Raw genomic sequence first — 112,882 nt, forward strand, 5'->3', positions numbered from 1 at the left:
TGGAGATGTCGCTAAGGCGCGCGGCCAGCACCTTCAGACTGCCCTGCTGGCGACGTGCGCTGATCACCGCTGACACCTGCGGCGCGATGCGATAGCGATGCACATCCCACCACGAGCGCAAGTGACGAACAAAGCGCTGCTGCTCGCGCAGCGGCAGCGATTGCCAGATATCCTGACCTTGCACGCGCACCTGATCGAGCACGCGCTGCCACGGCAAATCCTGTTCCGCGGCACGCGCGACTTCGGCACGGATATGTCGCAGCCACAGACGCGCACTGGACGCTTGTTGCGGGGCTAACGTCCATTCAGGCCATTCACCGCTCAGGTTGTCGCGCGAGAGCTGTCCACGGCGTGAGAAGGCGATTAACGGGCCACGATGCTGTCTGGTGCCCAATGAAGCCACCACGTCCGCCATGCTCAAGCCGGTACCGATAATCGCCACCGAGGATTGAGGATCGATGGCGTCTAATACGCTGTGCTGCCACGGATTGGCAATCAGCGCCGGATGCGCCGAGAACGGTTGCAGCGCACGCGGCAACGATGGTGGCGGATGACTGATCGCTAACGCCAGTACATCACCCCGCAACATTTCGCCGTTGCTGAGCAACAGCTGCTCGCCTTCCCAGGCCACGGCGCTGGCCTGAACATGGCGCAGCGTGACGTGCGGATACGCCTGCGCAGCTTGCGCAAACTGTTCTGCCAGATAGCGACCGAACAGGCTGCGCTGCGGATAAACTGCGCCGTCTTCACAGTGCACTACTGAGTCCAGTGAACATTCCGGCTGTTGGCGATACCAGCGGTCAAACGCGCCCTGCTCTTCACCGCTTAACTGCATGCGCGAAGCGGGTACGTTGATGCGGTGCGAAGGCTCCTGCGTGGAATAGGCAACGCCGCCACCGAGGTTGGCGCGCGGTTCGACCACTGTAATCAGTAATCTGCTCGATGAGGTTCGTGCGAGATGAATCGCCAGCGCTGTGCCGCTAAAGCCACCGCCAACAATGATTACCCGTGCCATTGCCTTCTCCTGCATTAGCTGGCGCTCGTCTGTTTTGACGGACGCTTATCGCCACCAATGGTTTCACCAAACGGGCCAGTGTTAATGGTGCGCTCACGCTGCTGCTGCGCATTAGCCAGCGGTAGCAGCGGTAATAGCAACTCGGCCACGCGATGCGCTTCTTCCAGATGCGGATAACCGGACAGAATGAAGTTGGTGACACCCAGCGCCTGATATTCGCGGATACGCTCAGCCACCTGCTCCGGGCTGCCGACCAGCGCAGTGCCCGCGCCTCCGCGCACCAGACCCACACCCGCCCACAGATTTGGCGAGATATAGAGGTTGTCGCGCGAGCCGTTGTGCAACGCGCTCATTCGTGCCTGACCGGCGGAATCCATACGCGCAAAGATTTTCTGCGCCTGCGCGATGGTTTCTTCATCAAGATGACCAATCAACTTATCTGCCGCCGCTTTGGCTTCTTCTTCGGTCTCGCGCACAATCACATGCAAACGAATGCCATATTCCAGTTTACGTCCGCGATGCTCTGCACGTGCGCGCACCACTTCCAGCTTCTCAGCAACCTGCGCTGGCGGCTCGCCCCAGGTGAGATAGGTATCGATCTGTTCCGCTGCTACATCAATCGCCGCCTCAGATGAACCACCAAAATAGAGCGGCGGACCCTTTTCCTGCACCGGCGGGAACAGCACTTCCGCGCCTTCGACGTGAATGTGTTTGCCTTCGTAATCCACTTTCTCGCCGCGCATCAGGCGGCTGTAGACGTCGAGGAACTCTTTGGTGACTTCATAACGTTCACTGTGGTTGAGAAAAATGCCGTCGCCTTTGTTCTCAATCGGATCGCCGCCGGTCACCACGTTAATCAATAAACGCCCTTCAGAAAGACGATCAAGCGTGGTCGCCATGCGGGCTGCCAGCGTTGGCGGCTGCAGGCCAGGACGCACAGCCACTAAATAGCGCAGACGTTTGGTGATCGGCGCTAACGCCGAGGCCACCAGCCAGGAATCTTCACAGCTTTTGCCGGTAGGAATTAATACGCCATAGAAGCCAAGATTGTCGGCGGCGAGCGCCACTTGCTGTAAGTAGGGTAAATCGACCGGGCGTCCGCCTTGCGTGGTGCCAAGATAGCGTCCATCACCGTGCGTCGGTAAAAACCAGAAGACATTAATTTTATCGTTCGCGGAATCGGCCATTATGCTTTTCCTATATAACTTTATTAAAAAATGATCATTTTGAACTGCTTATTTGGTTATATAGCTGTTAGCAGAAAGCGTGCCAGGTTGTTAACTGGCGCGAATCGCCGTATTTCAGGCGGTTAGCCTTGTCGCCGTCAACCAAAACAGTTGCATTTGCAACTCTGGCGCAACAGCTATTGCTGCATATGCAACTGCTTATGCTTTTTATATGGTGTTAATAGTCAGCGTGAGCATTTAGGTTAACGATATGCTCGTTACAGGACTCAATACCATGTTAACCACCTATAACCACACCGACTCACCGCGCTTAGTCGATCCCGCTTCTCTGGCGTTTCAATCGCTGCTGGATAAATTCGCGCCCACGGATGCCACCGTTCTGATTGTCGGCGAAACCGGCACAGGTAAAGAGGTGGTGGCGCGCTATCTGCATCATCACAGCCAACGCCGTCATGGCCCTTTTCTCGCGGTTAACTGCGGTGCTTTGACAGAAAGCCTGGCTGAAGCCGAGTTGTTTGGCCATGAGAAAGGCGCTTTTACCGGTGCGACGCAGTCACATCCCGGCTGGTTTGAATCAGCGCAAGGCGGCACCTTGCTGCTGGATGAGATTGGCGAGCTCAGTCCTTCACTGCAGGTTAAATTGCTGCGTGTGCTGCAGGAGCGTGAGATTACGCGCGTGGGCTCGCGTAAAGCGATCAAAGTGGATGTGCGAGTTATCGCGGCTACGCATGTGGATTTGGCGCAGGCGATTCGTGAACGACGCTTCCGCGAAGATCTGTTCTATCGCCTGAATATTGCGGTGGTGCCATTACCGCCGCTGCGTCAGCGCCGTGAAGACATTCCGCTGCTGGCGCAACACTTCCTCGCCCTCTACGCACGACGTTTAGGGCGCCCGGCACGGCGTCTTTCTCCTGATGCGCTTGAAGCGCTGCGCGAATACAGCTGGCCGGGCAATATCCGTGAACTGGAGAACACGCTGCATAACGCCGTATTGCTAAGCCGTGAAGAGACGCTGACGCCCGCACAGCTGCGACTTGCTGGTTACAGTGAACATGGTTTTAACGAGTCAAACGATTCAACGCTCGACAGTTTTCTTCAGCAGCAGCTAACCAGTCAGCCGCAACAACTGTTTGATCGCGTTATCAGCAGCCTTATTAGCAATGCGCTATCGATGACAGATCACAATCAAACCCAGGCTGCGGCGCTATTAGGTATCAGCCGCCACACATTGCGCACGCATCTGGCGAATCAGGGAATGATTAAAGGACGGCGAAAAGCGCCGGTAACTACGTCGACATCTCATACACACGGGACGCAGGAGCGTGAGCTGCGCATTGGCTACCAGAAGTTTGGCAATCTTGGCGTATTGAAAGCCCGTCAAAGCCTGGAACACTGTTTCGCTCAGCAAGGCATAAGCGTGTTGTGGAGTGAGTTTCCCGCCGGGCCACAGCTGCTGTATGCGCTGCAAAACAACGAAATCGATTTTGGTACCACCGGTGAAGTACCGCCAATCTTCGCTCAGGCGAGTGGCAATGCAGTGACTTATATCGCGTGGGAGCCGCCAGCGCCGAGCAGCGTTGGCATCGTGGTACCGCATGACAGCGATATTCGTACCATCAGCGATCTGCGCGGTAAGCGCATATCGGTTAACAAAGGCTCGAACGTTCACTGGCTACTGCTGCAGCTACTGGAGGAAGCGGGCATTGGTTTGGATGAACTGAAAGTGGTGTATACGCCGCCAAAATATCCGCTGACGGCAAGTGATTATCTTTCGGTTGATGCCTGGATGATGTGGGATCCGTTGCTCAGCGCCGCGGAGAGCAATCCCGAGCTGCGGGTTTTGGTTAATGGTGAAGGGCGCGTACGTAATCATCAGTTCTATCTGGCGCGGCGTGATTACGTTGAACAGCACGATGACATCCTCAGACAGCTGGTGGAGAGTTTGCAACAAACGGGTTTGTTCATCGATAGCCATCGCCATCAAGCATCGATGTTGTTGGCTCAGGAGCTGGGATTGGAAATCGCATCAGTTGAACATGCCTTGACTCGCCGCAGCCACAAAACGCGTGCGATGGCCTTCGAAGTAATCAAAGAGCAGCAGACCATCGCCGATCGCTTTTATGCGTTGGGGCTGATTAATAAACCGGTGCGCGTGCGCGATGCGGTCTGGCAATTTTCATCAGCTTTAACGTTAATTGAGTAAGGTGAGTCTTGAAAGTTATCCACGTTTTCTGTGGATAAATCATTGAATATCATCTGGCTAATCTCGCCTAGGGATTTTTGAGGGTGGCTGAAACTAAAAGTTAATTGGCGATTTCAGCCTGAAATTTTATCAAAAACCCCTTATATTTCATATCAATAGAGATGAAATCGATTAGGCGAGCAGATGAAATTTCACTCGCTGCCTGGACGGCAATTCTGCTGTGGCTGCCTTTTGTTGCTTTCGCACACAGCTGGTTAAATTGGCTGCAGTCAGTTAATCAGTATTGGTGATTTATTAACGGATATCTTTGAGCTGCTGGCTAAAACAGTGGCGATTTCAGGCTGAAATTTCCGCGGCGATAATCTATATTTCATACAGTTAGCGATGAAATTACGCTGGCGAGGCATTGAAAAGGGCATAAAAAAACCGCCCGGAGGCGGCATTTCAATTACTGATTAAGATACTTATTGAGCGTCTCGTTAATCACCTTATCCAGCTCTTCCTGCAACTCTTTTGACTGGCGATTAAACTCGTAGCTGAACATGCGTCCGCGCGTTTTCTTACGCGCAAAGCGGTCTTTATCGGCGAAACTCCATAATGGCGTCGCCACGGTTTTATCTTTTGCCGGTGACTGAATCAGCGTCTGGCTACCGTTACGCACTAAACGCAGAATGCCATTCTTCACTTCGTCTTCGGCCAATCCATCGCGCGCGCATACGGTATCAACATCCATACCGATAGTATCGATCAGGGCATCAACCGTTTGTCCGGTTTCCTGCAGCTTCTCATACGCCTGAAGCAGCGATTTATAGTCAGGATAGGTCAGCTCTGAATGATTCGGGAACAGCGTTACCAGCTCAAGCGGCACGCTTGCCGCTTGCAATGCACGCGTTACCTTGGCCTGCGATAAGCCTTCGCTTTGCGCAATCTCTTTCTGCGACAATCCACTCTCTTTAAGCGATAGCAGACGCATGCCCACTTCACGCAGATTGTGCTCGCGCGCGGTCTGAATATCCTGGGCTAAACGGCGCGCTTCTTCCGCCGAGATAGCCACGTCTGTAACCAACACATCAAGCCCAGTTTTGCAGTGCAGAGCCGCTGCACGACGGCGTGAACCATCGAGAATCTCAATGCGATCGTCACGCTTTACGCCAATCGCCGGGAAAAACTGCTGCAATTTGATGGTGCGAATGATGTCGCGCAGCGATTCTGGCGTCAGGCCAGACTGATCGCGGCCATTGGTTTCCATCTTAACGAAGGTTTTCTCTTCAATTTCCTTCGCCGGGATGTGCTCCAGCGTGAACAGGGCGCGTTTACCCGTCGCCAGAATAAATGTCTGAGAATGGCCATCGGCGCTTTCTTCAGTCTGCAATGGTGTCTGGCTGAAAGTTCGGCCAATAGTGATTCTTTTTGCGCTCATAGTAACCTCAGTTCAGGCGAATGAATTCAATACGGTCAAATACGGCTTTCGCGAAATCTTCCGCCGCTGAACGCGCATTCTTTAAGGCTTCGGTGCTGCCCACGTAGGTTGATGGATTGGCTGAGATAACCGTATCAAACGACTCTCCGCAGCGCTCAAAGCCATCCAGACGCGGCAATGCAGCATCAAGCATATCGCCGCCAAAAATCTCTTTCGCCAGGCTGTGACACAGCTTGTGGTCCGCTTTATTCGACAGTTTAGACATAAAGCCAATGTTGCCCTGCAAACGGCAGGCTGCGCCCGATTCTTCAATGATGCCAATCAACTCCGGCAAACGCGTTAAGTACTTCAGCGTGGAGTGGAAATCCACCTGCGCGGGCGGCACTGGCGTCATCAGCAGGTCTGAAGCAGCAATGGCGTTCTTCAGGAAGGCATCAAGATGCGGGCCGCTGTCGATAAAGATAAAGTCGTAATCTTTCTTCAGCTTGGCCACTACATTGTCATACAGCACCGCGTGGATGTTTTGCTCGGGCAGGTGAGCGGCACACAACTCTTCCCAACGCGAGGCAATGAAGGCGTCATCAATTGACGCCGGCAGCACATCGACGCCCGGAATAATCGAGGAAACGATAAACTCGTTGAGCAACTCTTCGCGGCTGACGTTCTGTAGCATCGCTTGTGCGGCGGTCGCTTCTACTAATCCCACTGAACGTTGATGGTTCAGGAACATGGTGGCGGAAGATTGCGGGTCCAGATCGATGACCAGAATACGCAGATCTTCAAATAGCAGATGCGGATGCGCACGTAATGCGTGTGCCAGCGAAACGGTAGAGACCGTTTTCGAAACGCCGCCTTTGAGGTTGCCAACAAAGATGCTAAAGGCTTCATGGTGGCGATCGCGGTACTTGGGCACACCGCGATGGTGATAGATATCGATGATGTTCTGAATCGACATCGCATACTTGGTTGAGCTGCCCGCTGCACGCTTATCGAACGGATAACCATTTTCTTCCATTTCGTTGACAGCGTAATCCACGCTCGCACGCGTCAATTTGGGCAGTTTGGCTAACGCCGCTTTAGCGTAAACCTGATAGAACGTGTTTTCCCGCAATTCTTCTTTCTGCGCCTGAATCTGTTCAGTCAGGCTCATCAGCATTCTTTCTGAACGTTGTGCGACCTTCAGAACCTGCTTCTCATCGTTAGCCATACTTGCTCCACACATGTAGGATTTATGACTTTATACATAAATCCAGCACATGAGGCAAATATATCTCTTCTGCTCAGGAAGAATAAGTTATGTGAAAAGACCTTGATTAAGAGCGGTTTAACGCAAAGATTCACTGTAATCAGCGTTCGTAATTTAGTCATCCCGGTTTTTTGTTCAATATTGAACCGCTGAAATCTTGTTCAAAGGCCCAAAGATTCACTGTATTCAGTAGCCGGTTTCTACTCTGTATACTTTTAAACAGAGAAAAGAGAAGGGGGCTTGCGACCAAAATTGCTGGAATATTCACTGTAGTTAGTAAGCTGATAAGCGTCGTAGATAAACGTTCACTGCAATCAGTAAAAGGTTCACTGTAATCAGCGAGCGGTGGCTGAAGATTCACTGTAATCAGTAGATGATGCCTGGAAGTAAAAACAGGCGAGAGAGCAACGATAGTGCCATGCTGGTGAGATGTTCACTGTAATCAGCAAACCCTCGCGACGTTTTCACATAACGCCAAACGTTCACTGTAATCAGTAAAAGCCTTGTACTCTTCATCGGCAAAGATTCACTGTAATCAGTAGACGTTGTCGCACTGCGATAAAACGTTCACTGTAATCAGTAAGTCAATTTGGCCAGACCGAGAACATTCACTGTAATCAGTAAAAGTTATGACGCTATACAGAACGTTCACTGTAATCAGTACAGCCCGACAAGCATGATAAGACAAACGTTCACTGTAATCAGTAGAGTGTTATTTGCCGACAAGCTGATATGCCTGGAAGCGCCATATGCGTTACAGCGAAATACCCAGAATGTCGTCAACAACATTCACTGTAATCAGTAAAACACGCTGCTGATTAAAACGCCCAACGTTCACTGTATTCAGTAAAAAACGATGCGCTAAGCGAGTTTGTTTCATGCTGCAAACCTGGCAGGGCAGGGGACGAGTTGGTAACGTTCACTGTAATCAGTGACAGCGTGACATGTTGTTCAAGCGGTATATGAGCGTCAGCACGAACGTCTCACGTTTCAGTTCACTGTAGTGAGAAGGCAAACCAAACGTTCACTGTAATCAGCTTAGTGACCAACCCTGTCACTTTTACTGGCTGTATTCACAGTCAAACTGCTGATTACAGTGAATCAATTTGAAACAGACTTTTTTAATGGTTATAAATCATTAAGTTGCATTTGAACGTTCACTGTATTCAGTATGCAGCCTGTAATTGGCATTCACTGTAATCAGTGAAAGCGAGCGCTCAAACAAACGTTCACTGTGATCAGTAGAGAGGCAGTGAAAAAAGGAAGTTAAGTACTGCGTCACCGCCCTTGTAAGTACTCACTATCCTTGTAAGTAGCTTAGAAAGGCTACAACGCGGTGCAAAACATCGCATAAGACACAATAAAAGCAGAAGGTTTCTGATTACAGTGAACGTTACTGATTACAGTGAATCACGTGAGGACAGCTGATTGCAGTGAATGTTAGCGGATAGAGCATGTGTCACTTTTGCTCAAAAAGTGACACAGCTTAAGGAGAATTACTGATTACAGTAAGCGGGCAACATCATTCTTCGAACTCAATATCTTCCAGCGAATCGATGCTTTCGAGATTGCTGATGCCGTCGAGTTTCGGCGTCCTGCTGTGGATGATGAAGAACACCGAACGGCCACGTTTCACTTCCGAATAGTCGAGATAGCCGATCTCTTTGAGCTGCTCCATCGCACGTCGCACCACGTGATTTTGCGTGGTGGTTTTCGAGCCCAGATTTAAACGCATACGCAAACGCGCCAGAGAGATGGGCGCCGGATTCGTTGGCAAACTTTCGAGATAGGTATACAACGCCTGAGCCGATTCTTTACGTTTTAAACGCGAAATGGCTCGCAGCTGCAGTAACACTTTATGGTCGAAATTATAGAGCTCGAATAACTTTGGATCGGCCTGGATGCGCACCAGATCCTTTTCACGATCGTAATACGCCGATTGCACAAGGTGAGTGTGATAGGCTTTGCCATTCCCTTCAAAGGACAACGTATTGGTCGCAATGCGTCGCAGAGAGGCATCTAAGCGCTTACGTAGCGCAGCCGAAGAGTTTGCCGACGGGATCCCGCACATCTTGACGAAATCGATAAACGGCAGCGTCACGGTGTCGCCCTTAGAAGGATAACGCGAGAAAGACTGAATAATACCGGCCCAGGTTTTGAAATCATTATCCATGTCCAGCCTTGCGCCGGTAATGGTAATTTTTTCATAGCCTTCCGATTTCACTAAAGAAAGGTTCTTCAGCTCTTTCGTTGCATCGGTCGATGCCATCGCGCCTGATTTACCGCGCGCTGTGGACTTCAATGTAGGAACAAACAGACCCAGGCGCATTAAAGCGACCGGTTGTACGGTGTTATTTTTATTGGGGTGGAGTTGAATAACTTCACCGCTGTTTTTTGTCACCGACAGAAAAGGCTCGAGTAACGCCTTGTTTTCACTCTCTTTATCTGCCATAGCCTGAGATCTTCATTCTGTGGATGAAAAGGGTCGTTTTCTGATTACAGTGAACATTAACACTGTTTATAGTGAACATTCTACTCTCTATAGTGAATAAACTACTGACTCCAGTGAACACTTTACTCATTATAGTGAACGCGATCACCTTCTGAGCCCTTGTGGGGTGCGGCCTGCGACGATCGGGGATCTCTTAGGATCTCTTTAAGATCTCTATATGATCTTTCTTTAAGATCTATTCACTGTATAACTTAATAACGCCAGGACTGAAGCGGCTTTAGACAGGCAAAATGTTTAAAACAGCCCCATCGCGATAACATCCTGTTTGATCCCACCAAATCATCAGTTATATGCGATCTGGATCCTTCTATTTCTCCATAAATGAACAACTTCCTCATCATTATTCATTTTTAAGAAACTATATCCCGGCGTAAAGTGAACTTCATCGAACATCACATCACTTATGACGAGGACATCTTTCATGACTGACAACGTTATCTCCCGTAACCCTACTAGCGGCGAAATCCTCGCAACCTATCCGCTGCAGAGCGCAGCCGAGTTGGAAGCCGCATTGCAGCAAAGTGCTGATGCCTATGCAGAATGGCGCTATACCGCGATGCCGCAGCGAGTGAAAGTGCTGCGTCAACTGGCTGAACAGATTCGCCAGCGTCAGGATGAGCTCGCAACCATGGCCACACTGGAAATGGGCAAACCGATCGCTCAGGCACGTGCTGAAGTACTGAAATGCGCCAATCTGTGTGACTGGTATGCAGAGAACGGTCCGACGATCCTTGCCGACAAACCAACATTGGTGGAAAACCAGCAAGCGTGGCAGTCATTTCGCCCGATTGGTGTGATTCTTGCTGTAATGCCATGGAACTTCCCTTACTGGCAGGTTCTGCGCGGCGCAGTCAGCATGTTGCTGGCAGGCAATACCTACGTGCTCAAGCACGCGCCGAGCGTAATGGGATCCGCCAACCTGATGAAGTCACTTTTTGACGCCACCGAACTGCCTAAAGGCGGCTTTACCGTGATCAACGTCGATAACGATGGCGTTTCGGCCGCGATCAAAGATCCACGAATTGCCGCTGTAGCGGTAACCGGCAGCGTGCGTGCAGGCGGTGCAATTGCAGCGCAAGCCGGTGCAGTACTCAAGAAAACTGTACTGGAGCTGGGCGGCGCGGATCCTTTCATCGTGCTGGCGGATGCAGACCTGGATGCTGCAGTGGCCTCAGCGGTCACAGGACGCTATCAGAACACAGGACAGGTCTGCATGGCAGCCAAGCGGTTCATCATTGAAGAAAGTGTCGCAGAAGCGTTTGAGGCGCGTTTCAGCGCAGCGGTGCAGGCATTGAAGATCGGCGATCCTTTGGCAGAAGATACCTACATCGGACCAATGGCGCGTTACGATCTGCGTGACGAGCTGGATAATCAAGTGCAGCAGACCATCAAGGAAGGCGCACGTTTGGTATTAGGCGGCCATAAGATCGACGGCCCAGGCAACTATTACGCCCCGACGATCCTCGCCGATGTCACACCAGCCATGACCGCATTCCAGCAAGAGATCTTTGGCCCGGTCGCAGCAATTAGTGTCGCTCGTGATGCACAACATGCCCTTGAGCTGGCAAACGACAGCGAATTCGGGCTGAGTGCAACAGTGTGGAGCGGCAACGAAGCGCTGGCCAACGAACTGGCGGAAAAACTCGAGACCGGCGCGGTATTTATCAATGGCAATGGTGCGTCAGATCCGCGAGTTGCGATTGGAGGCGTGAAGAAGAGCGGCTATGGTCGTGAACTGTCAAGCTTTGGCGTCCACGAATTCTGCAATATTCAGACGGTATGGAAAAACCGCCGCTAAGCATCACAGGGCGCGTCAGGCGCGCCCTTATTCCCATCCTCCGCCCCCAGATATCTCGCATCTCATACCGTTGCACATCATTTAAAATGTTGTGGACCAGTTCAAAAAATCCACCAGTGGTATTACAAAGGTATTATATCCGGTGTTAGATTTGCCTCCACCTACACCGGGGAGTCCTTTTAAATGAAAACAACAATCCCAAAACTGTCGTTCATGATGTTTCTTGAATGGTTTATCTGGGGCGCATGGTTTGTACCGCTCTGGGCATTTCTCAGCAAAAACGGCTTCTCGCCGGTTGAGATCGCCTGGTGCTACGCCTGTACTTCGATAGCCGCCATCCTGTCGCCGATCCTTGTCGGATCGCTGGCCGATCGCTTCTTCCAGGCGCAGAAAGTGTTGTCGCTGCTAACAATCGTCGGATCGATTCTGATGTTCTTCGCAGCTCAGCAAACGCATTTCGGCGGTTTCTTCCCGTTGCTATTGCTGTATGCGCTCACTTACATGCCCACCATCGCCTTAACCAATAGCATCGCGTTTTCGCACGTCGCGGATGTGGAGCGTGATTACCCGCGCATTCGCGTCATGGGCACACTTGGCTGGATCGCGTCTGGCATCGTTTGTGGTTTCCTGCCGCCGCTGCTGGGCTATGGCGATATCTCAGCCAGCAACGTGCCGTTATTGATCACCGCCGCAAGCTCGCTATTACTGGGCATTTTTGCCCTGACGTTGCCCGCCACCGAGCCGAAAAGCACCGGCAAATTCAGCCTGCGCGTCGCGCTTGGTCTGGATGCGCTGCATCTGCTGAAGGATCGCAGCTTTCTTGTGTTCTTCGTCTGCTCCTTCCTGTTCAGCATGCCGCTGGCGTTTTACTACATCTTTGCCGAAGGCTATCTGACGGAAGTCGGCTTGCCGCACGCCACCGGTTGGATGACGCTCGGCCAGGTTTCGGAAATCTTCTTCCTGCTGGCGCTACCGTTCTTCATCAAACGCTTTGGCATCGGCAAAGTGCTGCTGCTGGGATTAACCACCGCCGCACTGCGCTACGTGTTCTTCGTGTTCGGTGGCGATCAAAACATGCTGACTTACGGCTTGCTGTTCATGGGCATTCTGCTGCACGGCGTCAGCTACGATTTCTACTTCATCACCGCTTACATCTATGTTGATAAGAAAGCGCCAGTGGCGATGCGTAATGCTGCGCAAGGGCTGATCACGCTGGCCTGTCAGGGTATCGGCAGCCTGCTGGGTTACCGCCTTGGCGGCTATCTGATGCAGGAAATGTTCGCCTACGACCAACCCCGCGACGGGCAGACTTTCAACTGGGCAGGCATGTGGATGTTTGGCAGCGTGATGATCGTAATGATCACCATCGCCTTTATCGTCCTGTTCCGCGACGGCAAAAAACGCAGCGATGAACTTACCGCTTTCGAAAATTCAGCAACCGCTGACAGCCATAAATAAGAGATTTCACCATGACGATGACAACGCAAGAAAAACGGATTTTAGGCGCGTTTTACGGCCAGGCGCTGGGCGATGCGATGGGCATGCCATCCGAATTATGGCCGCGCTCACGCGTGAAGCAGCACTTTGGCTGGATCGATCGCTTCCTGCCCGGTCCGGCTGAGAACAACGCCGCCTGCTACTTTGGCCGGGCGGCCTTTACCGATGACACTTCTATGGCGCTGGCGTTGGCTGATGCGATCGTCACTCACGACGGCGAGATCAACGCCCAAACCATTGGTGCGAATATTTTGCAGTGGGCCGAGTCGTTTGATGCCTTCAACAAAAACGTGCTTGGACCGACCTCAAAAATCGCGCTCAACGCCATGAAAGCCGGCACGCCAGTGTCGCAGCTGGAAAATAACGGCACGACTAACGGCGCAGCGATGCGTGTGTCACCGCTCGGCTGTCTGCTGCCAGCACGCGATTTACCGGCTTTTATTGATGCCGTCGCACTGGCGTCGAGCCCTACGCATAAATCGGATGTCGCGATTTCCGGCGCGACGGTGATTGCGTGGGCTGTTTCACGCGCCATTGACGGTGCCAACTGGGCAACGATCCGCGATGAACTGCCCGCGATCGCACGCGCGGCACAGGAAAAGCGTGTCACCACCTTTAGCGCGTCGATGGCGGCACGCATCGAACTGGCGTTAAGCGTGGTCGTGCAGGGCAGGGGCGTGGAATCCACCATGCAGCATATTTACGATCTGGTAGGCACCGGCACCAGCACCATTGAATCGGTACCGGCGGCGATTGCGATGGTGGAATTGGCCGAGACCGATCCTAATCGCTGCGCGATCCTTTGCGCTAACCTCGGCGGCGATACCGATACCATCGGCGCGATGGCGGTGGCCATTTGCGGCGCGCTGCACGGCATCGACAGCATCGACGTTGCCTTGAAAGCCGAGCTGGATGCCGCTAACGCGCTGGATTTCACTCGTTACAGCGCTGCATTCACGCGTTTCCGCCAGCAGCGCGAGGCCGCTTATGTTGACGCCTGATGATCTGCAGAGACTTGAAAGCCGTCTGCCAGTGCTTGTGATTGGTGCGGCGGTAGTGGATGTGATTGCTGATGCTTACTCGTTGCCCCATCGTGGCAGCGATATTGAGCTCCACCAGCAGGGCGTCAACGTGGGCGGCTGTGCGCTGAATGTGGCGATTGCGCTGCACCGGCTTGGCATCCCGTCCATCAATGCGCTGCCGCTCGGCAACGGCACTTGGGCCAGCATTGTGCGGCAGAAGCTGACGGAATATGGCATCCACAGCGTGCTGGAAACGGCGAAAGGCGATAACGGCTGGTGTTTAGCGTTAGTGGAACCTGATGGCGAGCGTACTTTTCTGTCAGTGAGCGGCGTGGAAAATCAGTGGGATGCAGCGCTGCTGAACACGTTGCCGCAGCTGGCCAATCGCTGGATCTACCTTTCCGGCTATCAGCTCACCAGCAAAAGCGGTGATGTGCTGATCGACTGGCTGGAGCAGCAAAGCCAGCCGTATCAGCTGCTGTTGGATTTCGGTCCGCGTCTGGCGGATATCGGTGATGCGCATTTCGAACGCGTTATGGCGTGCCACCCACTGATTACAGTGAACAGACAGGAAGCCGAACTGCTGTGGCATGAACGTTTGAATCAAACAGAACCCATTGATGCGCATCAGTTAATGACGTGCTGGCAGCAGCGATTCGGCGGCGCGATGGTGGTGCGACTTGATAGCGAAGGCGCCGGTTTCGTTAACGCGGAAACACAGGGCTGGATGCCGGCGCTGCCGACAAAAGTGGTCGATACCATAGGTGCAGGCGACAGCCACGCGGGTGGATTACTGGCGGGATTAGCGTCGGGTTGGCCACTGGCAGAAAGCGTTGCGCTCGGCAACGCGGTGGCGTCTTATGTGGTGTCACAACGCGGCGGCGATTGCGCGCCCGATCGCGCCACGTTAACAGCTTACTGGCAACAGCGCCTTACTCCGCAATAAACACATACATATCGCTACGACAGTAGCTAATGCTGTACTCCAGCGGATTGCCCTGCGCATCTAACGCCAGCTGCTTGATCACCAACACAGGTACGTTGTCAGGTAGGGCGATCTGCTGCTGCAGCGCCTCATCAGGCATGCGAGCACTCACTCTGCTTTGCGATTTAACCGGCAGAATTTGTTGCTGGTGGAAATAGTCGTACAGCGAAATGCCAATCTCATCCGCATTAGTGATATAGCGCGCCGGTACCCAGGATTCTTCCACCGACACCGCTTGCTGATCGACATAACGAATGCGTTTCAGCAGATACACTTCGCTGCCTTTGTTCAGCCCCAATTTCTCAGCGATTTCTGCATCGCATTGGATTTTGCTTTTATTAATCCACACGGTATCGGGCTTTTTACCACGCAGCACTGCTTGCTGGGACAAGCCTTTCGGCTCTTTCAGTGAGTACTCGAACTGGGTGCAGATCTGCGTACCGTAGCCTCGAGAGCGCAATACCACGCCCTCTTTTTCCAGCGCATCCATGGCTTTACGCACGGTAATGCGCGAAATGTTCAGCGACTGGCTGAAGTCACGCTCACTCGGCAGGATCTCTTCATGCACTAACACGCCATCACGCACCGCATCTTTAATTGCAGTGGCAAAGCGTTTGTACAGCGGCGTGCGGCTGTTATCAGCAAGGGTAAAAGTCAGCCGCGAAAATAGTGCTGTATGGTCGGTCATAGCGGGCGGGTTCACTTATCCTGGTAAGCGGCAGAACGTCTATGATACTGACTTTCAGGCGATTGGGATACGCCAGTAAGCGCATGAAAATTGATCTTACCCGTAAGCACGACTATAGTAATGCTTACGGATGAAAGAGTGGCAAGGAAGCGACCATGGGAATTTTTCTCACGCCAGAATTTCAGGAAGAACGTTTAAAAGCACGCATCAACGACAAAATTTTGTGTAAGGCAGCGATGTCCATTTTTGCCGGGCTTCACGGCGATTGCCTGGGTCGATTTACTTATAAGAAGCGAGTCGGTTTACCTGGCATCGGTGCTTCTGATGGGGCGCGCTGCATAGTATTTTTCAATGATGGGAAGAATCTTTACTTTTTTGATATGTATTTAAAAAGCCAGCTTTCGAAGAAGAAAGGCAAAGAGTTAGAAGACGATGAAATTGATGCCTATTGCAGCATCGCGCGAGATTTCATTGCTATGCCCGACGAGCTAATCGAGGCGTTAGTTAAAGCTAGAGAGTTGATTGAGGTAAACTGTAATGACTGATCGTTTAAAAAAAATCCAGAGCATGGCGCAACGTTATAATCAGCTTGGCGCAGTGAAAGATGAAACAGTTGCCGAAATTAACGCTGCTATAGAAGCGCGTAACATTCCTCCAGTACGTACGATGAGTGGTATAGAAATTAAAGCAGTGCGACTGCGCTGGAATATGTCGCAAGCAGCGCTGGCGTTAACCACCGGAATGTCTGTGGAAAGCGTATCCAAGTGGGAGCGCAACGAAAGCAAGCCAAACAAAGCGGCATTACGCATTCTCAACACGATTGAAGATAAAGGGCCAGCCGTCTTTATCCTCTGAATAATAAAAGCCCCATTGGGGCTTTTAGGCATACACCCGACTCAACGCTCATCAAACGGCACGCCGCCTTTCGACTTATGATGTTTTGGCGTTTCGATGATGGAAACCGTTACTGAATTAGCATCGATCTCAAACGAATCAGCCACCGCCGCGGTGACGGCTTTTAACAACTTCTTTTTCTGCTCAATCGTGCGACCTTCTGCCGCATACACAACGATTTCTGGCATCTCTGCTGCTCCATAAAGTAAACGTTCGTTTTCAGCATAGCGCAGCAAAAGCACTGCGCGCAGCGTCAATTACCCGTCTTTGCCAGCAATCTGTGTTGAAATGTGTATTGTTATGTTATAACGTAATTAACTCACCTAATTTGTAGCGGCTTCAGTCGGAAATCTTAATGAAATCAATGAAAAATTTGCTTATCGCTTCGGCGTTAGGCCTGGCTTCTTACGCCTCAATGGCGGCTGAACATCAGGATAAAACGGTGCGCATTGCGGCACCGTTTGAAATCAAAGGCGCCGATCCCGCACTCTCCGGCGACATTTTGTTGCGAATGGATGTGGTGGAAACGCTGGTGGAAGTGAACGAACGCGCCGAGCCCATTCCGGCGCTGGCGCAAAGCTGGCAGGTGTCGGCAGATGGTTTGCAATGGCAATTGAATTTGCGTCCCAACGTGCGCTTCCATGATGGATCGCCATTGGATGCGGCCGCGGTGGTGAAATCACTCAACACCGCGCGCAGCAAGGCGGGGCTGCTGGATAAAACGCCGATCACCGCTATCAGCGGGGAAGGGCAACGCGTCACCATCACCTTGAGCGAACCATTTACGCCGCTGCTTTCGGTTTTAGCAGAGAGCCGTTCCCAGATTCTGGCGTTGGCTAGCTGGGATGTGCAGGGCAACATCACCCGCATCATCGGCAGCGGCCCGTTTATGCTGACGTCATTCCAGCCACCGCAATCGCTGGCAGTAAAACGTTTTGAAGATTACTGGGGCAAAAAGCCAGCGATTGCGGCTGCCAGCTATCTCTCTTCCGGGCGCGCCGAAACACGCGCCTTGCTGGCGGAAAGCGGCGACGCGGATTACGTATTCAACCTGGATGCTGCCAGCCGTCAGCGTTTAGCGCGCAAGCCAGCGCTACAACTGCCGGCCATTCCGGTGCCGCGCACGCTGATGCTGAAACTCAATGCGGGCGATCCGCTGTTAGCCGAACAGCCGGTGCGTGCAGCGATCAGCATGGCGATTGACCGTAACGCGCTGGCGATGGCGGTATTGCGTTATCCGGGCGCGGCCACTCAGTTATTCCCGCCGAATATGGGTGAATGGCACAACAACGCACTGCAACCGTTGCAATTCAATCCGCAGCAGGCGGCACAGCAACTGCAGGCGGCGGGTTGGAAAATGGGTGCAGATGGCGTGTTAGCACGTAACGGCCAGCGCTTTAGTGTGACGCTGCTGACCTTCCCCGATCGTCCCGAACTGCCGCTGATGGCGATGGTTATCCAGCAGCAGCTGCGCAAAGTCGGCATTGAAGTGAAGATCAACTCCACCAACGCCAGCGAAATTCCGGCGCAGCATCACAGCAATCGTCTACAACTGGCGCTGTTTTCCCGCAACTTTGCACTCACGCCTGATCCCACCGGCACGTTACTGCAGGATTATGCGGAAAAGGGCGGCGACTGGGGCGCGATGAACTGGCATCCGGCCGGTTTTAGCGCGGCGTTGCACACCTTAACGCAATCCACTGACACGGCAGAACGTGCGCAGGCGCGTAACCTGATCACTGCCTCGTTACAGCAGGATCTGCCAGTGATTCCGATTGCCTGGTATCAGCAATCGGCCGCGATTAACAGCAAGCTGAAAAACGTCACGCTCGATCCGTTTGAACGCCACTTTGGTCTGCGTCAGATGGAGTGGGAGCAATGATGTTCAAACTACTTGGCTGGCGCGTAGCGCAGGCAGCTTTTGTGGTGTTGGCGGTGGGATTACTCACCTGGTTTTTGGTGCAGTCCTTGCCCGGCGATATGGCATGGCGTATTGCCAGCGGTCGTTATGGCTACGATCGTGTGGATGCCAGCGCGGTGGCGCGGGTGCAGCAGGAGCTAAGTGACTCGCTGCAGCAGGGCAGCGCGTTGCTGCACTGGCTATTCGATCTGCTGCAGTTCAACTTTGGTCGTTCGCTGGTCTCCGGCGAACCGGTGATGGATGAACTGCGCTGGCAGCTGAGTCAAACGCTGGCGCTGGCAGGTTCATCGCTTTTCCTGACGATACTGTTCACCTTGCCGCTGGGCATTTGGGCGGGATGTCACGCCAATGGCAAGCTCGACCGCGCGTTATTCTGGCTGAGCGCACTGCTGAAATCGGTGCCGCATTTTGCGCTGGGCATGCTGCTGATTGTCCTGCTGGCGCTGCAGCTCGATTGGCTGCCCAGCGCCGGGCACGGCGAGCTGCGTCATTTTCTGTTGCCATCGTTGACGCTGGCATTGTCGTTAACCGCGGTGGGCGTGCGCGTGGTGCGTGAAGCCACGTATCAGGTTGTCAACTCGGGCTATTACCGCTGGGGCGCGCAGAAAGGATTAGCGCCCGCAACGTTATTGCGTCGTCATGGATTGCGCAACCTCGCATCGCCGGTATTGACCTGGTTCGGCATGCAGTTTGTCTGGCTGGTGGAAGGCGTGGTGGTGGTAGAAACGCTGTTTGCCTGGCCTGGCATTGGTCACGCGCTGGTGCATGCCATCTTCGCCCGCGATGTGCCGGTGATTCAGGCCAGCGCCATGACGCTCGGACTGCTGTTCGTGCTGCTGAATATGCTGGTGGATGCGGGTTGTCATCTGCTTGATCCCAGAGGAGCGCGCGCATGACAATTTCATTTTCGCGTCTTATCGGCCTGCTGCTGTTGTGCTTGCTGCTTGGTTTCGCCTTCCTGCTGCCCCTGATTCATCATGGCGACCCGCTGGAACAGGATCTGCTGCAAATGCTGCACGCGCCGAGCGGCGCCAATCTTCTCGGGTTTGATCATCTTGGTCGCGACATGCTGCCGCGCCTCAGTGCCGCGTTGCGCCTTTCGCTGGGTCTCGCGGCGCTCTGTGTGATGAGCGCGCTGCTGGCGGGCGTGCTGGCTGGCGTATTCAGCGCACTGTATGGTGGCTGGCTGGATCGTCTGCTCAGCATGCTCGGCGATATGTGTCTGGCGCTGCCGGGATTGCTGCTGGTGCTGCTGTTAGCGGCGATTGCGCCGGATTCTCCCGGCATGTTGTGGCTGGGGATTTCGCTGGTGCTGTGGGTGGAGTTCTTCCGCGTCACGCGCGCAACCCTGCGCCCGATTGTGCAGGCACCCGGCATGCAGGCCTCAAAGTTGCTCGGTTTTTCGGCGTTCTACCGTTTCCGCCGACACCTGTGGCCAGCGTTAGCGCCGGTATTAACCACGTTGACTCTGTTCTCGTTCAGCAGCGCCATCATGGCGGTCTCTGCGCTTGGTTTTATCAGCGTCGGCGTACGTCCGCCGACGCCAGAACTGGGATTGATGATGACCGAACTGCTGCCGTTTGCCTGGGAAGCACCGTGGCTGCTAATGCAGCCGGTAATCGCGCTGTTTCTGCTGTTGATCAGCCTGAATCTGTTAATGAAAGAGGAGCGTAAATGAAAGGATTACAGGTTATCGGCATCAGCGTCACAACCGCCAGTGCCACGCTGGTGGAGCCGGTTGATTTAACCCTGCAGCCCGGACAACCGCTGACCTTGCTGGGTGAAACCGGTTCAGGTAAAAGCCTGCTGGCACAAGCGGTCATGGGCATTTTGCCTGACGATTTACAGTCCAGCGGTACGCTAATCATCAACGAACAGCGTTTTACCCTGCCGCAGGATGCCGGATTGTTGCGTGAATTATGGGGCCGCACATTAGCGTCGCTGCCGCAGGAGCCGTGGCTGTCGCTGGATCCCACCATGTCAGTGCTGCAGCAGGTTGCGGAAGGCTATCGTTATGTACGCGGAAACGCGAAATCCACCAGCGCACTGTCGGCCCAGCGCGATTTACAGCAGCTTGGTTTACAGGACGCGGCGCCGCGTTTTCCGTGGCAACTCTCCGGCGGGATGGCGCAGCGCGCCGCCTTTGCCGCCGCACGGGCAGGTGGCGCGGAGATACTGATTGCCGATGAACCAACCAAAGGGCTGGATGTGGCGCGTCGTGATGAAGTAGCCGCTTTGCTGCGCCGGGAAGTGGCCGACGGCGGCACACTGCTCACCATCACCCACGACATCGCGCTGGCGCGCCAGTTGGGCGGTGAGGTGATCATGATGCATAAAGGCAAGGTGATTGAGCAGGGCAGGGCGGAACAGGTGTTACATGAACCGCAGCAGCGCTATACGCGTGAATTACTCGCCGCCGATCCCACCGCCTGGCCTGCACGGCAACAAACCGTTATGGGCAGTAAACCGGTGGTGAGCGCTGAGGGCATCCGCTTGCAGCGCGGCGGTAAATCGCTCGGCGTGCCGCAAGACTTCAGGCTGCACGCCGGGGAAATCGTTGGATTACACGGTGCCAGCGGCAGCGGTAAAAGTAGCTTTGGCGATGTGCTGCTCGGCCTGCTAACCCCGCAGCAAGGCAAGGTGACGCGGCATGCGGCGGTCGATGGGCTGAAATACCAGAAGATTTATCAGGATCCGTCTGCGCTGTTCCCACCGACCCGCACGCTGGCGCAAAGCCTGGACGATGTGTTGCGCCGTCATCGCATCGCCTCCACGCGGCGGGATGCGCTGATGGAGCAATTGGCGCTGACGCCGGAACTGCTGACGCGTCGTCCCGATTCACTGTCGGGCGGCGAGCTGCAGCGCTTCTCGCTGTTACGCGTGATGCTGCTGGATCCGGTATTTCTGTTTGCCGATGAACCTACATCGCGTCTGGATCCGCTGGTGCAGCAGCAAACCATCCAGCTCATCACCTCGCTGGCGCGCGAGCAGCAGTGCGCGGTGTTACTGGTGAGCCACGATCGCGATCTGCTGGAAAAGGGCACGCATCGTATGATCGCGATGGAGGCAGTCGCTTAACGTTCTGGCGGCTGGCTGTCGCCGTGACCGAGTGAACGCTGCATCACTACGGTATCCAGCCAGCGGCCATGTTTGAATCCCACTGATTTCATTACACCGGTGTGCTCAAAACCGAGCGCCCGGTGTAATCCCAGCGATCCGGCATTCGCGCTATCGCCAACAATCGCGATAATCTGGCGAAATCCCGCCGCTTCTGCCAGCGCAATGGCTTTTTGCAACAGTGCGCGACCAATGCCTCTGCCGGTTTGCTGCTGATCGAGGTAAATCGAATCCTCCAGCGTGAAGCGATAGGCATAACGCGGGCGATACGGCGCCAGATAGCAGTAACCCAGCACCTGATCATCCTCCTGCGCCACCAGCCAAAAACCGCCGCGCTGCTGCACATCCTGCACGCGTTTCAGCATTTCGCTCGCCGAAGGTGGTTCAGTTTCAAAGGTCGCGGTGCCGTGTAGCACATGCCAGGCGTAGATTTTCTGAATGGCAGCGGCGTGATGAGGTCGGGCGGGAATAATGTCCATATGTTCCTGATTCTTAGCGGCGAAAACCACAGCATGCCACCGCGCCGCACGCGAATCATCGGATTTAATAATAGGAAATTCTGATGGTCACTCTGCAATTCCATAGTGGCGCCATTTATGGCGACCTGACCCACCGACACTCAATTCTGCTCCGACAACTGCACCGCCATGGTATCCGCCTCTAAGGCTTCGAACACATGCGGTTCGTCAGCGGGATAGCAAATGTAGTCGCCGGGATGCAGTTCGACCGGCGCATCGCGCGGCCCAACCAGCGCCCGGCCACGCGCGATAATCACATGCTCCACCGAGCCCGGCGGATGCGGTTTTGAATCGCGCGGCGCGCCCGGTTGGCTGGTGACCAGATAGAGATCGCGGCGTCCGCCGGGCGGGCAACTTGCCAGCAAAGCTGCCTGATAATCCGCCATCTCCGCCGAGACGATCATGCCTTCGCCACGGCGAATTACCTGCAATCGCTTCACTTCCGGCTCCATCAAACGCGCGAAAGGAATGTTCAGCGCCACACACAGCGCCCACAACGTTTCAAGGCTGGGATTGCCATTGCCCGCTTCGAGCTGCGACAGCGTAGATTTGGCGATACCGGCGCGACGCGCCACCTCTGTCAGTGAAAGCCCCGCGCGCTGACGTTCGCGCAGTAATCCGACAGCAATAATATCAATTGGCGTGGTCAAACCCTCTCCTGTTCTTTATATCGAACGCTTTGTTCGTCTTGTAAAACGATTCTGGCGCGTTCATTATAACGGCTTTCCTGTTCGATATGAGATCAAATTGTGATGCGTCTGGGTGCAGTACCGCTTGATCGCGGAGTAATAAAAGCCATTTTCCTGGTTTGTCTTGCCGACGGCATTGTCGGGCTCTCTTACGGTTCGCTGGCGGCAGCGGAAGGGTTTCCGCTGTGGGTGCCGATTGCGCTATCAACGCTGGTGCTGGCGGGCGCGTCGGAATTCCTGTTTATCGGCATCGTGGCTGGCGGCGGCAGTCCGTTAACGGCGGCGGCGGCGGGTTTGCTGGTCAACGCGCGTCATCTGCCGTTTGGCATTGCGGTGAAAGACCTGGTTGGTAAAGGCAGCCGCAGTTTGTTGGGATGCCACATCATGAATGATGAAAGCGTGGTGTTTGGTATTTCCCAGCCAAAACTGGCGCAACGTCGCGCCGCGTACTGGATTTGCGGATTAGGTATTTTCACCATCTGGCCGCTGTCGGTCATTGGCGGTGCGGTGATCGGGCGCTTTATTCCCGACGTATCGGCCATTGGTCTGGATGCGGTGTTCCCAGCGATCCTGATTGCCCTGATATTCCCGGCGCTGCGTCAGCGTCGTACGCTGATCCCCGCTACGCTCGGCACCACGCTGTCTGTGCTGGCGACACCGTTTGTGCCAGCGGGCATGCCGGTGCTGTTTTCACTGCTGGGATTACTGAGCTGGCGGGAGTGTAAAAATGCAAAATAATCTGATCATTGGCGGCATCGCGCTGCTGGCGGTAGGCACTTATGCGATTCGTTTCGCCGGTTATCGCCTGGGCAGCCGCATGCAGATGTCGGATCGCGCACGCAATATGCTATCCGATGCAGCCACCGTTTTGCTGCTGGCGGTGGCCGTTACCACCGCGCTGTTTGAAGGCACGCATTTTGCCGGCGTGGCGCGCATCGCCGGCGTGCTGTTTGCGGTGTTTCTGGCCTGGCGCCGCACACCGTTAATCCTGGTGATTATCGGTGCCGCGCTAATGACCGCGTTGCTACGTTACTTTGGCGTGCCCTGATCGCGCCAGGTTTGCGCACGTAATTCATATACCAAACTGGCGGGCGCGCCCGGAACATCGTGAACCTGGCCGTAACAGCGCAGTCCCGCCTTTTCCAGTACCTGCTGTGATGCAATATGATCCTGACGCACCGCCGCATCAATAACCGGAAGCTGGCATTCATCGAAGCCATAAGCGATAACCCTTCGTGCAAACTCGGTGGCATAACCTTTTCCCCATGCCTCTTTCGCCAGACGATAGCCAAGATTATTTACCGGCTTGCCAGCAAACTCGCGCACCGATAAACCACCAAATCCGATAACCTCATCCGGCTGTTCCCGCAGGCAAATTGCCCAGTTACCAAAGGGAAAGGATTGCCAGTGCGCCAGCCAGCGATTTAACACTTCTTCTGCAAAGGCTAAATCGGGAAACGGACCCGCCGGATTGAACATGTTGGTTTTAGGATCGCCATAGATGGCAAACAGGCGCTGAACATCGGTGGGTTCAACCGGACGAAGAAACAAACGTGATGAAGTGAGTTGCATTGTCGTAACCTTTTGTAGCCGAGATCGGCGTTATCTTCCTGATGAGTTTTGTTACTGTGATACTCCACGGATTACTAGCATAGAGGAAAACGTATGAAACCGCGTTTAGCCCGCTGTGATGAAACGGCCACGTTGTGGCGCATCCGCAACCTTGCCATTCGCCACGGTTGCCGGGCCGTTTATCCCGCTGATATTATCAGCGCATGGACACCCGATGCGTTACCGTCCGGCTATTTCGAGGCGGTCAGAAGCCATCCGTTTTATGTGGTTGAGGATGCTGAATATGGCGTGGCCGCGACCGGATTTCTCGACTTGCACAACGGCAGCGTTGAAGCGATCTTCACGCTGCCCGCCTGCAACGGCAAAGGTTATGCCAGCGCCATCATGCAGGCAATCATCGATGAAGCGCATCAGCGGGGTTTTGATAAACTGACGCTCGCCGCCACGCCCAACGCGAGCGGCTTTTATCTGCGCCACGGTTTTCGTGTAGTGCGTGAGACGCTTTATCCCTCGGCGCTGGCACAAGCCGATCTTCCCTGCGTAGAAATGGTACGCGAGCTTTAAGGCTAAAATGAAAAAGAGTGAAAACAACAAGGACGACGCGCATATGGTCATTAACTGCGTGGCGTATCGCCACGGTAAGCGTGAAGAGCATGTCGACATCGCTGATATTAGTGAAGTATTAAAAGAAGAGAAATCCTTCGTCTGGATGGGTTTGTACCAACCCGAACCGGCCTTTATGCAGACGCTGCAGCAGGAGTTCAGCCTGCACGAACTGGCAATAGAAGATGCGCTGGTAGCGCATCAGCGACCAAAGATTGAGCAGTACGGTGATTCGGTATTTATTGTGGTAAAAACCGCGCACATGGACGATTTGCAGCGCATCACCTTCGGCGAAACCCACTTCTTTCTTGGCAAAAACTTCCTGATCACCGTGCGTCACGGATCATCGGAAGGTTATGCCGACATCCGCACCAAAGCCGAAAAGAACCACGCATTACTGTGTGAAGGTCCGGGTTATGCGCTCTATTGCATCCTCGATTTCATCGTCGATAACTACAGCAAAATCACCGAATCACTTAACGATCGCATTGGCGGGCTGGAACAGGGCATGTTCACCACGCGTTTTGACAGCGACGCGCTGCAAAACGTTTATCATCTGCGCCGTGAACTGCTGGCGCTACGCAATGCGGCGCTGCCGGTGACGGAAATCTGCCAGCAGCTGGTGCGCTTCCACGAAGATATCATCCCGAAAAATCTGCGCGCCTATCTGCGTGACGTACAGGACCACGCGCATCACGTGATGATTGATGCGGAAGACATGCGCGAAATGCTCACCAGCGCGATGCAGGTGAATCTGGCGCTGGTGTCGGTGCAGCAAAGCGAAGTAAACAAAAAGCTCGCCGGTTGGGGGGCGATCCTGATTGTGCCCACCATCATTTTCAGTATGTACGGCATGAACTTCCCCGATATGCCGGAGTTGCACACGCACTTTGGCTATCCCGCCGTGGTGGGCATTACTGTTGTTATCTGCTGCGTGATGTGGTGGCGGCTGAAAAAGGCCGGTTGGCTTTAACCGCTGAATGCCTGCATTTTTTACCACTTCCTGCGATCTGGAGCGAAAGATGTCCTTTAATATTGGTCTGCTGCTGTTCCCCAACCTCACGCAACTCGATCTCACCGGTCCGTGGGAAGTGTTTGCCCGCATGCCCAACGCTAACAATTATCTGATTTGGAAAGATCGCCAGCCGGTGATGTCGGATCGCGGTCTGGCGATCGTACCCACCGTGACCTTTACCGATTGCCCGCAACTCGACTTGATCTGCATTCCCGGCGGTCCCGGACAAATTGCGCTGATGGACGATGACGAAACGCTGGATTTTGTCCGTCGTATGGCGGAGAACGCAAAGTGGATAACTTCAGTGTGTACCGGTTCGCTGGTGTTAGGTGCTGCGGGATTGTTGCAGGGATATCGCGCGACGTCGCATTGGGGTTCGCTTGATCAGCTGAGCTTGCTCGGTGCCACGCCGGTAGCCGAACGCGTGGTGCGCGATCGCAACCGCATCACTGGCGCGGGCGTCACCTCGGGCATTGATTTTGCGTTAACCGTAGCGGAAGAGCTGCTTGGACGTGAAATCGCAGAAAATATCCAGCTGCAGATGGAGTACGATCCGGCGCCGCCATTCCATTCAGGTTCACCGCGCAGCGCCTCGCCGCAACGTTTGGCCGAGGCAAAAAGCCAGATGCAGGATTTTATTGCTCGCCGACGTGCGGCGACAGAAAGTGCCGCTGCACGGCTCAAGCGCGAGGAGTGAAAGCTGGCGATTTCAGCCTGAAATCGCCACGGTTGTTACTGCTTAATGTGCGCTGGCAGTAGGGCGCACGGTGATTTCACTGGTATCCACTTCGCCAGGTTGATCGATGGCCCAACTCACCGCGTTGGCAATCGCTGCTGGCTGGAGCGCGATCTGGCGATAGCTTTTCATCGCTTCACGCGCGGTGCTATCGGTGATGCTATCCGCCAGTTCAGATTCGACTACGCCGGGATTGATCACCGTAACCCGCAGATGTTGCGACTCCTGACGCAGGCCATCGGAAATCGCGCGTACGGCGAATTTAGTGGCGCAGTAAACGGCGGCGGTCGGCGAAACGGTTAGCGCGCCAACCGAGGCGATATTAATAATGTGACCAAACTGCTGCGCCTGCATGGTCGGCAGCACCGCCGCAATGCCATACAGCACGCCGCGAACATTGACGTCGAGCATCAAGTCCCATTCATCGACTTTCATTGAACTCATGGGTGACAGCGGCATGACGCCGGCATTGTTGATCATCACATCAATACGGCCATATTTTTCCCGCGCAAAATCGGCCAGCTGCTGGATATCAGCGCTTTGGGTGACGTCGGTAGCGAGATAATCCACGTTCGCGCCGCCAAAGCGCAGCGCTTCACTTAACGCTTGCAGACGATCGGTGCGGCGCGCGCCAAGCACCAGTTGATGACCTTGCTGCGCCAGATGACGTGCAATACCTTCGCCTATGCCGCTGCTGGCACCTGTCAAAATAATCACTTTCTTCGCTGTGTTCATGATGCATTCCTCGTTGAATTGACGAGGCTATTGTTGATAAATCACGCAGTGCGCAACAGACCGGATTGTGGCGCATCTTTGCCTGATCCTCTCGCGTGCATTGTGCAAACAGCAGCTTGATGGCTATGCTTTGCCTGAATATCTCAGTGGAAATTATTTATGTCGCAATCCGTGCAACAGCGCACCTGCGCTTTACTCAGCCAGCTGGCGCGTCAGGAAGGCTATACCGAATCACTGCTTGATAGCGTGCGCTTTATGCGTGCCGATCGGCAGTGGGCGCGTACGCCGGTACTGTATGAGCCGAGCATCATTATTATTTGCCAGGGATCGAAGCGAGCTTTCCTCGCCGACAAGATGTATCGCTATGATGCGCAGCACTATCTGGTGTTGTCAGTGCCGCTGCCGTTTTCTGCCGAGACGGAAGCCACATCAGAAGAGCCGCTGCTGGGCATCGCGATTCGTCTGGATGTTGCCATGGTGGCGCGGCTGGTGGCGCAGCTGGCCAGCAGTGAATCGGCGGTAACCGCTGCGCCGGCGGGCATCATCTCCACACCAATCAATAAAATCCTGGCGGAGAGCACACTGCGTTTACTGGAAGCGTTGAGCGATCCGCTTGAAGCCAAAGTGTTGGGGCCCGCGCGGGTCGAAGAGATCTGTTTTCGCGTATTAATGGGCGAGCAGGGTGGCGCGGTGCGTGCAGCGTTAACTTATCAAGGCCATTTTGGTCGTATCGCGCGGGCTTTGCAGCGCATCCATGCCGACTGGCGTCAGCCGCTGGATGTACCGCATCTGGCGAATGAAGCCGGGATGAGCGTGCCGCGCTTCCATCTGCATTTCAAAACGGTGACGCAAACCTCGCCGATTCAATATCTAAAATCGCTGCGATTGCATCAGGCGCGTCTGATGATGATCCGCGACAATCTTACCGCCGCAGGTGCCGCAGCGCGCGTCGGCTATGAAAGTGATTCGCAGTTTAATCGTGAGTTCAAAAGGCTGTTTGGTCGCAGTCCGGCAGAAGAGGCGCGGGAGATGAGGCGGGCGTTTGAGTTGTTACCGCCGGAGCAGCTGTCCGGCCGATTACAGGCGCATTAGCTTAGCGAATGCTCATGATGGCGACGACCATCAAAATCCAGAATACCGCGCAGCCGGTAAACATCATTTGCCAAACTACACGGCGTTCAACTGTCAGAAAAGAAGAGAAACGTGAACGTAAAATCGATTGCATAGCGACCTCAAATCAGAATTTAAGAAGAAAGTTTGTTGGCTGAAGTAAGAAATCCCTGTCAGCGAATCAGACTATTCTGTCTTTTATCTGGTAATGAAATCGACGAGACCAGTCTTGTTTTTGGTCTGGAATGTAAACCATAAATAAAAGAAAAGCCGCACAGGGCGCTGATCCCTGAGCGGCTGAACACTACGCATTTACTCGCTAAACGTTGCGCGTCACGCCACCATCAACACGAATATTCTGAGCGGTAATATAGGCTGCGCCAGGCGAAGCCAGGAAGGCGATGGTCGCCGCCACTTCTTCAGACGTGCCGTAACGCTGTAATGGCACGCTATCCTGACGTTCACCGGTTTTCGGCAAGCTGTCGATCCAGCCAGGCAGCACATTGTTGATGCGGATGTTATCGGCCGCGTAGGCATCAGCAAAGATTTTGGTGAAGGATGCCAGGCCGGCGCGGAACACCGCCGAGGTCGGGAACATATCGGTTGGCTCAAACGTCCACGCGGAGGAGATGTTGATAATGCTGCCGCCGCCTTGTTTCTGCATAATTGGCGTGACCAGACGCGTGGCGCGTACCACATTTAAAAAATAGGTTTCCATGCCAAGCTGCCACTGCTCGTCGGTTAACGCCAAAATCGGCGCGCGCGGACCATGACCGGCGCTGTTCACCAGCACATCTATTCGGCCCCAGCGCGCCAGCGTTTGATCCACCAGCTTCTGCAGATCCGCTACCGACTGATTAGAACCGGTCACGCCCAAACCGCCCAGACGCTCCGCCAGCGCTTCACCTTTGCCGGAGGAGGAGAGGATTGCCACTTTATAGCCATCGCTTGCCAGTTTCTCAGCTGCTGCTGCTCCCATTCCGCTGCCACCGGCGACGATTATTGCAACTTTTTCTACTGTCATCATTGATCTTCCTGTTAATTAAAAATCGATTAAAACCAGTATAAAAGGTAATTTTGGCAGCAGAGAGTCAGTCTGTTTGCCAATTGACGATAGGAAAACTACAGGATGAGTCAGGGATTCAGCGAACTACCGCCGCTCAATGCGTTGAAAGTGTTTGAAGCGGTGACGCGCCATCTTAACTTTCGCCTGGCGGCGGAAGAGTTAGGCGTCACACAGGGCGCGGTGGCGCAGCAAATTCGTGCTCTGGAAGCCAGCCTTGGACTGAAATTGTTTGATCGATTGCCGCGCACGCTGGCGCTGACCGGCGCGGGTGCGGGCTATGCGGTCAGCATTCGTCAGGCATTTGAATTGATCGATGAAGCCACGCGCACGCTGCGACCAGAACCGAATCGCTTAACGCTGAGCGTTACACCTACCTTTGCCAGCCGCTGGATGCTGCCGCGTTTACCGGGCTTTACCACCGCATGGTCGGATATCGATCTGCGCGTGTTGGCTTCTGAGCGGCTGGTGCAGTTTCATCATGAAGGCGTCGATTTAGCGGTGCGTTATGGCAGGCCACCGTTTGGCGCGGGTCTTGATGCCACATTGCTGTTTAGCCAAACGGTATTAGCGGTGGTGAGTCCTGCGCTGTTAGCCAAGCTTGGCGATCCGGCTGCAAGCGACAACTTTCAGCGCTACGCCTTGTTGCACGATGGTCACCATCTGTGGCCAGCATTTCTCGCGTTTACCTTCCCGAATTTATCGCTGCATCATCAGCATCACCTGCGTTTCAATCAAACCGCGCTGGCGCTGGAAGCGGCGATTAGCGGGCAGGGTATTGCGCTCACCAGCCCGCATTTCGTGCAGAACGATCTCGCCAGCGGACGGTTGGTGCCCGCGTTTACGCAGCAAATGACCCTGGATGCCGGTTGGTATCTGGTGTGGCCGCGCCGTCCGCGCCAGCAGGCGCCGGTGATGGCGGTGCGCGATTGGCTTTTATCGCAGGTTAGCGGCTGATATTTGTTCAATAACGAAATCAGTAAAACTGATGATCCACGCAGGATCATGAATGTTATAACTGCTTAATGATGCAGACATGGGGTTTTATCCTGTCAAGGCAGTGAATTAGCAAAATATTGCGAAAATTCAGCAAGTAAAGCAACGGATTGCGCGTTGCATTCTGCCGGGGGGTGTGAATAAATACGGAGTCAATTTTAATAAAAATGCCATAAAGGCCAGGTTTACGCCTGAAAAAGATCTTTGCATATGACCGATTATAAAGATGTTTTAGCCAGGGACATCAGCGCCAAAAGTGAAAGCATGCAGGCGCATCTCATCGCCATCCGCCGTGATATACACGCGCATCCGGAGCTGGGTTTCGACACCGTCCGCACCGCCCACATCGTTGAGCAGGAACTGCTGCGCCTGGATCTGACGCCGCAAACCGGCGTTGGCAGAAGTGGCGTGATGGTTGATATTGTCGGCGCGCATCCCGGTAAAACCGTGCTGTTACGCGCGGATATGGATGCGTTGCCAATCCACGAACAAACCGGCTTACCTTTCAGCAGCCAATATCCCGGCAAAATGCACGCCTGCGGCCACGATATTCACACCGCGACGATGCTCGGCGTGGCGGCGATAGTGCCGCACTATCGCGCGCAGCTGCATGGCACGTTACGTTTGATTTTCCAGCCAGCAGAAGAGACGCCCGATAGCGGGGCCGAAGCGATGATCGCTGATGGCGCGGCAGATGGCGTCGATCTGGCCATCACGCTGCACAACAAACCGGAACTGGCCGCCGGTGAAATCGGCTTAACGCGCGGCGCCAGCACCGCTTCCAGCGATGAGTTTGATGTGGTAGTGCACGGTAAATCAACGCACGCGGCCCGTCCGCACATGGGAACCGATCCGATCATTGCTGCCGTCAATCTGGTAAGCCAGCTGCAAACCATTATTTCGCGCGAACTCGATCCCGCCAATTCAGCGGTGCTGACCATCGGCCATATTCATGGCGGCACCACTCACAATATTATTTCCGATAGCTGCCTGATTCAGGGCACAGTGCGCGCCAAATCACCGGCGGCGCGTGCGCACATTGAAGAGGCGTTCAAACGTATCTGCGCGGGCGTCGCGCTGTCGCTGAATGTGCGCGTTGAGGTCAATTATCAGCGCGGTGTACCGCCGTTGATGAACGACGATGCGTTGATTGATGTGCTGGAACCGATTTTGTCGCACCAGTTTGGTAAAGCGATCATCGCCAAACCGAGCGCCAGCTTTGGTGCCGAAGATTTCTCGCTGTTTACCGAGCGCGCGCCAGGTTGCCAGATCCACATTGGATCCGGCGCACCGGGACGCGACGACCATCTGCACAATTCGGATTACCAACCCGACGAGCGCAGTATCCATGCCGGCACGCAGGCATTAGCCCGTTTAGCCATTGATTTACTCTCAAAATAACGAACTTCGAGGTTTTATGATGATGCGTAAAGGACTGTTTACCGCTTCTGTGGGCATGCTGCTGCTTGCCTCTTCTGCTCTGGTGCAGGCAAAAGATTTTGGCACGCTGAAATTCGCCACTGAGGCCGCTTATCCGCCGTTTAACCAATCTACGCCGAACGGCAAAATCGTCGGTTATGAGCCGGATATGGTGGCTGAAATCGCTAAACGAGCCGGTTTCAAATACGAAATCGTGGCACAGAAATGGTCCGGTATGATTCCGGGTTTAGTCGACGGCAAATATGACGCGGTAATCGATGCCGTGACCGTCACGCCGAAGCGTGAAGAAGTGGTAGATTTCTCCCGCCAGTACACCGTCAGTGTTTCAGGTTTCGTCACCCTGAAGGGCAGCGCGGTTGATACTTTGCCAGGCAATGGCGAAGTGGTGCTGGCGGATGACGAAGCCGCGATGACCAAATCTATTGATGCGCTGAAAGCCAAATTCAAAGGCAAAACCATCGCGGTACAGGTTGCCACCATTCAGGCGGACTTCCTCAACAAATATCTGGCGGATGTGGCGACGATTCGCACGTATCAGGCCGGCCCGGAAACCTTCGCCGATCTGCTGAATGGCCGCGTTGATGCGGTAATGGCATCACGCACTAACCTGAATGCCTATGTGAAAAAGCATGCGGATACGGTGAACAGCACTGGTTACGGTTTCTCGGGCGGCGTGTTGGGCCAGGGTTCCGCTATCGCGATTCAGAAAAACAATCCGGAGCTGAAAGCGGCGCTGGATTCGGCGTTAAATTCCATGATCAAAGATGGCACGCTGAAGCAGCTGTCTGAAAAATGGTTCGGCGAAAACGTCGCACCTAAAGAGTAATTCCAGGCGCTTATGGCTATTGATTGGCAAATCTTAGGTTTTGGTGACGAAGGTTGGGGCGGCGTGTTGCTTAACGCCGCCACGGTGACCGTCACCGTTTCTTTATGTGCATGGCTGTTGGGCGCAATCCTTGGCAGCCTGCTGTGCTGGATGCAGATTGGTGGCGGGCGCTGGCAGCAGCGGCTCGCCAACGGCTACATCACGCTGTTTCGTGGTGTGCCGGAGCTGCTGGTGATCTACCTGTTCTATTTTGGTGGACGTCAGGTGGTGTCGTTTGTCGGGGAAAGTCTCGGCTTGCAAGGTCCGTTCGACGTGAACGGCTTTGTCGCCGGCGCGATTGCCATTGGCCTGATCTCCGGCGCATATCAAAGTAGCGTGTTCCGCGGTGCATTTTACGCGATCCCGAAAGGTACGCTGGAAGCCGCAACGGTTACGGGCATGGGCCGTTTGATGCTGTTCCGCCGCATGATCGTGCCACAGGCGCTGAAAACCGCGCTGCCGGGCATGGGCAATCAGTGGCAATCGGTGATCAAGGAGTCGGCGCTGGTTTCGGTCACTGGTTTGGTGGAAACCATGAACCAGATCTCCACTGCCTCCAACTCGACGCAAATGCCGTTCTTCTTCTACAGCGTTGGTGCGGTGATCTATTTGATGATCACCACCTGTTCCGATTTTGTTTTCCGCTATGTGGAAAAAGTGGCCATGCGCGGGCAACAACGCGCGCGGTTGTAAGGAGCCACGATGGATGTCACTTTCCTGCAGCACACCTTAGCTGCACTGCTGCGCGGCCTGCCGCTGACGCTGAATCTGGCGCTGCTGTCACTGTTGGGCGGCGGCGTATTGGCGCTGCTGCTCAATCTGCTGCGGCAGAACCGCTTTGGTAGCTACGTTACGCGCTTTTATGTCTGGGTGTTTCGCGGCACGCCGCTGCTGATTCAGATCTTCATGATCTATTACGGCCTCGGCAGCTTGCCAGCGGTGCGCGAAAGCGTGCTGTGGCCGCTGCTGCGCGATCCTTATTGGTGCGGTTTGATTGCATTAATTCTTAACGATGCGGCTTACACCTCGGAGATTCTACGCGGCGGGCTAAACGCAGTGAGCGTGCAGTCGCTGGAAGCCGCCAAAGTGAGCGGTATGTCGCGCTTCACCACGCTGCGCCGCATTACGCTGCCGCTGGCGGTACGTCAGGCATTACCGGCTTACAGCAATGAAATTATCTCGATGATCAAATCGACCTCGCTGGTCAGCACCATCAGTTTGATGGAGATGACCGGCATCGCTGATTCAATCGTCTCTGAGACCTTCCGCGCGCTGGAGGTGTTTATTAGCGCGGCGATTATCTATCTGCTACTGACCGTGCTGGTGAGTAAAGCGGTGGCGCTGCTGGAGCGCCGTTTGTCCCCTTATCACGTTGGAGCACGTCCATGAGTAAACCCACTATCGCCCTGAGTCATCTCAGAAAAAGTTATAGCGGGCACGAAGTGCTGCACGATATTAGCCTGACGGCCCAGGATGGCGACGTGATTTCGCTGATTGGTGCCAGCGGCTCTGGCAAGAGTACCTTATTGCGCTGCATTCCATTTTTAGAAGTGCCGCAGGGCGGGGAAATCGCGGTGGGTGACGAAGTGGTCACTATCGATAATCCCGATGAGAAGTTGAGCCGCGAGCAGCAGCGCCGTATCAAGCTGATGCGTATGCAGCTCGGTTTTGTCTTCCAGGGTTTCAACCTATGGCCGCACAAAACCGTGCTGCAGAACATCATCGAAGCGCCAATTCATGTGCAGAAGCGCAGCAGTAAAGAGGCGATTGAAGAGGCCGAAGCGCTGCTGCAAAAAGTGGGATTGTACGAGAAGCGTAACGCGTGGCCATCGCAGCTCTCGGGTGGTCAGCAACAGCGCGTGGCGATTGCCCGTGCGCTGGCGCAGCAGCCGAAAGCCATTCTGTTTGATGAGCCAACCTCCGCGCTTGATCCTGAGCTGGTAGGCGAAGTGTTGCGCGTGATTCGTAGCCTGGCGGAAGAGGGGCGCACCATGATCATCGTCACACACGAAATGGGCTTTGCACGCGATGTCTCGAACAAAGCGGTGTTCCTGCATCAGGGCAAGATTGAGGAAGCCGGTTCGCCGCAGCAGGTGTTCAGCGATCCCCTTTCCGCGCGCTGTCGCGCATTTGTGAGTAGTCACTTACAGCGCAATAGTTAACAACAGTTTCATTTCCCTTCGCACCAGCAACGAGAGTGAGCTGGTGCATTTCTTCTGCGTCTCATGTTTTACCTAAATTTCTTCCCAATTGCAGCCATTGCTCTAGCAACGGGTGGTCCGGATAGCAGCAACCACGCGCCAGGCACACTTCTGAAAACACGCGACGACCGGGAAAAGTCGTTGAATCCCTCTACGGCGCGGGTTAAAACGTTTGACTTTAGTCAGGCCTCCTTTTCTGGAGTACTTCTTTACTGCATAACCACGGAACTCTATGCCGCACACTTACCGACCATGGATGAAAAGGTATTGGCTGGTCTGGCTGCTGTTAACGCTGATTACCTTGATAGCGTTATTTACCGATCAAATTTTGCAGCAGCAGCGTGTCGGCGAGGCGCAATTTAATCAGCAGTTTAATCGTCTCGCCGCCTATCAAACGCAGAATGAAACGCTGTTGCCGCTGCTGAATGGCGATGAGAAACTCGCCTCTTTGCAGAGCAAATTCCCCCAGCTTGTCCTGTTGGAACACACCGTAAATCGTCCGTTAACCGCGCCGCGTTTTGAAGAAGTGAGCGGTGGTCGCTATTGGCTCTACAATCCTTACCGCCAGATTCGCATGCTGATCGATTTGCATTTTGCCCTGCAAACCTCGGATGTGGCGCTGGCGCTGGCTTTTCATATCCACGCACCGCCCGCCATGCAAACGGTGAACTATTCGGACACCGCGCGCTGGCAATGGCAGCGGCCGTTCATCAATCACTATCAGCCATTCTTGCTGAAAGGCAGCGCGAATCCCGACTGGCGTGCGCTGCATGCGTTGCCATTTATGCTGGCGCTGCTGGCATGGCTGGTAATTGGCGGTTTAGGCTGGTGGCTGCTGCGTCACTGGCGTCAGCACGTGGAGATGCGCCTGCGCGCGGACTATTTCCAGCGGACGCGACGTGAAGCATTGGGCGAGTTTACCGCTGGCATCATTCATGAAATTAATCAGCCGCTGACAGCCATCAACACCTGGCTGCACAGCAGTGAGCTGCTGCTGAAACAGGGCAAGTACGAGAATCTGCCGCAGGCGCTCAACGCGATGAACCTGCAAACCGAGCGCCTCGCGGCGTTGCTGCAACGCTTTCGCGACATCGTGAGCGAACGTCCGGTGGCGATGACCGCCGTGAATCCGGAAGCCATCTGGCGGCGCGTGACGGTGCTGCTGCAACAGGAACTGGATGACGGCGATGTCACGCTGCGTCAGCAGTGGCAGCACGGTCAGGCAAAAGTATTGAGCGATCCCCAATGGCTGGAACAGGTGTTCCATAACCTGTTGCAGAACGCCATTCACATGCAGCAAGGACGTCCCGATGCATGGGTGAACATGGCATCTGAACCTATTCCTCACGGCATCAAAATCATCATTAGCGATAATGGTCCCGGCTTCTCGGCGGAAGGATTAGCGCAGGCTTGCATGCCGTTTTACAGCTCGCGCGCTAACAGCATGGGATTAGGCATGACGCTGGTCGAGAGTTTGATGTTACGCATGAACGGCCAGCTGCGGCTGGCAAATCGCGCTGCAGGCGGCGCGGAGATTACCTTAATTTTCCAACTGGCGGAGTAACGGAATGGTCGCAAAGGTTTGGTTAGTGGATGATGATTTATCCGTGCGAGAATCGCTCGGTTTTCTGCTTAAGACGCTGGATTACGACGTGGCCGATTTTGCCGATTTGGCCACATTTGAAGCGGCTACGCAGGCGCAACAACCGCTGCGCGGCTGTTTGCTGTTGGATGTGCGCATGCCGGGCATTAGCGGTCTGAGTTGGCTGGCGGAGCAGGGCGATCGCCATCCGCTGCTTCCGGTGATCATCATGACCGGTCACGGCACCATTGATGCCTGTCGCCGCGCATTTCGTCAGGGCGCTTTTGAGTTTTACACCAAGCCGCTGGAGATAGAACCGCTATTGGAGACCATTCATTTGGCATTCAGCGAAAGTGAGCAGCGTGCCGATCGCTGGCAGTCGCAGCAGGGTTTGCAGGCGCGGTTTGCGCTGTTATCGGCGCGTGAAAGTGAAGTGATGCAGTTGATGATTGCCGGGCAAACCAGCAAAGCGATCGCGCGTGATTTATCGCTTTCGCCGCGCACCGTGGAAGCGCATCGCGCGGCGGTGTTTGCCAAGCTGGAACTCAATAATCTTGCACAGTTGATTCACGCCTGGCAGCAGTTGAACCAGGTATAACTACCTGGCCGAACGGGTAATCGCCCGAATATTTCTTTTGCCCGCCGCGCTTTACAGTGTCACTCACTATTAAACAGGAGTGACACATGAACATCCGCCTTTCTCTGATTGCCGCTGCGGCGGCCCTGGTATCCTTCGGCAGCCACGCTGCATTAACCGAATCCAACCTGTCCCTTGCTGACGCACAGAAGCTGGCGAGCGCCGCGATTCAATCGTGTGCGGCGAAAAACTACAACGTCACGGTGACCGTGGTGGATCGTGCTGGTTTGGTGAAAGCGGTGCAGCGCATGGATAACGCCGGTCCACACACCGTTAAAGCCAGCCAGATGAAAGCCTATACCGCGCTGAGCACCAAAAACCCAAGCGGTAAAGTGATGGAAGCCGCACAGAATAATGCTGGTGCGCAGAACATGCGTGATATTCCAGGCTTCCTGCTGCTGGCGGGCGGTGTGCCGGTGAAAAGCGGCGACCAGGTGATTGGCGCAATCGGCATCGGCGGCGCACCGGGCGGCCATTTGGATGAAGCCTGCGCGGTGGATGCGTTGAAAGTCATTAAGTAATACGCACCAGGTCGTCATTGATGGCGACCTGGTTAGTTACGGCGCGACAGTGCAAAACAGACTAGCGGCATCGGCGAGGTAAACAGCAGCAGTTCGACAAGCAACCGTGCCCGACCGCGTGCCTGTGACAGCATAATTAGACAGATAGCGATTGTCGGCGTTGAGGCAAGCAGTGCTAGCGAAAATCTATTGCGAAATCATACTAAAGGCCCGCCGCAACGGGCCAAAGGCGTTAAGCGAGGATGCGTTCAGCCCAGGATTCAATCTCGTCGCCGCTGCCGATATCCAGCTGCACCAAACCGTTGGTGATGAAGGTTGGTGAAACGTGGATACCGTTTTGCCGCGAGTATTTGCTGTGCCATTTGATCTCATTCTGCAGCTCGGCACGCAGAAAAGGTTCGCGCGCGTTAACGCCGCTGTATTGCTCCAGACGATCGAGAATCTGATTCGGCGTGGCATCCATATTCGGGCCGTGGCTATGATCGGTAAACTCGAACTCTTCACGATGATCCGCCACCGCCTGCAGCACCTTTTTGGCGGCTGCTTTGCCCTCCGGCAAGGTTGAGGCGGCAAGGATGTAGCGCACAATCACGCCGGAATACATATGCCACGGCTGTGATTGCAAACGAATTTTTAATGTCATCTTCTCTTCGCCTACCCGTTGCAGCAACGCGTCCAGCTTGTTGAATGCGCGCACGGAAAACGGGCAGGTGGGTTCCAGAAATACTTCGAACACTTTCGGGCCGTGGCCCCAAACCAGCGGATCGGCGTGTAATGCGATGGATTGGCTCATGGTCATTCCCTGTTGCAGCGATAAAAGTTGTCTTACTTTGGCAAAGCGCGGCGCGGACAGCCAGCGTGGGCTTGTGCTTTTTTGTTACAAAGCCATTCGATTGCTGCAAATGTGGCGCAAGAAAAATCGTTTTATAGATCCGCGAGCTACAAGAAACTCAGCCTGCAACCGCCTTGCACAGAAAATAAGCGGCTATAGTTAATCCTGTTTCAATCTTCTTACTTGTAGCATTTTTGATTCATTTGCCTGGAGCCAAACGTTAAGAGCATCGAGGTTCAATGTGTTTGCCAATCTCTCCTGGAAAATCATTCATCAGGTTCTTAATGAAACCATTGCCGAGTTAATGGATGAACACCAAACGCTGGACGTTCCCACTTTGCGCGAGCGGCTGCTAGAGATGGCGGAAAGCGAATCCGATGAACTTATGGTGTTGTGTTACTGGCAAGCGAGCAAAGTGCTGACGCGCTTGCCGCCCACGGTGACCGCCAGCCAACTGATTGAAGAGGCGCGCCTCGCGTACCGCACGCCGCTTAATCACGATCCGCTTTAACCCTTGATGCTTTTCGGCGGTTTAATCGCGTTAAAGCGGCTAAGTGACGGATTAATGGTCAAGAGCGGGAAACACGCTCTGCTAGACTTGCCCTGTCAAAAACGTGGATACAGAGGACAGTAATGAAAATCAAAAGTTATGCCGCCTTGAACGCGGGTGAAGCGCTGGTGCCTCATGAGTATGAAGCCGGTGAACTGGCTGCTGAAGAGGTGCAGGTTGAGGTCGATTACTGCGGTGTTTGTCACTCAGATTTGTCGATGATTGATAACGAGTGGGGCATCTCCTCGTTCCCGGTGATTGCCGGCCACGAAGTGATTGGTCGCATCAGCGCGTTAGGCGATGCGGCGCAGAATAAAGGCTTGAAAGTGGGCCAGCGCGTGGGCATCGGCTGGACGGCGAAAAGCTGCCAGCACTGTAATGCCTGTATCAATGGCGAGCACGTTAACTGTGAGAACGGTTCGGTGCCAACCATCATGAACAAAGGCGGTTTTGCCAGCCATCTGCGCGCCGACTGGCAATGGGTGATCCCGCTGCCAGAAGCGATGGATTACACCTCGGCGGGTCCGCTGCTGTGTGGCGGCATCACCGTGTTCAAACCGCTGTTGATGCATCATGTCACCGCCACCAGCCGCGTCGGCGTGATCGGCATCGGCGGCCTGGGCCACATGGCGATTAAATTGCTGCGTGCAATGGGTGCGGAAGTGACGGCATTCAGCTCCAACGCCAGCAAAACCGAATCAATCAAAGCGATGGGTGCGGACCGCGTGGTAAATAGCCGCGACCCGCAGGCGCTGAATGCGCTGGCCGGTCAGTTTGATTTGATCATCAGCACGGTGGCGGTGGATCTTGACTGGGCACCGTACTTCCAGGCGCTGGCTCCGCACGGTAAATTCCACACCGTCGGCGCAGTGATGAAGCCTTTTGAAGTGCCGGCGTTCAGCCTGATTATGGGCGATCGCGCGGTGACCGGTTCCTCTACCGGTTCGCCAGGCCAGCTACGTTCACTGATGAAACTGGCGTCGCGTGCGGATATCGCACCGCAGGTGGAAGAGTTCCCGATGTCTAAAATCAATGAAGCGCTGGATCACGTACGCGCGGGTAAAGCCAATTACCGCGTAGTGTTGAAAGCCGATTTTTAAATCTCAATGACCAGATCGCCATAAATGGCGATCTCAGGCCGTACGGTGCGCATTCCTGCGCACCGTTAAACTCCACGCACTTATCCCCGATCATCCTTTTCGCCGAGGAAGAAATACCACAGCGGAATCGACGTCAGCGCGGTAAATACCGTGGTGTACAACGCAATCATAAAGCCCTGCGTGATGTACATGGTCAGCGACCAATGGCTGAACGGAATGCCATATTGATCGATAACGCCACCGATAATCGCATTGCTCATTACCGTGCCGACAATCAGCGCCAGGATAAACAAACCGCGCAGGAAGTAGCGCATCTCTTTACGCTTCACGGCATATCGCGCGCGAATAATGCCCAGCGGAGATTGCTGTGAAGCCAACAGCGCGGCTTCATCGAGCGGTGCGCGTTGCTGTTTGCGCCAGCGCAGAATGTCCAGCAGCAGGAACGCCAGCAAACTCGCGCCCATCACCGGCAGCGCATAACCCAGCGCCAGCGCCACCATTAACCAGGCGACTTTGGCGTAATGCGGTAACGCCATCCAGGTTTCGGTTAGGGTCTGTGCCGGATTCGCTTCGACATCTTTTGGCCGACGAATCCACCACATGCGATAACCGAACACGATCATGCTGCATAAACCCAGGCCAAAGAACGCCAGCAGCAGCTGATTGGGTAAACCAAACAGCACGCCCATATGCGCATCAACGCCCCAGCGCGTCAGCTTCGCCACCAGCGGGAAACGGGCAAAGTAGACGTGATCTACCACGCTGAAATCCTGCGGATTCACCGACACCGCATCGACTCGCGTTGGCCAGCTGCGATCGATCTCCGTCACCGCCCACGCTTTATCTGCGCTTTTTGGCTGACGCAGTTCGAGCTTTGCCGCGCTCAGTCCATCCTGACGCGCCGCATTCAGCACGCGATCCCAGTCGGCATCAGCGGCGTTATTGCGCGCCGGTTTGGCGGGCGCTGCCGTTGGTTTGGTCATCGACGACATCGGCATACTCATGCCCGGCATATCCCTATCCGGCATGTGATCGGCGTGCGGATTGGCCGGTGCAGCAGGCGCATCGCTGTTGAGCGAAGTATTCACCTGTGGCGTCAGCCAGTTCAGTTCGGTACGCATGCGATCGATATTGCCGCCCGCCCACTGCGACCACGTCAGGCCGGTCACCGAGAAGAACACCAAACCGATCGCCAGCGTCAGACCGAGCGTAATGTGCCAGTGGCGGCTGAAGGCGAAACCGCTGCGCGGTTGCTTCAGCTTACGTTTCGGACGCGTTCCCAGCCACAGCACCACGCCGCCGAGAGCGGCCACCCACAGCCAGGACGCCGCCAGTTCGCTGTAGTTACGACCGAAATCGCCTAGCAGCAGGCTGCTGTGCAGTAAGTCGATGGTGGTGCGCAGCGGCAACACACCGCTGGTGCCGTAAACCGGCATATCGCCTTTCACTTTCAGGCTGTAGGGATCGATAAACACCGCGCGCGACAGTGATGCACCGAGCGTGGCGTCGCTGAACTGCACGCGCGTGGTATCCGTTGCACCCGGCGCAGGACGCACCGCGTAGATGTGCTGGTTTCCGCCCGCATAGGCACGGGCCGCGCTGATTTGAGCCGACAACGGCTGCGCGTTGCCTTGAGGTTCAGCGGTTAGCGCATCGGCATAAATCAGGTTTTCCAGCTGGGGCGTCAACACATAAAGCGTGCCGCTGAGCGCCGCAATAAAGATGAACGGGGCGACAAACAGACCAATATAAAAATGTAAGCGACGTAGCAAATTAAGCACCGCGCCGCGCGGTGCTGCAGAGTGAGCAGCAGACAAAGCCGTCTTCCTTCCAAAAAGAAATTGTCTTAGCACATCGCTCAGGCTGAGCGTGCGCTGCAATAAATGAGGTCAGCAGGAAAGCGGTGCAGGCGGGGCGCGCGGACGATGAATGCTGCTAACGCGACGCACAATCGGCGCAACCACGTGGGGCAGCGGCGGGGCGCGCGAGATCACCATAATCAGCCAGATAAACGGAATAAACACCCACATCAGGAGCGGGACATGCACCAGCAGATCACAATAGCCGCAGGCAAACTCGCCGTCGTCCATCATGTGATGGCTCATGCCGGGCATCGGCATATCCGCCATCATCATTTCATGATGGCTCATTGAGCTATTCATCATGCTGTGCTGCGGCATCGCCAGCAGCTGGCTTTGACGCTCCATCAACGTTTTCGACACAATCGGCGCGACGAACAGCAGCAGCACCGCCACAATGGCGACGCAGGCAGTCAAACGCTGGCGGAAGTGATGTGTAAACGTCATGGTTGCTAGTGGATGATTCCGTAAATGAGGCGGAAGTGTAACGCGATTGACGCTGATGGGTTAAAAAAATAGAGGCTATTTAAGAAAAAATTCGCACCTTTTGAAAATAGTCACTTAAAGAGATGCGACTGTTAACGTTAATGCAACCTGATAAAAACAGAGCGGAAACATAACATCGCGTCAGGAAATACCATTGATGACAAAGGTCAAGAGATGTACCATTCACCTGTACATGTTGGAGGTATTATGAACAAGTTTACTTATACCAGCGCCAGAGAGAATTTATCTCAGGTTTTGGACCAGGCGATTGCAGGCGAGGCCGTTGAAATTACTCGACGCAGCGGTGACTCAGCGGTTGTCATCAGCAAAGCCAGTTTCGAGGCGTATCGAAAAGCCGTACTGGATGCTGAATTCGCAGAGTTAATGGGTGAGTTTGATGCATCTAATAAAGCGTTAACAGATAGATGATTCACGTTTCTGCCGAGGAGGTTATTGCCCTTCACGATTACCTTTTAAAGCGTTATGCCGGTGTTGCAGGAATGTCCGATCCCGGAAGAGCAGAAGCTATTGTTGCCCGCGTTATTAATCGTGAATATTACGAAGGGATTCAGGATATTTTTGAGCTTGCAGCAACCTATTGGGTGGCAATCTCACGCGGGCATATTTTTGCCGATGCGAATAAGAGAACCTCGCTTAACGTAACCATGTTGTTTTTAAAGCGTAATGGAATACGCGTACATGACCGGCCTGAATTAGTCGAATTGACGGTCATGGCAGCAACTGGCGAAGCCGGAGTGCCTTATCTGGCAAACCAATTGCGCGCATTCTTCGGATCGCACTAACCACATTGTCTAAAAAATCGATCTTCCCAATCGCTCGGTAAGTTTCTCCAGCAGTGCGGTGCCCGCTAAAGAGTTGCCCGAATGATCCAGCGCCGGCGACCAGACGGCGATACTCATGTCACCGGGGATCACCGCGACAATGCCGCCGCCGACGCCCGACTTCGCCGGCATGCCCACGCGCCAGGCGAATTCCCCGGCACCATCGTACATGCCGCTGGTCATCATCAGCGCGTTGACCTGACGTGCCTGGCGCGGTGAGATCACCGCCGATTCATTATCCTGCGTGCGGCCATGATTGGCGAGATAGAGAAAGGTGCGCGCCAGTTCCTGGCAACTCATTGCCAGCGAGCAGTAGTGAAAATAGGTTTCCATCACTTTGCTGACATCGTTATGGAAGTTGCCGAAGGATTTCATCAGCCAGGCGATAGCAGCGTTGCGCGCTGAATGTTCGTATTCGGAGCGCGCGACGACGCGGTCGTAATGAATGTCATTTTGCTGCGCCAGACGACGCACAATTTCCAGCATGCGCTGGCGTGGTGCTGTCAGGCGGCTTTCCAGCAGATCGCACATCACCAGCGCACCGGCATTGATAAACGGATTACGCGGTTTGCCCTGTTCCAGCTCCAGCTGCACCAGCGAGTTAAATGCCTGGCCGGACGGCTCTTTACCGACGCGCTGCCAGATTTCGCCCTCTTCATACAAGGTAAGCGCCACGCTGAGCGACAGCACTTTGGAGATCGACTGGATGGAGAAGCGCGTCGCGGCATCGCCCGCCTGAAAACAGCGTCCGTCGGGCGTGCAAATGGCGATGCCGAGCTGATCGGCATCCACGCCGGCCAGCGCCGGAATATAATCCGCCACTTTTCCCTGCTGGGTGAGCGGACGAACTTCGCTGACAATCTCTTCTAGCAATGCATTACTGAGTTCCGACACCTTCACACTCCGTGTAACCAATATTGGCCAGGATGATGGTGATTTGCGCGCAGCGCGTCAATCGGCGGCGCAAAATTCTGTGAGCCTCTTGGGTGAAGCCTGCGTTACAGTGCGGGCTGATTTCATTAAATGTCGAGCCCGCGCGATGATAACTAACCTGTTTCGCGATTTCCCCGCCGCCGCACAGAACGGCAACGCAGAGACGTTTGAAGCGCTGCTGACGCAGCCCAATCTGCATATTGAACGCATCGTTTCTACCGGACAAGCCAGTCCGCCCGATTTCTGGTACTGCCAGACGCAAGGGGAATGGGTGCTGGTGTTACAAGGATCGGCAGGATTGCAGCTGGAAGGGGAAACGCAGGAGCGTCACTTGCAGGTCGGTGATTTTGTCGAGATCCCAGCTGGCTGCCGCCATCGCGTCAACTGGACCGACAGCAAGGGCCCAACGGTGTGGCTCGCGGTGCATTACGGTGCGATTCCGGTTAGCACAATCTGAAGTGAGAACCTCATCACATGCGAAAAATTCATTCCATGATATAAAATATGGAAAATTTATTTCAAATTGAGAGGATTCTATCATGTCATCGCTGCCGTCCTTAGAAACCTTGCAGCAGCAGGAAGCCGAGCATCGTTTACCGCAGTTTGATTTCGATTTAGCGTGGCAAATCGGCCAAAGCATCCAGCAGCGCGCGCGTGAAGACAATGCGCCTGTGGCTATCGAAGTCTATGCGTTTGGTCAGGTGCTGTTTCTGGCGGCGTTGCCAGGATCCGCCCCAGAAAATCTGGAATGGATGCGTCGTAAGCGTAATACCGTGCTGTTGACCGGCCACTCTTCGATGTATGTGGGGCTTATGAATGAACAGAAGGGCGAGCGTATGGCGCAGCAGCGCAATATCCGCCAGGAAGATTACACCGATCACGGTGGTTCTTTCCCGCTGCTCACTGCTCAGGGCGCGATTATTGGTGCAGTCACCATCAGCGGTTTACCGTCTGCAGACGATCATGCGTTAGCGCTGTGGGGGATTACTCAGCTGCTGCGCTGATGCATCGATAAAAAGGTCGCCATAAATGGCAACCCTTGTATCCTGAAAGTGTTGCTGGTTAGCGACCAGCAACGACTCTGAAAGGTAACCAGAAGCTCGGTGAAGAAACGCTATTTCATCACCGGTACTTTCAGCTTAGCGCCTGCGCCGGTGGCTTTGCGCAGATCGGCGACCTGGCTGGCTTTCACCTCGGCAGCCTGATTACCCCACGAATTCCTCACGTAGTTCAGCACATCGGCCATTTCCTGATCGTTAAGCTTCCAGGAGAATGCCGGCATGCCCGCGGACGTTGGTCGGTCTGCGGTGTGCGGCGCGCGGGCACCGTCCAGCAATGCGTGGATCATGTTGGTGGGATCGTTCTGCATCGCGCCATTGCCCGCAAAGGCGGGCACCATGCCGGTGATACCTTCACCCGACAACCCGTGACAAGCCGAGCAATCCACTTCATAGCGCAGTGCGGCCCGATCGTGACGCGTTTTATCCATCACGAATCCGGCGGCTTGCGGCGTGGAAGAAGCCGGTAAGCTGCGCAGATAAGTGGCGATAGCGTGCAAATCACGATCGTTAAAATATTGCGTCGAGTGCTCGACCGCTTCGGCCATTGGACCCGCCGCCACGCTTGCACCGTTCGAACCGGTTTTCAGGTAGTCAGCGATCTGCGCGTCGCTCCATTTGCCAATGCCAGCATGAGGATTCGGCGTAATATCCGGCGCGTACCAGCTTCCCAGATTGCCACCTTGCAGATATTGGCTACTGATTTCGCCGCCCAGCGCGTTGCGCGCGGTGTGGCAGACGCTGCAGTGCGCCGGACCATCAACAATATACTTGCCGCGATTCCACTCATCATTCTGCGCGGTTTGCTGCTTGAACGCGCTGTTATCGAAGAACAACAGGTTCCAGCCAGCCATTGCCAGGCGAATGTTGTAGGGGAAATTCATGCCCGCATTTTCATCGATGGCGTTGTGCACCGGTTTTTGTGCCGAAAAATAGGCCCAAAGATCGTGCATATCATCATCGCTCATCTGTGTATAAGCGGTGTACGGCATCGCCGGATAGAGGAAGCCGTGTTCGCCGCGTCCCTGACGCACCGCGTTAAAGAAATCGCGCTCGGTCATGTTGCCGATGCCGGTTTCACGGTCTGGTGAAATGTTCGAGGTTTGCAGCGCGCCAAAAGGCGTATCGATTGTGTAGCCGCCGGAGAAGTCCGCATTGTGACAGGCGGCGCAGTCGGCGAGGCGCATCACGTATTCACCGCGTTTAATAGCGGCATCGTCATTGCTGTGGAAATCGGCCAACTGCACGTTGTCGTCGGCAACGTTTGAGCGCGCGCTGTCTAACACCACCCACAAACGGCCCGACGCCGCGATGCCCGCAATCACCGCCAATGCGGCGAGCGTGTAGGTAATTTTCTTTGCTTTCGCCATGATTACGCCCCCACCAGCGGTGCCGGATTATGGATGTACTTCTGGTGGATCGCCTGCGCAGCACGCACCGCCAGCGCACCAATGGTGATGGTCGGGTTATAACCACCGTTGTTCGGGAAGGCGGATGCGCCGACCACAAACAGGTTGTGCGCATCCCAGCTTTGCAGATAGGGATTGAGTGCGGAGGTGCTGGGATCGCTGCCCATCACCGCGCCACCAATGGTGTGCGAGCTGTGCTGCTGGTACGGATTCCAGCTCTTCTCCGCCTGGTTATCCACCACGATATGCTGGCCGCCGGTCTCTTTCATGATGTCGATGGCGCGATCGGTAACGAATTTCGCCATGCGCACATCGTTCTGGTTCCAGTCGAACGTGGTGCGGATCAGCGGCTGGCCGTGACGATCTTTGTAGTTGGGATCGAGATCGAGATAGGCTTCGCGCATCGGCATCGAGGTGCCCTGACAGAAGATGGTACCGGCGGTTTGGTAATCGCGCTTGTAGCCCGCTTTCCACTCGCTGCCCCAGCGTTTGGTGCCGGGACGCAGGCCGTTCATGTTCTGAATTGGACGACCGTTGGTGGAGAAGCCCATGATGCCCGCGCCGCCGATGAAATCGAGATCGCTGTGGTCGAAGTTATCGCCGTTGAAGTCATCAATCTGCACCGCCAATGCGCCGCCGCCGATGAACGGGTTCATAAATTCGTTATCGAAGAAGCCGGTGACGCTGGAGCAGGTTTGATAGTTGTAGTTACGGCCAATGGTGCCGCGACCGGTCAGCGGATCGTATTGTTCGCCCACGCCGGAGAGCAGCATCAGACGCACGTTATCCATCTGATAAGCGGTGATGCAGACGATATCCGCCGGCTGGAAGCCCTCCACGCCATCCTGGGTGATAAATTTCACACCTTTCACCGTTTTACCGTCGTCATGCTTTACGGCGTGCAACACTTCCGTTTCGGTCAGCAGCGTGAAATTTGGACGTCGCATCAGCACCGGCAGAATGCACGCTTGCGGCGATGACTTGGAAAAGTTGCCGCAGCCGTGGAAGTCGCAGAAGCCGCAATAGGTGCACGGACCCATGCTGACGCCGAGCGGATTGACATAAGCTTGCGACAGGTTACCGGCAGGCACCGTGAACGGGTGATACCCCATGCTTTCGGTGGTTTTGCGATACTTGCTCATCCAGTGCGTATCTTTCAGCGGCGGGGTTGGATAGTCGCGTGAACGCGGGCCTTCGAAGATATTGCCGCCTTTTTGTGGCTGGCCGTTGAGATTGCCCGCGATACCGGAAGTGCCCGCAATACGCTCGAAGCGATCGTAGAACGGCGCCATTTCGTCGTAGGTCACGCCCCAATCCTGCAGCTGCAAACCCTGCATCTTCTTCGCGCCGTAGCGTTCGCGGGTTTGTTTCGCCACTTCAAAATCCCACGGCGTAAAGCGCCATGACATGCCGGCCCAGTGTGTGCCTGCACCGCCAACGTTCCAGCCAAACTGAAACGCTGACCAGTTACGCACCGGTGCCGCCAGCTGATCGCTGCGGTTGCGGAAGGTGGTGGTTTCCACGCTCATCGGCTGCAGGATTTTGCGACGCGTGTGGAAACGCAGTTCATCGGCATCAATGGCGACCGGGAAATCGGTCGAGGTATCGCGCCAGGCACCGCGTTCAATGGCGACCACGTTAAGTCCCGCGCGGGTGAGCTCTTCCGCCATCACCGAACCGGCCCAGCCTAAGCCGACGATGACCACGTCAGCTTTATTTCTTACTAATGACATTGACTCAGCTCCGGCTATTTAATCGTTAGGAATGAGGCTGACGGGAATAAGCGCCAGATTTTCGTTGCGGCGTTCGATATAAGGGCGATAGTCATAGCGTGCGCCGGGAAAACCGATCATCTTCCAACCCACCATATTTTTATTTCCGCCATAAATCGGATCCGCTAAATAGCTTTCGCGCGCGTTTTGCAGCATTAATTCAAACAGCGCCTGGCTATTCACGTCTTTTCCTAAATCGATCTTGCCGTCTTCCATTGCTGTCAGGAATGTATCGATCTGTTCAGCTGATAAGGTATGTAATGAAGCCTGATGCTGTTGCTGCGCCCACTTTTCCAGCGCGGCTAAACCGGTTAAGTAGCGCGCTTTTGGCGGGGTAAGAAATTGCGGGCTGCCCATCAATGCCGCTTCATTTTCCGGATGCAGCGGCGCCTGCAAATAGAGCGCCGCGCCAGAGCCATAATCACCGGCTAACTGGTTATCGAGGAATTCAATCGCGCCCGCTTCACTGGCGGAAGGGCCAAGGTCATCGGCGGGGATTAGGCGGTCAAAAATGGCTGCCAGATTCAGGCGATCCAGCGGATTGGTGAGCACCTGATAACCGTCTTGCCATGCCGGTTGCGGCAGGTGATCGGTGCTGAGTTGGGTTTCCAGCGGGACATTGTGCAGCTCTTTCGCCCGCAGCTGCGGCGCGACGGCGAGGGATGCCACAATTCCACTGAGCGAAAAGAGCGCTTCTCTTCGGTTCATACTTTTTATCCCTTAAACTTCAATAGATGAATATTGACAGAGCACGACGTTCAGATATTTCAGACGCAATGACCGTGCGCAAATAGCGCGCAGGCGCTAGCGACGAATCTGCGTTCGTTATTGTTTTTTCAGAGGTAGGGTAAATATACGGTCGCCATTTATGGTGACAGTATTTACGGGAAACCCGTTTATCGGGCTCCCTTTATGTTAATGAATATATTTATTCATATCTTCATAGCAGTGACGGGAAATATCCCATAAATCGTCTTCCCAGTTTTGCGGGCTTAATAATTCCGGTGACCAAACGCCGTCGTAGCCGGTAGCTTTTACCGCCGCCACCCAGGCGGCAATATCCACATCGCCCTGGCCTGGTGCGTAGTCGCGCTGTACCCACTCTTCCCAGGCTTCACCCGGCTTGGCCGCGCGGCCATCGCAGAAATGCACGCCGTAAATCAGATCTTTATCCATGCGCGCCACTTCAGCAGGCGTGGTGCCGCCGCCGGCATGCAGGTGCCAGAAATCCACCACCACGCCAAGATTGTCTTTGCCGCTCTGTTTAATCAGATCCAGCGCGTGTTGCAGCGAATTGAACGCGGTAAAGGCGACGACTTCAATCTGGAATTTGATGCCGTGCGGTGCGCCGATATCGGCGATGGCGGAGATATTCTTCAGCAGGATGGCATCACGCTCGGCGGCGGAAAGGTGATCGAGTTCGGTCAGCGCCATGATTTGCACCACCGGACAACGCAGTTCCACCGCGGCCTGGCAGATTTTTTCCGCTTCGCGCAGCAGCTCAGCTCGCGCTTCCGGCTCATGGCGGCCAATACGTTTCAGCGCATTGATGCAGGTAATATCGACGCTGTATTTCGCCATCAGATCGCGGTAGGCAGCATAGCTGCCACCGTTATCCAGATAGCGATACAGATGTTCTGGCAGGATCTCCAGCCCGCTAAAGCCAGTCTCATGGGCGATGCGTAACTGAGTGACGGCATTGCTGTACCAAACAGACACGCCATGCAACGACAACTTCATCTCTCCTCCTTGTTACCTCACGGCTTCAGGTGAGAGCGTCGAATACGCAATTCTCCCTGAGACCAAACGCCACCCGGAGTGGCACGTTCATCAATCAGCCGGTTCAAGGCTTCAGTGATGATCAAATCAATACGCTGGCTGAAGGTGGTGAGCTGCCAGCTGGGCAAGCTGGCTTCATCGATGTCATCGAAACCCACCACCGCCATGAATTTGTTGCCTGCACCTTCGCGCAAGGCCGCCAGCGCGCCGAGCGCCAGCACATCGTTTTCGCAAAACAGCGCTTCAACCCGCTGATCGGGCGCGTGCGCGTTGAGATACTCAGTCAACGCCGCGTAACTGCGTTCGCGGGCGTATTCACCGGCGGTGAGCAGCACTTCCAGCGCCAGGCCAGCTTGGTTCAGCGCAAGTTGCAGACCATCCAAACGCAGCGTGTGATGGCTGCTGGTGGCCGGGCCCATCATGTACCCGATGCGCGTATAACCTTGCGCCAGCAGCAGTTCGCCCAGCTGTTTGCCCGCCTGCAAGCCATCGATATTGACCACTTCAATATCCGGCTCGTCATTGTTACGGCACACCTGCACCAGCGGAATGTGGTGCATTTCACGCGCCACGGCGACCAGCTCATCACTCAACACCGTGCCGAGAAACAGCATGCCATCGACCTGCAGCTGATCGGCCAGCGACAGCACCGCGCGGTAGTTTTCACCGCTACCAATATTCAGCAGCAGCGCCATGTAGCCGCGCTGCTGTAGCTGGCGGGTGACGGTGTCGAGCATCAGCATCGAGTGCGGATTTTTCAGCTCGTCGATCACCACGCCAATAATCTGTGTCTTCTTCTGCGACAGGCTGCGGGCCAGCAGGTTAGGGCGATAACCCAGCTCGGTGGCAATCGCGATTACGCGTTCGCGCGCTTTCTCGGAAATTGACGCGCCGGGCGTAAAGGCACGCGATACCGTCCATTTCGAGACGCCAGCCAGTCTTGCCACATCGCTGGCGGTGGCTTTGTGAGATTTTGCGGTTGGTTTACTCATAGCACCTGCATAGGGGAAAAAGCGGAGACCCCAGCATTGAACGTGAAACCCAACGGAAAATAAACACCTAAGCGCACGCAATTAGCGTAAAGCGCGACAAATAACTCTGTTTTTAAGATGTTGCGATTATGTTTGATCTTTGCACCCGATTGCAACGTTTTTTGCAATCGGGTGCATTTCATTAACTTTTTGTGATCGATTTCGCTGATTTGCACTTTGCCAGATTGACTAAAAAGTCGTCTTAGCTGACATTTTGCTCACCACTACCAAGCAAATCTCGTTTTTACCTGTCGTGTGCAGCTTATTTTGCACCCGGTAGCAAAATAGTAAAACAGCTAAAAATTAATCTCTGACCTCTTACCTCAACCATTTTGCACCCGAGTGCAAAATAAACAGGAGTTGTTATGCTCATCGGTGAAAAGAGTATTCCACGCCCACTGCGCTGGGCCATGATCGGTGGCGGCCGTCTCAGCCAGGTGGGTTATAAACACCGTTGCGGTGCGCTGCGTGATAACACAGCGTATCAGATGGTGGCCAGCGCCTTTGATATCGATGCCGAGCGTGGCCGCGATTTCGGTGTCAACTTAGGGCTCGATGCGGATCGCTGCTACGCCACTTATCAGCAGCTGCTGGCTGAAGAGGCGAAGCGTGAAGATGGCGTTGAAGTGGTGTCCATCGCCACGCCAAACGGCACTCATTTTGAGATCACCAAAGCGGCATTGAATGCCGGTATTCACGTCATTTGTGAAAAGCCGCTGTTCTTCACTACCGCCGAAGCGCTGGAAATTAAAGCATTAGCGGCGGAAAAAGGGCTGATCGTTGGCGTGACCTACGGTTTCTCCGGCCATCCGCTGCTGATGCAGATGCGGGCGATGATCGCCAACGGCGAAATTGGTGATGTGCGCATGGTGGAGCTGCAATACACCCACGGCTTTAGCGCTAATGACAGCGCCGACAAATTTAGCGAAGCGCAAAAATGGCGCGTCGATCCGAAGATTGCCGGTCCGTCTTTTGTGCTCGGCGATATCTCGACGCACACCTTCTACATCTCCCAGCTGGTGTTGCCAGAACTGAAAGTGAAATCGCTGCTATGCGATCGCCAAAGCTTCATTCCGTCGCGCGCGCCGTTGGAAGATAACGCCATGGTGCTGATGCATTACGACAACGGCGCGGTAGGGCGCATGTGGGCCTCATCGATTAATGCCGGTTCGATGGACAGCCAAAGTATTCGCGTGATTGGTTCGCGCGCCAGCCTGGAGTGGAGCGACTACAACCCAGGCGAGCTGAAATATGAAGTGCAGGGCCAGCCGAATCAGATTATGCATCACGGCATGCCGTACCTGCATGAAAGCGCCCTGGCCGATGAACGTTTGGGCGCGCTGCACACTGAAGGTCTGGCGGAATCCTGGGCCAATATCTATCTGAAATTTGCTATCGCCATCCACGCCACTCAACAGGGCGACCAAACCACGCTCGATAACCTGATCTATCCCGATATCAACGCCGGAATTGAAGGTGTGCGCTGGATCGAAAACTGCGTGCGTTCTGCGGACAACGGCGCGAGCTGGGTTAACTACGAATAAGGATTGCCATGAAACTTTCGTTTTGTACCGATAGCCTGGGTCATCTGCCGTTTGAACAGATGCTGGATAAGTTGCTGGAGCTGGGTGTTTACGGCGTTGAGATGACGACCGGCGGCTGGTCACCAGCGCCGCATCTGCGTACCGAAGCGTTGCTTGGCAGCGCCACGCAGCGTCAACAGTTGTTGCAGGCGCTGGAGAGCCGCGGCATGTCGATTGCAGCGCTGAATGTGTCGGGTAATCCGCTCGATCCAGGCGAATTAGGTAACAAACATAAGCGCGATACGGAAAACGCGCTGGCGCTGGCCGGAGAACTGGGGGTGAAGAAAATCGTCATGATGAGCGGCTTGCCGCCCGCCAGCCCGCACGACACCATTCCAAACTGGATCACTTACACCGTAAGCTGGCCGCCGACGCTGAAAAACTGCCTCGATTATCAGTGGAATGAAGTGGCGATCCCTTACTGGCAAGGGCTGGTGCAGCGCGCTAAAGAGAGCGGCGTGGAGAAATTCGCGCTGGAGAACTTCAGTTCGATGTTGGTGTGGAATCCGGAAACCTTGTTCCGCCTGCGCGACGCGGTGGGTGAGATGGTGGGACTTAACCTCGATCCCAGCCATCTGCTGTGGATGGGCGCGGACCCGATTGCGGCAGCGCGCGCACTCGGCCCGGCGATTCATCACTGTCACGGCAAAGATGTGCGTCTGGAGCGCGGGCTGGTGGATATCAACGGTCTGTTGGAAACCAAACCGGTGGAAGATGTCGCCAATCGCGCCTGGAACTATGTTGCCGTTGGTTGCGGCCAGGATCTGCAGTGGTGGAAAGAGTTCTTCTCGGTGGTACGCATGATGGGCTACAACGACTGGGTATCGCTGGAAATGGAAGATCTCACCATGTCGGTGGAAGCGGGCGTAACCTCCTCGATTGCGGCACTTAAGCAAACCCTTAGCCAGTAATGTCAAATTCACGGCGGGCAACCGCTCGCCGTGTTCTGTACATCGAGCCTTGCCTGCCTGATAATTCGTGGTTCACCCACTATTAAGAGGCACGCCATGCTGGAAAACCATCCACAGCGCGACGAAATCAGGCTGGAAAATGTGCTGGCGGCGTTGGGCAATCCGATGCGCATGACGGTAATCAGCATTCTGGCGGACGGCGGCGAACATACTTGCGGATCGCTGCTGAAAGGCGTCTCCAAATCCACGTTGACCCATCACTGGCGTGTGCTGCGCGAAGGCGGCATTATCTGGCAGAAACCCTCTGGACGTGAAAATCTGCTGTCGTTGCGGCGCGACGATCTCGATGCCCGTTTCCCGGGTCTGCTTGATTCACTGCTAAGCGCCACTCAGCAAGATCCCCTGACCCGCATCACGCTGGATGATTTCCAGGTTAAATAACCCGCGCACGCCCAGCCAGCGTAGCCACAATCATCTGCAACCCCGCAATCACCAACAGCAGCATCAGCGGCCACTGCCAGTTGCCGCTGACATCATGCAGCAGGCCAAAACAGAGCGGGCCCAGCGCCGCTAATCCGTAACCGACGCACTGTGCCATGCCCGACAATTTCGACGCCTGCAAATGATCATGGGTGCGCAGATTAAACAGCGACAGGCAAATCACCATTGATGCACCGGCGCCCAGTCCCGCCAGAATCAGCCACAGCAGCGCGTATTGCGGTGCCACTAACAGTCCCGCGACGGCGATAAAAATCGATAGCGATGCGAGAAAACCGATCGTCCGCTGGTCGTGCATTTTTTTCAGTGCGCTCATGCAAGCCAGGTTCGAAACGATGGCCACAATCTGATAGACAAACAGCATGCCACCCGCTTCCAGCTGGCTAATACCGCTGTCTTGCGCAAAAGGCGTAAACCAGCCGATCAAGGTGTAAAACACCAGCGACTGGCAGGCCATAAACAGCGAAACCTGCCAGCCTAAGGCCGCGCGCCACGGTGAGCGCGTTGATGTGCCGTTGGCGCTGTTTTTGGTCTGAGACGCTGGTTTTTTCAGGTACGGTAGCCAGGCCAACAGCGCGATAATCGCCGGAATCAGCCACACCGCTAATGAGAGTCGCCAACCCGCGCGACTCAGCTCAGCCAGCGGCACCACCACGCCCGATGCAATGCTGGCGGTGATCGCCATGGTCATCGCGTACAAGCCAACATATCGCGCGGTGTGTTCAGTGAAATCACGCTTAATCAGCGGCGGCAGCAGCACGTTGGCCGCCGCAATCCCCGAGCTCAGGATGATCGTTCCCACCCACAACGCATTTTCACTGCCGCTGATACGCAGAATCGATCCCAGTGTGATGAGCAGCAATGCGCCCCATAAACTGCGCTCAAGACCAAAACGGTTGCCGAACCATGCTGCGGGTGGCGCTAAGGTAGCGAACATCAACAGCGGCAAGAAGTTGATCACGCCCGCCGCACTGGCGCTCAAGCCAAACGTCAGACGGATGTTTTCCAGCACCGGGCCAACCGCGGTAATAGGCGTGCGCAAGTTGGCCGCTGTCAGCAGCAGTAAGAACAGGAAAAAACCAGAACGACGCAGAGCAGGATTCGCAGATAAAACGGTATGGGTCATATTTTCGCACCATAGCAATGAGGCAGAGCGAGTCTGCTTATGGTGCGTTGGTTGACGTTAACGCTTACGCAGCGGCGATTAACTGCTGAAAGGAGGGCAATACTAACGAGGGGCTTTTAGGATGTAAAGTATCAAAACCCATCAAAGACAAAATCAACCGAGTCTTTAATCCGCTGGCGATACACACGTGCATCCATCACCTGATCGCCTAGAAGCGACACGCGCACACTGGCCATTTCGTGAGTCATGACCAGAAATTCCTCGCCTTCAACCTTGATTACCGGATTAAGTCGTTCAACTTGCTTTTTTTTAAACTGGTTTAGAGGGTAGAGCGGGATAACGATTCGTGACGCCAGTTCGCCGATAATCTCACTTTGAACGTCTACCAGATAAGGGTACTCGCTGTTCCTATTGGTATTGCGATAAATAAAATATTGCATGTCTAAAACGTCCTGTATTCATCCGACAATAAACCGTGTTCTTCGGTTATGCGATTGAGTTCCTGCAAACCTTCACTGTTTTCACGCTTCCATCTTTCCGCTTCGGTTGTGCGAATTTCATAATGTAAAGCTTTAGATAGGATGGCGGATAAATTGAGCCCTGCTTCTCTAGCCTGCTCGAGTAATGCAGGTTCAAGTGTCACGCTGACAGTTTTTTTTTGTCTTACGGCTGTAGAAGGCATAAATCCCCCGTGTAGTTAACACGTGTATAAATCAGTGTGGTGAGTATGGGTGAAATCTGAGCTTTCTGCAATGCAGCTTTCTAACGTGTTGTGGACTTTTAAAATTTCTAAACATGGTAAACCTTGCGCCATCGCTCATCCGCGTCCACCTTTAGTATTTCCCTTTTCCACAAATGGACGAACAATGATCTGGTTATGGAACGTGCTTATCTTGCTGGCAACCGTGGTGGTGATGGAAATCGTCGCGGCGCTGTCGCATAAATACATCATGCACGGTTGGGGTTGGGGCTGGCATTTGTCGCACCACGAACCGCACAGCGGCAAGTTTGAACTTAACGATCTGTATGCGGTGGTGTTTGCGGTGCTGGCGATCGTGCTGATCTATGTCGGCGTGCAAGGCATGTGGCCGCTGCAGTGGATTGGTGCCGGGATGACGACCTACGGCGCGCTCTACTTCATGGTGCACGATGGCCTGGTGCATCAACGCTGGCCGTTTCGCTATATCCCGCGCAAAGGCTATCTCAAGCGCTTATACATGGCGCACCGCATGCATCATGCAGTGCGCGGGCGTGAAGGCTGCGTGTCGTTTGGTTTCCTCTACGCGCCACCGCTCAATAAGCTGCAAGCCACGCTGCGTCAGCGCCACGGGAGAAAAATCAACGAGGACGCTGCCACAGACCAGCCGGACGTGGCGCCGGACGAGCCACACGCGAAGTGATCGCCAGGCCGGCCCCTTTCACCAGCAGCGCCAGTTTTTCGCCGCGGCTGGTGCGCTGTCGTGAATCCCAGGCGTGAACACCGGCGTGCTGAACTTTCACCCCGATTTCGCGATAAACACCGCGTGCCGTCGCGATGGCCCACGCCGAGCGCAGCGGCAAACCCGGCAAGCCGAACCGCGCCGAGTGATAATAGGGTTCCGCTTCCGTCACTAAACGCGCAGCCAGCGTGGCCAGCGCCGCACGATGTTGCGGTGCTGTCAGCGTATCGGCGCTTAATCCCGCCTGATCGAGCCAGGCTTGCGGCAGATAGCAGCGACCATTTTCGGCATCTTCGACGATATCGCGCGCAATGTTAGTAAGCTGGAACGCCAGCCCTAAATCGCAGGCGTGATCGAGCACCGCTTCGTCGCGCACGCCCATTACGCGCGCCATCATCAAACCGACTACGCCCGCGACGTGATAGCAGTAACGCAGCGTGTCGTCGAAACTCGTATAGTGTTCGTCGCGCGCATCCATGGCGAAGCCTTCCAGATGATCAAACGCCAGCTGTTGCGGCAGTTGATGAATAAGCGCCACTTCCTGAAACGCCCTAAACGCCGGTTCATCCATGTGCGCGCCGCTGTAGGCGCGGCGGGTTTCAATCTGCAGATGCTGCATGCGTGCCTGTGCATCTTCGACCGCATGCTGCGTGCCGCCTTCGCCCAGCGTTTGCCCATCAATCACATCGTCACAATGACGACACCATGCATACAGCATCAGAGTGCTGCGGCGTGTCGGTGCATCAAACAGCCTGGCGGCGGTGGCGAAACTCTTCGAGCCTACCGCCATGGTTTGTGTCACTTGCTCGAGTAAAGGCTGTCGATTCATTCAGTGCGATCCTCCAGCATCAGCTGAGCGGTGGCCTTGGCGGAACCAATTACGCCGGGCACGCCCGCGCCTGGATGCGTACCCGCACCCACCAGATAGAGATTGCTGATATCGGCATCGCGGTTATGCGGTCGGAACCAGGCGCTTTGCGTCAAAATTGGCTCCAGCGAAAACGCCGAGCCGTGATGGGCATGCAGCGTGTCGCGAAAATCAAACGGCGTAAACATTCTGTGTGTTACTAATTGCTGACGTAATCCCGGCATGTAGTGCTGCTCCAGATAAGCAAAAATTCGATCGCGCAAGCGCGGTCCTTCCTGTTGCCAGTCGATGTCAGCGGTGCCGAGATGCGGCACCGGCGCTAACACATAAAAGCTGCCGCAGCCGGGTGGTGCCAGCGACGGATCGCTGCTGCAGGGCGCGTGCAGGTAGAGTGAAAAATCCTCTGCCAGTTGGCTGCTATTAAAAATCTCATCAATCAATTCGCGATAGCGCGGACCAAAACAGACGGTGTGATGCGCGAGCTGTTCATGCGGCTGATTGAGGCCAAAATAGAGCACAAACAGCGAGTTGCTCATGCGCTTACGCTTCAGCGATGTCGCACGTTTCATTGCTAGAGGATGATGGCGCAGCAGTTTGTCGTAGGTATGCACCACGTCGGCATTGGAGGCTACGGCTGCGGCATCGAAGCGTCGTCCATCCTTTAACTGGACGCCGCTAATACGATTTTCATTGGTTTCCAGCTTGCTCACTTCGGCATTCAGTAACAGCTCGCCACCCAGATCCTCAAACAGTCGCGCCATGCCCTTCACCAGCGCGCCGGTGCCGCCGCGCGGAAACCATACGCCCCATTCACGTTCCAGCGCATGAATTAAGGTATAGATTGATGACGTTGCAAAAGGATTACCGCCCACCAGCAATGAGTGGAAGGAAAACGCCTGCCGCAGGTGGTCGTCCTGAATAAATTTCGCCACCATGCTGTAGACGCTGCGCCACGCCTGCAAACGTCCAAGCTGCGGTGCAACACGCAGCATGTCACGCACCTGCAGAAACGGCACCGTGCCGAGTTTCAGATAACCCTCTTTGAATACCTCGCGCGAATAGGCGAGGAACTGACGATAACCGGCGACATCCTGTGGATTGAAGGTAGCGATCTGCTGCTCCAGCAGCGGCTGATTGTTGTCGTAGTCGAGCTGTTTGCCATCTTCCCAACACAGGCGATAGAAGGGCGTGACCGGCATCAGCTCGACGTAATCGCTTAGCGATTTTCCCGCCAGCGTGAACAACTCTTCGATGGCGCTGGGATCGGTGATCACCGTAGGTCCGGCATCAAAGGTAAAGCCGCTATCTTCAAACACATAGGCGCGTCCGCCCGGCTTGTCGCGCTGCTCGAGTAAGGTGGTTGGTATGCCCGCCGCTTGCAGGCGAATCGCCAGCGCCAGGCCGCCAAAGCCTGCGCCAATCACATAAGTGCGTTTCATTTTTTCTTCCCTGGTTCGACAGAATTCAACAGCGCGTGCAGCGCTTCACCGATGGGCACCGGCGGCTTGCCGCACAGAATCCGCGCTTTATCATGCAGACGAAGTTGTCCGGCGTAAAAGCGGCTAATTAACCCGGCATTGAGCCGGTAAAAACGTTGCATTACACGCCAGCGCTGCTGCGGCTTACCGGCCAAAAACAGCATGCGGTTCAGCAGGCGGAAAAATCGCTGCTCGCGCCACTGCTGACGGGCAAAGCGTTCGATGTGTTGACTGAGCGTGCGGGCATCGGTGGGCAACAGCGTGGCTATCAACTCCGCCAGCGCCACGGCGGACGGTAAAGAATAACCGGTTGTCGCGTGAAACAGTCCGGCGCGCAGGCCGCTGCATGGCTGGCCGCGCTGCTGTTGCCAGAATCGATCAATATCGCCGCTCAGGGTAATCGGTAATATGCCATGCTCTTCACGCAGCAGCGTGCCAGGCCGCCAACCTTGCTGTTTGGCATAGTCAGCGATGTGCTGACGAGCGGAGTTCTCCGCCAGCGTAGGTTGATTAACGTAATGCGTATCTTCAATCAGTAACCGATCGGCGCTGAGCGGCAGCGTGTAAACAAAACGATAGCCCGCTTGCTGATCGACGGTGGCATCCATCAGGATCGGCTGCTGCAGGCCGTGCGGCTGCGCCAGCTGCCACTCTTGTCCAAGAAACACCTGATAACCCAGCTGCAGATGCGGCGTTGGCTGCAGGCCGCGGCCATCAATCACCACCTGCGCATCAAGTTCACGCCCATCCGCCAGCGTCACCTGTGTGGGTTTTACCTGTTTAACGGCAGCATTTGTCCACAGATCCTCACCCATCGCCGCGAGTAGATGCCGGGCAAAATCGCCTGACGCGATGGAACAATAATCCCCGTCCAGGTTGCGGCGCAACGCGGGAAAACGCACCTGATAGCCAGGCCAACGCGCCGTGATCAGCGGCTGCAGCCAGCGCAGCTGATCGGCGCTAAGATCGCTCTGATGAAATGACCAGGTATGATTGCCTGCCGGATGTGCGTCGCTCTCCAGCAACAGGCATTTGAGCTGCGGCTGCAGTTGGCGCAGACGCAGCGCAATCAAACCGTTTGCCAGTCCGGCACCGACCAGAATCACATCGTAGTGCGCACGCATCAGGTGGCCTCCGCCAGCACAACTTGCTGCTGGCACAGCGCTTGTTCGACGATGTCGGCCGCACGCTGGCAACCGCCTGCGCGCTGCAACTGTGCCTGTATCGCTGACATCCGTAACGCGTAGCGATTGTCGGTAAGTAATTGTTGCAGATGCTGCTCCAGTTGATGAACGCGGTTAAAGCGCGATGCGCGCCGTCCAACGCCATGCCACTCAATGCGCGCTGCCACGCCGGGTTGATCAAAGGCAATTGGCAGCGCCAGCATTGGCGTACCGCATTCCAGTGCTTCCAGCGCGCTGTTTAATCCGGCATGAGTAATAAAAAGCTGCGCGTGTTGCAGGGCGGCACGTTGATCGACAAAATCCGTCACCCACGCTGCACCAGCCAGTTGCAACTTGTGCACCTGATCGGCGTTCAATCCCCCACAATGAGCGATCACCAGCGAAAGTTGCTGGCGGCGGCACGCCTGTGCCAGATGCAAAAACAGGCGGAAGCGATGGCCTTGCAGCGTACCCAGCGAGGCGTAAACCACCGGCTGGCGCAGCGCCGGCCAGGGCGCATTGAGCGGCGCTGCCGCAAGCGGCGCGCGCAGTTGTCCGACGGCGTGATAGCAGGCCGGCAGTTGCTGACGCGGAAAATCAAAGGCGGGCACCATCTGGCTGATTTGTGCCAGCGGCGAAAGGCACTGATGCAATCCGCGCCGCTCCGTCAAATTGAACGCCCGCGCGTGTTTGAGGATGACGTCGCCGTGGCGACGCATGATGCGATCATAGATATCGCTGCTAGCCTGAAAACGTTTCAGCGCTTTTTCATCCTGAGCATAACGGAAGGGCATCACCGCCAGCGGAATGCCGGCTTCACGGTTGACCGGTAGGGCGCAGGCCACCGAAACAAACGGCAGATGCAGCGCTTCTGCGACCAATCCGCCTGCTGCTTCCATTTCATCAGCGATCACACCATCAATGTTCAACGATTTCAGTACCGCTGGTAGTTCTCGGCACAGCATATCGGTGCAGGAGGCGAGATCGTTGATTACGCGAAACAGCGACAGGCCGCCCGGCGAAGCCAGCCGATGCAGCACGGGCGCCAGCGAACCGGCCGGATGCGTTTGCTGGCCTACTGCAACGAAATTAATGCGTTCGTCGCTGAGCAAAGTGCGGGCGTCGGCTTGCTGGATGAAGGTGATGCGATGGCCACGCGCCAGCAGCGTTTGTGCTAACGCCTGCAACGCGTGAAAGTGGCTATAAAGCGGCGGCGCGATCACCGCAAAGTGGCCCAACGGCTTAGCCGCGCTCAGTTGAACATCGCTAGCTGTTGATTAAACAGCGCGTGCATGTATTGGCGAGTGGCAATGCCGCGATGGCAGGCGCAGGCAAGGTGTGCATCGGCACTGCGCAGATGATCGCGCAGACGACGTTCTGCGCCGTCAGCCCCGAGCATCTGTACCAGCGTGGATTTACCCTGATCCTGATGCACATCTTTGCCGGTGTGTTTGCAGCCGTCGGCGAGGTCGTCGAGTAGCTGAAACGCCTGCCCCAGATCCTGAGCAAAGAAGCTAAGACGTTGCCGCACCTGCGGTGAAGCGTCAGCGGCAATCGCCGCCATTTGCAGCGTGGCGCGAAACAGCACGCTGGTTTTCAGTTCATTGGTCAAGGCGATCGCTTCCGGACTGCGGCTCTGCGTGCCGTCGTGCAGATCCTGAAACTGCCCTTGCACTAATCCCTGCAGGCCGACGGCGGCGGAGAGTTCAGCAATCGCTTCAGATTTGTGCACCGCAGGCAAATCGGGTGCGATGGCAATCACTTCAAATGCGCGGCTCAGCAGCGCGACGGCGGCGAGAATCGCCACGTTTTCACCAAACTCGCGATGCACGGTTGGGCGACCACGGCGCATCTGCGCGTTATCCATTGACGGGATGTCATCCAAAATCAGCGATGCCGCGTGCACCATTTCCACGGCACAGGCGAGATCGAGAATGCCATTTTGCGTCAGCTCGCAACCCATATCGCGCGCTGCCAGCATCAGTAATAAAGGACGGATGCGCTTGCCCTGCGCCAGCGTACCGGCACGCATCGCGGCACGCACGCGATCGCTTTGCTGTCCTGCAGGCAGTAAATGTTCGAGATGCGCCTGTAAAATTTGCTGCAGCTGAAGCAGTTCGCTTGTCTGATGCGCTGTGCTATCGACATGGGTGGTCATAATGGCTATCCATGGTTGATGAAATTATTATGCTTTTTGATTAACCGTAGACTGCGTAAGGTAAGTTTGCCAGCGAGGGCCTTGACTTTGTAGCGTGCGCCTTCATACGCACCAGGTAAACATCGTAATAATACTATGCGTGATCTTATCAGCGAAAAAAGTAACAGCAACGCCGTAACATAAATAACTCCGTTAGGCTGGTGGTCAATAAATACCGCTAATGGAACATAAAATGACGAATACCAAACCTGCCGTGCTGATTATTCAGCCGCTAATGCCGCAGTTAGATGAAAAGCTCACGCAACATTTCAATTGCCATCGTTTATATGAGCAGCATGACGCAATGCTATTTATCCAGCAGCATGGCAAAGCGATCAACGCCATTGTTACGCGCGGCGATGTCGGGGTGGAAACGGCACTGCTGGAGCAACTGCCGGAGTGTAAAGTCATTGCTGTATTCGGTGTCGGCACCGATCGTATTGACCTGAAATACACTGCCGAAAACGATATTCAGGTCAGCATCACCCGCGACATTTTGACTGACGATGTTGCCGATTTGGCAATGACAATGACGCTGGCGTTCTCGCGTAATTTGGTCGCTTACCATCAGTTTGCGAAATCCGGGGCATGGGAAAATAACGGCGTCGAACTCTCCAGCCGCGCCAGCGGAAAAAGAATTGGCATCGCCGGGTTGGGCGCGATTGGCTTAGCCATCGCGCGCCGTGCCGAAGCCTTTGGTATGGAAGTGGCGTATACCGCACGTTCGGCGAAAGACGTCAGCTATAAGCGCTGCGATACGATCGAACAACTCGCCGCCTTTAGCGATTTCCTGGTGCTGGCACTGCCGGGCAGCAAAGAGAATGTGCAACTGGTCAACGCGAGGGTGCTGGCGGCGCTCGGCCAGGAGGGCGTGGTGATCAACATTGCGCGTGGCACAGTTATCAATGAACCCGATCTGATCGCTGCACTGCAGCAGGGAATCATTAAAGGGGCGGCGCTGGATGTGTATCCGGATGAGCCAAAAATTAATCCCGCGCTGCGTGAACTAAATAATGTGCTGTTAACGCCGCATATTGCCAGCGCAACTCACGAAACGCGTGCGCAAATGACCAATAATGTGCTGGAGAATTTACGGGCCTATTTTGCCGATGGGAAGATTCTGACATCGGTATAATTTAAGCATCCGAATTAAGATGAAATTCTTATATCCTGCGTAATAATCCCTATTTAGCGATAGCAATTTTCGTTCAGCCAGGCTGTTATGATATCGGCACTTAATTCAGGAGCCCATTATGACAGCACAGAAAATTGCAATTATTGGCGGCGGCGTTATCGGATTAGCGGTGGCGCGCGCCTTAGCGTTGCAGGGCGTTGAAGTCACCGTTTTCGAACAGCAGCACATTGGCGCGGGCACCAGCAGCACGACGTTTGCCTGGGTAAACTCCAATGGCAAACAGCCGCGCAGTTATCACCTGCTTAATGCGCTCTCGATGGAAGAGCACCTCAAACTGCAGCAAGCGCAGCCGAACGGATTGCGCTGGCTGGAAACTGGCGGTACATGGGAGTGGGCCGCCGAGGGCGATGCGCAGCAACGTTTGCTGCAGCGTGCCACGTCGCTGCAATCAGCAGGTTATGCGGCGCGTGAAGTGTCGCCAGCAGATGTGCTGCGCGATATTCCGGAGCTGCGGGCGCAGGCCATCAGCGGCAGCGTGTGGCATTTCCCGACAGAATCGGTGCTGCATCCGGCGCTCTATCTGGCGCGCTTATGGTCAGAAGCCAAAGCGCGCGGTGCGGTGCTGTACCAGCATCAGCGCATCAATAGCATCAGTGAAAGTGCCGATCGGGTTACGCTGCAGCTGGAAAATGGCGAGCAGTGGCAGGGCGATCGTATTGTGTTAGCCACCGGACGCTGGGCCAATCAGCTGCTAAATTCACTGGGACTCAATCTGGCGTTGCTGGATACCAGCAAACCGAACGCGGTGGCTTGTAGTTTCCTGGTGCGCACCGCGCCGCAGCCGTTATCGCTCAATGCCAATCTCATCTCTCCGCAACTTAACGTACGCCCGGACGGCGGCGGACGTTTGCTGCTGCAAGCCTTAGAGTTGGATCATCTGGCCGATTCTGCTGCGCCACCCTTAATCACCAGCGATATCGCCGCGCAATTCCGCGCGCGTTATCACGCGCTGTTTGCGGATGCGGGCGAGTTGCAGATTGAACAAATTGTTGTGGGGCAACGTGCAAGACCTGCCGATGGTTTACCGGCGCTGGGTTATGTCACCGCGCATCAGCGCGTGTATGTGGCGGTGACACACAGCGGTATCACCCTTTCGCCATTGATTGGCAAGCTGGTGGCTGAAGAGCTGATCGGCGATGCGGCAAGTGAGCTGCTGAGCGATTTCCGTCCGCAGCGTCTGCTGGGGAAAAGCGTGGAAGCGTTTGCGCCCATCAAGCGTAATTTCCCGGCGGCGCAATAACGGGGGATGATTGCCGCCCGCAGGCGGCCTCATTCCTTTTTGATTAATAACGCAGTCGGCCACTGAAACCATTCGAAATTATCGCCCCCGATTTCAGGGTTAAATCGCATTCCTGTTCTCGCGGCTGCAGCGCGTTGATGAAGCTATCGGCCCATTTGTGGCAATCATGCAGATGCAGGTTTTTTAGCAGGCTGGCGTGACGTTCGCGACGCACCGAAAGCGGCATGATAAGCGCGGTATGAATGGCATCGGCGATGGCATCGGGATCGTAGGGATTGACCAACAGCGCGCCCTGCATCTGTTCGGCGGCGCCGGCAAATTGCGACAGAATCAGCACGCCGGGATTAGCGTGATCCTGCACCGCCACATAGGTTTTCGCCATCAAACTCATCCCGGCTATCAGCGGTGTGACCAACGCCACACGCGCTGCACGGTAAAATCCGCACAGTTCTTCATGTGAATAATGGTTGCTCAAATAACGCACCGGATACCAGTTCAGCTCGCCATGCACGCCGTTCATTTCGCCACAGCGGGTTTCCAAATCGCGCGATAACTCTTTAATGCGATGGCTGTAACCTGACGCCGCTGAAGCCAGCTGCACCATGGAAAACTTGTGGTGATACTCCTCGTGTTGACGCAGTAAAACTTCTATGGCGCTGATGCGGTAGGGCGTGCCGGTGCTGTCGTCAAAATGGCCACCGCTGAGGATCAGATTCTCCGGTAAGGTTGCGCGACATTGCTGCTCCATATACTGGCAGCTGTTGCTTTCAGCTAGCGCGCTGGTTTCCACGGTATCAATGCCTACCGGGAATACGCCTACGCGAATCTGACGGCCGTGGATACGCAGCGTGTAAGGCGTTAGACGCTCGCAACGGAAGCGGGATTCAATCCAGGCGGTGAAATTGTTCATGTCTTGGGTGGTCTGAAAGCCAATTAAGTCGGCGCACAATAATGCATCGGCCAGATAGCGCCAGTTCGGCACCGATTCAAAAGATTGTCCTGCTGGGAAAGGCTGATGGAAAAAAAAGCCGATACGATTTATCAGGCCGGCATCGCGCAGCATTTTAATACTGGGAATCAGGTGATAATCCTGCAACCAAATATCATCATCGGGCATGGCATATTCACTGATGGCGCGCGTATAGGTTTCATTCAGTTTCATATAACCGATTTGGCTGCTGGTGGAAAAACGCGCCATGTCGGGGCGCTGATGAAATACCGGCCACAATCCCTGATGAATATATTGATGATAACCTTCTTCATATTCTGCTTTGGTTAAGCGAAATGTCAGCGTGTCGAATGCTTTGCCGCTAGTAAAATTCAGCTCACGATGATGTTCAGTGGTAAATGATTCAAACTCGCCACTCCATTTCACCCACATGCCACCGCGACGCGTCAATATGCTTTCATAAATGTTAGAAAGCGTTGAGTGATTATTTTGATTGTGTGATACCAAAATCAAGCCTGACATAGTTTTGACCCGTTGCTTAATCTGCCCATGAATCGTTGGCAGAGAATTTAAAGAAGGTTGGCGCAGTAAAAATTGCAGCATGCCGCTCATGATTTACGCTCACAGGCGTTAATGGACCGGTGCGTGTTGACCGCTGACGTTACGCGGATAAACCGCTATTAGTGAGTTCGATACTTTTCATCTCGCACTACCTCTCCGAATCCTTCAGGGCTGTCGATGAAATTAATCTAACCGACCAACCCGTAAAAATGTCGTAAAAAAGACGCTGAGAGTTATAAAAATTCAATAGATTTTGTTTAGAACCCAGATAAATGTTTTCGTTAATTTTTTTTGATCACTTTACATGGCGACTTTAATCGTTTGAGGGGGGCACTTATGCGCAAAGACACATTCAACCTGTTAGAATGACCGCCGTTCATAGAGGAATCTAAGAGGTTTAATCGTGTCAACGTTAGTATTTAGAGAAGCCAGGCTGGCAGATGTGGATCGCTGTTACGCGATTGAAATTGAGGCTTACGAAGGGGATGAAGCCGCCACGCGTGAAAAAATTGCTACCCGCATTGCGCAGTATCCACAGGGATTTTTATGTCTGGAAACCAACGACAAGGTGATTGGTTTTATCAACGCCGGTTGTGCGTGGGATGTGGTGATGTCGGATGAAGCGTTCAAAGAGTTAATCGGCCACGATCCGGCAGCACCCAACGCCGTGATTATGTCGGTGGTGCTTGATCCCGCTTATCAGGGCAAAGGTTATGCGTCGCTGCTGATGCGCCAGTTTATCGAGCTGATGAAGAGAATGAATAAGCGAACCATTCATCTGATGTGCAAAACCCAGCACCTTGAGCTGTATAAAAAATGGGGCTATCAGTACGTCAAACCGTCTGAGTCAGACCACGGTGGCATGGCGTGGCATGAGATGCTGATGAAACTGTAATTCAACAGGTAAATATAACGCTAAGTATTAATTGATCGCACATTCCCTGGCGGCGCGATTTATCGCGCAATAAATTACGCCGCTACGACACCTGCGCGCACTTCATGCAGCCACACCTTTCGGCTGCGCTGACAGATGTCCCGCCCATAAACTGGCCACCCATTTCACGCCTTTAGCGGTGAAACGCGCTTGGGAGAAAGCATGCTGATTCTCGCCATGTCCGGAGCGCAGGGTGAAATATCCCGCCCGTATATGGTGCTGCTGCGGTGCCAGCGTGCCTTTTTCGCGATACATAATGTTGCGTTCTAACAAAAACTCACGAAATTCAGTTTCCTTTACCTTCAACATCTTGCACAGCTGACGAAAGCCGAGCGAATCTTCGATCTCGACAAAGCGATCAAAAAATTCAGCCTTAGGGGCCGACAACGCAAGTTGCTGCTCAGCCGCACGGCGCTGCTCAAATTGCTCCGCCCAGGCGCGGGCCGCTTCCGCCGGATTGGTGAAATCAGGCAGATGGGTAAACTGTTCACGCTGCTGCCAGAGATCGAGTAATTCCGCAGTGAAGCCAGGCGAAAGCCGGGCAACGGCAAGTAATGAATCGCGCTTGTTAAGATGAAACTCCTGACGCACTTCACCCTGATGCTCATAGAGATTCACCGTCAAAGGCTGGGAAAGACGCTGTGCGGTTTCCAGGCTTTTCACCAGGCGCTTCACTTCGCCGTGCGTAATGCCCGTGACATGGGCAATTTCGCGGCTGCTCATCATCATTGATGCATTCAAAGCAGACAGACTTTCCGTTGAGATCATCATCATTATCACCTCTTGCAGACTTACTCAGCCTTGTGGCTGTAGAATAAGTATACGCAATACTGTTTATATATCCAGTATTATTTTTAACCGTTCACCTAAGATGTTTGGCTTTGCGTAACGTTTCACAAAGCCAGATCCCGCAAACCCAGCGCTCTACGTATTCTCTTAAAGTGAGGTTTTAGCGGTTTATTAAATTGTCGCGCTGAGTGCTGTTTGATAATTTTGAGCCAATTTTCCGGGCTTTTGTCGGCTTTCTGCAGCATTAGGTGCAGGGCTGATGTGTGCCTTTTTTAACAGCAATATGTAGTTAACTGGCGGCTGTGCTGCTGGAGAAACGATGAAAAAGAATAAATTTAAAACCCATCTGGTTTCGTTAGGTTTACTGGTGGAAAAAAAGCTGACCAAACGCAGAACGCTGCCCGATTACAATCCTGCCGCAGAGCAGGATATCAATTTAGTTGCACGCCAGACCGCGCCCGCTGCCATTCCGCGTCAGATTTGGATGTACTGGGAAAGTGAAACGCTACCGGAAGAGGTGCAGATTTTTGTCGATAAAATCGTGCGCGAAAACCCCGGCTATCAGGTAACCGTCATCAATAACCTGAATATTCAGCACTATCTGCCCGATCTGCACTTCGTGCATCAGGATATGCGCCCTTCACATAAAAGTGACGTAATCCGGCTGGAACTGCTGCATCGCTATGGCGGAATCTGGATGGATGCCACCATCATTCTCAACCGCACGATGGACGAATTGTTGGCGGTGAATGTTGACGATGGTTATGACTTGATCGCCTTTTATCGCGACAGTTCGACGCTGGATAAAGCCTATCCGGTGATTGAATCCTGGTTCCTGGCCGCGCCGAAAAATAATGCCTTTATTGCGCGCTGGCTGCACTTTTTCCGCCCGATTGTTGAAGTGGGCGCCGACGAGTTTTTCCGTCGTTTGCTCGCGCTGCCCAATTACGAAACTATTGTGCAGGGCATCACGCCACCGGATTATTTGGTGGTGTATATCGCGCAGCAGCAGGCGCTGCGTGAGAACAATCTGTACAACTTCTATCTGCGTAAATGCGAAGTCAGCGCGTTGCTGTATCAAAGCCTGGTGGAGTGGCGTCCGGTGAAGCTGAGCCGCATGCTGATGGTCGATCGTCTGCCGGCCGTCTTGCCGCCGCTGACCAAACTGACGGGATTTGATCGTAAATATCTCGACACCAACCTGAAATATGGCGTGGTGAATAAAGACAGCTTATTGGGTCAGATTCTGTTAAACAGCCAGAAGGGCGCCCGCCCGCAAACACCGATTCCGGCACTGACGAGCAAGGCATAACGCATCACGGATTGATCAACTGCTGGAGTGCCGCGGCGCTGATTTCATCGTCCGGCACATACACCAGCAGGCGATCGCCGTTGCGTGACGCCGACCACCAGTTATTTTGCCGCAGCGTCATTTCACCCACTTCGTCGCGGTAAAAACGTTTTACGCGATTCTCCACCTGGCCCAATTCATAGCGCTGCCAGGTGTGAGCAAACTCATCTGAACTGTTCAGCAAGCGAGCAAGAAAGCTTTCCCAGTGCGGATCGCCAAGGTGCTCGCCCATCTGCCCGCGAAACATCGCCACCATCTGCGGCATCACTTCATCCCAGTCATTCAGCGCTTTGCGCCAGGTTGGGTGATTGAAGGCCAGCCAGATGCAGTTGCGATCTTCTGGCGCGATTTCGGCTAAATCCACGCCCATCAAGGCACACCACGCGGCGTTGTAACCGATAATATCAAAGCGCGGCGTCTCAATAATCGCCGGTAACTGGATCGCATCGAGCATCTGCTGATTGTGCGCGGCAATTTTGCAGCAGGCGGCCACCACGCGCACCGAGGGCAATGCGTGCCCGGCGAGCGAAAACAGGTGCTGCGTTTCCACATCGTTGCACTGCAACGCGCTAGCGATCGCCGTCAGGGTTTTCGGCGAGGCTTTGATATCGCGTCCCTGTTCCAGCCACGTATACCAGGTCACGCCAACATCCGCTAACTGCGCGACTTCTTCACGGCGTAAACCCGGCGTGCGGCGATGGCGCATGCGAGGTAAACCGAGTCGATTAGGATCGAGGTTTTCCCGGCGCGTGCGCAGAAAGGTGCCGAGTAATTTGCGGTTGTTTTGTTCGGTGGTAACAGGCGCGGATGCCAGGCTCATAAGCAGATCCTTCGACAAGACGGGTAGTATTTATACCATGATAATCAAGAACTGGTACCCGTTTAATGGTTAGGTGATGCTATGCCGTACTGACAGCAAAAACAAGGTAAAACCGATGCAGACATCGCAACTTCAACGCACAGGATTGATGGTCCTGCTTGCCGGGCAGCTGCTGCCCATGATTGATTTTTCTATCGTTAACGTAGCGTTAGACGCGATGGCCCACACGCTGCAGGCCACGGCGATTGAGCTGGCGCTGATCGTCGCAGTCTACGGCATTGCCTTTGCCATCTGCCTGGCGATGGGCGGTCGCCTCGGCGATAACTACGGTCGCCGTCGCGTGTTCATTGCCGGAGTAGGGATCTTCGGTATTGCATCTTTATTATGCGGCATCGCCAACAGCGTTGGCCTGTTGATGTTTGCCCGCGCGCTGCAAGGCGTGGGCGCGGCCTTTATCGTGCCGCAAATCCTCGCCACGCTGCACATCACGCTGAAGGGCAGAGCGCATGCGCGCGCCATCGGTTTGTACGGCGGCATTGGCGGGCTGGCCTTTATCATCGGTCAGGTGTTGGGCGGATTTCTCATCAAAGCGGATATCGGCGGCTACGGCTGGCGCAGCGTGTTCCTGATTAACCTGCCAATTTGCCTGTTTGTGCTGATCACCGCGCGCCGCTTTGTGCCGGAGACGCAGAACACGCAGCGCGTACCGGTGGATGTTAGCGGAACCTTGCTGCTGGCGGGCGCGATTGGTTGCCTGATGCTGGCACTGGCGCTCGGTCCACTGCTGCATTGGTCGTGGCCGTGCATCTTGCTGCTGGTGCTATTCCCGCTGTTTCTGCATCGTCTGCGCCAGAGTTCGCTGCGTCTGGAAGCGGCCAACGGCGCGCCGCTGCTGCCGCCTTCACTGCTGCGTCTGCCGAGCGTGCGTTTTGGCCTGACGCTGGCGGTGCTGTTCTTCTCCTGCTGGAGCGGCTTTATGTTTTCCGTCGCGCTGACGCTGCAGGCCGGTTTAGGGCTGACGGCGTTTCAATCCGGGAATGCGTTTATCGCGCTTGGCGTAGCCTATTTTATCGGGGCGATGCAATCCACGCGCATCGTCGAGCGTTTAGGTAAGCGCGGCGCCTTATTGATGGGCTGCGGTATTCAGATGGTTGGATTGGTGGCCCTGATCGCCACGCTGCAACTCGCCTGGCCGCAGGTCGGTATTTTCACCCTGATTCCCGCAACGGTGCTGATTGGCTTTGGTCAGTCGTTTATCGTCAGCACCTTCTACCGCATTGGCATGAGCGGCGTGCCGCATCATCAGGCGGGCGCGGGCAGCGCGGTGCTGTCGACGGTGCAGCAATCGGCGTTAGGTTTAGGCCCGATGCTGCTGGGCGGTGTATTCACGCAGATCTATACGCACGGCAATCATCTGGCGGCAATCACCGGTACGCTCGGCGTTGAGTTGGTGATGATGGCATTGCTGGTGATCTTCACTAGCCTCAATCGCCGTACGTTTCAGCCGGTAACGGCAGAAGGGTAATTCTTATGCGGGGATTTTGGCAGGAGCGATGCAGCTTATTGTAAAACAACCGAAAATCCGCGGGGCGCGCTGAATTTACCTTTGGCTCAGCGGTCTTTTTTCCGGAACATATCGCCGCAGTTAACGGGCTGAACCGCGTGTTCAGCCCGTTTTTATGTGGTGCGGAAGCAAGGCGCTTGAATCAGGCACAGGAAAAACGGCAGGCTCACAACAGATGAAGAAGATGTTAACCGGGTTACTTTTAATGGTAACCACCACTGCCTTTGGTGCAGATGATTTCACCCTAAAGGATATTCACTTTGCTGGGCTTCAGCGCGTCGCACCCGGCGCGGCGTTGCTGCATATGCCGCTGCGTGTTGGCGATCGCGTCAATGATGATGATATTCGCAACAGCATCCGCGCGCTGTTCGCCACCGGCAATTTTGACGATGTGCAGGTGCTGCGTGACGGGGATGCGCTGCTGATCAAAGTCAAAGAGCGCCCGGCGATTGCCAGCATCTCATTCTCTGGTAACAAAGCGATTAAAGAGGATCAGCTCAAGCAGAACCTTGATGCCTCGGGCGTGCGCGTGGGTGAAGCGCTGGACCGCACCACGCTATCGGATATGGTAAAAGGGCTGGAAGATTTCTATTACAGCGCCGGGAAATATACTGCCAGCGTCAAAGCGGTCGTCACGCCGTTGCCGCGCAACCGTGTCGATCTGAAGTTTATTTTCACCGAAGGCGTGTCGGCGAAAATTCAACAGATCAATATTGTTGGCAACCACGCTTTTTCCGCTGATGAACTGATTTCGCATTTCCAGCTGCGCGACGATGTGCCGTGGTGGAATTTGATCGCCGATCAGAAATACCAGAAACAGAAACTCTCGGGCGATTTAGAGACGCTGCGCAGTTATTATCTCGATCGCGGTTACGCACGCTTTAACCTCGATTCCACACAAGTCAGTTTAACGCCGGATAAAAAGCATATTTACGTCACGATAAATATTCATGAAGGCGATGTTTATCATGTTAGCGGCCTAACGCTGAGCGGAAATATGGCCGGCTATTCCGCCGAAATTGAAAAACTGGCGCACATGCCGGCGGGCAGCTTATACAGCGGGGCAAAAATCAGCCAAAACGAAGAGGCGATTAAAAGCCTGCTCGGTCGTTACGGCTATGCGTTCCCGCAGGTGAATACGCAATCGGAAATAGACGACAGCGCTAAAACCGTGCAGCTACACGTGAATGTCGATGCCGGGCGGCGCTTCTCGGTGCGACAGGTGCGTTTCTCGGGCAATGACACCTCTAAAGATGCGGTGCTGCGTCGTGAAATGCGCCAGATGGAAGGCGCATGGCTGGCGAGCAATCAGGTAGAGCAGGGCAAGGCGCGCCTTAATCGTACCGGTTATTTTGAAAGCGTAGATGTTGATACGCAGCGCGTACCGGGCAGCCCGGATCAGGTGGACGTGGTGTACAAAGTGAAGGAGCGCAATACCGGCACCTTCAACGTTGGACTGGGTTACGGCACCGACAGCGGCATCAGTTATCAGCTTGGTGTTAGCCAAGATAACTGGATGGGCACCGGCAATACTGTGAGTTTCAGCGGCACGAAAAACAGCTATCAAACCTATGTCGAAATCGCCGCTACCGATCCCTATTTCACCGTGGATGGCGTGAGTCTTGGCGGCAAACTGTTCTACAACGATTACAGCGCGGAAGATAACGATCTTTCCGAATACACGCTGAAAAGCTTCGGCGCGAGTAGCACGTTAAGCTTCCCAATCGGCGAAAACAGCAGCGTGAACAGTGGTCTGGATTACGTCTATAACCGCGTAAGCAATATGGCACCGCAGGTAGCAATGTGGCGCTATCTGGGTTCGCAGGGCATTCATCCAAAAGTCATCACCAGCAATGACGACGATGACGATGCCACCGTGGCGGACAAATTTACTGCCAACGATTTCTTCTGGAACATTGGCTGGAGCTACAACTCGCTGGATCGCGGCTTCTTCCCTACCTCGGGCGTGAGCGCCGGTTTCAACACCAAAGTGACCATTCCAGGTTCCACCAACAGTTATTACAAAAGCACGCTGACCGCGAACGGCTACTTGCCGCTGAGCAGCGACCATCGCTGGGTGCTAATGGGCCGCAGTAAAGCCGGTTACGCCGACGGTTTAGGCGGCAAAGAAGTACCGTTCTACGATAACTTCTATGCCGGCGGCTCCAGTTCGGTACGCGGATTCTCCTCCAACACCATCGGGCCAAAAGCCGCCTATTACCGCTGCAGCGGCAGCGAAAGCAGTTACGGTGCTTGCCCGGTGGAGAAATCGGATGATGCGGTGGGCGGTAATGCGATGGCGGTAGTGAGCGCGGAGCTGATTGTCCCTACGCCGTTTATCAGCGAGCGCTATGCCGATGCGCTGCGCACTTCATTGTTTGTTGATGCCGGCACCGTATGGGATACCGGCTGGCAGAATACCGCAGCCACCAAAGCGGCGGGAATTCCTGATTACGGCGATCCCAGCCAGATTCGCGTGTCGAGCGGCGTGGCCTTGCAATGGCAGTCGCCGCTGGGTCCGCTGGTGTTTTCGTATGCATTGCCGATTAAAAAATATGAGGGCGATAAGTCGGAGCAGTTCCAGTTTAATATCGGAAAAACCTGGTAGATGTATTTAATCCGTTAAAGGTTGAGAGGAGTTTTACATTATCTTTAAACGGTGAAGACAGAATAAAATAGCCAGTAGGGTAAAATAGTAGTCGTGAAATGCTTAAGGAATGAGTGTTCGCCAATATCGTTGTTATGCATGTGATTAACTATATTTCGCCACCCAATGTTGGGTGGCTTTTTTTCATTAGAGATGATGAAAGTGTTTACGGGAGCTTAAGCATACTTGCTGCCCGGATTGCAGTCTCAACTGCCGGAAAAATTGTGTTGATTGAACAATGACTAATGTAATCATTTTCAATCACTATCTGATTACCCTGAGGATAATTTGGTGCCCAGGTTTTATAGCCGATCAAGCCGGTATCCTTGAGCTTCCTCTTATTATAAAGTGCCACTAGTGGACGATTTAGCGCGTTAGCAATGTGGACGATGGAAGTATCCGTACTCACTACCGCGTCAGAGATGCGGACAATTTCAACTGCGGTATTTATGGTACTTTCTGACACAATTAAAGCACCATGCGCACTGAATGAACGTACTTTGTTGCTCTGCCCGATTACCACAACTTTTATCTCCGGATTAATCGAGTGAATAAAGTAGATGAGAGAGATGACCTGTTCTTCGGAGAAATCTTTATCCGTGGCGCCAGAGAAAGGATTCACAGAAACGACAATATCGCTATCTGTAATTCGAAGGGCATTCTTGACTCTGTTTTGTTCTTTAACACAGCGCCCGAGTTGATAATGAAATGGGGTTTCGTGGATATCGAACAGTGCCAGCACCCGCTTATGGCGTTCAGTGATATGCTTCTCGGCATCAAGATAAGGGATGGATGCATTATAAATACCTGGAAGATTTTTATTAAAGCCTACATGGTTGCTGCGTCTCATCAGCCATGCCAACTTCAGACGTTCATAATCCTGAACATCGTCAAAATCGATGACAACATCAAATTTCTGAGCGTGTAACAGGTCAAGTGACATCCGATTTTTATATTGAATAACCTGATCAAAATAGTCGCAGTTATGAAGCAGTTGCCCGCATACCGGACCAGTGAGCACTGAGACTCTGTAACCTTTTTCTGCGAGTTTAAATGCAGTCCCAGTCGTCACGACCATGTCCCCAATTTTATCATCGAGGCGAAGGATCAATATCTTACGTGCATTAACTGGTGCAAAAGCATCTCGGGTGCGTATAGTCCGGATAAGACACAATAACGCTGCTTTTTTTATTTTCCTAAACAGGTTGTTTTTATTTCTATTAATCGTTTTCAGAAACCGCATAACAATACCCGTACATATGAAAAGGCCACATTGAAAAATTTAAAAGAGGAAACGATGCGGCAAGAATGGTCATAGGGAGCCTATGTTACCGGTTTCAGTGATTAAAAAAAATCTTTCTGACAGCTCACGAGAACATCCTATTCAGCGCAATGTACGCACTCCAATACGGAAACTAACGATTGGGCGAATAGGATGCTCATGCGCCCCCTAAACAGCAATGACAATCTTAAGGGCCTTTTCTGGCCTGAGCACCGACTTAAAGCGACTCAACCAACCTTAATCCCGTCTCGGCATCAAACAGATGAATTTTCTCGGGGTTAAAGCCCAGCATAATGCTCTCGCCGCTGACAGCCGCATGACGGCCTGCGATCTGCATATGCAACGGCTGACCGTGCCATTCGAGATGCAACAATGTGGATTCGCCGGTGATCTCCACCACTTTCACCAATGCTGCGGCGTTGCTGCTGGCTTCCAGCAGATCGTGCGGGCGCACGCCTAGCGTCACGGCTGCGCCAGCACGTTCGCGCGCCGCCGCTTGCCAACGCGCGGGCAACGGCTGCCACAGATCCTGGCACTGCACGCCGGGCACGCCATCGCGGGCGATCAGCTGTGCCGGTAACAGGTTCATCGGCGGTGAGCCGATAAAGCGTGCGACAAAGGTATCCGCCGGACGGTCGTAAATCGCCAGCGGCGCGCCTTGCTGCACGATGCGGCCATCCTTCATCACCACAATTTGATCGGCCAGCGTCATCGCCTCAACCTGATCGTGCGTCACATAAACCATGGTGGTTTTGAAACGCTGATGCAGCGATTTGATCTCGGCGCGTAGCTCCATACGCAGCTGCGCATCGAGGTTCGACAGCGGCTCATCGAACAGGAACACTTTGGGATTTCGCACCATCGCGCGGCCCATCGCCACGCGTTGACGCTGTCCGCCTGACAGTGCACGCGGATAGCGTTGCAGCAGCTTATCGATGCCAAGAATTCCGGCGATGCGCGCAATTTTAGTGTGCTGCTCCTCGCGCTTCACCCTCTTCACCTGCATGTGGAACGCCAGATTCTCCGCCACGGTTAAGTGCGGATAGAGCGCATAGCTCTGAAACACCATGGCGATATCGCGATCGGCTGGATCGCGGTCGTTGATTTGCACTTTGTCCATCAGGATCGCGCCATCCGACAAGCTCTCCAACCCGGCCAGCAAGCGCAACAGCGTCGATTTTCCGCAGCCGGATGGGCCAACCAGCACGGTAAAACTGCCGTCAGGAATGGTGAGATCGAGCGGATGCAGCACCGACTGTTTTGCGTAGCGTTTGGCCACTTTTACGAGTTCAACACTGGCCATAATTTAAAACTCCTGGGAAAGTTGCAGTTGATGCCAGTCGGGATAACGACGCGGCAAGGTGCTAATAGCCAGTGACGCCACCGAAATCCCCCATTGCAAAGCCGTGGTGAGATCTTGCTGATGCAGCAGGGCGGTGAGAAATCCGGCGTTGAAACTGTCGCCCGCGCCGATGGTATCCACCACCGTGACCGGACGCGCAGGCTGACTTACTGAGTTATCTGCCTGCCAGCAGCGCGCGCCCTGCGGGCCGCATTTCACCACGCAGCCGCCGCGTCCGCTCAGCTGTTGCGCCAGCATTTGCGCGCTGGCGGGCAAGTCGTCTGACGCCGCCAATCCCAGCGTTTCCACTTCATTGAGCAGCAGCCAGTCGCACAGCGGCAGCCAATGCGTGATCTGCTGACGCACTTCGTTTGTCCAGCCCTGCGGCGGCCAGCCGGTATCGACGGCGGTGACAAAGCCGCGCTGCTGTAACTCGGCGAGCAGCGCCGGATAATCGTCATACAGATGCAGACACAAAAAGGTGCCGCACAGCAGCACGATATCGCCGTCAGACGCGGTAGCCGGCAGTTGATCCAGCACATCCTGCGCGGTGAGTTGCACGATATGGCCGAGATTACTCAGGAAAGAGCGTTCGTGATCCGAATGCGTCACGCCAACGGTAAGCGAGGTTTCGCAGCTGTAGCGCGTCCAGTGCGCAGCGCTGTGCGGAAAATGACTCGCCAGCCAGGCGCTCAGGCCATCATTGCCCTGATTGGCGACCGCGCGATGGCGCACCTGCATCGCTTCCAGCGCCAGCGCGCAGTTGCCCGCCGAGCCGCCAGGACGCAGTTCGCTGTGATTCAGCATCACTTCAGTACCGCGCTGCGGCCAGTTATCCAGCGTTCCCATGATCAAATCGACATTAATGTTGCCTACCACATACAGCGTGGCGGTGAGTTTCTGCTCCATCATCCTTTGCTCCCGCCACTGGCAAGGCCGCTAACCAGCGTCTTCTGCAGCCAGATGGCAATAAACAGCGGTGGCACCGACGCCAGAATGCCAACGGCAGCGATTAAGCCATCATCGGTGGCGCGTCCGGCGGTAAATCCGGCAATGGTGACCGGTAAGGTTTGTGCGGCGATATTGCTGGTAAACAGCAGCGCATAGAAAAATTCGTCCCACGCCAGCAGCCAGCCAAACAGTGCGGCGGCCCCCAACACCGGCTTCGCCAGCGGCAGCGTAATGCGTAACAGCACTTGCCAGACGCGCAGGCCGTCGAGCCGCGCCGCCTGCTCAATATCCTGCGGCAGCGTATCGAACTGGTTTTTCAGCATCCAGGTAAGGAACGGCAGAATCAGCGAGCAGTAAACGATGATCAATCCGGGCCGCGTGTTGAGCAGATCGAACTGCTGCAACAGGAAGTAGAGCGGCAACACGAATGCCACCGGCGGCACCATATAGATGGCAAGTGAGGCGAATAGCCAGCCGTCGCGCCCGCGGTAGCGCGAGAAGCTGAACGCCGCTGGAATGGCCAGCAGTAAGCAGATGATTGTCGCGCTGGTGGCGACTAAAAGGCTGTTGCCGAGTGCATGCAGAAACAGCACGCCCGGCTGGCCAGGCTCCAGCGACAGCAGCTTGCCATAGCGGGTGAAATCCCACTGGCGCGGCAGCCACTCCAGCGGTACGCGGGTGAGATCGCTGGCGGCGCTGACGCTCATCAAAAACAGCCAGCCCATCGGCGCTAACACCGAGAACGCCACCAGCAGCGCGGCGGCGTATTTACCGACATGGCGCAATTTAACCTTCATAAGCGCTTCCTTTGCAGCGCTGGCGCCACAGTAACAACATGTAAAGCGTGATCAGCACCGCGCACAGTAAGGTCATCAACATCGCGTAGGCCGCGCCGCTGCCGGCCCGCAGGTAGCTAAACGACTCCTGATACACGTAAAAACTCAGGGTTTTGGTGCTATCGACCGGACCGCCGCGCGTCATTACGTAGATGATGTCGAAGATTTTGAAAGCGTCGATGGTGCGCAGCACCAGCGCCACGCTGAGCGGGCCAACAATCGCCGGGAAGGTGATAGCACGAAAACGCCGCCACGCCGATGCGCCATCCAATCGTGCGGCTTCAAACAGATCGTCGGGGATCGATTGCAGCGCCGCCAGCACCAGTAAGGTCACCAGCGGATAGTTTTTCCAGATATCGGCGAACATCACCGCGTTGAGCGCCGAATCCGGCGAACCCAGCCAGCTGCGATAGCCATCAATGATCCCTAACTGCGTCAGCAGGGCGTTGATGCTGCCGTAATCCGGGTTGAAATTCAGACGCCACATCATGGCGTTAACGATGGTCGGCAGCGCCCACGGCAAAATCACCAGCACGCGCAGCACGTTGCGACCGGCGAATTTCTGGTTCAGCAACAGCGCTACCAGCACGCCGATCACGCCTTCAATTGCCACCGACACCACGGTGAAATAGAGCGTGCGCCATAGCGAACTGCGGAAATCCGCATCGGTGATGGCGAACAGATAATTTTCAAAGCCAATCCAGCCCGGCGCTTCACCGCTGCCGATCAGGGCGGCATCGGTGAAACTCAGCCAGATGGTGCGTAACAGCGGCCATGCGGTGAGCAACATCATCACCAACAACATGGGTGCCAGCAGCACCCATGCCTGCCATTGTTCGCGTTGACGCAAACTCAGCATTGTTGCCCCTTAGCGCAGACGCGCCGCACTCTTATCTACCGCTTGCAGCGCGGCATCTGGCGTTGCGCTGCCCACCAGCACCTGCTGCAACTGCTGCTGCAGCGTGTTGGAGAGACGCGAATAGTCAGCCGTTTCCGGACGCGACAGCATCACGTTAAGCGACTTATCCGCCGCCGCGATCAGGCTTTCCTGGTTTTTCAGCACCGCCGGATCCTGATACGAGCTTTTCCAGATCGGCAGACTCAGCGTGGCGTATTGGTTCTGTACCGGCTGTGAAGTCATGTAGCGAATGTATTGCCATGCCTGATCCGCATGCGTGCTGCCTTTAGTGATGCCAAGGCCCATCGAACCGTTTACCGCACCGAATTTGCCCGGCGCATCGCCTGGCGCGGGAACGATGCCCACCTGGCCGGCGACCTTACTTTGTTTAGGATCGTTGGCCATGTTGTACATGTAGGTCCAGTTGAGCGCGAAAGCTGCATCGCCATTGGAGAAGGCTTTACGCACATCCTCTTCCAGATATTCGCGTGAAGCCGGATTGCTCAAGCCTTCATCCAGCGAGCTTTTCATCAGCTTCACCGCTTGCAGCGAGGCCGGGGAGGAGAAATCGAGTTTGTCGTTGTTATAGAACTTGCCACCGAAACCTGATACCAGCGTGGTGTAATCGCACACCAGCGCTTCCGCCTGCGACCAGCTCCACACCAGCGGATATTTCACGATGTTTTTCTGCTTGATGATGCGCGCATCATCCATCACCTGCTGCCAGGTTTGCGGCGGGGTGGTGATACCGGCTTTTTCCAGCATCGCTTTGTTGTAATAGAGATATTTGGTATCGAGGATCCACGGCATGCCGAGGGTTTTGCCTTTGAACTCAACGGTGTTCATTGCGCCGGGGAAAATCTGCCCTTTTTCATCAGCGCTGATGCGGCTGCTGACGTCCTGCAACAGATCGAACTTAGTGAATTCTGCCGGCCAGATGGCATCGAACAGCACCACATCGTAGCCGTTACCGCCCGCGCCACGCGCCGCAACAATTTTGTCATGCAGCGCTTCATACGGCACAAACTCAAGATTAACCTGCACCTCTGGGTGCGTTTTCTGAAACGCCTGCGTCATGGCGCGGATATCATTTTCGCTATACGCCGCCTGCGTCATAAACAATGCATTCAACGTGGTTGCCGCTGCCGCGCTGCCTACGCTGGCTAACAGCACCGCTGCAAAACATCCTTTTATGACTGGGTTGAATCGGATTTTCATGGTGTTTTCCGCCTTGATGCAAAAAGAGGGTGTTTTATTAAATCAATTTGATGGATTTAATAACGCGCACAGGTTGTCAGGTTGCTGCGGCTGACATCGGTTAGCTAAAGCAATTGACGTGCCAGGGCATAAATCTCGTTTGCCGCTGGACACTACTTTGCACAGATTTTTGCCGCTGTCAGGTAAACAGATTGTAAAATGTGTGGCCGATCATAGATATTCATGTGGTTTTAAAAAGGAGGACAGTTGTGAAAAGTGCCGATCAGCTTTTTGCCGAATGCATTGTTTAGGTGCAGTTGCGTTGAGGCTTGCTGCATGAAAGCGCATCTCTTAACGGCGAAATGCCGTTATCAGTAGCTGGTTAGGATGAGATTTTCGGCTGATAATACAGCCAAAAGCGGACGTCAAAATGATGACGGCTTAGATAGTTCTGTCACATCAAACATAACACCGCATCTTGAACCTAAGCACCATCTACTGCTGGCGTTCCCTGGTGAAAAACCAGAGTTCACTGTCCTTCCTCCGAACTTAAAGCAACCTGAGCTTTTCCAGAAGCATTCTGCTTATCCTCAAGTGATCCTACCGTATGCTCTCTTCTAACATAATAGTGCTTCACTGAATTGCCGCAGCCCTTCTTTGCGATTGGAAATTAGAGACAGCTTCGAGCGAAAAGAGGATATTCGCAATTTATCGATAAAAGATGCAGGCTTGTAAAACGTTCGCGCATTTATGGTGTAGAAATAAAGCATTCTTTTTATATAGTTGGCTAATGGACTTTCAAAACTCAGTAGGTAATCACATGATCTTAAGTGTCAATCACGTTGGTTTTTCAGTTAAAAATATTGAAGACTCATTATTATTCTGGACTCAGATTCTTGGCGGTAAATTATTACGTGAAGGAAAAATGTCTGGGCCTATAATCGATGAGGTTACAGGTGCAAGGGGAGCTGATGTACGAATGGCTTTGCTTGAACTGGCTGATATTCGAATTGAATTACTTCAATACAATAACATTGAGCAGCCAGAAGAACCTTCAGCGCCCTATATCCCAGGCTACGCTCACCTTGCTTTTATGGTTGAGGATCTTGATACGCTCTTAGGCAAAGTATCGGACTACGGTTGGAAGACGCCGGGTAAACCTCAAACAGTGTCGTCAGGACCCATGCAGGGTACCAGAGTAATATATTTACAAAGTCCTGATGGTCAGACGCTTGAATTGATGGAACGCAGCCAATGAGACCCACATATTATTAGCTGTTATCCTTTAATTAAAACCGTGATGTTTGCAAAGCCCTCTTAGTGAAAAGAGCGGACGACGCCAGACCAATGTCCTCTTTGAGCGAGCAGCGGATGTTACTTCACGTTTAGGGCGGGGCTAGGGGTTTAAGATCTGATTGTTCACTTTGCAATGTTGATAAAAATTTCTTTGCTTTTGTGAATAAGTTTCCGCACATATTGATGTGTAGAACTCCTGTCTGTGCTATCGAGTCAGCCTCGCAACTAAAGTGAACAAATCAGCGATGCTGGTAAACCTCGACTAACCGTTAATGGATGTGACTTTAGCCTGACGGCATGATCACAGCTGTCTGGTTAGATGGATTTAGATGATTAATTGATTTGGTTCTATTTTATCCAGATGGTCTGTACAGACTTAAATTCAATCCATCATAAGTATTTTGATGGGTGGTTTAAAAAATAAAGATAAACATTGTTAATAATTTTATTCTTTTCATAACTAACTCTTCTTTCATACTGATTGGTTTCACTGCATTTCTATTTGCGTATTAATAATGACATAGTGGAATATTGTCGTAAATTAGTCACAGAGCTATGATCGGAAAAAGATATATATATTTTATGATTGGATTTAATTTAGATTGATTTATAACCAATTTGGTTAATTTAACTGAATTGATTGCCTCGGGTAGAGATTTATATGTTAGCGGAATTCAAAAGCCCCGAAAACAGTGTGTTTTTTAAGCGTTGTAAGTCAAATTCGATGTTATTTATACAAATATCATGCACTTATAAGTTTAGTGACATGTAAATTCAATGCAGTTAAAGTAAATGCAATGTAAATATCTGGTTGCAAATTGAGCATTTATGGAATGAATCTACGACAAAAATGGATATCAATTATCTCTTTCTTGGCACTAAACCCTTCACTTTTATTACATGTTTGTGAGGGTGGGGCTAGATCCAAATCCACCTCTGGTGAAAGCTGGTTAAAATTAAAGCGCATTAAGAATGTGAATGGCGATAATAATTTAAATAACTTCCCTCATACTCTTATTAGCTTATGCCTAAGGCATAAAGCCTCTAATCATATGTTGTTTTTGAAAGTCAAAAAATCCATAAATTTACAGATTTTTGATAGACTACTTGAAGCATCGATTTGTATTGATGAATTCAATTTACATTCTGGATTGCACATATATGGAAATCATGAAAAATACTACGCGTTGAAAAAACTCTGGCTCAATTCTGGAGAGATGTACCACAACGCATTGATTACCTTGCTAGAAATGCGAGATGTTAAATCCTACCTAAACAGCAGTGACGATATTGGCATTGGTTGTGATTGTCCTCAAGACGTGCTTTTCATTGAGGCCGATTATGAAGAGTATTTTTATCAATTAGTCGGCATCATCGCTGCGCAAAAATTAACAATGCCGCTTTTGATTGAAAAGGTAATGCAAGGAGCACTACGGCTTGGAATAAAAAATAAAAAAAATTCTGATGATTTATGAAAAAATAAAAAATAATATTGATTATTCAGATGGGTGGATTCAAGAAGAACTCATTCCATTATTAGGTAACAAAATAAAAAATAAAAAATAAGAAAGCTGTTATGCTCGGAGCTTCAATTTATTTAGATGCGCGAGCTGATTATTATGATGCGCTGCTGAATATTACAAATTAATCATCAAAGGGAAAAGTTTTATCTCAACCTAATGGTTGTTCTTGCCCTAATGGGCTTTAAAAATGGAGTAGTGAAGTGATTAATAAAAAGTTCAGCTTAACGAAAGATCAAATTTCTGATTTTCAAGAGAAAGGTTTCCTTTTGTTAAAAGGTTTTTATTCTCCAGAGTTTGTTAGTTATATCAAGTCAACTATTGGTCAGTACATTGATAAACCTACTGATAAGTATCAGACCGGGTTCAGTCGATTAGCTTTTGACATGTACGATGGCGATGAGGTAGTGATTGGTCTGTTGAAAGATCCAGCATTTAAGAAGGCAATGAAAGACCTGACTGGAAGGAATATGTTTTATGCACAAGCATTATCTTTTGAGCTTGAAAAGCTCAAAAATAAAGGCTTTCCATGGCATATCGGTACACAGAGTTTTGGCTACCATCATGCTGAAGATTTTGGATGCACGATCTGGGCTCCTTTAGTTAATATTAATCCAAAAGGGCAACGTGGGGGTATGGCTTACGTACCAAAAAATCGCGTAAACGGTGACTATCTTTACAGTCATATAGATCCCTCCGTGTTCAGTATGCTGCAGCAAAAAATTGACGCGAATGAGAATCCTACTACAGACGATTTCGTTCAGTGGCGTGATGGTCCTCTTAACGATAACGCACAGATGGCTATTCTTAATCACTTTGGAGTAGAGGATGAATTTGAAGTAGGAGATGCGCTTATTTTTGACAAATACGTTATCCATCGAAGCATAATGCTTGGCGAAGGAGAGGTAGATATCCGTGCAGCGTTTGTTATGCGTTTCTTCTGCTCTGAAAGCACATATGATGCCAAACGAGCCAGCGATTTGGAAATCCCAAGAAATTACTTTAAGTATGCAGGTCCAACAAAATTCCACTTGGAAGTAGCTAAGAATGAGGGCGATCGCCTTGTTGACAGCGCTCTATTTGCCGGGCAGGAATACAGAGATCTTTCAATCTAATCGATTAACCGCGGGGGGGATGCCCCCCATTTATGCAGGGCAAGTTTATGTCTCAGATTTACCTTTACATCTTAATTGCCAGCTTAACCATAGCGAGCCCGGGACCGGGTGTATTGCTCACGTTAACGAATACACTTAATTACAGTTTACGTAGTGCCTTAGCTGGAATTATTGGTGTGGCAGCAGGTATGGGTGTGATTTCTATTATTGCAGCTAGCAGCTTGGGAATAATTATAACAACTTCTCAGTTTGCGTTGATTGTGGTCAAAATTGTAGGTGCTGCTTATCTTGCCTATCTGGGCGTTAAGCTGTTTCGTTCTACTCCAAAAAAAATGAGTGAATCTGGAAGTGAGAGTATTTTAATTCTTCCATCAAAATCATCAAGGTTTCGTCAGGGTTTTTTTGTTTCTTTGCTTAATCCAAAACCCATCGTGTTTTTCATGGCGCTATTCCCTCAGTTTATAAACGCTGAAAAGCCTTTTATCAGCCAGTTCTGTATTCTTTCTATGATTTTTTGTGTGTTGGTGGTTATTATCCACTTCATATATGGTGCTTCGGCTAGTTCAGTGAAGAAAAAACTGGCCACTGGTAAAGCCTTTTCATATCTAAATAAGACTGGTGGTAGTGTGTTTATGGTTTTTGCTATTGGCCTAATAGTCTCTGTTATTACACCATATTTTCATTGAGTGCTGGTGTTGAATAAAGGTGGCCAAAGTTGTTGTGGCCGCCTTTACTTTCTGAAGACGTATGTTCTTAAGCAGAGAAGGTGACATTTTTATCCTGGCACGAGAAAACATTATCAAAATACACGTTTGTACAGTGGGTAAGGTTCACCGATGCCCAAGACGAAGCAGCGCTCCAGAATATTTACGTTTTAGGCGTTACTGTCAGCGCGGCATAATTATTTTCATAGTTAATGTGTAAGTATCCTGCATGATTTAGGCATTCAATATCAAATACTCATTAGTGCTTTAACTTCCGCTTTTGGCACAGAAGTGCCTTTGGCGAATATATGTCCACTGTGGGCGAAACCCGATATATGCGGGCAAAAGTGCATGATTAATAGCTTACCCACACGGCAGTATGGGTAAGCACGATCCGCGAATCAGTTGAATACCATTCCGCCGTCGATCAGTAGCGATTGGCCGGTCATGTAGTCGGAATCCGGTCCCGCCAGAAATGCGACGCATGCGGCCACATCTTCCGGTTCAGATAGCCGGCCCAAAGTAATACGTTTTGCAAATTCCTGCGTCCCAAAGCCAACCGGTTTACCCGCCGCTTGTGAAATTTGCCTGTCGATCGATTCCCACATGGGGGTTTTAACAATACCCGGACAGAAGGCATTGACCGTAATGCCTTTAGACGCAAGATCTTTAGCCGCTGTCTGCGTCAGCCCGCGAACGGCAAATTTGCTGGAGCTATAAACTGCCAGCTCCGGATTGCCAACATGTCCTGCCTGAGAGCAGGCATTAATGATTTTGCCACCGTGATTTTCCGCGGAAAAAGCGCTAATCGCCGCCTGCATTCCCCAAATCACACCCTTAACGTTGACGTTATAAACCTTATCAACAATCTCCTCGGTGATATCGGTAATCGGTGTTGATGGCGCAATACCGGCGTTGTTCACAATGACGTTGAAATCACCCAGCGCATGGCGCGCTTCTTCAACGGCGTGAAAAACGTTATCGCGTTGGGTGACATCAACCTGCAGCGCGATAGCCTTTCCTCCTGATGTGACAATCTCATCAGCGACATGCTGCGCCGTTTCAAGATTGAAATCCGCGATGGCTACGGAAAAGCCGTCTTTTGCCAGGCGTAAGGCAATGGCTGCGCCAATGCCCTGTCCGGCGCCGGTTACAAATGCGACTCTGTTTTTCATAATCATATCCTTTCAATTAGAGAATTTGACTCAGGTGTAACTGACTCATCAGTAGCGGGTTATCGCTGTAGTCGACCGGAATTGCGACCACAGCGGGGCCGCTGACATCCATTGCTTTGCGCAATGTTGGCTCAAGTTCTGCCGCACTGTTAACGGAGAAGCCGGCTGCGCCAAAGGCTTCGGCATAGGCTTTAAAATCCACCGGACCGAAACTGACGCCTGAAACTCGCTGATACTTTTTCTCTTCCTGCATGGCGACCATGTTGTAGGCGTTATCAACCCAAATGATGTGCAGGATATTGGCCTTCAGCCTGACGGCAGTTTCCAGTTCCATGCTTGATTGCAAAAATCCGCCGTCCCCGGACACCGATACCACCTTGCGTGAAGGATCAACCAGCCAGGCACCAATAGCCCAAGGTAGGGCGACACCCATGGTCTGTTGACCATTAGAGATCATGATTTGGCGCGCACGGAAGCTATACAGATAGCGCGCTATCCAGATATGAAAGCTTCCCATATCAACGGTAAGGCTGATGTCAGAGTTAATGATGTCTTGCATCGCATGCACGATGCGCAGGGGATGCAGCGCAAATTGATTTAAGCTGGCACCTTGCATCGCCAGTAATTGCCGTTGCTGCTGGCGGTCTTCCAGTACAGCGGCCGCAGCGTGACTTAGCGTTAATGGTGAGAGGATACGGGCGGCAATCTTGCATACGGTCTGCGCAATGTCGCCTACCAGTTCTGCATCGGGCTGGTAGCGGTTATCCGTATCAGCCGGTAGCACATCAATATGTACCAGGATGGCTTTGCCGCTGTTCCACATTGCCGGCTCATACTCAACCGGGCTATAACCGATAGTGATGATCAGGTCCGCCTGCTGTAATAGCCGGTCTCCAGCCTGGTTGTTAAATAATCCAACCCGTCCGGCAAACCTTGAGAAGTGCTCCTGTCTGACTGCGCCTGCAGCCTGGTAAGTACTGGTCACGGGGATCTGGCTTTTTGACAGCAGTTCATGGATTGCGGCGCTATTTTCTGGTTGGCTGGCCATCAGGCCCAGCAGGATAACCGGATTTTTTGCCCGGCTGATTTCCTGGCTGACAGCCTCAATTAGGGCATCGGGGGCCGCGCCCAACTTAACGTGTCCACTGTTTTGCAAAGGGCTGCCGGAAACCGGCTGATCAACAATATCCTGCGGCAGGCTGATAAAGGCACCTCCACCGCGTCCGTTTTCTGCATAACGAAATGCGTTAGAGACACATTCGGTCAGCGCGGAGGGGGCGGTGACCTCAACAGCATATTTCGTTACAGGACGAAACATCGACACGGTATCCAGGCTCTGGTGAACCTGTTTGGCGCTATCCGATCGTTTCACCGCTCCGCCAATAGCCACCACCGGATCGCCTTCGCTGGTGGCGGTTGCCATGCCGGTAACCAGATTCGAGCAGCCTGGTCCGGAGGTCACAAGTGCAACACCGGCATGTCCCGTAAGTCGGCCTACCGCTGCGGCCATAAAGGCAGCATTTGCCTCATGCCTGACAGGGATGAGTTGAATGGGAGAATCCACCAATGAATCAAACACTTTGTCGATTTTGGCTCCGGGGATGCCAAACACGTGGTTTACGCCTTGTGCTTCAAGCTGCGCGACCACGAGATCGGCGCCGCTGTTCCAGTGGGTGTGGGTTTTTAACGTTTTCATATTGCCCCCTATTGTTAGCTTTCGACGGCGCGAATGGCTTCATCAAGATTGTGCGGCGTGAGCTCTGCCTGAAGAAATTCGGTATCCCGGGGAAGATCAATGACAAGCTTATTAATGGAGCCAAAGGTTAGCGTTCCTTCCTTCAGCACATAATCGAGGATGTGCCCACCGCCTTGCCGGTCATCCGTAATAAAGTGCTCGTGATAACCCGCCACGTTGATTCCCTGCATGTACTGCGGCGTACGGAAGCCAATCAGTTCACCCTGCGTCTCTTTAAATGCGAAGGTTGGCTGATCGCCCAGCACTTCCGGCATCGAGCGATAAGGGCGACATTGGCAGGGAACGGTTCGAGTCCGTACGGCATGAAAGCGACCACTGATACGCATGGCACAGAATTGGTTATCTGAAGTGATTTTGCTGTCGATAACCTGATGAACCTCTTCTCGCGTGGCGGTTTCGGTAAAGCGGTGGCGATTTTCAGGTTTGAAAAAAGTCATCACAGCAAACGGCGTTTGTTGCTCGGGCTGGGCAGGATTGGCGCTGCCATCGGAGCGTAACTGATAGACCTTGCTGTCGAAGGCAATGAGTTCTCCATCCAGTTGGTTGAACGTACCCAGTCCAAAATCGCCTTTCTTTAACAGATCGGACACCGTGGTGGATCCGTCATAAACACCGCTCAGCAGCGCGCTCATCAGTGAAGTCTGATAGATAACCTTTTCTGGTGAATCATCATGGAGTTTAAAGACGGTTTCTTTCAGCTGTTCCTCACATGAACAGGCAGATACAAACTTACACATTTGCCACCTCGCAAACCAATAGTTAAGCCGTGTTAATATCATGGTGGGCTTTTTGGCTTACCGAATCCAATAGCGAAACCTGTTAACTTTGAGACGTTTTTGATATGGAACTTCGCCATCTGCGTTATTTTGTTGCTGTCGCCGAGACGCTACATTTCACTCGTGCTGCAGAAATGCTCGGCATTTCTCAGCCACCGCTGAGCCAGCAAATACAGCGGCTGGAACATGAGATTGGGACACCATTACTGAAACGCCTGACGCGCGGCGTTGAACTCACCGAGGCGGGAAGGGCATTCCTAAATGACGCCACTGAGATTGTGCAGCTGGCCGACCATGCGCTTGAGAAAGCCCGTGGTATGGCGCGGGGTATAAGCGGACAGATGTCGCTCGGGTTTGCAAGTTCTGTCGCTTTCGGGGCACCTGTGTTTGACCTTCTTCAGCGTTTTAGAACGCGTTATCCGGCAATGGAACTCATTGCCAGGGAAGAGAATATGGCTTTGCTGATGCAGGATCTGCGGGATGGGTTGCTTGATGCGGCGTTTATTCGTTTGCCGTGTGAAAGCAGCAAAGCGTTCAATTTGAAAGTCATCGCTACCGAAAGAATGATGATTGCGCTACCTGCGGGCCATGCATATAGCTCCCAAGGCACCATTGCATTAGCACAGCTGGTGAACGAAACATTGATTATGTTTCCGCGCGAAGTCGCTCCCAGCCTGTATGAGCTCATCGTCAGCACCTGTCTGCGCGCGGGGTTCACCACAACACGATTTATTCAGGCTCCCCAAATCACCTCGTCTCTCGGCATGGTCGGAGCAGGTTGTGGCATCGCGTTGGTACCAGAGTCCATGTGCTGTGTGAACAACCCGCATGTTACGTTTTGCGAAATAGAGAATAACTCCCTGTTTACCGATATCGCCTTTGCCTGGCGGCGTAACAATCCCTCCAGGACGGTGATGCATCTACTCAGTTTGATTAGCCAGTGATACGGCTAACTCTGTGACATTGATGCAGTGCCTGACCATCGAAATGAGATACTCAGTCTCTTTTGTGCAAAACGCGTGAGGCCATCGCAGTGCTTGATCTTTATCGAATGACACGGACAACGCAGCTTACTTTTTTTGGTGCGACACCAGTGCAAAGTAAGGATGTTGATCAGCCAGCAACAATAACAATTCATATTCGCCCTGGCTGAGCTGCCCTGGATTCTTCGCAGACTCTTTCGACTGCCAAACACGCAGGCTAAGATCGAAACGCTCAGCGGCACTCTGTTGTGAAAGGCCAGCGGCAAGCCTGAGATCACGGATATTATGCTGTACGGCCACGGGCCGCTCTAAAAGTTGATTTCTCAAAGAAAACTCCTTAAATACGGGATGGAGTGAATTTGGGTGTATCGCTCACCCGCCTCTAAACATCACGTTAACTTGACCTGGATGCAGTGTTTTAATTTTCTCATTTATCAGAGGCTTATTAAGAAGAAATGAAAATAATTATTTTTTAGTTTAATGAAATAGATATTGTTAACACATGTCAGAATATATCGCTGGCCTCGCCAGGATTACTCTCCTTTTTTATCCCCACCTCAACAGCAGGAATATTCCTCTATTTTATCCAGGATGATTGTTCAATATAGGGAATGTATTGCGCTGGCAAGCGTCACGCCGGGCGTTCCTACATAAAACAAAAAGGATAAAAATAATGAAAAACCGTGAATACATTCAGCGGCGTATTCCCGCAGACCTCAGTCAGGTAGAGATACGCGAGCAGTGGCAAATCACGTTCTGGACTCTAAAGTTAGGCACCACACAAGACCGACTGAGTCAGGCCCTGCGCGAAGTCGGGCCAGATCTGGAGAGCGTGCGCGCGTGGCTTGAGACAACCCCCACTTCTCGCCCAAAACGTTAGTGCCGGTCAACCGTAAACCACCCCCGTGAGGGTGGCGAGCGGACCTTGTGGTAGCGAAGTGCTGCTTATACATGCCCGCGATAACTTGCGGCGCGTCGTAAACCTGCCCAACAAAAGCGTGTGTGCATAAGGTTTTCCCCGGTGTTGTCACTATAAATAAGAATTTTTATCATTTATATATATTGCGTGCTTTATAATAGCGCGCTATTTATGTAGCTTTTTTATTGTGACAGTTAGCTGGAAAAAGTAAAACGTTTGCACGATGAAATAAATGTATCGTCATTAGATAATTATTTCGTTAAAGAAAGTACAAATGGCTGCTTTCCCGACGGGACACTCTTTATGTTCCAGAATAATCATTCAGGCACGCCTTCCCTAAGCGGCAATACACTTCCACTGAGTAGATAAATTGAAATTCCGGTCGTTGCTCTTGGCTAGCCAGATAAAGGAATGAATTTAAAAAGTAACCAATTGATAACCAGCGCGGGAGATCTGTTTTTTTTTGCTACCTTCAAACTATCCATAACACCAGTGGATGAAGGGATATTCAGGCTCAGGTAACACCTGCACATATCGCTGTTACGTTAAGCAACCTCCGCAGGGGCTGCAGCATCATAAATTACATTCACGTGAGCCGAGTTTGTATGAGCAAAAAAAATCATCGCACAGTACCAGGTGTACACCCCTATGATGGCCCGGCAGGCGGCTGGGGAGCACTTAAGGCAACCGCAATAGCTGTTAAAAACCAAATGGATACCTTAAAAGCGCCGCCTACGCTGATGCGCACTAATCAGCCCGATGGGTTTGATTGCCCCGGATGTGCCTGGCCGGATAAGGATCATGGCTCAACCTTCCAGTTCTGTGAAAATGGCGCTAAGGCGGTCACATGGGAAGCGACCACCAAGCGCGTTACGCCGGCATTTCTTGCCGAAAACACTATCACGTCGCTGCTACAGCGTTCCGATTATGAGCTGGAGGGATACGGCAGGTTAACCACGCCGCTGCGCTATGATGCAGCAAGCGACACCTTCATCGAAGTGAGCTGGGAAGAGGCTTTTACGCGTATTGCCAATAAGTTAGCTGCACTGCCGCCAGATGAGGTTGAGTTCTATACCTCCGGTCGCGCATCAAACGAGGCGGCCTATTTGTTTCAGCTTTTTGCCCGGGAGTATGGCACTAACAATTTTCCTGATTGTTCAAATATGTGCCACGAGGCAACCAGCGTAGGTTTGCCTCAGTCGATTGGGATCGGTAAGGGCACCGTATCTCTGGACGATTTCGATAGTGCAGAGCTTATTCTCTCAATGGGTCATAACCCAGGGACCAATCATCCTCGCATGATGGGAACGCTGCACGAGCTGGCGCGCCGTGACGTACCGATTATCGTGTTTAATCCGCTGCGCGAACGCGCGCTTGAGCGTTTTGCCGACCCGCAGAATGTCATGGAGATGGCGACCAACAGCTCAACCGATATCGCGTCAACGTATTATTTGGTCCGTGCCGGTGGCGATTCGGCTGCGCTTAAGGGTATCGCCAAAGCGGTGCTGGCGATTGAGGCTGAAACCGGTACGGCACTGGATCATGCCTTTATCCGCGAGCATACAGAAGGGTTTGAGCGCTTCGCGGCGGACATCGAAGCCACATCCTGGGCATTAATCGAGCAAGACTCTGGCCTGAAGCAGGCAGATCTCAGGCGCGTCGCTGAAGCTTACGTCAAATCGAATGCCACTATCCTGACGTATGGTATGGGCATTACACAGCACAACCGCGGTACGGATAATGTGCGCCTGTTGGTCAATCTGCTGCTAATGCGAGGCAATATAGGTAAACCCGGCGCAGGCGTTTGTCCGTTACGAGGCCACTCCAACGTGCAGGGTAACCGTACCGTGGGGATCACTGAGAAACCGTCGTCCGATTTTCTCAATAAGCTGGAAAACGTGTTTGGATTTACACCACCGTCGCATCATGGTCATGATGCGGTGCAGGCGATGAAAGCGATAGTCGATAAGCAGTCGAAGGCGCTCATTTGCCTCGGAGGAAATTTTGCCGTGGCGCTGCCCGATTCAGACGTGACCTTTCCGGCGATGCGTGAACTTGAACTCAGTGTTCACATCGCGACCAAGTTGAACCGTACTCATCTTCTGACCGGGAAAGAGACACTACTGCTGCCGTGCCTTGGCCGTACCGAACTGGATGAGCAGTCTGGCAATCGCCAGTCGGTCACTGTTGAAGATTCCATGTCGATGGTGCACGCCTCTTCCGGAAAGTTGAAGCCAGCGTCGCCGCTGCTGCGTTCTGAACCGGCCATTGTTGCCGGGATGGCCAGCGCGGCTCTGCCGAGAACGCGGGTTAACTGGAATGAGTTGATAGCCGATTACGATCTCATCCGCGACCTGATCGAAAAAACCATACCCGGATTCGATGATTACAATGCCCGTATTCGCCAACCCGGTGGTTTTCAGATGCCACTGCCGCCGCGGGATCGCATCTGGCCGACCCCGAGCGGTAAAGCGATGTTTTCGCTTTATCAAGGCACGCATGAAGACTTGACGGTGCCGGGCGACGACGTGCTACGTCTGATTACGCTTCGCAGTCACGATCAATACAACACGACGATTTACGCCATGGATGATCGCTACCGCGGAGTATTTGGCCGCCGTGACGTCCTGTTTATGTGTGACTTTGATCTGGAACGTCTGGGGCTTGAGCACGGGGATGTTGTGGATCTGGAGTCAGCAGTGCCGGGATACCGTATGCGTCTGGAATCCATGACGGTGATTCGCTATGCCATTTCACAAGGATCGATTGGAGCCTATTATCCGGAGGCTAACGTCCTGATCCCGCTGGATTACATCGACAAGGAGAGCGGTACGCCATCGTATAAATCTGCGCCGGTACGTATCACGCTGCGGTCACGCGACGTTGTCACTCCGCAGGCTGTTGAATCCCATTAAAGTGAAAATAAGGCAGGCTTGCCTGCCTTCTGATTGCCACAACCGTGGCAAAAGAGGCGCCAGTTTGCAATGTCTTGAGGTCTGCTATGAGCGAGGAGCTGAGCCCTCATCGTAAGGACTGCAATTGTTTGCGGGAACGGGGGCACTCCAGAATGTGAACAAGCCGGTATGACATGGAGGGGACAGCAACTTATAAAAGGAGGAATAATTGTTTGACAGTGCAGCCTACCTACTAGTAGATTTATCGAGCGTCTTACATGACTTCTGAATGTCATCCAGTTATTAAAAGCAAAATCTTAATGATTACGCCGGATGAACAGTGAACTAAATTCTGCAATGTTGAGTGTTTTCATGAATAAACCTTTTCTTTCTGTCGGTCATAAAATAGTGCGCCTGGCGATAATAATTGTGATCCCATTACTGGTGATCGCCTTGTTCGTGTGGGCGGGCGGGTGGCTGGATACTGGCAGGCTGACATCGAATAAGCTGATTACTGCCTTAGAAAAACCTAATGGCAATCACCCGGGTTATCGCCGTAATCATGCAAAGGGCGTCTGTATACTGGGGGATTTTTCTGCCAACGGTAACGCCAGCGCCTTGTCACGTGCGGCACTGTTTGCCTCAGGCGTTACGCCTGTGGTGGGCCGTTTAGCTATCGCAGGCGGAAATCCCAATGCGCCTGATTATGCAGTGCCTATACGCAGTATGGCGCTGGCTTTCTATCAGAAAAATGGTGAACAGTGGCGCACAGGCATGAATGCAATGCCTTTTTTTCCGGTACAAAGCGTGCAGGGCTTCTATGACCTGCAAACCGCCACGCTACCAGATGCAAAAACCGGTAAACCTGATCCAGCCAGAATGCAGGCTTTTGTACGACAGCATCCAGAGATCAAACCTTTCTTTGCCTGGGCAAAGCAATATGTTCCCTCTTCCAGCTGGGTCCGCGATCAATTTAACAGTTTGAATGCCTTTAATTTCATTGATAAAGAGGGCCATTCCCACCTGGTGCGCTGGAGTATGGTGCCGCACGCTGATTATCAGGCGATGGATGAAAATGAGAAAAACGACGCCAATTTCTTGCAGCGTGATTTACAGCAGCGGCTAGCGAACGGGCCCCAGAAATGGGATCTGATGGTTACAGTGGCGGGCTCTGGTGATAAAGGCAATGACGCATCGATTGGCTGGCCTGCCGATCGTCAGGTGATCAATGCCGGAACGCTGACAATTAATAAGACAACGGCACAACAGCAGGGCGTTTGTAACGACATTAACTATGACCCGCTGATTTTACCTGAGGGTATTACGGCTTCGGATGACCCGCTTCTTAATGCCCGCTCATCCGCTTACGCTAAATCCTATAATGCACGCACTCATGAACAGGCCGGAGCCCACTGATGAAACATAACAACACTTTTCACCCGGCACTGCGCGTACTTCACTGGGTGATGGCTGCGGCTATTATGGCCATGTTATTTATTGGTGTCGCAATGGTGTCCACGGTTTCATCATTGCACGGCCTGCTGGTTGCGATTCATAAGCCGCTGGGTTTGATGATTTTAATGCTGGTCATTGTGCGGCTTTGGCTGAGATTCAGCACTGCTAAGCCAGCACTTCCAGCCACGCTGCCTGCCTGGCAGAAATTCTTAGCGCATCTGTCTCATTGGGCACTGTATGCCATGATGCTGGCTCAGCCCCTGATCGGTTGGGCGATGCTGTCGGCGGCGGGGTATCCCGTCACACTGGGTCATGTTGTGCTGCCGCCCATTGTTCCGATCAGCAACAACGCTTATGCCATTTTACGTCCACTTCACAGCCTGGTAGCAATGGCGCTTTTCATCACTGTTATGTTGCATCTTGCCGCAGCTTTGTACCACGTTTTGATTCTGCGCGACGGCGTATTTAGCAGTATGGCGGGTGCCTATAAACGCAAACGCTTGACGCGCGGTGCGCTTGACAATCCGACTGACGCTGAGTAGGTTCGTGGCCGTTTATCGATTTGCAGTTATTTTACCGTTGCTGCTGGAGCAAGCATGAGTACAGAACGTTCACAGAAAGCCGAAGAGATTATGCACCACACCAGAATTCTGCTGACAGCGGGCGGTTATAACAGCTTCAGTTATGCTGATTTAGCCGAGCGGGTGCAGATTCGTAAGTCGAGTATTCACCACCATTTCCCTGGCAAAGCGGATCTGGTTCAGGCAGTCGTGAGTGATTATCGACAGCAGGCACAAGCAGGAATGGCGGCAACCAGCCAGCATTTCTCCGGTGATGCATTAGGTGAAATTAACAGCTACGTGAATTTCTGGGCGACCTGCATACGTGAGAACAATTCTCCTTTCTGCATTTGCGTGATGCTGGCTGTTGAATTAACGATTTTACCTAAAGAAGTGGCTAAGGAAGTCAGTGGGCATTTCAACGATCTCACTAACTGGCTCACTGATGTACTGAGCAGAGGTGAAAAAAATGGCGTTTTTATTCTGCGGGAAAGTGCAGCCATAGAGGCCAAATCGCTAATGGCTACGGTGCATGGTGCAATTATATCTTCGCGTGCCTTTAATAACGCTGATGTATTTCAGCAAATTGTCGAGCCAGTGATTAAAAGATTAACGAAAACCAGCTGAAGTAACTCAGACAATAAAACGTTACTAGCCGAACTCTTCACGTGTTCGGCTACTCGGGCTGAAATAGTTGATGAGCAGCCTTTATGTCGGTTAGATATTTGACTGGAATTCGTGACTATTTCGTGACGTTGAATGAAATATCCGGGTGATAGAAAGAATAACTGCACGTGGCATTGTAGTAATTCAACCTACCTTCTAGTAGGTTTATGGCGCAGTGTTTGTTCGTACCGACGTAAGCATGATTTGGAGGAAGTGATATAGCCAGCGAGGACTTTAATTGAGGCTATTTCAATGTGACTTTACTTTGATGGAGAAATTATTAATGAACACTATCCGTGCTTTGCATTCAATGCCGGGCCTGGCAGCATTAAACATCGAAAGAATGAATTCCCGATCTTCTGTTACCACTGCGTCAGGTTTTCAGCCCTTTTTACAGACTCAGCTCAAACTTTCCGGGAATTCTGGATTGAATGAGCCAGCCGTATTAAAGCAATCGATCAGTATGCCACCTCACCTGGCAGACATCGACTCGCTGGTTGCTCAACTACTCGCTAGCAGGAAGATGTTATTACAGCCATTCAGGTCAGTTTCTTTTTCAGGAAAACAGTATTGTGAACACCTTAGACAACGTAGCGTAACTGGCGGTTTTTGCAGGGAGATAGCTGACGTCATTAAGACGGAATATGTTCCTGAATCCGTTTCTGGTTCGTGTGTGATAATGAACAAAAAACATCCTGAAGTACGCAGGGATTCCTGCAATTATTCACTAAATACCGATTTCAAATATGAATGTCAGCAAACGATCCCGGTTGCTGTGATGGCGCCTTTAACCTACTTTTTTATCGGAGTTTTTCCTGATTTAGTCCAGATCTCTGTGTCAGGTTACATAAAGCAGCCCTTGCGTATACGCAGACTGCGTAGGTTAGACAGAACAGGTTACCGCCAGAATGCTTGCGACCTAAACCTATATCGTTAATCCAAGACTGTATAAAAAATTAAGATTAATTTTTTGACACAGTGTCGTCTTTTTTATCGAACAACCATTTTTATACGCTCTGTTTTTCCTTAAAAGTTGGTTGTTATAAGTTTTACACATTTTCTTAATCCTGCGACTGAATAATTGCCGACTCTAATTCGGCCATCATTCGTCTGGAATATTCTGTGAAGTCCAACCTATTTCGGAGAATCATCATGAAATCCAATTTCGCTACATCTACCTACATTCAAAATCAATGGCTTCAATCTTATTATTACATCCGTGCTGCGGGTTCAATTATCTGGATTGCACTTGCGCTATTCATTGGCAAACATAATCCCACAGTTGGTGGCATTCTGCTTGTTTTGTATCCTACATGGGACGCATTCGCCAATTATCTTGATGCAAGACAGTCAGGGGGCTTAGCACTAAACCCACCCCAAAAATTCAACTTTATTGTTAGTCTGGTGGTCGCAGCAGCTATTATCTGGGCTCTTTCTGTCAGCATGAATACAACCATTAAAGTCTTTGGAATATGGGCGATTTTTTCTGGTGTACTGCAGCTTTCTGCTTCCATCCGTCGCTGGAAAAATTCAAATGGACAATGGGCTATGGTCTTGAGTGGAGCGCAATCTGCGTTGGCGGGTGTGTTTATGTTTAAACAGGCGAGTAGTAATGCTGCTCTGGATGTCACCACGGTTGCACCCTACGCCGCTTTTGGTGTTCTCTATTTCCTGATTTCAGCCATCACGCTGACCATTAAGAATGGGCGTAAAGACAAAGCTGCCTGCTGAGTGTTCAGAAAAATGGTGCGACTGTTAGTATTTAATGGGCGGCTTAGGGCGAACTTGATAACCCGGCATGTAGGATAATCCATCTGGTCGACATTTTGATTATTATCAATTCGTCGTAAGTTAGCCCATGTCTTTGCTCAGATGAGTGTTCGTGAGGAAACGCACAAACATACCTGAAGCGCTTTTGCACGCTGGTTTCACCAGGATGCCCCGCCACGTCAGGCTATTCCTGTTGTGAAGCCAGCATACTATCTGCGATATCCAGCAATGCGCGCAAGCGATCCATATGACGAAGATCCTGATGGTAGCCGACCCAGATGTCTCTTGAAGGCGGAATGTCAGGCATTTCAATACGCTGCAGCCCGGTGGTGGCATCACCCAAAGGCCGTGGCAGCACGGCTACGCCCATCCCCCGCAGACACATCTGCGCCTGAACCGCACGGCTTGTGCTTTTAAAGGCAGGTTTTGACTGCGGGAAATGATCAAGAAGCCATGAGACGTCAGGAAAGTGTGACTGCCCAGTATTCATCAGGATCAGCCCCACCGAAGAGGGGGCTGTGAGCAGTGCCTGTGCATTCTGTGGCGTGCCATAAAGTGCGTAGGGCACACGCATCAAACGGCGCTGAACAATATTCGGATCGGTAAAAGGTACGATGCGAAACGCGATGTCGGCATCACGGCGCGACAGATCGAGCAGGCGGTAACCTGCAATAATTTCCGGCACAATCGCCGGATGACGACGTGTCAATTCACTCAGCACGGGGGCCAGCACATAGTTAGTGAACCATTCTGCTGATGATATTCTCAGTATTCCTTCAAGGCGATCGTGATTGCCTGCCAGACGACGTTCCATGGCAAGCGCGGAATTTTCCATCGCTTCTGCTAGCTTCATGATCCCGTCTCCGGCATCTGTCAGCACCAATCCCTCCGTTGTCCGGCGAAACAGCGCCTGCTGCGCTTCATCCTCAAGCGCCTTGATACGGCGTCCTACTGTAGGATGACTTACGCCCAGACTCAGGGCTGCTTTCCCGAAAGAGCCGTTACGCATGACCGCAAGCAATACCTGAACATCCCCCCAATCCATGCTTCGATTCCACCGTTCAAAAATGAACATCCAATATACAAAAGTGTCAGTTCTCAAACAACTTTGCAGGCATCACCATGGCTTCTTTAATTCGTCGCCTCAGGTGACACGAACAGGAAGCTGAGATTATGCATAAATTAAAAGACAAAGTTGCTCTGGTTACCGGAGGTTCAAAAGGTATCGGAGCAGGTATAGCCCGTCAGCTGGCAGCTGATGGCGCCAGGGTTATCGTCAATTACGTCTCAGATAGAGACGCTGCTGAAAAGGTTGTTGTCGATATTAAAGCCACCAAGGGTGAGGCTGTGGCAGTCGCAGCGGATGTCACCAGTCAGACTGAGGTCGAGGCACTAATTAATACCAGCATTGCTCTTTTCGGGCGGCTCGACATCGTGGTGAACAACGCCGGTGTTTACCAGTTCGCCAAAATTGAAGAGAGCACTGAAGCGCTGTACCGCAGGCAATTTGATATCAATGTGCTTGGACCCTTGTTAGTAAGCGCCGCGGCCGCACCGCACCTGGGTCACGGCAGCAGCATCATCAATATCAGTTCATTCGTCACCCGAGTCTTTATTGCTGAAAGTGCCATCTACAGCGGTGCTAAGGGGGCGATTGATGCCATTACCGGTGTGCTTTCACTTGAGCTCGGTCCCCGGGGAATTCGCGTGAATGCGGTCAATCCGGGCCTGATCGAAACGGAAGGAAGCCATAGCGCAGGCGCAATAGGCTCGGACTTCCAAACCTGGAATGAAGAGCAAACGCCGCTTGGCCGTGTAGGTCAGGTGGAGGACGTCGCCCCAATCGTCTCATTTCTCGCCTCCGATGAGGCCAGATGGATCACTGGGGAGATTATTTTGGCTTCCGGCGGCATGCGCTGATCGGAGCGGTGTTGCGCTTCCCGGAGGCGGCCTCACCTTCACTGATTGGTCAACTGCGCATTCTGCGATGACCACACATCCCTAACAGGGACCGTACCGTTCCATAAGGAGTGATCTATGTCGGCACATAGCATCCTGCAAGCCGAGCCACGCCGTTGGGCTATGTTTGTCATTTTATTGGTAGGTGCATTTTTGCCGCCGCTCGATTTTTTTATCGTTAATGTGGCACTGCCTGCTATTCATAATGAATTGAGCACATCTTCCTCAGCGGAACAGCTGGTCATTTCATCGTACGCCGCTGTGTATGCCGTGACATTAATCACCGGAGGTCGCCTGGGCGATATTTATGGTCGGGGAAAAATGTTCTTTCTTGGGCTGATAGGTTTTACCGCGGCATCATTGCTGTGTGGTTTTGCCTGGTCATCCTGGATACTGATTGCTGGACGCATATTACAGGGCGCCACGGCCGCCATTATGGCTCCTCAGGCGCTCGCCGCCGTGCAGGCCATTTTCCCCGAAGCGGAGCGACCCTTAGCGCTCAGTATATATGGAGCCGTGTTTGGTCTGGCCTCCGTTATTGGACAGGTTCTGGGCGGCATTCTGATATCAGCCGATCTCTTCCACCTTGGATGGCGGACAATTTTTCTCGTTAATCTGCCTGTGACGCTGCTGGTGATTCTCTTTGGCCTGCCACTGCTGCAAGAAAAACGGCCGCGAGCAGCTCAGCGACTTGACCCCGTTGGCACACTGCTGGCCACATTAACGCTGAGTACACTGATTGTGCCGCTAATAGAAGGGCGTGAGGCGGGGTGGCCCTGGTGGACGTGGCTGTTATTTTTTGCTTTCCCGCTGCTGGCCTCACTGTTATGGCGATATGAGCACCACCTCAGTCGCAAAGGGGGATCGCCACTGCTCAACCCGAGCGTATTACGTGCGCCAGGGCTGGGACAGGGACTTATGATTGTTTTATTGTTTTATTCAATCGGCGCGTTCTTTCTTCTGTTTTCTGTCTATCTGCAGAGTGCCTTACATTTAAATGCCTTGGTTTCAGGCACGCTTTTTCTACCCTTTGGTGTCGGCTTTCTCATTGGTCCGTTACTGACTCCGTACCTGAGGCAGTATGCCGGGAATTACCTTAGCGCCATCGGAATGGGATGTGAAACCGCAGGTTTGGCAGGTATGGCAGGATTGATCGCTACGACGATGCCCGGTCACTCTCCCGCGATGCTGCCGCTCGCCATGCTGCTTTTCCTGACTGGGCTGGGGCAAGGGCTGGCGATGCCAACTCTGGTGCGGATGGTGACAGGCCGGGTCGCGCCACAGTTTTCAGGTATGATTGCTGGCGTAACCAGCTCGACATTACAAATTAGCACAGCGCTAAGTGTCGCGGTTATCGGCGGCATTTTTTACAGCATGCTGGGGAACGGTAACAGCGTCGCAATCATTACCCATGCTTTTATCGTCGCGCTTCTGACGATGGCTATCTGTCTGGCTATAGGGGCAGGGTTAAGTATCAGGCTAATTCGGCGCTCCTTTGATCGCTCCATGACTGCGGATGGCTTATCTCAAAGATAACGCGACAGTTCTCAGCTGACGGTAAGCGCCATATAATTAGGCAGCAAGCTGAGAAATTTTTTTATTTTTAGTTTCCTGACAGGCTGTTCAGTTTCTGCAGTTAATATGCACAACGATAATTCTTCGTTTTGCACGTACTTCAGGCAGATTATTTATTTTATCGTATCAGGGATTCATTCGGTATTCATGAATGAATCGTGACATAAGAGTCGTCCGCTACTGGCACAATAAGGATATGCGCGCATGGCAATATCTTCTATGCTCAATGAGCAATGGGTGGATAGGTTGAACATCCTGAGCGCTGAGAGCATTTAATGTTGTAAATGCTGACATTTATTAACTCATCAACTTGTGATGAAATTATGAAAAAATCTATCGTCCCTGAGGAATTTCAACACTATTTCGATGATTGGCACTTTTCCCCCGTTATCGAAGCAGATGGCACAGTATATCTTTCCGGTGTTACCGCAGCACGAAGAGATAAACCTATAAGTAAGCATCCTGAAGAACAATTTCATGATGCCTTTTATAAGCTTGGCGTTTATTTAAATGCCGCTGGTTTAAACTATGAACACATACTTGAGATGACCACTTTTCACATTGACCTCAAAAAACATATCGACGTTTTTTCCAGAGTAAAAGATGAGTATGTAAAGGCGCCATATCCAGCTTGGTCAGCTATAGGCGTGTCAGAGTTCATTCCTGAAAATGCCCTTGTGGAAATGCGGATTGTAGCCAAAAGATAGTTTTAGGCGTGGGCCCTAAAATAATAGTTGTGTCGGTTTCTGGCATTAAGCGGACCGGTATGTCAGGTCCGCTATGAGCGAGAAGCGGACATCCGACTTTTCCATAAAAACCGTTAGCTTTCAGTTAATCAAACAAAAGAGGGCGGAAATTCTCCTAAACTTTCTTCCTCCCTTTTATGGAAAATTAATTATTTTTAAACGACTGGTCGTAGATAATGCAATTTCTACCTGCTCTCTTAGCTCTGTACAGGGCATCATCAGCTGCATTGATAGCAGAAGAAGATGAGTCATGTTTAAGCTTGGTTGCCACACCAATACTTAGCGTGATACCGAAACTTCCGTTGCATGCATCTGAAACCGAAGTTTTAATTTTTCTGATGATATCTTCTGCATTGATATTATCAAAGATAACGATGGCAAATTCTTCACCACCCGATCTTGCAATAAAAACATTCTCGCTTACAAGATTACTTAGCCTCAGCCCGGTATCTCTCAACACCCTGTCTCCAGCCTCATGACCATATGTGTCATTAATTTTTTTAAAGTGGTCAATATCAGCAATGCAGATAGTTCCTGACCGGTTCTCCAATCCTCTCAATATAACATTCAAATGTCTTCTGTTAGGCAACCCTGTTAATTCGTCTGTAAGTGAAAGATTAACCGCTGATTTATAATTATGGTTCACATAGGATATAAATTTTTCAAATAAAAAAATAATCATTAATATGGCTGGAATATAAATAATTGAAGCAATTAATGATGCTGTATCTCTTTCTATTAAACCCAGTCCGCCTGCCATTGAAGCCAGGGATGAGTTCAAAAGCAGAAACAAACTCACTCTAAAAACAAGCAAGTTCACCTCAGTAGATTGGATATTAAAAGATTTCCTGATAAACCATGCCATCACTGCTACAGTGCAAGAATTAATGAAGAAATAAAAGTTGATTTTTGAAGTGTCACCAACAGCAAAAGAGAGAACAATAATCAAGGTTGCCATAAAGCAAGTATAAGTGATCACCATCCTATAAAGAAGTCCTTTAGGAGATTCAACTTCATGTATGAGTTTGTCATGTATCTTGAAATTCATCACGCTATCCTGTTTTGGTCAGGTATAAATAGTACCACATAATTATTTATGGAGGTGATGGTTTGCGTGGCTGAGGTGACTAACCAGGTATGCTAATTTATTGTTTCAAATGAATAAAAAAGGCTTCCAACTCAATCCTGCTGATTTGCTTTCTATTTATGATTAGATACCTATGGTTTCAATATTGTTCAGGATATACCTGACCTGCTCTGAGACTATTAATGCAATGCAGGACTACCAGCGCCCATTTCTGGCACAAAGGGGACATGTTTAGAAATGAGGTCTGCAATGAGTGAAGAGGGAAAAATAACGCTTCAGGCTCCGTTCATACAGTCTAACCTTACTGACATATGCAGCATAAAAACTTGGCGGCTTTATACTCAGCGCCATAAGTCGGTGGATCTTTCCGTCAGCCCCGGTAACTTCCGCAACTGCGCGTGCGCGATTCCACCAGCGTCCTCAAGGCCGAAAACCCGCATACTGACGTCAAGTTCACCGGCAAATACTCCCAGCCGCTGCCTGTTTCTGCCGGCAAGGATAATATTCAGGCTGGCACTTTTAGCCTGGGCGGCGGTCATGTGTCCCGTGTATCCGGTGGCGCCATAAATCAGTAGTGTTTTCATGATTGAGGGTGCTGCCATTCTTTAAAGACAAATTCAAGGCTGTAGCCATCGGGGTCGAAAACGCCGGCGGCGTAGTAGCGGGGATCGTAGTGAAGCCGGGCGCCAGGTGCGCCATTGTCAGACGCGCCGGCACGCATGGCTGAAGCATAGGCTTCATTCACCATTGTTTGATTTCGCGCGACAAACCCGACATGTACAGCAGCTGGCGCAACAGTTCCTTCGCGTAGCCAGAAAAAGATCCGGCCCTGAGCACCGAACCCTTTCAAATCCGGATGGCCTGGCGGCCCCTCTTTTCCGTCATAATCATGACGAACCGTGATGCCGAGAGGAGCAAGCGCTTCCGTATAAAAACGGACAGAACGGTCTGTATCGCTGACCGTTAAAAACAGATGATCGAGCATAAAACCTCCGGAAGGATTCAGAATTGGTAGCCGCCGGCGACCTCGATGGATTGTGCGTTGATCCAGACGCTGTCATCAGAGACCAGGCCTGCGATTACCCGGCCGACATCATCCGGCTCCCCCACGCGTTCCAGCGCGGTCTGTGAGGCGAGCAGTTTCTCAAATTCTTCGTTCAGTCCTCCGCCCAGCGACGTACGGATTGCACCCGGAGAGACTGCGTTTGCCCGGATGCGCCGCGACCCGAACTCTTTGGCCATATAACGGGTCAGTACTTCAAGGCCGCCTTTAAAGGCCGCGTAGGGCGCAACACCTGTCGTGGCCACGCGAGTGGTGGCGCTGGTAACGTTGATGATGTGTCCTCCATCGCAAATCAGAGGCAGCAGCTTTTGGGTCAGGAAAAAAGGGTCCTTCAGGTGCACGGCAAAAAGAGTGTCGAACTCACTCTCCGTCACCGTTTCAATCGGGTTGAAGAGCCCAAACCCGGCGTTGTTTACCAGCACGTCAATGTGCTCACGTTCCCAGGTGATACTGACTATCTCAAGTAAGGCATCGCGGAAAGTGCCGAAGGTTTCGGTGCGAGCCACATCCAGATGCAGCGCAACGGCATGGCCGCCTGACGCTTCAATCTCCTTCACAACCCTCAGGGCAGATTCAGGATGGCTGTTATAAGTCACAATCACCCCCATCCCTTTAGCCGCGCACTGCTGCGCCACGCTGGCGCCAATTCCGCCACTGCCGCCGGTAATCAGTACAATTTTCAAGGTTTCATCCTTTCTGTCTGCGATAGGAAAAGGATAAAACCTCCGGGACAGCTCAGCCTCTGCGTTCCTGCTCGATTCTTGCCTTTTTCTGCTTTATGCTCGCTTTAATCATCATACTGAGGAGGCTAACCTTGGCACTGGAACCCCTGCTTGACGAGCTGCGCCTTCTGGCCGCTCATGCCCGAAACTGGCGAACCGAAACCGGTATACCGCGTGTGGCAATGGTGCAGGGGGACGTTCCCGCGCATGCTCTGGCTGCGGTCTATGAGCCGATGGTTAATCTCATACTGCGGGGAAGTAAATCCATGACGGTAGGTGACCGGATATTCCACTACAACCCTGCTTCTTACTTTGTCATGTCAGTAGATTTGCCAGCCGTAGGCGAAGTCCTTCCCGAGGCCACCGGTGCTCCTTATCTCGCGGTTAGTCTGACCCTGAAACCTGAGCGGATAGCGACGTTGTTGGCTGATTTACCTCCCGTGAAGGCTGATCCACAGTCGAGTGCTTTTTCCGTTGCTGCCGTCACGCCCGAGCTGCTGAATGCCTGGGTAAGAATGCTTCGCCTGATGAAGAGCCCTGAGGATATCCCGGCTCTCGCACCGGTATATGAACGTGAAATCCTATATTATGTTTTGAAAGGCCCACATGGCTGGATGCTGAGGGATATCGCTTCACCGGGAACCATGCTGGCGCGGATAGGTAATGCGATTCGCTGGATAAGACATAATTTTGCTGATGAATTTGTGGTTGAATCACTGGCCGCACAGGAAGCCATGAGCGTATCGGCTTTTCATCGTCATTTTAAGTCCGTGACAAACATGAGTCCGGTCCAGTATCAGAAGCGCGTCCGTCTTCTCCATGCCAGAACCAAATTACTGGCGCGCCAGCAGAGCGTCACGTCTGTTGCCATGGAGGTGGGTTATCGCAGCGTGCCTCAGTTTAATCGCGAGTACGCCCGTTTCTTTGGCCGCTCTCCTTTGAAAGACGTTGCAAGTCTAAGGTACGACGCTGATGGTGCAGAAAGCCCGCTGAATCACCACGTTTGATGCGGCAGTAAATTTTGCTGCCGTAACAAAGCAATAACTCACCACACGATATTTCACTTCGCGGGTAGCAGCCAGGCGAAACTAACAGGCCGTAATTCAGATGGGGTTCAATTTCGCAAAGTGTCGTCCGGCCATCTTACTCATCCTTTCTGACAGACGACTTCGATGTTATTACCGTCAGGGTCTAAGATATAAGCGGCGTAATAGTGAGAGTTGTAATGATGGCGAATTCCCGGTTCGCCATTGTCTCTACCGCCTACCTGTAGAGCGGCACGCCAGAATTCGTCGACTATGGCCCGTTCACTGGCAGCAAAAGCCAGATGCGTTGAAGCGCCTGTTATGTCTTTATCATGAAGCCAGAGCCTCGATGCAGGGAACGTATACCCGCTATGAGTAAGAAGCGTCAGTTCATGATGCTGACTTTTGCTATCAGCCCTCTGGATATTTCCTCTCTTTCATCAAGTGAAAAGGAAGTCTTCAGCCTAAAGCTATAGGGCTAAAGAGCATCTTATGCACCCGGATTATGATGGAGATACGGATGTTGTCTGACTGCCGGACGAGCCGGTAAGTACAGGTGAATTTATAGTCCCGGCAGAGGCTAAATTCTCTTCAAACCAACCCAGAAAATTCTGCAGCTTTGGCCTGCTCCGGTAGCCCAGCGGCATGACGAGATGATGTGCGCTGATGGTATGGCTGAACTGCTCAGGAAGGATCCTGACCAACGTGCCCTGACGCAGGAATTTCTCTGCCAGAAGCTCGCTTTCAAGCACCACACCGTGCCCCATCGCGGCGGCTTCCAGGCTCATATATGAGCGATCAAACCTGAAAAGCCAGGGCTGGGCGGGCTGGGCGATGTTATGTGCCCGGAACCACTCAGGCCAGCGTAGTAATGTATTTTCCGAATAGATAAGCCTGCGTGAGATCAAATCCTCTGGCGCACTAACGGGTGCGTGCGCAAGGTACTCCGGTGATGCCATGGGCAGAATGCGTTCATTTCTCACGGACCTGATATCGAAACCTTCCCATGACGGAAGACCATGTCGGATAGCGATATCCACTTCGCCGCGTCCGAAATCCACGTCCTCATACGAGCATGCCAGCGTAACTTCGGTGCCGGGGTACTGCTGCTGAAATGACTGAATGCGCGGTAAAAGCCACAGGTAGCCGAAGGTGGGTGAGCTGTGAATATGGATTTTCTTCACGCGGCCTGCGGCCTTCATCTCCGCGGTTGCCTGAATCAGCCCCTGTAGATGCACGCCAATGATCTCCAGGTAAGCTTCTCCCCTGGCGGTCAGTTTCACGCCGGCAGCGTGACGTTCGAACAGCTGGCACTCCAGGCTCTTTTCCAGCGTGGCTAGCTGATGGCTCGCGGCTGACGCGGAAATACCCAACGCTTCAGCCGCACGAACCACGTTTCCCGCCCGGGCAATATGCTCAAAAACCTGGAGACACTTCAGTGAAGGGATCTCCGCATAATTTCTCATTTTTCAAACCTTGTAACACCAGACTGACCCTATTTTATCAGCTTCAAAAAGGCGGTCACAGTCAATCCTCACTAAGTGGTTAACCATTTGTCGAGATCGCTCTCACAGTTCTGTATTTACACAGCAAGCGTAAATGGACATATGAATGGGGTTTATTGTTAAGTGGTAAACCATTAAGACAATACCACTCAAGGGAACTTCTGATGACAGAACTGAATCACAACCTTCACGGCCTTTCTGAACACGCTTATTCGATTCGCCGGCATGCCCTTCGTATGGGCGCCGTGCAGGGGCAGGGTTATATAGGGCAGGCACTGGGCATTGCCGATGCGCTCACGGTGGCCTATTTCCATGCCATGTCCTTCCGGGCGGAAGATCCTGAATGGGAAGGTCGTGACCGCTTTCTGCTTTCAATCGGTCATTACGCAATTGGCCTGTACGCCGCTCTCATCGAGGCAAAAATCATTCCTGAGCACGAGATCGAGAATTACGGTAGCGACAACAGCATTCTGCCAATGTCCGGCATGGCGGCCTATACCCCGGGGATGGAAATTACCGGCGGCTCGCTAGGGCATGGTTTGGGTATTGCTGTTGGCATGGCGCTGGGCCTTAAGAGAAAAGGGAACAATGCGGCGGTGTATAACCTGCTGTCGGACGGTGAGCTGAATGAAGGGTCGACGTGGGAGGCCGCGCTTTCCGCCAGCCACTGGAAGCTCAACAACCTGATCGCGCTGGTAGATGTTAACCGCCAACAGGCGGACGGAGACAGTCAGGAAGTTCTGGCCACCGAGCCGGTCGATAAAAAGTTTGAGGCGTTTGGCTGGTTTGCTCAGCGCGTGAACGGGCACGATTTGCAGGCACTTGTCAGTGCATTCGATGCGGCCCGGCATCACGCGGGCGATCAGCCACGCGTGATCATTCTCGATACGCTGATGGGCAAGGGAGTGCCTTTCCTGGAAGAGAGAGACAAAAATCACTTCATTCGCGTAGCTGATGCCGAGTGGCAGCAGGCACTTGATGTCCTGAAACGCCATATCTGAAAATCATCTCCGACTCAATGAGGCCACTATGACCACTAAAAAACTGACCACATCTGCCATGATTGCTTCAATTGCTGAAGAGGGGCAGGCAACCATTCCGGCTCCCTTTGGCCATGCCCTGGTCGAGCTCGCAAAAAAACACAATGATATCGTCGGCATGTCGGCAGACCTGGCGGCCTATACCGATTTGCACATTTTCTCGCGCGAGTTCCCGGAACGCTTTTATCAGATGGGTATGGCTGAGCAGCTGCTGATGAGCGCCGCTGCAGGGCTGGCCCGCGAGGGGGCTACGCCTTTTGTCACCACCTATGCCGTGTTCGCCGCACGACGAGCCTATGATTTCATCTGTATGGCTATCGCAGAGGAAAAGCTTAACGTCAAAATCATCTGTGCATTGCCGGGGCTCACAACGGGATATGGCCCCAGCCATCAAGCAACAGAGGACATTGCTATTTTTCGCGGCATGCCGAACATGACCATCATCGATCCATGCGATGCCATTGATATTCAGCAGGCTATTCCGGCCATATATGAACATGAAGGTCCTGTCTATATGCGCTTGCTGCGAGGAAAAGTGCCGGTCATTCTGGATCGGTTCCCTGACTACAGGTTCGAGGTCGGAAAAGCGAAGCTGCTGGCAGATGGCCACCAGGCGCTGATTATTTCGACTGGCCTGATGACCATGCGCGCCATTCAGGCCCGTGACCTGCTGGAAAAAGAAGGTATCAGCGTCGCGATACTGCACTCCCCAACCATCAAACCCCTGGATGAAGCAACTATTTGCCGTGAGGCGGAAAAACGTAACTGTCTGGTGATCACCGCAGAAAACCACACGGTGATTGGCGGACTGGGCGAAGCCGTAGCCTCCGCGCTGATGCGAAACGGAATATTCCGGCCATTCAGGCAGGTCGGGCTGCCGGATAGATTCCTGGATGCTGGCGCGCTGCCAACGCTTCATTACCGCTATGAGATATCCGCACGTTCACTTGCCTCCAACATTGCATCCTGGATTAAACAATAAAGCATGTCATCCACACGCCTCTGCGTGTGCAGGGGTGTGTGCGACTCTGTTTTAAAGCCTTGCCATTGAAAATATTCGAAAGATAAAGGGCTTATCATGATTGATAAATTAAAAAGGAAGAGTCAGTACAGATGGTTTGTGATAGCACTCATTTTTATACTCTTTATGGTTGCACAGGCAGACCGGGCAAACATCGGCTTCGCTATTCCTTTTATCCAGAAAGAATATGACCTGACCAATTCAGAGATAGGTCTCATCATCAGCCTGTTTTTTGCCGGTTACGGACTATGTCAGATCCCTGCGGGCTTTTTTGTTAAACGTAAAGGGATCCGGTTTTCCTATGCCGCCGGTATGCTGTTGACATCCGTCTTCACGTTTATGATGGGCAAAGTTGATTCTGTCTGGCACCTTAAAATTCTGCGCGCGCTGGTGGGCGTCAGCGAAGCTCCCGTCGTGATCAGCTCAACGGCCACCATCAACAACTGGTTTCCAACGAAAGAGAAGGGGACGGCCACGGGCATTTTTCTGGCCGGTTCAAAATTTGGCCCGTTAATGGTTCCGCCGATCTGTGCCTGGATTCTGATTCATTATGACTGGCGCCATATCTTTCTGTTCTTTTCAGTACCGGGAGTCATTCTGGCCCTGGTGTGGTATGTCCTGGTCAGGAATACCCCGGCAGAAAGCCGCTTTGTGAATCAGCAGGAGGCGAATTACATCGCGGAAGTCAGCCGTGATGAAGAAGGGAGCAAGCGACGTTTCAAAAGCCGGGCGTTCCGCTATGGCTTCATTGACCGCATGATCAGAACGACAAAGCTCACCCCACTCGACTCATCCCGGTCTATTTTCCGGTCATGGGATATTTACGGTGCAGCAATCGGTTACATGTGCATGGTGGGGATTGTTGACGGCGTGATTATGTCCTGGCTGCCAAAATATCTTCTGCAGGAACACAAGCTGTCCATCGTGGCTTCCGCGGCGCTTGCTGCCACGCCGTTCGCCGGAAACGTGATAGGGAATCTTTGCGGCGGTTGGATTTCGGATAATCTGCTGGCCAAGCGCCGCAAGCCGCTAATGATGTTCAGTGCAGTCTGCACGATTGTGATGACAGGCTTGATGACTATAGCGCCACAGAACCCCTACCTGCTGGGCCTGCTGCTGTTCTGCCTGGGCTTTCTGATAGCGCTGGGGTACTCAGCTTACTCAGTGTATGCCATGGCCCGGGCGTCCAGAGAGACTTATCCGGTCGCTTACGCCATTATTAACATGGGCGGGCAGCTGGGAGCGGTGTGTATGCCTTTGATCGTCGGAGTGTTACTGGATAACTATAGCTGGAATGCGGTATTCATCACGCTAGGTATCGCCGCGGCGCTGTGTCTTGTGGTGGTCTTTACCATTCGTGAGCCCCTACCCGCAGGTGCCGAACTGGAGTGACAAACAGCCAATGTAACCGGCGGCATGCAGCCGGTTGCATGATCACTGCATAAGCAGATTCATCAGCATATTTTCCCGCTCCCAGTGGGCGAAATGCGCCTCCATGGCTGCCCTGGCGGCATCAGGATCGCGGGCCGCAATGGCCTTAACAATATCTTTGTGATTGCTGTTAATGCGGGTTTCCGATTCGTTCAGACCTTTCATGATACTGCGTCGTTTTCTCAGCAAATCGGCAATGAAAGAAGCGATGCTCTGATAAAAAAGCATGATGACAGGATTGTGGGACATGCCAGCCAGTATTAGGTGAAACTGATAGTCTGCCTCAACCTTTTCATCAAAACCTTCAACCGTCACCATCAGATCGCTCAGGCGTTCGAGCTCGGCAATTTCTTGATCAGATGCATGCGTGGCCGCTTCCTCGGCCAGCATTTTCTCGAACATTTCCCGGGCGTCTTCGATGGTATCGAGCGAGATGTAGCCTAACTGTGAGGCAATATCAAAATAGAGGTTGGCAAATGACAGGCGAGGCATTCTGAGAAACGTTCCGCTTCCCTGATTACGCTCAATAAAACCAAAAAATTCCAAAGAGGAAAGGGCATTTCGGATAATGGATCGCTGAACCCCCATTTTTTCCGCCAGGACCCGTTCAGAAGGCAGTCTGTATATGCCATTTTTATCAATTGCAGCAGTCGCGAGTATCCGTTTGATCAGGGACTGACTTTCTTCGGGGATTCCGGTCATGTTTATCACATAAGATGATTACAGAGGGCGGGTGGGTTACCGAATATCCTAACGCCTGCATCAGGGGATGACAACATAAGAGGCGTGCCGGGCGGGGACAGAACAGCATTCTGAGCAAAAGTTACCTGTTCTCCCCGCAGGTAATGAAATCAGACCATT

Annotated in this window: 113 protein-coding genes (1 of these 113 running past the window's edge); 61 read left to right on the plus strand and 52 right to left on the minus strand. The window is 52.9% G+C overall.

What is annotated here, in order from left to right:
* Positions 1-1,015, minus strand: the 5' portion of a protein-coding gene (locus ACYAC5_RS20015; protein ID WP_405042323.1) for an FAD/NAD(P)-binding protein. It extends 386 nt beyond the left edge of the window; the window shows 1,015 of its 1,401 coding nt (coding positions 1-1,015); its start codon is at positions 1,013-1,015; its stop codon lies beyond the left edge, outside the window.
* Positions 1,016-1,029: 14 nt separating this feature from the next.
* Positions 1,030-2,202 (minus strand): FMNH2-dependent alkanesulfonate monooxygenase, encoded by a 1,173-nt coding sequence (gene ssuD, locus ACYAC5_RS20020; RefSeq protein ID WP_462063221.1) that lies wholly within the window; start codon positions 2,200-2,202, stop codon positions 1,030-1,032.
* 274 nt (positions 2,203-2,476) lie between these two features.
* Here ssuD and ACYAC5_RS20025 point away from each other — a divergent pair, with 274 nt between their 5' ends.
* Positions 2,477-4,405 carry a sigma-54-dependent Fis family transcriptional regulator gene (locus ACYAC5_RS20025; protein ID WP_192414692.1) on the plus strand — a complete coding sequence of 643 codons (1,929 nt, stop codon included), beginning with the start codon at positions 2,477-2,479 and terminating at the stop codon, positions 4,403-4,405.
* Positions 4,406-4,853: 448 nt separating this feature from the next.
* On the opposite strand, the gene ACYAC5_RS20030 is transcribed toward ACYAC5_RS20025, so the two are convergent.
* From ACYAC5_RS20030 to ACYAC5_RS20045, 4 genes are all read right to left on the minus strand, one after another.
* On the minus strand, positions 4,854-5,825 hold the full coding sequence (locus tag ACYAC5_RS20030; RefSeq protein ID WP_110867047.1) for a ParB family protein: 972 nt from the start codon (positions 5,823-5,825) through the stop codon (positions 4,854-4,856).
* A gap of 7 nt (positions 5,826-5,832) precedes the next feature.
* The gene (locus ACYAC5_RS20035) at positions 5,833-7,032 is read right to left on the minus strand and encodes an AAA family ATPase (RefSeq protein WP_101761164.1); all 1,200 of its coding nucleotides are present in this window, start codon (positions 7,030-7,032) and stop codon (positions 5,833-5,835) included.
* A 793-nt stretch (positions 7,033-7,825) separates the two neighbouring features.
* Positions 7,826-7,951: a hypothetical protein gene (locus ACYAC5_RS20040; RefSeq protein ID WP_255527839.1), complete on the minus strand. Its 126-nt coding sequence runs from the start codon at positions 7,949-7,951 to the stop codon at positions 7,826-7,828.
* Positions 7,952-8,593: 642 nt separating this feature from the next.
* Positions 8,594-9,523 (minus strand): RepB family plasmid replication initiator protein, encoded by a 930-nt coding sequence (locus ACYAC5_RS20045; RefSeq protein ID WP_007886110.1) that lies wholly within the window; start codon positions 9,521-9,523, stop codon positions 8,594-8,596.
* Positions 9,524-10,004: 481 nt separating this feature from the next.
* On the opposite strand from ACYAC5_RS20045, the gene ACYAC5_RS20050 reads away from it, so the two are divergent.
* From ACYAC5_RS20050 to ACYAC5_RS20065, 4 genes are all read left to right on the plus strand, one after another.
* Complete coding sequence (locus ACYAC5_RS20050; protein ID WP_462063226.1) at positions 10,005-11,381, plus strand: aldehyde dehydrogenase family protein; 1,377 nt, start codon at positions 10,005-10,007, stop codon at positions 11,379-11,381.
* A gap of 183 nt (positions 11,382-11,564) precedes the next feature.
* Positions 11,565-12,839: a nucleoside permease gene (locus ACYAC5_RS20055; protein WP_271460611.1), complete on the plus strand. Its 1,275-nt coding sequence runs from the start codon at positions 11,565-11,567 to the stop codon at positions 12,837-12,839.
* Between the two features lie 11 nt (positions 12,840-12,850).
* A complete protein-coding gene (locus tag ACYAC5_RS20060; RefSeq protein WP_462063228.1) occupies positions 12,851-13,879 on the plus strand; it encodes an ADP-ribosylglycohydrolase family protein in 1,029 nt (342 codons plus the stop codon).
* Entirely contained in the window at positions 13,866-14,846 is a 981-nt protein-coding gene (locus ACYAC5_RS20065) for a PfkB family carbohydrate kinase (protein ID WP_462063230.1), read from the plus strand. Before ACYAC5_RS20060 ends, ACYAC5_RS20065 begins: the two co-directional genes overlap by 14 nt.
* Here the strand turns inward: ACYAC5_RS20065 and ACYAC5_RS20070 are convergent.
* Positions 14,833-15,573: a GntR family transcriptional regulator gene (locus ACYAC5_RS20070; RefSeq protein WP_462063232.1), complete on the minus strand. Its 741-nt coding sequence runs from the start codon at positions 15,571-15,573 to the stop codon at positions 14,833-14,835. The two genes, ACYAC5_RS20065 and ACYAC5_RS20070, sit on opposite strands and share 14 nt — an antisense overlap.
* A gap of 155 nt (positions 15,574-15,728) precedes the next feature.
* On the opposite strand from ACYAC5_RS20070, the gene ACYAC5_RS20075 reads away from it, so the two are divergent.
* Positions 15,729-16,118, plus strand: a complete 390-nt coding sequence (locus ACYAC5_RS20075; RefSeq protein WP_462063234.1) for a type II toxin-antitoxin system RelE/ParE family toxin — start codon at positions 15,729-15,731, stop codon at positions 16,116-16,118.
* The gene (locus ACYAC5_RS20080; RefSeq protein ID WP_277975150.1) at positions 16,111-16,428 is read left to right on the plus strand and encodes a helix-turn-helix domain-containing protein; all 318 of its coding nucleotides are present in this window, start codon (positions 16,111-16,113) and stop codon (positions 16,426-16,428) included. Before ACYAC5_RS20075 ends, ACYAC5_RS20080 begins: the two co-directional genes overlap by 8 nt.
* A gap of 41 nt (positions 16,429-16,469) precedes the next feature.
* Here the strand turns inward: ACYAC5_RS20080 and ACYAC5_RS20085 are convergent, their stop codons facing one another.
* Positions 16,470-16,655 (minus strand): tautomerase family protein, encoded by a 186-nt coding sequence (locus ACYAC5_RS20085; protein WP_110867041.1) that lies wholly within the window; start codon positions 16,653-16,655, stop codon positions 16,470-16,472.
* Positions 16,656-16,822: 167 nt separating this feature from the next.
* Here ACYAC5_RS20085 and ACYAC5_RS20090 point away from each other — a divergent pair, with 167 nt between their 5' ends.
* The 4 genes from ACYAC5_RS20090 to ACYAC5_RS20105 are packed head-to-tail and all read left to right on the plus strand — an operon-like array spanning position 16,823 to position 21,466.
* Positions 16,823-18,349 carry an ABC transporter substrate-binding protein gene (locus ACYAC5_RS20090; RefSeq protein ID WP_462063236.1) on the plus strand — a complete coding sequence of 509 codons (1,527 nt, stop codon included), beginning with the start codon at positions 16,823-16,825 and terminating at the stop codon, positions 18,347-18,349.
* Complete coding sequence (locus ACYAC5_RS20095) at positions 18,349-19,284, plus strand: ABC transporter permease (RefSeq protein ID WP_462063422.1); 936 nt, start codon at positions 18,349-18,351, stop codon at positions 19,282-19,284. The genes ACYAC5_RS20090 and ACYAC5_RS20095 overlap by 1 nt, the downstream gene beginning before the upstream one ends.
* A complete protein-coding gene (locus tag ACYAC5_RS20100; protein ID WP_101761154.1) occupies positions 19,281-20,066 on the plus strand; it encodes an ABC transporter permease in 786 nt (261 codons plus the stop codon). The genes ACYAC5_RS20095 and ACYAC5_RS20100 overlap by 4 nt, the downstream gene beginning before the upstream one ends.
* The gene (locus ACYAC5_RS20105; protein WP_462063238.1) at positions 20,063-21,466 is read left to right on the plus strand and encodes an ABC transporter ATP-binding protein; all 1,404 of its coding nucleotides are present in this window, start codon (positions 20,063-20,065) and stop codon (positions 21,464-21,466) included. The genes ACYAC5_RS20100 and ACYAC5_RS20105 overlap by 4 nt, the downstream gene beginning before the upstream one ends.
* Here the strand turns inward: ACYAC5_RS20105 and ACYAC5_RS20110 are convergent.
* Together ACYAC5_RS20110 and ACYAC5_RS20115 are read right to left on the minus strand one after the other, a co-directional pair.
* Positions 21,463-21,984, minus strand: coding sequence for a GNAT family N-acetyltransferase (locus tag ACYAC5_RS20110; RefSeq protein ID WP_309837193.1), 522 nt, complete (start codon positions 21,982-21,984; stop codon positions 21,463-21,465). The two genes, ACYAC5_RS20105 and ACYAC5_RS20110, sit on opposite strands and share 4 nt — an antisense overlap.
* 140 nt (positions 21,985-22,124) lie before the next feature.
* Positions 22,125-22,673 (minus strand): helix-turn-helix domain-containing protein, encoded by a 549-nt coding sequence (locus tag ACYAC5_RS20115; RefSeq protein ID WP_061719009.1) that lies wholly within the window; start codon positions 22,671-22,673, stop codon positions 22,125-22,127.
* A 102-nt stretch (positions 22,674-22,775) separates the two neighbouring features.
* Between ACYAC5_RS20115 and ACYAC5_RS20120 the strand changes: the two genes are divergently transcribed.
* Both ACYAC5_RS20120 and ACYAC5_RS20125 read left to right on the plus strand, forming a co-directional pair.
* Complete coding sequence (locus ACYAC5_RS20120) at positions 22,776-23,450, plus strand: AzlC family ABC transporter permease (protein ID WP_462063239.1); 675 nt, start codon at positions 22,776-22,778, stop codon at positions 23,448-23,450.
* On the plus strand, positions 23,440-23,760 hold the full coding sequence (locus ACYAC5_RS20125) for an AzlD domain-containing protein (protein WP_008109204.1): 321 nt from the start codon (positions 23,440-23,442) through the stop codon (positions 23,758-23,760). Before ACYAC5_RS20120 ends, ACYAC5_RS20125 begins: the two co-directional genes overlap by 11 nt.
* Here ACYAC5_RS20125 and ACYAC5_RS20130 read toward each other — a convergent pair.
* Positions 23,742-24,284: a GNAT family N-acetyltransferase gene (locus ACYAC5_RS20130; protein ID WP_462063240.1), complete on the minus strand. Its 543-nt coding sequence runs from the start codon at positions 24,282-24,284 to the stop codon at positions 23,742-23,744. The two genes, ACYAC5_RS20125 and ACYAC5_RS20130, sit on opposite strands and share 19 nt — an antisense overlap.
* 93 nt (positions 24,285-24,377) lie before the next feature.
* Here ACYAC5_RS20130 and ACYAC5_RS20135 point away from each other — a divergent pair, with 93 nt between their 5' ends.
* The 3 genes from ACYAC5_RS20135 to ACYAC5_RS20145 are packed head-to-tail and all read left to right on the plus strand — an operon-like array spanning position 24,378 to position 26,599.
* Complete coding sequence (locus tag ACYAC5_RS20135) at positions 24,378-24,848, plus strand: GNAT family N-acetyltransferase (protein WP_462063241.1); 471 nt, start codon at positions 24,378-24,380, stop codon at positions 24,846-24,848.
* A 43-nt stretch (positions 24,849-24,891) separates the two neighbouring features.
* Positions 24,892-25,860, plus strand: coding sequence for a magnesium/cobalt transporter CorA (gene corA, locus ACYAC5_RS20140; RefSeq protein ID WP_101761767.1), 969 nt, complete (start codon positions 24,892-24,894; stop codon positions 25,858-25,860).
* A 49-nt stretch (positions 25,861-25,909) separates the two neighbouring features.
* Positions 25,910-26,599 (plus strand): DJ-1/PfpI family protein, encoded by a 690-nt coding sequence (locus tag ACYAC5_RS20145; RefSeq protein WP_217547720.1) that lies wholly within the window; start codon positions 25,910-25,912, stop codon positions 26,597-26,599.
* A 42-nt stretch (positions 26,600-26,641) separates the two neighbouring features.
* On the opposite strand, the gene ACYAC5_RS20150 is transcribed toward ACYAC5_RS20145, so the two are convergent.
* Entirely contained in the window at positions 26,642-27,373 is a 732-nt protein-coding gene (locus ACYAC5_RS20150) for an SDR family oxidoreductase (protein WP_462063242.1), read from the minus strand.
* 159 nt (positions 27,374-27,532) lie between these two features.
* Between ACYAC5_RS20150 and ACYAC5_RS20155 the strand changes: the two genes are divergently transcribed.
* Positions 27,533-28,465, plus strand: a complete 933-nt coding sequence (locus tag ACYAC5_RS20155; protein ID WP_462063244.1) for an AraC family transcriptional regulator — start codon at positions 27,533-27,535, stop codon at positions 28,463-28,465.
* Position 28,466: 1 nt separating this feature from the next.
* Here the strand turns inward: ACYAC5_RS20155 and ACYAC5_RS20160 are convergent, their stop codons facing one another.
* Positions 28,467-28,598, minus strand: coding sequence for a hypothetical protein (locus ACYAC5_RS20160; protein ID WP_255421535.1), 132 nt, complete (start codon positions 28,596-28,598; stop codon positions 28,467-28,469).
* Between the two features lie 204 nt (positions 28,599-28,802).
* A complete protein-coding gene (locus ACYAC5_RS20165) occupies positions 28,803-29,507 on the minus strand; it encodes an SDR family oxidoreductase (RefSeq protein WP_309837880.1) in 705 nt (234 codons plus the stop codon).
* A gap of 105 nt (positions 29,508-29,612) precedes the next feature.
* Here ACYAC5_RS20165 and ACYAC5_RS20170 point away from each other — a divergent pair, with 105 nt between their 5' ends.
* The 9 genes from ACYAC5_RS20170 (at position 29,613) to ACYAC5_RS20210 (ending at position 37,788) form a co-directional block, all read left to right on the plus strand.
* Positions 29,613-30,503, plus strand: a complete 891-nt coding sequence (locus ACYAC5_RS20170; RefSeq protein WP_462063246.1) for a LysR substrate-binding domain-containing protein — start codon at positions 29,613-29,615, stop codon at positions 30,501-30,503.
* A gap of 249 nt (positions 30,504-30,752) precedes the next feature.
* Positions 30,753-31,943 (plus strand): M20 metallopeptidase family protein, encoded by a 1,191-nt coding sequence (locus tag ACYAC5_RS20175; protein ID WP_462063248.1) that lies wholly within the window; start codon positions 30,753-30,755, stop codon positions 31,941-31,943.
* Positions 31,944-31,959: 16 nt separating this feature from the next.
* A complete protein-coding gene (locus ACYAC5_RS20180) occupies positions 31,960-32,808 on the plus strand; it encodes a transporter substrate-binding domain-containing protein (protein WP_176970607.1) in 849 nt (282 codons plus the stop codon).
* Positions 32,809-32,820: 12 nt separating this feature from the next.
* Positions 32,821-33,540 (plus strand): ABC transporter permease, encoded by a 720-nt coding sequence (locus ACYAC5_RS20185; RefSeq protein WP_280173289.1) that lies wholly within the window; start codon positions 32,821-32,823, stop codon positions 33,538-33,540.
* Between the two features lie 9 nt (positions 33,541-33,549).
* Positions 33,550-34,236 carry an ABC transporter permease gene (locus ACYAC5_RS20190; RefSeq protein ID WP_061719022.1) on the plus strand — a complete coding sequence of 229 codons (687 nt, stop codon included), beginning with the start codon at positions 33,550-33,552 and terminating at the stop codon, positions 34,234-34,236.
* Complete coding sequence (locus ACYAC5_RS20195; protein ID WP_064741357.1) at positions 34,233-35,009, plus strand: ABC transporter ATP-binding protein; 777 nt, start codon at positions 34,233-34,235, stop codon at positions 35,007-35,009. The genes ACYAC5_RS20190 and ACYAC5_RS20195 overlap by 4 nt, the downstream gene beginning before the upstream one ends.
* 295 nt (positions 35,010-35,304) lie before the next feature.
* Positions 35,305-36,612, plus strand: coding sequence for a sensor histidine kinase (locus ACYAC5_RS20200; protein ID WP_462063251.1), 1,308 nt, complete (start codon positions 35,305-35,307; stop codon positions 36,610-36,612).
* A gap of 4 nt (positions 36,613-36,616) precedes the next feature.
* Positions 36,617-37,228 (plus strand): response regulator transcription factor, encoded by a 612-nt coding sequence (locus ACYAC5_RS20205; protein ID WP_350262235.1) that lies wholly within the window; start codon positions 36,617-36,619, stop codon positions 37,226-37,228.
* Between the two features lie 86 nt (positions 37,229-37,314).
* On the plus strand, positions 37,315-37,788 hold the full coding sequence (locus ACYAC5_RS20210) for a GlcG/HbpS family heme-binding protein (protein WP_462063254.1): 474 nt from the start codon (positions 37,315-37,317) through the stop codon (positions 37,786-37,788).
* Positions 37,789-38,020: 232 nt separating this feature from the next.
* On the opposite strand, the gene ACYAC5_RS20215 is transcribed toward ACYAC5_RS20210, so the two are convergent.
* Positions 38,021-38,581, minus strand: a complete 561-nt coding sequence (locus tag ACYAC5_RS20215; protein ID WP_192414726.1) for a thioredoxin — start codon at positions 38,579-38,581, stop codon at positions 38,021-38,023.
* A gap of 280 nt (positions 38,582-38,861) precedes the next feature.
* Here ACYAC5_RS20215 and ACYAC5_RS20220 point away from each other — a divergent pair, with 280 nt between their 5' ends.
* Both ACYAC5_RS20220 and ahr read left to right on the plus strand, forming a co-directional pair.
* Positions 38,862-39,131: a hypothetical protein gene (locus ACYAC5_RS20220; RefSeq protein ID WP_192414728.1), complete on the plus strand. Its 270-nt coding sequence runs from the start codon at positions 38,862-38,864 to the stop codon at positions 39,129-39,131.
* A gap of 122 nt (positions 39,132-39,253) precedes the next feature.
* Complete coding sequence (ahr, locus tag ACYAC5_RS20225) at positions 39,254-40,270, plus strand: NADPH-dependent aldehyde reductase Ahr (protein ID WP_008108001.1); 1,017 nt, start codon at positions 39,254-39,256, stop codon at positions 40,268-40,270.
* An 80-nt stretch (positions 40,271-40,350) separates the two neighbouring features.
* On the opposite strand, the gene ACYAC5_RS20230 is transcribed toward ahr, so the two are convergent.
* Both ACYAC5_RS20230 and ACYAC5_RS20235 read right to left on the minus strand, forming a co-directional pair.
* Positions 40,351-42,087, minus strand: a complete 1,737-nt coding sequence (locus ACYAC5_RS20230) for a DUF2534 family protein (RefSeq protein WP_462063257.1) — start codon at positions 42,085-42,087, stop codon at positions 40,351-40,353.
* Positions 42,088-42,159: 72 nt separating this feature from the next.
* Positions 42,160-42,576: a DUF2946 domain-containing protein gene (locus tag ACYAC5_RS20235; RefSeq protein WP_336767956.1), complete on the minus strand. Its 417-nt coding sequence runs from the start codon at positions 42,574-42,576 to the stop codon at positions 42,160-42,162.
* Between the two features lie 246 nt (positions 42,577-42,822).
* On the opposite strand from ACYAC5_RS20235, the gene ACYAC5_RS20240 reads away from it, so the two are divergent.
* Both ACYAC5_RS20240 and ACYAC5_RS20245 read left to right on the plus strand, forming a co-directional pair.
* Entirely contained in the window at positions 42,823-43,044 is a 222-nt protein-coding gene (locus tag ACYAC5_RS20240; RefSeq protein ID WP_110867236.1) for a type II toxin-antitoxin system Phd/YefM family antitoxin, read from the plus strand.
* Positions 43,041-43,418 carry a type II toxin-antitoxin system death-on-curing family toxin gene (locus ACYAC5_RS20245; protein ID WP_271460590.1) on the plus strand — a complete coding sequence of 126 codons (378 nt, stop codon included), beginning with the start codon at positions 43,041-43,043 and terminating at the stop codon, positions 43,416-43,418. Before ACYAC5_RS20240 ends, ACYAC5_RS20245 begins: the two co-directional genes overlap by 4 nt.
* A 9-nt stretch (positions 43,419-43,427) precedes the next feature.
* Here the strand turns inward: ACYAC5_RS20245 and glsB are convergent, their stop codons facing one another.
* A complete protein-coding gene (gene glsB, locus ACYAC5_RS20250) occupies positions 43,428-44,351 on the minus strand; it encodes a glutaminase B (protein ID WP_354466722.1) in 924 nt (307 codons plus the stop codon).
* 145 nt (positions 44,352-44,496) lie between these two features.
* Between glsB and ACYAC5_RS20255 the strand changes: the two genes are divergently transcribed.
* A complete protein-coding gene (locus ACYAC5_RS20255) occupies positions 44,497-44,847 on the plus strand; it encodes a cupin domain-containing protein (RefSeq protein ID WP_192414734.1) in 351 nt (116 codons plus the stop codon).
* A gap of 82 nt (positions 44,848-44,929) precedes the next feature.
* On the plus strand, positions 44,930-45,394 hold the full coding sequence (locus ACYAC5_RS20260; RefSeq protein WP_210080080.1) for a heme-degrading domain-containing protein: 465 nt from the start codon (positions 44,930-44,932) through the stop codon (positions 45,392-45,394).
* Between the two features lie 110 nt (positions 45,395-45,504).
* Here the strand turns inward: ACYAC5_RS20260 and ACYAC5_RS20265 are convergent, their stop codons facing one another.
* The 5 genes from ACYAC5_RS20265 to ACYAC5_RS20285 all read right to left on the minus strand — a co-directional run bounded on the left by ACYAC5_RS20265 (position 45,505) and on the right by ACYAC5_RS20285 (position 51,400).
* Positions 45,505-46,818 carry a c-type cytochrome gene (locus ACYAC5_RS20265; RefSeq protein ID WP_462063261.1) on the minus strand — a complete coding sequence of 438 codons (1,314 nt, stop codon included), beginning with the start codon at positions 46,816-46,818 and terminating at the stop codon, positions 45,505-45,507.
* Positions 46,819-46,820: 2 nt separating this feature from the next.
* On the minus strand, positions 46,821-48,590 hold the full coding sequence (locus tag ACYAC5_RS20270; RefSeq protein ID WP_101761127.1) for a GMC family oxidoreductase: 1,770 nt from the start codon (positions 48,588-48,590) through the stop codon (positions 46,821-46,823).
* Positions 48,591-48,608: 18 nt separating this feature from the next.
* Entirely contained in the window at positions 48,609-49,337 is a 729-nt protein-coding gene (locus ACYAC5_RS20275; protein WP_101761126.1) for a gluconate 2-dehydrogenase subunit 3 family protein, read from the minus strand.
* 207 nt (positions 49,338-49,544) lie between these two features.
* Entirely contained in the window at positions 49,545-50,369 is an 825-nt protein-coding gene (locus tag ACYAC5_RS20280) for a sugar phosphate isomerase/epimerase family protein (RefSeq protein ID WP_462063263.1), read from the minus strand.
* Between the two features lie 17 nt (positions 50,370-50,386).
* Positions 50,387-51,400 carry a LacI family DNA-binding transcriptional regulator gene (locus ACYAC5_RS20285; RefSeq protein ID WP_462063265.1) on the minus strand — a complete coding sequence of 338 codons (1,014 nt, stop codon included), beginning with the start codon at positions 51,398-51,400 and terminating at the stop codon, positions 50,387-50,389.
* Positions 51,401-51,804: 404 nt separating this feature from the next.
* On the opposite strand from ACYAC5_RS20285, the gene ACYAC5_RS20290 reads away from it, so the two are divergent.
* The 3 genes from ACYAC5_RS20290 to ACYAC5_RS20300 all read left to right on the plus strand — a co-directional run bounded on the left by ACYAC5_RS20290 (position 51,805) and on the right by ACYAC5_RS20300 (position 54,374).
* Positions 51,805-52,983: a Gfo/Idh/MocA family protein gene (locus ACYAC5_RS20290; protein WP_110867019.1), complete on the plus strand. Its 1,179-nt coding sequence runs from the start codon at positions 51,805-51,807 to the stop codon at positions 52,981-52,983.
* 8 nt (positions 52,984-52,991) lie between these two features.
* Positions 52,992-53,933, plus strand: a complete 942-nt coding sequence (locus ACYAC5_RS20295; RefSeq protein WP_192413442.1) for a sugar phosphate isomerase/epimerase family protein — start codon at positions 52,992-52,994, stop codon at positions 53,931-53,933.
* 96 nt (positions 53,934-54,029) lie between these two features.
* The gene (locus ACYAC5_RS20300) at positions 54,030-54,374 is read left to right on the plus strand and encodes an ArsR/SmtB family transcription factor (protein WP_222212224.1); all 345 of its coding nucleotides are present in this window, start codon (positions 54,030-54,032) and stop codon (positions 54,372-54,374) included.
* Here ACYAC5_RS20300 and ACYAC5_RS20305 read toward each other — a convergent pair.
* The 3 genes from ACYAC5_RS20305 to ACYAC5_RS20315 all read right to left on the minus strand — a co-directional run bounded on the left by ACYAC5_RS20305 (position 54,367) and on the right by ACYAC5_RS20315 (position 56,239).
* Positions 54,367-55,557: an MFS transporter gene (locus tag ACYAC5_RS20305; protein WP_462063268.1), complete on the minus strand. Its 1,191-nt coding sequence runs from the start codon at positions 55,555-55,557 to the stop codon at positions 54,367-54,369. The genes ACYAC5_RS20300 and ACYAC5_RS20305 overlap by 8 nt on opposite strands.
* 131 nt (positions 55,558-55,688) lie before the next feature.
* Positions 55,689-55,997 carry a CcdB family protein gene (locus ACYAC5_RS20310; protein WP_137387189.1) on the minus strand — a complete coding sequence of 103 codons (309 nt, stop codon included), beginning with the start codon at positions 55,995-55,997 and terminating at the stop codon, positions 55,689-55,691.
* 2 nt (positions 55,998-55,999) lie between these two features.
* Positions 56,000-56,239 (minus strand): type II toxin-antitoxin system CcdA family antitoxin, encoded by a 240-nt coding sequence (locus ACYAC5_RS20315; protein WP_137387190.1) that lies wholly within the window; start codon positions 56,237-56,239, stop codon positions 56,000-56,002.
* A gap of 184 nt (positions 56,240-56,423) precedes the next feature.
* Between ACYAC5_RS20315 and ACYAC5_RS20320 the strand changes: the two genes are divergently transcribed.
* Entirely contained in the window at positions 56,424-56,957 is a 534-nt protein-coding gene (locus ACYAC5_RS20320) for a sterol desaturase family protein (RefSeq protein WP_101761117.1), read from the plus strand.
* Here the strand turns inward: ACYAC5_RS20320 and crtB are convergent.
* Genes crtB through ACYAC5_RS20345 form a run of 5 tightly spaced genes read right to left on the minus strand, consistent with a single transcriptional unit; the run spans position 56,896 to position 62,663 of the window.
* The gene (crtB, locus tag ACYAC5_RS20325; RefSeq protein ID WP_462063270.1) at positions 56,896-57,825 is read right to left on the minus strand and encodes a 15-cis-phytoene synthase CrtB; all 930 of its coding nucleotides are present in this window, start codon (positions 57,823-57,825) and stop codon (positions 56,896-56,898) included. The two genes, ACYAC5_RS20320 and crtB, sit on opposite strands and share 62 nt — an antisense overlap.
* The gene (locus tag ACYAC5_RS20330; protein WP_309837246.1) at positions 57,822-59,303 is read right to left on the minus strand and encodes a phytoene desaturase; all 1,482 of its coding nucleotides are present in this window, start codon (positions 59,301-59,303) and stop codon (positions 57,822-57,824) included. Before ACYAC5_RS20330 ends, crtB begins: the two co-directional genes overlap by 4 nt.
* Positions 59,300-60,466, minus strand: coding sequence for a lycopene beta-cyclase CrtY (gene crtY / locus ACYAC5_RS20335; RefSeq protein WP_309837248.1), 1,167 nt, complete (start codon positions 60,464-60,466; stop codon positions 59,300-59,302). Before crtY ends, ACYAC5_RS20330 begins: the two co-directional genes overlap by 4 nt.
* Complete coding sequence (locus ACYAC5_RS20340) at positions 60,466-61,743, minus strand: glycosyltransferase (protein WP_462063273.1); 1,278 nt, start codon at positions 61,741-61,743, stop codon at positions 60,466-60,468. The genes crtY and ACYAC5_RS20340 overlap by 1 nt, the downstream gene beginning before the upstream one ends.
* A gap of 14 nt (positions 61,744-61,757) precedes the next feature.
* Positions 61,758-62,663: a polyprenyl synthetase family protein gene (locus tag ACYAC5_RS20345; RefSeq protein WP_101761112.1), complete on the minus strand. Its 906-nt coding sequence runs from the start codon at positions 62,661-62,663 to the stop codon at positions 61,758-61,760.
* 232 nt (positions 62,664-62,895) lie between these two features.
* On the opposite strand from ACYAC5_RS20345, the gene ACYAC5_RS20350 reads away from it, so the two are divergent.
* Positions 62,896-63,837 carry a 2-hydroxyacid dehydrogenase gene (locus ACYAC5_RS20350; protein WP_462063275.1) on the plus strand — a complete coding sequence of 314 codons (942 nt, stop codon included), beginning with the start codon at positions 62,896-62,898 and terminating at the stop codon, positions 63,835-63,837.
* 118 nt (positions 63,838-63,955) lie between these two features.
* Complete coding sequence (locus ACYAC5_RS20355) at positions 63,956-65,137, plus strand: NAD(P)/FAD-dependent oxidoreductase (RefSeq protein WP_192413415.1); 1,182 nt, start codon at positions 63,956-63,958, stop codon at positions 65,135-65,137.
* 43 nt (positions 65,138-65,180) lie between these two features.
* Here ACYAC5_RS20355 and ACYAC5_RS20360 read toward each other — a convergent pair whose 3' ends face one another.
* A complete protein-coding gene (locus ACYAC5_RS20360; RefSeq protein WP_225614500.1) occupies positions 65,181-66,608 on the minus strand; it encodes an alpha,alpha-trehalose-phosphate synthase (UDP-forming) in 1,428 nt (475 codons plus the stop codon).
* A 442-nt stretch (positions 66,609-67,050) separates the two neighbouring features.
* On the opposite strand from ACYAC5_RS20360, the gene ACYAC5_RS20365 reads away from it, so the two are divergent.
* On the plus strand, positions 67,051-67,542 hold the full coding sequence (locus tag ACYAC5_RS20365; RefSeq protein WP_192413413.1) for a GNAT family N-acetyltransferase: 492 nt from the start codon (positions 67,051-67,053) through the stop codon (positions 67,540-67,542).
* Between the two features lie 102 nt (positions 67,543-67,644).
* Here ACYAC5_RS20365 and ACYAC5_RS20370 read toward each other — a convergent pair whose 3' ends face one another.
* On the minus strand, positions 67,645-68,352 hold the full coding sequence (locus ACYAC5_RS20370) for a phage antirepressor KilAC domain-containing protein (RefSeq protein WP_462063423.1): 708 nt from the start codon (positions 68,350-68,352) through the stop codon (positions 67,645-67,647).
* Between the two features lie 337 nt (positions 68,353-68,689).
* Between ACYAC5_RS20370 and ACYAC5_RS20375 the strand changes: the two genes are divergently transcribed.
* Entirely contained in the window at positions 68,690-69,682 is a 993-nt protein-coding gene (locus tag ACYAC5_RS20375; protein WP_462063278.1) for a glycosyltransferase family 32 protein, read from the plus strand.
* 4 nt (positions 69,683-69,686) lie between these two features.
* Here the strand turns inward: ACYAC5_RS20375 and ACYAC5_RS20380 are convergent, their stop codons facing one another.
* A complete protein-coding gene (locus ACYAC5_RS20380; protein WP_110867004.1) occupies positions 69,687-70,541 on the minus strand; it encodes a helix-turn-helix transcriptional regulator in 855 nt (284 codons plus the stop codon).
* Positions 70,542-70,656: 115 nt separating this feature from the next.
* Here ACYAC5_RS20380 and ACYAC5_RS20385 point away from each other — a divergent pair, with 115 nt between their 5' ends.
* Both ACYAC5_RS20385 and bamA read left to right on the plus strand, forming a co-directional pair.
* The gene (locus tag ACYAC5_RS20385; RefSeq protein WP_462063280.1) at positions 70,657-72,066 is read left to right on the plus strand and encodes an MFS transporter; all 1,410 of its coding nucleotides are present in this window, start codon (positions 70,657-70,659) and stop codon (positions 72,064-72,066) included.
* Positions 72,067-72,280: 214 nt separating this feature from the next.
* Positions 72,281-74,713: an outer membrane protein assembly factor BamA gene (bamA, locus tag ACYAC5_RS20390; RefSeq protein ID WP_462063282.1), complete on the plus strand. Its 2,433-nt coding sequence runs from the start codon at positions 72,281-72,283 to the stop codon at positions 74,711-74,713.
* 205 nt (positions 74,714-74,918) lie between these two features.
* Here bamA and ACYAC5_RS20395 read toward each other — a convergent pair whose 3' ends face one another.
* From ACYAC5_RS20395 to ACYAC5_RS20420, 6 genes are all read right to left on the minus strand, one after another.
* Complete coding sequence (locus ACYAC5_RS20395; RefSeq protein ID WP_312463894.1) at positions 74,919-75,995, minus strand: glycosyltransferase family 9 protein; 1,077 nt, start codon at positions 75,993-75,995, stop codon at positions 74,919-74,921.
* A 256-nt stretch (positions 75,996-76,251) separates the two neighbouring features.
* Positions 76,252-77,337: an ABC transporter ATP-binding protein gene (locus ACYAC5_RS20400; protein ID WP_309837269.1), complete on the minus strand. Its 1,086-nt coding sequence runs from the start codon at positions 77,335-77,337 to the stop codon at positions 76,252-76,254.
* 3 nt (positions 77,338-77,340) lie between these two features.
* Positions 77,341-78,285 (minus strand): carbohydrate kinase family protein, encoded by a 945-nt coding sequence (locus ACYAC5_RS20405; RefSeq protein WP_277975351.1) that lies wholly within the window; start codon positions 78,283-78,285, stop codon positions 77,341-77,343.
* Positions 78,285-79,124, minus strand: coding sequence for a carbohydrate ABC transporter permease (locus ACYAC5_RS20410; protein WP_462063284.1), 840 nt, complete (start codon positions 79,122-79,124; stop codon positions 78,285-78,287). Before ACYAC5_RS20410 ends, ACYAC5_RS20405 begins: the two co-directional genes overlap by 1 nt.
* Positions 79,114-80,022: a carbohydrate ABC transporter permease gene (locus ACYAC5_RS20415; RefSeq protein ID WP_309837274.1), complete on the minus strand. Its 909-nt coding sequence runs from the start codon at positions 80,020-80,022 to the stop codon at positions 79,114-79,116. The genes ACYAC5_RS20410 and ACYAC5_RS20415 overlap by 11 nt, the downstream gene beginning before the upstream one ends.
* A gap of 9 nt (positions 80,023-80,031) precedes the next feature.
* Positions 80,032-81,279, minus strand: coding sequence for an extracellular solute-binding protein (locus ACYAC5_RS20420; RefSeq protein ID WP_277975121.1), 1,248 nt, complete (start codon positions 81,277-81,279; stop codon positions 80,032-80,034).
* A gap of 799 nt (positions 81,280-82,078) precedes the next feature.
* Between ACYAC5_RS20420 and ACYAC5_RS20425 the strand changes: the two genes are divergently transcribed.
* From ACYAC5_RS20425 to ACYAC5_RS20440, 4 genes are all read left to right on the plus strand, one after another.
* Complete coding sequence (locus tag ACYAC5_RS20425; RefSeq protein ID WP_137387207.1) at positions 82,079-82,516, plus strand: VOC family protein; 438 nt, start codon at positions 82,079-82,081, stop codon at positions 82,514-82,516.
* 871 nt (positions 82,517-83,387) lie between these two features.
* On the plus strand, positions 83,388-84,029 hold the full coding sequence (locus tag ACYAC5_RS20430; protein WP_222234214.1) for a hypothetical protein: 642 nt from the start codon (positions 83,388-83,390) through the stop codon (positions 84,027-84,029).
* 248 nt (positions 84,030-84,277) lie between these two features.
* Positions 84,278-85,189: a phytanoyl-CoA dioxygenase family protein gene (locus ACYAC5_RS20435; RefSeq protein WP_137387209.1), complete on the plus strand. Its 912-nt coding sequence runs from the start codon at positions 84,278-84,280 to the stop codon at positions 85,187-85,189.
* 47 nt (positions 85,190-85,236) lie between these two features.
* Positions 85,237-85,875, plus strand: coding sequence for a LysE family translocator (locus tag ACYAC5_RS20440; protein WP_210080058.1), 639 nt, complete (start codon positions 85,237-85,239; stop codon positions 85,873-85,875).
* Between the two features lie 419 nt (positions 85,876-86,294).
* Here ACYAC5_RS20440 and ACYAC5_RS20445 read toward each other — a convergent pair whose 3' ends face one another.
* The 3 genes from ACYAC5_RS20445 to budA are packed head-to-tail and all read right to left on the minus strand — an operon-like array spanning position 86,295 to position 89,561.
* Positions 86,295-87,068, minus strand: a complete 774-nt coding sequence (locus ACYAC5_RS20445) for a (S)-acetoin forming diacetyl reductase (protein WP_192235625.1) — start codon at positions 87,066-87,068, stop codon at positions 86,295-86,297.
* A gap of 16 nt (positions 87,069-87,084) precedes the next feature.
* Positions 87,085-88,764 (minus strand): acetolactate synthase AlsS, encoded by a 1,680-nt coding sequence (gene alsS, locus ACYAC5_RS20450; protein WP_277975119.1) that lies wholly within the window; start codon positions 88,762-88,764, stop codon positions 87,085-87,087.
* A gap of 14 nt (positions 88,765-88,778) precedes the next feature.
* Positions 88,779-89,561, minus strand: a complete 783-nt coding sequence (budA, locus tag ACYAC5_RS20455; RefSeq protein ID WP_277975118.1) for an acetolactate decarboxylase — start codon at positions 89,559-89,561, stop codon at positions 88,779-88,781.
* Positions 89,562-89,665: 104 nt separating this feature from the next.
* Here budA and ACYAC5_RS20460 point away from each other — a divergent pair, with 104 nt between their 5' ends.
* Positions 89,666-90,544 (plus strand): LysR family transcriptional regulator, encoded by an 879-nt coding sequence (locus ACYAC5_RS20460; protein WP_277975117.1) that lies wholly within the window; start codon positions 89,666-89,668, stop codon positions 90,542-90,544.
* Between the two features lie 126 nt (positions 90,545-90,670).
* On the opposite strand, the gene ACYAC5_RS20465 is transcribed toward ACYAC5_RS20460, so the two are convergent.
* A complete protein-coding gene (locus ACYAC5_RS20465; RefSeq protein WP_277975116.1) occupies positions 90,671-90,910 on the minus strand; it encodes a transcriptional regulator in 240 nt (79 codons plus the stop codon).
* A 346-nt stretch (positions 90,911-91,256) separates the two neighbouring features.
* On the opposite strand from ACYAC5_RS20465, the gene ACYAC5_RS20470 reads away from it, so the two are divergent.
* From ACYAC5_RS20470 to ACYAC5_RS20500, 7 genes are all read left to right on the plus strand, one after another.
* Positions 91,257-91,463 (plus strand): DUF3606 domain-containing protein, encoded by a 207-nt coding sequence (locus tag ACYAC5_RS20470; RefSeq protein WP_277975115.1) that lies wholly within the window; start codon positions 91,257-91,259, stop codon positions 91,461-91,463.
* Between the two features lie 644 nt (positions 91,464-92,107).
* Positions 92,108-94,417, plus strand: a complete 2,310-nt coding sequence (locus ACYAC5_RS20475; RefSeq protein ID WP_277975114.1) for an FdhF/YdeP family oxidoreductase — start codon at positions 92,108-92,110, stop codon at positions 94,415-94,417.
* A gap of 351 nt (positions 94,418-94,768) precedes the next feature.
* A complete protein-coding gene (locus ACYAC5_RS20480; RefSeq protein ID WP_277975350.1) occupies positions 94,769-95,812 on the plus strand; it encodes a catalase family peroxidase in 1,044 nt (347 codons plus the stop codon).
* On the plus strand, positions 95,812-96,393 hold the full coding sequence (locus ACYAC5_RS20485; protein ID WP_192413382.1) for a cytochrome b: 582 nt from the start codon (positions 95,812-95,814) through the stop codon (positions 96,391-96,393). Before ACYAC5_RS20480 ends, ACYAC5_RS20485 begins: the two co-directional genes overlap by 1 nt.
* Positions 96,394-96,447: 54 nt before the next feature.
* Positions 96,448-97,038, plus strand: coding sequence for a TetR/AcrR family transcriptional regulator (locus ACYAC5_RS20490; RefSeq protein WP_462063290.1), 591 nt, complete (start codon positions 96,448-96,450; stop codon positions 97,036-97,038).
* Between the two features lie 322 nt (positions 97,039-97,360).
* Positions 97,361-98,014, plus strand: a complete 654-nt coding sequence (locus tag ACYAC5_RS20495; RefSeq protein ID WP_192413380.1) for a hypothetical protein — start codon at positions 97,361-97,363, stop codon at positions 98,012-98,014.
* 215 nt (positions 98,015-98,229) lie between these two features.
* On the plus strand, positions 98,230-98,808 hold the full coding sequence (locus ACYAC5_RS20500) for a DUF308 domain-containing protein (protein ID WP_192413378.1): 579 nt from the start codon (positions 98,230-98,232) through the stop codon (positions 98,806-98,808).
* A gap of 223 nt (positions 98,809-99,031) precedes the next feature.
* On the opposite strand, the gene ACYAC5_RS20505 is transcribed toward ACYAC5_RS20500, so the two are convergent.
* Positions 99,032-99,892: a LysR family transcriptional regulator gene (locus tag ACYAC5_RS20505; RefSeq protein ID WP_271460547.1), complete on the minus strand. Its 861-nt coding sequence runs from the start codon at positions 99,890-99,892 to the stop codon at positions 99,032-99,034.
* A gap of 128 nt (positions 99,893-100,020) precedes the next feature.
* Between ACYAC5_RS20505 and ACYAC5_RS20510 the strand changes: the two genes are divergently transcribed.
* The 3 genes from ACYAC5_RS20510 to ACYAC5_RS20520 all read left to right on the plus strand — a co-directional run bounded on the left by ACYAC5_RS20510 (position 100,021) and on the right by ACYAC5_RS20520 (position 103,088).
* Positions 100,021-100,767: an SDR family NAD(P)-dependent oxidoreductase gene (locus tag ACYAC5_RS20510; protein ID WP_217547626.1), complete on the plus strand. Its 747-nt coding sequence runs from the start codon at positions 100,021-100,023 to the stop codon at positions 100,765-100,767.
* 117 nt (positions 100,768-100,884) lie between these two features.
* Positions 100,885-102,342: an MFS transporter gene (locus ACYAC5_RS20515; protein WP_277975111.1), complete on the plus strand. Its 1,458-nt coding sequence runs from the start codon at positions 100,885-100,887 to the stop codon at positions 102,340-102,342.
* Between the two features lie 362 nt (positions 102,343-102,704).
* Complete coding sequence (locus tag ACYAC5_RS20520) at positions 102,705-103,088, plus strand: Rid family hydrolase (protein ID WP_101761070.1); 384 nt, start codon at positions 102,705-102,707, stop codon at positions 103,086-103,088.
* Between the two features lie 184 nt (positions 103,089-103,272).
* Here ACYAC5_RS20520 and ACYAC5_RS20525 read toward each other — a convergent pair whose 3' ends face one another.
* The 4 genes from ACYAC5_RS20525 to ACYAC5_RS20540 all read right to left on the minus strand — a co-directional run bounded on the left by ACYAC5_RS20525 (position 103,273) and on the right by ACYAC5_RS20540 (position 105,960).
* On the minus strand, positions 103,273-104,175 hold the full coding sequence (locus ACYAC5_RS20525; protein ID WP_280173255.1) for a GGDEF domain-containing protein: 903 nt from the start codon (positions 104,173-104,175) through the stop codon (positions 103,273-103,275).
* A 380-nt stretch (positions 104,176-104,555) separates the two neighbouring features.
* Positions 104,556-104,798, minus strand: a complete 243-nt coding sequence (locus ACYAC5_RS20530) for a hypothetical protein (protein ID WP_462063295.1) — start codon at positions 104,796-104,798, stop codon at positions 104,556-104,558.
* Positions 104,795-105,199, minus strand: coding sequence for a VOC family protein (locus tag ACYAC5_RS20535; RefSeq protein WP_280173254.1), 405 nt, complete (start codon positions 105,197-105,199; stop codon positions 104,795-104,797). The genes ACYAC5_RS20530 and ACYAC5_RS20535 overlap by 4 nt, the downstream gene beginning before the upstream one ends.
* Positions 105,200-105,216: 17 nt before the next feature.
* The gene (locus tag ACYAC5_RS20540; protein ID WP_462063297.1) at positions 105,217-105,960 is read right to left on the minus strand and encodes an SDR family NAD(P)-dependent oxidoreductase; all 744 of its coding nucleotides are present in this window, start codon (positions 105,958-105,960) and stop codon (positions 105,217-105,219) included.
* 95 nt (positions 105,961-106,055) lie between these two features.
* Between ACYAC5_RS20540 and ACYAC5_RS20545 the strand changes: the two genes are divergently transcribed.
* Positions 106,056-107,006, plus strand: a complete 951-nt coding sequence (locus tag ACYAC5_RS20545; protein WP_309837291.1) for an AraC family transcriptional regulator — start codon at positions 106,056-106,058, stop codon at positions 107,004-107,006.
* Between the two features lie 140 nt (positions 107,007-107,146).
* Here ACYAC5_RS20545 and ACYAC5_RS20550 read toward each other — a convergent pair whose 3' ends face one another.
* The gene (locus ACYAC5_RS20550) at positions 107,147-107,449 is read right to left on the minus strand and encodes a VOC family protein (RefSeq protein ID WP_192413504.1); all 303 of its coding nucleotides are present in this window, start codon (positions 107,447-107,449) and stop codon (positions 107,147-107,149) included.
* Positions 107,450-107,527: 78 nt separating this feature from the next.
* Complete coding sequence (locus tag ACYAC5_RS20555) at positions 107,528-108,490, minus strand: LysR substrate-binding domain-containing protein (protein ID WP_309837293.1); 963 nt, start codon at positions 108,488-108,490, stop codon at positions 107,528-107,530.
* Between the two features lie 203 nt (positions 108,491-108,693).
* Between ACYAC5_RS20555 and ACYAC5_RS20560 the strand changes: the two genes are divergently transcribed.
* From ACYAC5_RS20560 to ACYAC5_RS20570, 3 genes are all read left to right on the plus strand, one after another.
* Positions 108,694-109,530 (plus strand): transketolase, encoded by an 837-nt coding sequence (locus tag ACYAC5_RS20560; protein WP_192235548.1) that lies wholly within the window; start codon positions 108,694-108,696, stop codon positions 109,528-109,530.
* 28 nt (positions 109,531-109,558) lie between these two features.
* Positions 109,559-110,551 carry a transketolase family protein gene (locus ACYAC5_RS20565; protein ID WP_462063300.1) on the plus strand — a complete coding sequence of 331 codons (993 nt, stop codon included), beginning with the start codon at positions 109,559-109,561 and terminating at the stop codon, positions 110,549-110,551.
* Positions 110,552-110,647: 96 nt separating this feature from the next.
* A complete protein-coding gene (locus ACYAC5_RS20570; RefSeq protein WP_462063302.1) occupies positions 110,648-111,982 on the plus strand; it encodes an MFS transporter in 1,335 nt (444 codons plus the stop codon).
* Positions 111,983-112,024: 42 nt separating this feature from the next.
* Here the strand turns inward: ACYAC5_RS20570 and ACYAC5_RS20575 are convergent, their stop codons facing one another.
* Positions 112,025-112,723 (minus strand): FadR/GntR family transcriptional regulator, encoded by a 699-nt coding sequence (locus ACYAC5_RS20575; RefSeq protein ID WP_462063303.1) that lies wholly within the window; start codon positions 112,721-112,723, stop codon positions 112,025-112,027.
* Between the last annotated feature and the right edge of the window lie 159 nt (positions 112,724-112,882).

The sequence above is a fragment of the Pantoea sp. y20 genome (assembly GCF_054903455.1).

Bases quoted from the DNA above. Each gene is read 5' to 3' on its own strand.
- ssuD (WP_462063221.1), bottom strand. From the start codon at position 2,202: ATGGCCGATTCCGCGAACGATAAAATTAATGTCTTCTGGTTTTTACCG.
- ACYAC5_RS20025 (WP_192414692.1), top strand. From the start codon at position 2,477: ATGTTAACCACCTATAACCACACCGACTCACCGCGCTTAGTCGATCCC.
- ACYAC5_RS20030 (WP_110867047.1), bottom strand. From the start codon at position 5,825: ATGAGCGCAAAAAGAATCACTATTGGCCGAACTTTCAGCCAGACACCA.
- ACYAC5_RS20035 (WP_101761164.1), bottom strand. From the start codon at position 7,032: ATGGCTAACGATGAGAAGCAGGTTCTGAAGGTCGCACAACGTTCAGAA.
- ACYAC5_RS20040 (WP_255527839.1), bottom strand. From the start codon at position 7,951: ATGAAACAAACTCGCTTAGCGCATCGTTTTTTACTGAATACAGTGAAC.
- ACYAC5_RS20045 (WP_007886110.1), bottom strand. From the start codon at position 9,523: ATGGCAGATAAAGAGAGTGAAAACAAGGCGTTACTCGAGCCTTTTCTG.
- ACYAC5_RS20050 (WP_462063226.1), top strand. From the start codon at position 10,005: ATGACTGACAACGTTATCTCCCGTAACCCTACTAGCGGCGAAATCCTC.
- ACYAC5_RS20055 (WP_271460611.1), top strand. From the start codon at position 11,565: ATGAAAACAACAATCCCAAAACTGTCGTTCATGATGTTTCTTGAATGG.
- ACYAC5_RS20060 (WP_462063228.1), top strand. From the start codon at position 12,851: ATGACGATGACAACGCAAGAAAAACGGATTTTAGGCGCGTTTTACGGC.
- ACYAC5_RS20065 (WP_462063230.1), top strand. From the start codon at position 13,866: ATGTTGACGCCTGATGATCTGCAGAGACTTGAAAGCCGTCTGCCAGTG.
- ACYAC5_RS20070 (WP_462063232.1), bottom strand. From the start codon at position 15,573: ATGACCGACCATACAGCACTATTTTCGCGGCTGACTTTTACCCTTGCT.
- ACYAC5_RS20075 (WP_462063234.1), top strand. From the start codon at position 15,729: ATGGGAATTTTTCTCACGCCAGAATTTCAGGAAGAACGTTTAAAAGCA.
- ACYAC5_RS20080 (WP_277975150.1), top strand. From the start codon at position 16,111: ATGACTGATCGTTTAAAAAAAATCCAGAGCATGGCGCAACGTTATAAT.
- ACYAC5_RS20085 (WP_110867041.1), bottom strand. From the start codon at position 16,655: ATGCCAGAAATCGTTGTGTATGCGGCAGAAGGTCGCACGATTGAGCAG.
- ACYAC5_RS20090 (WP_462063236.1), top strand. From the start codon at position 16,823: ATGAAATCAATGAAAAATTTGCTTATCGCTTCGGCGTTAGGCCTGGCT.
- ACYAC5_RS20095 (WP_462063422.1), top strand. From the start codon at position 18,349: ATGTTCAAACTACTTGGCTGGCGCGTAGCGCAGGCAGCTTTTGTGGTG.
- ACYAC5_RS20100 (WP_101761154.1), top strand. From the start codon at position 19,281: ATGACAATTTCATTTTCGCGTCTTATCGGCCTGCTGCTGTTGTGCTTG.
- ACYAC5_RS20105 (WP_462063238.1), top strand. From the start codon at position 20,063: ATGAAAGGATTACAGGTTATCGGCATCAGCGTCACAACCGCCAGTGCC.
- ACYAC5_RS20110 (WP_309837193.1), bottom strand. From the start codon at position 21,984: ATGGACATTATTCCCGCCCGACCTCATCACGCCGCTGCCATTCAGAAA.
- ACYAC5_RS20120 (WP_462063239.1), top strand. From the start codon at position 22,776: ATGCGTCTGGGTGCAGTACCGCTTGATCGCGGAGTAATAAAAGCCATT.
- ACYAC5_RS20125 (WP_008109204.1), top strand. From the start codon at position 23,440: ATGCAAAATAATCTGATCATTGGCGGCATCGCGCTGCTGGCGGTAGGC.
- ACYAC5_RS20130 (WP_462063240.1), bottom strand. From the start codon at position 24,284: ATGCAACTCACTTCATCACGTTTGTTTCTTCGTCCGGTTGAACCCACC.
- ACYAC5_RS20135 (WP_462063241.1), top strand. From the start codon at position 24,378: ATGAAACCGCGTTTAGCCCGCTGTGATGAAACGGCCACGTTGTGGCGC.
- corA (WP_101761767.1), top strand. From the start codon at position 24,892: ATGGTCATTAACTGCGTGGCGTATCGCCACGGTAAGCGTGAAGAGCAT.
- ACYAC5_RS20145 (WP_217547720.1), top strand. From the start codon at position 25,910: ATGTCCTTTAATATTGGTCTGCTGCTGTTCCCCAACCTCACGCAACTC.
- ACYAC5_RS20150 (WP_462063242.1), bottom strand. From the start codon at position 27,373: ATGAACACAGCGAAGAAAGTGATTATTTTGACAGGTGCCAGCAGCGGC.
- ACYAC5_RS20155 (WP_462063244.1), top strand. From the start codon at position 27,533: ATGTCGCAATCCGTGCAACAGCGCACCTGCGCTTTACTCAGCCAGCTG.
- ACYAC5_RS20160 (WP_255421535.1), bottom strand. From the start codon at position 28,598: ATGCAATCGATTTTACGTTCACGTTTCTCTTCTTTTCTGACAGTTGAA.
- ACYAC5_RS20165 (WP_309837880.1), bottom strand. From the start codon at position 29,507: ATGACAGTAGAAAAAGTTGCAATAATCGTCGCCGGTGGCAGCGGAATG.
- ACYAC5_RS20170 (WP_462063246.1), top strand. From the start codon at position 29,613: ATGAGTCAGGGATTCAGCGAACTACCGCCGCTCAATGCGTTGAAAGTG.
- ACYAC5_RS20175 (WP_462063248.1), top strand. From the start codon at position 30,753: ATGACCGATTATAAAGATGTTTTAGCCAGGGACATCAGCGCCAAAAGT.
- ACYAC5_RS20180 (WP_176970607.1), top strand. From the start codon at position 31,960: ATGATGATGCGTAAAGGACTGTTTACCGCTTCTGTGGGCATGCTGCTG.
- ACYAC5_RS20185 (WP_280173289.1), top strand. From the start codon at position 32,821: ATGGCTATTGATTGGCAAATCTTAGGTTTTGGTGACGAAGGTTGGGGC.
- ACYAC5_RS20190 (WP_061719022.1), top strand. From the start codon at position 33,550: ATGGATGTCACTTTCCTGCAGCACACCTTAGCTGCACTGCTGCGCGGC.
- ACYAC5_RS20195 (WP_064741357.1), top strand. From the start codon at position 34,233: ATGAGTAAACCCACTATCGCCCTGAGTCATCTCAGAAAAAGTTATAGC.
- ACYAC5_RS20200 (WP_462063251.1), top strand. From the start codon at position 35,305: ATGAAAAGGTATTGGCTGGTCTGGCTGCTGTTAACGCTGATTACCTTG.
- ACYAC5_RS20205 (WP_350262235.1), top strand. From the start codon at position 36,617: ATGGTCGCAAAGGTTTGGTTAGTGGATGATGATTTATCCGTGCGAGAA.
- ACYAC5_RS20210 (WP_462063254.1), top strand. From the start codon at position 37,315: ATGAACATCCGCCTTTCTCTGATTGCCGCTGCGGCGGCCCTGGTATCC.
- ACYAC5_RS20215 (WP_192414726.1), bottom strand. From the start codon at position 38,581: ATGAGCCAATCCATCGCATTACACGCCGATCCGCTGGTTTGGGGCCAC.
- ahr (WP_008108001.1), top strand. From the start codon at position 39,254: ATGAAAATCAAAAGTTATGCCGCCTTGAACGCGGGTGAAGCGCTGGTG.
- ACYAC5_RS20235 (WP_336767956.1), bottom strand. From the start codon at position 42,576: ATGACGTTTACACATCACTTCCGCCAGCGTTTGACTGCCTGCGTCGCC.
- ACYAC5_RS20240 (WP_110867236.1), top strand. From the start codon at position 42,823: ATGAACAAGTTTACTTATACCAGCGCCAGAGAGAATTTATCTCAGGTT.
- ACYAC5_RS20245 (WP_271460590.1), top strand. From the start codon at position 43,041: ATGATTCACGTTTCTGCCGAGGAGGTTATTGCCCTTCACGATTACCTT.
- ACYAC5_RS20255 (WP_192414734.1), top strand. From the start codon at position 44,497: ATGATAACTAACCTGTTTCGCGATTTCCCCGCCGCCGCACAGAACGGC.
- ACYAC5_RS20260 (WP_210080080.1), top strand. From the start codon at position 44,930: ATGTCATCGCTGCCGTCCTTAGAAACCTTGCAGCAGCAGGAAGCCGAG.
- ACYAC5_RS20265 (WP_462063261.1), bottom strand. From the start codon at position 46,818: ATGGCGAAAGCAAAGAAAATTACCTACACGCTCGCCGCATTGGCGGTG.
- ACYAC5_RS20270 (WP_101761127.1), bottom strand. From the start codon at position 48,590: ATGTCATTAGTAAGAAATAAAGCTGACGTGGTCATCGTCGGCTTAGGC.
- ACYAC5_RS20275 (WP_101761126.1), bottom strand. From the start codon at position 49,337: ATGAACCGAAGAGAAGCGCTCTTTTCGCTCAGTGGAATTGTGGCATCC.
- ACYAC5_RS20280 (WP_462063263.1), bottom strand. From the start codon at position 50,369: ATGAAGTTGTCGTTGCATGGCGTGTCTGTTTGGTACAGCAATGCCGTC.
- ACYAC5_RS20285 (WP_462063265.1), bottom strand. From the start codon at position 51,400: ATGAGTAAACCAACCGCAAAATCTCACAAAGCCACCGCCAGCGATGTG.
- ACYAC5_RS20290 (WP_110867019.1), top strand. From the start codon at position 51,805: ATGCTCATCGGTGAAAAGAGTATTCCACGCCCACTGCGCTGGGCCATG.
- ACYAC5_RS20295 (WP_192413442.1), top strand. From the start codon at position 52,992: ATGAAACTTTCGTTTTGTACCGATAGCCTGGGTCATCTGCCGTTTGAA.
- ACYAC5_RS20300 (WP_222212224.1), top strand. From the start codon at position 54,030: ATGCTGGAAAACCATCCACAGCGCGACGAAATCAGGCTGGAAAATGTG.
- ACYAC5_RS20305 (WP_462063268.1), bottom strand. From the start codon at position 55,557: ATGACCCATACCGTTTTATCTGCGAATCCTGCTCTGCGTCGTTCTGGT.
- ACYAC5_RS20310 (WP_137387189.1), bottom strand. From the start codon at position 55,997: ATGCAATATTTTATTTATCGCAATACCAATAGGAACAGCGAGTACCCT.
- ACYAC5_RS20315 (WP_137387190.1), bottom strand. From the start codon at position 56,239: ATGCCTTCTACAGCCGTAAGACAAAAAAAAACTGTCAGCGTGACACTT.
- ACYAC5_RS20320 (WP_101761117.1), top strand. From the start codon at position 56,424: ATGATCTGGTTATGGAACGTGCTTATCTTGCTGGCAACCGTGGTGGTG.
- crtB (WP_462063270.1), bottom strand. From the start codon at position 57,825: ATGAATCGACAGCCTTTACTCGAGCAAGTGACACAAACCATGGCGGTA.
- ACYAC5_RS20330 (WP_309837246.1), bottom strand. From the start codon at position 59,303: ATGAAACGCACTTATGTGATTGGCGCAGGCTTTGGCGGCCTGGCGCTG.
- crtY (WP_309837248.1), bottom strand. From the start codon at position 60,466: ATGCGTGCGCACTACGATGTGATTCTGGTCGGTGCCGGACTGGCAAAC.
- ACYAC5_RS20345 (WP_101761112.1), bottom strand. From the start codon at position 62,663: ATGACCACCCATGTCGATAGCACAGCGCATCAGACAAGCGAACTGCTT.
- ACYAC5_RS20350 (WP_462063275.1), top strand. From the start codon at position 62,896: ATGACGAATACCAAACCTGCCGTGCTGATTATTCAGCCGCTAATGCCG.
- ACYAC5_RS20355 (WP_192413415.1), top strand. From the start codon at position 63,956: ATGACAGCACAGAAAATTGCAATTATTGGCGGCGGCGTTATCGGATTA.
- ACYAC5_RS20360 (WP_225614500.1), bottom strand. From the start codon at position 66,608: ATGTCAGGCTTGATTTTGGTATCACACAATCAAAATAATCACTCAACG.
- ACYAC5_RS20370 (WP_462063423.1), bottom strand. From the start codon at position 68,352: ATGATGATCTCAACGGAAAGTCTGTCTGCTTTGAATGCATCAATGATG.
- ACYAC5_RS20375 (WP_462063278.1), top strand. From the start codon at position 68,690: ATGAAAAAGAATAAATTTAAAACCCATCTGGTTTCGTTAGGTTTACTG.
- ACYAC5_RS20380 (WP_110867004.1), bottom strand. From the start codon at position 70,541: ATGAGCCTGGCATCCGCGCCTGTTACCACCGAACAAAACAACCGCAAA.
- ACYAC5_RS20385 (WP_462063280.1), top strand. From the start codon at position 70,657: ATGCAGACATCGCAACTTCAACGCACAGGATTGATGGTCCTGCTTGCC.
- bamA (WP_462063282.1), top strand. From the start codon at position 72,281: ATGAAGAAGATGTTAACCGGGTTACTTTTAATGGTAACCACCACTGCC.
- ACYAC5_RS20395 (WP_312463894.1), bottom strand. From the start codon at position 75,995: ATGCGGTTTCTGAAAACGATTAATAGAAATAAAAACAACCTGTTTAGG.
- ACYAC5_RS20400 (WP_309837269.1), bottom strand. From the start codon at position 77,337: ATGGCCAGTGTTGAACTCGTAAAAGTGGCCAAACGCTACGCAAAACAG.
- ACYAC5_RS20405 (WP_277975351.1), bottom strand. From the start codon at position 78,285: ATGGAGCAGAAACTCACCGCCACGCTGTATGTGGTAGGCAACATTAAT.
- ACYAC5_RS20410 (WP_462063284.1), bottom strand. From the start codon at position 79,124: ATGAAGGTTAAATTGCGCCATGTCGGTAAATACGCCGCCGCGCTGCTG.
- ACYAC5_RS20415 (WP_309837274.1), bottom strand. From the start codon at position 80,022: ATGCTGAGTTTGCGTCAACGCGAACAATGGCAGGCATGGGTGCTGCTG.
- ACYAC5_RS20420 (WP_277975121.1), bottom strand. From the start codon at position 81,279: ATGAAAATCCGATTCAACCCAGTCATAAAAGGATGTTTTGCAGCGGTG.
- ACYAC5_RS20425 (WP_137387207.1), top strand. From the start codon at position 82,079: ATGATCTTAAGTGTCAATCACGTTGGTTTTTCAGTTAAAAATATTGAA.
- ACYAC5_RS20430 (WP_222234214.1), top strand. From the start codon at position 83,388: ATGAATCTACGACAAAAATGGATATCAATTATCTCTTTCTTGGCACTA.
- ACYAC5_RS20440 (WP_210080058.1), top strand. From the start codon at position 85,237: ATGTCTCAGATTTACCTTTACATCTTAATTGCCAGCTTAACCATAGCG.
- ACYAC5_RS20445 (WP_192235625.1), bottom strand. From the start codon at position 87,068: ATGAAAAACAGAGTCGCATTTGTAACCGGCGCCGGACAGGGCATTGGC.
- alsS (WP_277975119.1), bottom strand. From the start codon at position 88,764: ATGAAAACGTTAAAAACCCACACCCACTGGAACAGCGGCGCCGATCTC.
- budA (WP_277975118.1), bottom strand. From the start codon at position 89,561: ATGTGTAAGTTTGTATCTGCCTGTTCATGTGAGGAACAGCTGAAAGAA.
- ACYAC5_RS20460 (WP_277975117.1), top strand. From the start codon at position 89,666: ATGGAACTTCGCCATCTGCGTTATTTTGTTGCTGTCGCCGAGACGCTA.
- ACYAC5_RS20470 (WP_277975115.1), top strand. From the start codon at position 91,257: ATGAAAAACCGTGAATACATTCAGCGGCGTATTCCCGCAGACCTCAGT.
- ACYAC5_RS20475 (WP_277975114.1), top strand. From the start codon at position 92,108: ATGAGCAAAAAAAATCATCGCACAGTACCAGGTGTACACCCCTATGAT.
- ACYAC5_RS20480 (WP_277975350.1), top strand. From the start codon at position 94,769: ATGAATAAACCTTTTCTTTCTGTCGGTCATAAAATAGTGCGCCTGGCG.
- ACYAC5_RS20485 (WP_192413382.1), top strand. From the start codon at position 95,812: ATGAAACATAACAACACTTTTCACCCGGCACTGCGCGTACTTCACTGG.
- ACYAC5_RS20490 (WP_462063290.1), top strand. From the start codon at position 96,448: ATGAGTACAGAACGTTCACAGAAAGCCGAAGAGATTATGCACCACACC.
- ACYAC5_RS20495 (WP_192413380.1), top strand. From the start codon at position 97,361: ATGAACACTATCCGTGCTTTGCATTCAATGCCGGGCCTGGCAGCATTA.
- ACYAC5_RS20500 (WP_192413378.1), top strand. From the start codon at position 98,230: ATGAAATCCAATTTCGCTACATCTACCTACATTCAAAATCAATGGCTT.
- ACYAC5_RS20505 (WP_271460547.1), bottom strand. From the start codon at position 99,892: ATGGATTGGGGGGATGTTCAGGTATTGCTTGCGGTCATGCGTAACGGC.
- ACYAC5_RS20510 (WP_217547626.1), top strand. From the start codon at position 100,021: ATGCATAAATTAAAAGACAAAGTTGCTCTGGTTACCGGAGGTTCAAAA.
- ACYAC5_RS20515 (WP_277975111.1), top strand. From the start codon at position 100,885: ATGTCGGCACATAGCATCCTGCAAGCCGAGCCACGCCGTTGGGCTATG.
- ACYAC5_RS20520 (WP_101761070.1), top strand. From the start codon at position 102,705: ATGAAAAAATCTATCGTCCCTGAGGAATTTCAACACTATTTCGATGAT.
- ACYAC5_RS20525 (WP_280173255.1), bottom strand. From the start codon at position 104,175: ATGAATTTCAAGATACATGACAAACTCATACATGAAGTTGAATCTCCT.
- ACYAC5_RS20530 (WP_462063295.1), bottom strand. From the start codon at position 104,798: ATGAAAACACTACTGATTTATGGCGCCACCGGATACACGGGACACATG.
- ACYAC5_RS20535 (WP_280173254.1), bottom strand. From the start codon at position 105,199: ATGCTCGATCATCTGTTTTTAACGGTCAGCGATACAGACCGTTCTGTC.
- ACYAC5_RS20545 (WP_309837291.1), top strand. From the start codon at position 106,056: ATGCTCGCTTTAATCATCATACTGAGGAGGCTAACCTTGGCACTGGAA.
- ACYAC5_RS20555 (WP_309837293.1), bottom strand. From the start codon at position 108,490: ATGAGAAATTATGCGGAGATCCCTTCACTGAAGTGTCTCCAGGTTTTT.
- ACYAC5_RS20560 (WP_192235548.1), top strand. From the start codon at position 108,694: ATGACAGAACTGAATCACAACCTTCACGGCCTTTCTGAACACGCTTAT.
- ACYAC5_RS20565 (WP_462063300.1), top strand. From the start codon at position 109,559: ATGACCACTAAAAAACTGACCACATCTGCCATGATTGCTTCAATTGCT.
- ACYAC5_RS20570 (WP_462063302.1), top strand. From the start codon at position 110,648: ATGATTGATAAATTAAAAAGGAAGAGTCAGTACAGATGGTTTGTGATA.
- ACYAC5_RS20575 (WP_462063303.1), bottom strand. From the start codon at position 112,723: ATGACCGGAATCCCCGAAGAAAGTCAGTCCCTGATCAAACGGATACTC.